The 115,343-nt window shown below is 42.4% G+C and carries 98 protein-coding genes, 3 rRNA genes, 8 pseudogenes, 2 riboswitches and 1 other annotated feature (1 of these 112 cut by a window edge); of the genes and pseudogenes, 35 read left to right on the forward strand and 74 right to left on the reverse strand.

Features of this window, described 5'->3' with window-relative positions:
• Positions 1-144: 144 nt before the first annotated feature.
• Both Len3610_RS09100 and Len3610_RS09105 read right to left on the reverse strand, forming a co-directional pair.
• Complete coding sequence (locus Len3610_RS09100; protein WP_176447674.1) at positions 145-1,059, reverse strand: diacylglycerol/lipid kinase family protein; 915 nt, start codon at positions 1,057-1,059, stop codon at positions 145-147.
• Positions 1,060-1,974: an NERD domain-containing protein gene (locus Len3610_RS09105; RefSeq protein WP_176447675.1), complete on the reverse strand. Its 915-nt coding sequence runs from the start codon at positions 1,972-1,974 to the stop codon at positions 1,060-1,062. It lies immediately after the preceding gene.
• Positions 1,975-2,532: 558 nt separating this feature from the next.
• Here Len3610_RS09105 and Len3610_RS21785 point away from each other — a divergent pair.
• Positions 2,533-3,308, forward strand: a pseudogene (locus Len3610_RS21785) (IS1380 family transposase).
• Entirely contained in the window at positions 3,254-3,436 is a 183-nt protein-coding gene (locus Len3610_RS21790) for a transposase (protein ID WP_176447677.1), read from the forward strand. The pseudogene Len3610_RS21785 and the gene Len3610_RS21790 overlap by 55 nt, the downstream one beginning before the upstream one ends.
• 265 nt (positions 3,437-3,701) lie before the next feature.
• On the opposite strand, the gene thpR is transcribed toward Len3610_RS21790, so the two are convergent.
• Positions 3,702-4,169, reverse strand: coding sequence for an RNA 2',3'-cyclic phosphodiesterase (thpR, locus tag Len3610_RS09125; RefSeq protein ID WP_176447678.1), 468 nt, complete (start codon positions 4,167-4,169; stop codon positions 3,702-3,704).
• Between the two features lie 171 nt (positions 4,170-4,340).
• Here thpR and Len3610_RS09130 point away from each other — a divergent pair, with 171 nt between their 5' ends.
• Entirely contained in the window at positions 4,341-4,559 is a 219-nt protein-coding gene (locus Len3610_RS09130) for a DeoR family transcriptional regulator (protein ID WP_176447679.1), read from the forward strand.
• 31 nt (positions 4,560-4,590) lie between these two features.
• On the opposite strand, the gene Len3610_RS09135 is transcribed toward Len3610_RS09130, so the two are convergent.
• On the reverse strand, positions 4,591-5,316 hold the full coding sequence (locus tag Len3610_RS09135) for a pseudouridine synthase (protein WP_176447680.1): 726 nt from the start codon (positions 5,314-5,316) through the stop codon (positions 4,591-4,593).
• 13 nt (positions 5,317-5,329) lie between these two features.
• On the reverse strand, positions 5,330-6,949 hold the full coding sequence (locus Len3610_RS09140) for a putative polysaccharide biosynthesis protein (RefSeq protein WP_176449607.1): 1,620 nt from the start codon (positions 6,947-6,949) through the stop codon (positions 5,330-5,332).
• A gap of 157 nt (positions 6,950-7,106) precedes the next feature.
• Between Len3610_RS09140 and Len3610_RS09145 the strand changes: the two genes are divergently transcribed.
• The gene (locus Len3610_RS09145; protein ID WP_176447681.1) at positions 7,107-8,363 is read left to right on the forward strand and encodes a BaiN/RdsA family NAD(P)/FAD-dependent oxidoreductase; all 1,257 of its coding nucleotides are present in this window, start codon (positions 7,107-7,109) and stop codon (positions 8,361-8,363) included.
• On the opposite strand, the gene Len3610_RS09150 is transcribed toward Len3610_RS09145, so the two are convergent.
• Positions 8,355-8,546, reverse strand: coding sequence for a hypothetical protein (locus Len3610_RS09150; protein WP_176447682.1), 192 nt, complete (start codon positions 8,544-8,546; stop codon positions 8,355-8,357). The genes Len3610_RS09145 and Len3610_RS09150 overlap by 9 nt on opposite strands.
• Positions 8,547-8,762: 216 nt before the next feature.
• On the opposite strand from Len3610_RS09150, the gene Len3610_RS09155 reads away from it, so the two are divergent.
• Positions 8,763-8,936, forward strand: coding sequence for a hypothetical protein (locus Len3610_RS09155; protein ID WP_176447683.1), 174 nt, complete (start codon positions 8,763-8,765; stop codon positions 8,934-8,936).
• A gap of 365 nt (positions 8,937-9,301) precedes the next feature.
• Here Len3610_RS09155 and rrf read toward each other — a convergent pair.
• The 3 genes from rrf to Len3610_RS09170 all read right to left on the reverse strand — a co-directional run bounded on the left by rrf (position 9,302) and on the right by Len3610_RS09170 (position 14,619).
• Positions 9,302-9,417: ribosomal RNA gene (gene rrf, locus Len3610_RS09160) — 5S ribosomal RNA — on the reverse strand.
• A gap of 135 nt (positions 9,418-9,552) precedes the next feature.
• Positions 9,553-12,897 (reverse strand): 23S ribosomal RNA (locus Len3610_RS09165).
• 157 nt (positions 12,898-13,054) lie between these two features.
• Positions 13,055-14,619 (reverse strand): 16S ribosomal RNA (locus Len3610_RS09170).
• The 16S, 23S and 5S rRNA genes sit together here, the layout of an rRNA operon.
• A 650-nt stretch (positions 14,620-15,269) precedes the next feature.
• Between Len3610_RS09170 and Len3610_RS09175 the strand changes: the two genes are divergently transcribed.
• From Len3610_RS09175 to Len3610_RS09185, 3 genes are all read left to right on the forward strand, one after another.
• The gene (locus tag Len3610_RS09175; protein WP_176447684.1) at positions 15,270-16,013 is read left to right on the forward strand and encodes a hypothetical protein; all 744 of its coding nucleotides are present in this window, start codon (positions 15,270-15,272) and stop codon (positions 16,011-16,013) included.
• 302 nt (positions 16,014-16,315) lie between these two features.
• Positions 16,316-17,062 carry a transposase gene (locus tag Len3610_RS09180; RefSeq protein WP_176447685.1) on the forward strand — a complete coding sequence of 249 codons (747 nt, stop codon included), beginning with the start codon at positions 16,316-16,318 and terminating at the stop codon, positions 17,060-17,062.
• Between the two features lie 81 nt (positions 17,063-17,143).
• Positions 17,144-17,890: a transposase gene (locus Len3610_RS09185; protein ID WP_176447686.1), complete on the forward strand. Its 747-nt coding sequence runs from the start codon at positions 17,144-17,146 to the stop codon at positions 17,888-17,890.
• A 678-nt stretch (positions 17,891-18,568) separates the two neighbouring features.
• Here the strand turns inward: Len3610_RS09185 and leuS are convergent.
• Positions 18,569-20,985: pseudogene (gene leuS, locus Len3610_RS09190) on the reverse strand (leucine--tRNA ligase).
• Between the two features lie 133 nt (positions 20,986-21,118).
• Positions 21,119-21,339, reverse strand: a binding site (T-box leader).
• A 188-nt stretch (positions 21,340-21,527) separates the two neighbouring features.
• Here leuS and Len3610_RS09195 point away from each other — a divergent pair.
• The gene (locus Len3610_RS09195; RefSeq protein WP_176447687.1) at positions 21,528-22,097 is read left to right on the forward strand and encodes a tRNA 5-(aminomethyl)-2-thiouridylate-methyltransferase MnmM; all 570 of its coding nucleotides are present in this window, start codon (positions 21,528-21,530) and stop codon (positions 22,095-22,097) included.
• Positions 22,098-22,113: 16 nt separating this feature from the next.
• Here the strand turns inward: Len3610_RS09195 and Len3610_RS09200 are convergent, their stop codons facing one another.
• Positions 22,114-23,184: a tetraprenyl-beta-curcumene synthase family protein gene (locus tag Len3610_RS09200; RefSeq protein WP_303700306.1), complete on the reverse strand. Its 1,071-nt coding sequence runs from the start codon at positions 23,182-23,184 to the stop codon at positions 22,114-22,116.
• Positions 23,185-23,266: 82 nt separating this feature from the next.
• Here Len3610_RS09200 and Len3610_RS09205 point away from each other — a divergent pair, with 82 nt between their 5' ends.
• Positions 23,267-23,779, forward strand: a complete 513-nt coding sequence (locus tag Len3610_RS09205; protein WP_176447688.1) for a gamma carbonic anhydrase — start codon at positions 23,267-23,269, stop codon at positions 23,777-23,779.
• Between the two features lie 141 nt (positions 23,780-23,920).
• On the opposite strand, the gene asnB is transcribed toward Len3610_RS09205, so the two are convergent.
• Together asnB and metK are read right to left on the reverse strand one after the other, a co-directional pair.
• Complete coding sequence (asnB, locus tag Len3610_RS09210) at positions 23,921-25,831, reverse strand: asparagine synthase (glutamine-hydrolyzing) (protein WP_176447689.1); 1,911 nt, start codon at positions 25,829-25,831, stop codon at positions 23,921-23,923.
• Between the two features lie 184 nt (positions 25,832-26,015).
• Positions 26,016-27,221, reverse strand: a complete 1,206-nt coding sequence (metK, locus tag Len3610_RS09215) for a methionine adenosyltransferase (protein ID WP_176447690.1) — start codon at positions 27,219-27,221, stop codon at positions 26,016-26,018.
• 207 nt (positions 27,222-27,428) lie between these two features.
• A riboswitch (SAM riboswitch) is annotated at positions 27,429-27,536 on the reverse strand.
• Between the two features lie 202 nt (positions 27,537-27,738).
• On the opposite strand from metK, the pseudogene pckA reads away from it, so the two are divergent.
• Positions 27,739-29,304: pseudogene (pckA, locus tag Len3610_RS09220) on the forward strand (phosphoenolpyruvate carboxykinase (ATP)).
• 248 nt (positions 29,305-29,552) lie between these two features.
• Here pckA and Len3610_RS20850 read toward each other — a convergent pair.
• Positions 29,553-29,678, reverse strand: coding sequence for a hypothetical protein (locus Len3610_RS20850; protein WP_255259853.1), 126 nt, complete (start codon positions 29,676-29,678; stop codon positions 29,553-29,555).
• 818 nt (positions 29,679-30,496) lie between these two features.
• Between Len3610_RS20850 and Len3610_RS09225 the strand changes: the two are divergent.
• The 3 genes and pseudogenes from Len3610_RS09225 (at position 30,497) to Len3610_RS09235 (ending at position 33,100) form a co-directional block, all read left to right on the forward strand.
• Positions 30,497-31,482, forward strand: a pseudogene (locus tag Len3610_RS09225) (ABC transporter substrate-binding protein).
• 12 nt (positions 31,483-31,494) lie between these two features.
• The gene (locus Len3610_RS09230; RefSeq protein WP_176447691.1) at positions 31,495-32,304 is read left to right on the forward strand and encodes an ABC transporter ATP-binding protein; all 810 of its coding nucleotides are present in this window, start codon (positions 31,495-31,497) and stop codon (positions 32,302-32,304) included.
• Complete coding sequence (locus Len3610_RS09235) at positions 32,294-33,100, forward strand: ABC transporter permease (RefSeq protein WP_176447692.1); 807 nt, start codon at positions 32,294-32,296, stop codon at positions 33,098-33,100. The genes Len3610_RS09230 and Len3610_RS09235 overlap by 11 nt, the downstream gene beginning before the upstream one ends.
• Positions 33,101-33,253: 153 nt before the next feature.
• Here Len3610_RS09235 and ytkD read toward each other — a convergent pair whose 3' ends face one another.
• From ytkD to Len3610_RS09280, 9 genes and pseudogenes are all read right to left on the reverse strand, one after another.
• Positions 33,254-33,721, reverse strand: coding sequence for an RNA deprotection pyrophosphohydrolase (gene ytkD, locus Len3610_RS09240; RefSeq protein ID WP_176447693.1), 468 nt, complete (start codon positions 33,719-33,721; stop codon positions 33,254-33,256).
• 24 nt (positions 33,722-33,745) lie between these two features.
• Positions 33,746-34,219, reverse strand: coding sequence for a hypothetical protein (locus tag Len3610_RS09245; RefSeq protein WP_176447694.1), 474 nt, complete (start codon positions 34,217-34,219; stop codon positions 33,746-33,748).
• A gap of 256 nt (positions 34,220-34,475) precedes the next feature.
• Positions 34,476-34,793 (reverse strand): hydrolase, encoded by a 318-nt coding sequence (locus Len3610_RS09250; protein ID WP_176447695.1) that lies wholly within the window; start codon positions 34,791-34,793, stop codon positions 34,476-34,478.
• Between the two features lie 327 nt (positions 34,794-35,120).
• Positions 35,121-35,948 carry an ABC transporter ATP-binding protein gene (locus tag Len3610_RS09255; RefSeq protein ID WP_176447696.1) on the reverse strand — a complete coding sequence of 276 codons (828 nt, stop codon included), beginning with the start codon at positions 35,946-35,948 and terminating at the stop codon, positions 35,121-35,123.
• Between the two features lie 211 nt (positions 35,949-36,159).
• Positions 36,160-37,594: pseudogene (locus Len3610_RS09260) on the reverse strand (o-succinylbenzoate--CoA ligase).
• Positions 37,595-38,051: 457 nt separating this feature from the next.
• Positions 38,052-38,870, reverse strand: coding sequence for a 1,4-dihydroxy-2-naphthoyl-CoA synthase (menB, locus tag Len3610_RS09265; protein WP_176447697.1), 819 nt, complete (start codon positions 38,868-38,870; stop codon positions 38,052-38,054).
• 33 nt (positions 38,871-38,903) lie between these two features.
• Positions 38,904-39,707 carry a 2-succinyl-6-hydroxy-2,4-cyclohexadiene-1-carboxylate synthase gene (gene menH / locus Len3610_RS09270; RefSeq protein WP_255259854.1) on the reverse strand — a complete coding sequence of 268 codons (804 nt, stop codon included), beginning with the start codon at positions 39,705-39,707 and terminating at the stop codon, positions 38,904-38,906.
• A 14-nt stretch (positions 39,708-39,721) separates the two neighbouring features.
• Positions 39,722-41,452: a 2-succinyl-5-enolpyruvyl-6-hydroxy-3-cyclohexene-1-carboxylic-acid synthase gene (menD, locus tag Len3610_RS09275; RefSeq protein WP_176447698.1), complete on the reverse strand. Its 1,731-nt coding sequence runs from the start codon at positions 41,450-41,452 to the stop codon at positions 39,722-39,724.
• Entirely contained in the window at positions 41,449-42,840 is a 1,392-nt protein-coding gene (locus tag Len3610_RS09280) for an isochorismate synthase (protein ID WP_176447699.1), read from the reverse strand. Before Len3610_RS09280 ends, menD begins: the two co-directional genes overlap by 4 nt.
• Positions 42,841-43,016: 176 nt before the next feature.
• Here Len3610_RS09280 and Len3610_RS09285 point away from each other — a divergent pair, with 176 nt between their 5' ends.
• From Len3610_RS09285 to Len3610_RS09295, 3 genes are all read left to right on the forward strand, one after another.
• Entirely contained in the window at positions 43,017-43,946 is a 930-nt protein-coding gene (locus tag Len3610_RS09285) for a 1,4-dihydroxy-2-naphthoate polyprenyltransferase (RefSeq protein ID WP_176447700.1), read from the forward strand.
• A 79-nt stretch (positions 43,947-44,025) separates the two neighbouring features.
• The gene (locus Len3610_RS09290) at positions 44,026-44,409 is read left to right on the forward strand and encodes a hotdog fold thioesterase (RefSeq protein WP_176447701.1); all 384 of its coding nucleotides are present in this window, start codon (positions 44,026-44,028) and stop codon (positions 44,407-44,409) included.
• A gap of 15 nt (positions 44,410-44,424) precedes the next feature.
• Complete coding sequence (locus tag Len3610_RS09295; protein WP_176447702.1) at positions 44,425-44,769, forward strand: TraR/DksA C4-type zinc finger protein; 345 nt, start codon at positions 44,425-44,427, stop codon at positions 44,767-44,769.
• Positions 44,770-44,943: 174 nt separating this feature from the next.
• On the opposite strand, the gene Len3610_RS09300 is transcribed toward Len3610_RS09295, so the two are convergent.
• From Len3610_RS09300 to Len3610_RS09310, 3 genes are all read right to left on the reverse strand, one after another.
• Positions 44,944-45,534, reverse strand: a complete 591-nt coding sequence (locus tag Len3610_RS09300) for an ECF transporter S component (protein WP_176449610.1) — start codon at positions 45,532-45,534, stop codon at positions 44,944-44,946.
• A 212-nt stretch (positions 45,535-45,746) separates the two neighbouring features.
• Positions 45,747-45,884: riboswitch (FMN riboswitch) on the reverse strand.
• 857 nt (positions 45,885-46,741) lie between these two features.
• Positions 46,742-51,142 carry a S8 family peptidase gene (locus Len3610_RS09305; RefSeq protein ID WP_176447703.1) on the reverse strand — a complete coding sequence of 1,467 codons (4,401 nt, stop codon included), beginning with the start codon at positions 51,140-51,142 and terminating at the stop codon, positions 46,742-46,744.
• Positions 51,143-51,761: 619 nt separating this feature from the next.
• Complete coding sequence (locus Len3610_RS09310) at positions 51,762-52,817, reverse strand: M20/M25/M40 family metallo-hydrolase (RefSeq protein ID WP_176447704.1); 1,056 nt, start codon at positions 52,815-52,817, stop codon at positions 51,762-51,764.
• A 140-nt stretch (positions 52,818-52,957) separates the two neighbouring features.
• Between Len3610_RS09310 and Len3610_RS09315 the strand changes: the two genes are divergently transcribed.
• Entirely contained in the window at positions 52,958-53,521 is a 564-nt protein-coding gene (locus Len3610_RS09315) for a thioredoxin family protein (protein ID WP_176447705.1), read from the forward strand.
• 269 nt (positions 53,522-53,790) lie between these two features.
• Positions 53,791-54,789, forward strand: a complete 999-nt coding sequence (locus Len3610_RS09320) for a potassium channel family protein (protein WP_176447706.1) — start codon at positions 53,791-53,793, stop codon at positions 54,787-54,789.
• Positions 54,790-54,830: 41 nt separating this feature from the next.
• Here the strand turns inward: Len3610_RS09320 and Len3610_RS09325 are convergent, their stop codons facing one another.
• Positions 54,831-55,001 (reverse strand): YugN family protein, encoded by a 171-nt coding sequence (locus Len3610_RS09325; RefSeq protein WP_176447707.1) that lies wholly within the window; start codon positions 54,999-55,001, stop codon positions 54,831-54,833.
• 112 nt (positions 55,002-55,113) lie between these two features.
• Between Len3610_RS09325 and yugI the strand changes: the two genes are divergently transcribed.
• The 3 genes from yugI (at position 55,114) to Len3610_RS09340 (ending at position 58,525) form a co-directional block, all read left to right on the forward strand.
• On the forward strand, positions 55,114-55,500 hold the full coding sequence (gene yugI, locus Len3610_RS09330; RefSeq protein WP_176447708.1) for a S1 domain-containing post-transcriptional regulator GSP13: 387 nt from the start codon (positions 55,114-55,116) through the stop codon (positions 55,498-55,500).
• A 262-nt stretch (positions 55,501-55,762) separates the two neighbouring features.
• The gene (locus Len3610_RS09335) at positions 55,763-57,112 is read left to right on the forward strand and encodes a glucose-6-phosphate isomerase (RefSeq protein WP_176447709.1); all 1,350 of its coding nucleotides are present in this window, start codon (positions 55,763-55,765) and stop codon (positions 57,110-57,112) included.
• A gap of 243 nt (positions 57,113-57,355) precedes the next feature.
• On the forward strand, positions 57,356-58,525 hold the full coding sequence (locus Len3610_RS09340) for a MalY/PatB family protein (RefSeq protein WP_176447710.1): 1,170 nt from the start codon (positions 57,356-57,358) through the stop codon (positions 58,523-58,525).
• Positions 58,526-58,575: 50 nt separating this feature from the next.
• Here the strand turns inward: Len3610_RS09340 and Len3610_RS09345 are convergent, their stop codons facing one another.
• The 3 genes from Len3610_RS09345 to Len3610_RS09355 form a co-directional block, all read right to left on the reverse strand.
• Positions 58,576-58,752 carry a hypothetical protein gene (locus Len3610_RS09345; protein WP_176447711.1) on the reverse strand — a complete coding sequence of 59 codons (177 nt, stop codon included), beginning with the start codon at positions 58,750-58,752 and terminating at the stop codon, positions 58,576-58,578.
• A complete protein-coding gene (locus Len3610_RS09350; RefSeq protein ID WP_176447712.1) occupies positions 58,753-59,328 on the reverse strand; it encodes a superoxide dismutase family protein in 576 nt (191 codons plus the stop codon).
• A gap of 88 nt (positions 59,329-59,416) precedes the next feature.
• Positions 59,417-59,653: a hypothetical protein gene (locus tag Len3610_RS09355; RefSeq protein ID WP_255259936.1), complete on the reverse strand. Its 237-nt coding sequence runs from the start codon at positions 59,651-59,653 to the stop codon at positions 59,417-59,419.
• 70 nt (positions 59,654-59,723) lie between these two features.
• On the opposite strand from Len3610_RS09355, the gene Len3610_RS09360 reads away from it, so the two are divergent.
• Positions 59,724-60,116: a kinase-associated lipoprotein KapB gene (locus tag Len3610_RS09360; RefSeq protein ID WP_176447713.1), complete on the forward strand. Its 393-nt coding sequence runs from the start codon at positions 59,724-59,726 to the stop codon at positions 60,114-60,116.
• Between the two features lie 245 nt (positions 60,117-60,361).
• Here Len3610_RS09360 and Len3610_RS09365 read toward each other — a convergent pair whose 3' ends face one another.
• On the reverse strand, positions 60,362-60,625 hold the full coding sequence (locus Len3610_RS09365; RefSeq protein WP_176447714.1) for a phosphocarrier protein HPr: 264 nt from the start codon (positions 60,623-60,625) through the stop codon (positions 60,362-60,364).
• A 207-nt stretch (positions 60,626-60,832) separates the two neighbouring features.
• Here Len3610_RS09365 and deoD point away from each other — a divergent pair, with 207 nt between their 5' ends.
• The 3 genes from deoD to Len3610_RS09380 all read left to right on the forward strand — a co-directional run bounded on the left by deoD (position 60,833) and on the right by Len3610_RS09380 (position 62,925).
• Entirely contained in the window at positions 60,833-61,540 is a 708-nt protein-coding gene (gene deoD / locus Len3610_RS09370) for a purine-nucleoside phosphorylase (RefSeq protein ID WP_176447715.1), read from the forward strand.
• A gap of 161 nt (positions 61,541-61,701) precedes the next feature.
• Positions 61,702-62,301, forward strand: coding sequence for a biotin transporter BioY (locus Len3610_RS09375; protein ID WP_176447716.1), 600 nt, complete (start codon positions 61,702-61,704; stop codon positions 62,299-62,301).
• A gap of 150 nt (positions 62,302-62,451) precedes the next feature.
• Positions 62,452-62,925 (forward strand): divergent PAP2 family protein, encoded by a 474-nt coding sequence (locus Len3610_RS09380; RefSeq protein ID WP_176447717.1) that lies wholly within the window; start codon positions 62,452-62,454, stop codon positions 62,923-62,925.
• 96 nt (positions 62,926-63,021) lie between these two features.
• Here Len3610_RS09380 and Len3610_RS09385 read toward each other — a convergent pair whose 3' ends face one another.
• The 3 genes and pseudogenes from Len3610_RS09385 to Len3610_RS09395 all read right to left on the reverse strand — a co-directional run bounded on the left by Len3610_RS09385 (position 63,022) and on the right by Len3610_RS09395 (position 65,542).
• A complete protein-coding gene (locus Len3610_RS09385) occupies positions 63,022-63,678 on the reverse strand; it encodes a 3D domain-containing protein (RefSeq protein ID WP_176447718.1) in 657 nt (218 codons plus the stop codon).
• A gap of 242 nt (positions 63,679-63,920) precedes the next feature.
• Positions 63,921-64,233, reverse strand: a pseudogene (locus Len3610_RS09390) (YuiB family protein).
• 94 nt (positions 64,234-64,327) lie between these two features.
• The gene (locus tag Len3610_RS09395) at positions 64,328-65,542 is read right to left on the reverse strand and encodes an NAD(P)/FAD-dependent oxidoreductase (protein WP_176447719.1); all 1,215 of its coding nucleotides are present in this window, start codon (positions 65,540-65,542) and stop codon (positions 64,328-64,330) included.
• Positions 65,543-65,861: 319 nt separating this feature from the next.
• On the opposite strand from Len3610_RS09395, the gene Len3610_RS09400 reads away from it, so the two are divergent.
• Positions 65,862-66,848, forward strand: a complete 987-nt coding sequence (locus tag Len3610_RS09400; RefSeq protein ID WP_176447720.1) for an NAD(P)/FAD-dependent oxidoreductase — start codon at positions 65,862-65,864, stop codon at positions 66,846-66,848.
• Positions 66,849-67,013: 165 nt separating this feature from the next.
• Here Len3610_RS09400 and Len3610_RS09405 read toward each other — a convergent pair whose 3' ends face one another.
• Together Len3610_RS09405 and Len3610_RS09410 are read right to left on the reverse strand one after the other, a co-directional pair.
• Positions 67,014-67,370, reverse strand: a complete 357-nt coding sequence (locus Len3610_RS09405; RefSeq protein WP_176447721.1) for a HesB/IscA family protein — start codon at positions 67,368-67,370, stop codon at positions 67,014-67,016.
• A gap of 88 nt (positions 67,371-67,458) precedes the next feature.
• Complete coding sequence (locus tag Len3610_RS09410) at positions 67,459-67,809, reverse strand: YuzD family protein (protein ID WP_176447722.1); 351 nt, start codon at positions 67,807-67,809, stop codon at positions 67,459-67,461.
• A 151-nt stretch (positions 67,810-67,960) separates the two neighbouring features.
• On the opposite strand from Len3610_RS09410, the gene Len3610_RS09415 reads away from it, so the two are divergent.
• Positions 67,961-68,185 carry a NifU family protein gene (locus Len3610_RS09415; RefSeq protein ID WP_135110106.1) on the forward strand — a complete coding sequence of 75 codons (225 nt, stop codon included), beginning with the start codon at positions 67,961-67,963 and terminating at the stop codon, positions 68,183-68,185.
• A 150-nt stretch (positions 68,186-68,335) separates the two neighbouring features.
• On the opposite strand, the gene Len3610_RS09420 is transcribed toward Len3610_RS09415, so the two are convergent.
• Together Len3610_RS09420 and Len3610_RS09425 are read right to left on the reverse strand one after the other, a co-directional pair.
• On the reverse strand, positions 68,336-69,298 hold the full coding sequence (locus Len3610_RS09420; protein WP_176447723.1) for a 2-hydroxyacid dehydrogenase: 963 nt from the start codon (positions 69,296-69,298) through the stop codon (positions 68,336-68,338).
• 35 nt (positions 69,299-69,333) lie between these two features.
• Positions 69,334-70,308: a protein kinase family protein gene (locus tag Len3610_RS09425; protein WP_255259855.1), complete on the reverse strand. Its 975-nt coding sequence runs from the start codon at positions 70,306-70,308 to the stop codon at positions 69,334-69,336.
• A gap of 81 nt (positions 70,309-70,389) precedes the next feature.
• On the opposite strand from Len3610_RS09425, the gene Len3610_RS09430 reads away from it, so the two are divergent.
• Entirely contained in the window at positions 70,390-70,902 is a 513-nt protein-coding gene (locus Len3610_RS09430) for a phosphatidylglycerophosphatase A family protein (RefSeq protein ID WP_176447724.1), read from the forward strand.
• A gap of 30 nt (positions 70,903-70,932) precedes the next feature.
• On the opposite strand, the gene Len3610_RS09435 is transcribed toward Len3610_RS09430, so the two are convergent.
• From Len3610_RS09435 to Len3610_RS09540, 22 genes and pseudogenes are all read right to left on the reverse strand, one after another.
• On the reverse strand, positions 70,933-71,703 hold the full coding sequence (locus Len3610_RS09435) for a TIGR01457 family HAD-type hydrolase (RefSeq protein ID WP_176447725.1): 771 nt from the start codon (positions 71,701-71,703) through the stop codon (positions 70,933-70,935).
• Positions 71,704-71,783: 80 nt separating this feature from the next.
• Positions 71,784-72,221, reverse strand: a complete 438-nt coding sequence (locus Len3610_RS09440; protein ID WP_176447726.1) for a DUF86 domain-containing protein — start codon at positions 72,219-72,221, stop codon at positions 71,784-71,786.
• A 298-nt stretch (positions 72,222-72,519) separates the two neighbouring features.
• Positions 72,520-73,227, reverse strand: a complete 708-nt coding sequence (locus Len3610_RS09445) for an OmpA family protein (protein WP_176447727.1) — start codon at positions 73,225-73,227, stop codon at positions 72,520-72,522.
• Between the two features lie 54 nt (positions 73,228-73,281).
• The gene (locus Len3610_RS09450; protein ID WP_176447728.1) at positions 73,282-73,953 is read right to left on the reverse strand and encodes a hypothetical protein; all 672 of its coding nucleotides are present in this window, start codon (positions 73,951-73,953) and stop codon (positions 73,282-73,284) included.
• Positions 73,954-74,601: 648 nt separating this feature from the next.
• Positions 74,602-75,420 carry a hypothetical protein gene (locus tag Len3610_RS09455; RefSeq protein ID WP_176447729.1) on the reverse strand — a complete coding sequence of 273 codons (819 nt, stop codon included), beginning with the start codon at positions 75,418-75,420 and terminating at the stop codon, positions 74,602-74,604.
• Positions 75,421-75,757: 337 nt separating this feature from the next.
• Positions 75,758-76,105 carry a DUF4176 domain-containing protein gene (locus Len3610_RS09460; protein ID WP_176447730.1) on the reverse strand — a complete coding sequence of 116 codons (348 nt, stop codon included), beginning with the start codon at positions 76,103-76,105 and terminating at the stop codon, positions 75,758-75,760.
• A gap of 158 nt (positions 76,106-76,263) precedes the next feature.
• Positions 76,264-76,734, reverse strand: coding sequence for a DUF443 family protein (locus Len3610_RS09465; RefSeq protein WP_303700383.1), 471 nt, complete (start codon positions 76,732-76,734; stop codon positions 76,264-76,266).
• A gap of 801 nt (positions 76,735-77,535) precedes the next feature.
• Positions 77,536-77,859 (reverse strand): hypothetical protein, encoded by a 324-nt coding sequence (locus tag Len3610_RS09470; RefSeq protein ID WP_176447732.1) that lies wholly within the window; start codon positions 77,857-77,859, stop codon positions 77,536-77,538.
• A gap of 186 nt (positions 77,860-78,045) precedes the next feature.
• Positions 78,046-78,249, reverse strand: coding sequence for a hypothetical protein (locus Len3610_RS09475; protein WP_176447733.1), 204 nt, complete (start codon positions 78,247-78,249; stop codon positions 78,046-78,048).
• On the reverse strand, positions 78,224-78,484 hold the full coding sequence (locus Len3610_RS09480) for a T7SS effector LXG polymorphic toxin (protein WP_176447734.1): 261 nt from the start codon (positions 78,482-78,484) through the stop codon (positions 78,224-78,226). Before Len3610_RS09480 ends, Len3610_RS09475 begins: the two co-directional genes overlap by 26 nt.
• A 722-nt stretch (positions 78,485-79,206) precedes the next feature.
• Positions 79,207-79,553 (reverse strand): annotated as a pseudogene (locus tag Len3610_RS09485) (DUF4176 domain-containing protein).
• 84 nt (positions 79,554-79,637) lie between these two features.
• Positions 79,638-80,255 (reverse strand): DUF443 family protein, encoded by a 618-nt coding sequence (locus Len3610_RS09490; protein ID WP_176447735.1) that lies wholly within the window; start codon positions 80,253-80,255, stop codon positions 79,638-79,640.
• A gap of 159 nt (positions 80,256-80,414) precedes the next feature.
• The gene (locus tag Len3610_RS09495; RefSeq protein WP_255259856.1) at positions 80,415-81,107 is read right to left on the reverse strand and encodes a DUF443 family protein; all 693 of its coding nucleotides are present in this window, start codon (positions 81,105-81,107) and stop codon (positions 80,415-80,417) included.
• Between the two features lie 30 nt (positions 81,108-81,137).
• Positions 81,138-82,622: a T7SS effector LXG polymorphic toxin gene (locus tag Len3610_RS09500; protein ID WP_176447736.1), complete on the reverse strand. Its 1,485-nt coding sequence runs from the start codon at positions 82,620-82,622 to the stop codon at positions 81,138-81,140.
• Positions 82,623-82,640: 18 nt separating this feature from the next.
• Positions 82,641-82,943 (reverse strand): TIGR04197 family type VII secretion effector, encoded by a 303-nt coding sequence (locus tag Len3610_RS09505; protein WP_176447737.1) that lies wholly within the window; start codon positions 82,941-82,943, stop codon positions 82,641-82,643.
• 5 nt (positions 82,944-82,948) lie between these two features.
• A complete protein-coding gene (locus Len3610_RS09510; protein ID WP_176447738.1) occupies positions 82,949-83,365 on the reverse strand; it encodes a YwqH-like family protein in 417 nt (138 codons plus the stop codon).
• 11 nt (positions 83,366-83,376) lie between these two features.
• Positions 83,377-87,828: a type VII secretion protein EssC gene (essC, locus tag Len3610_RS09515; RefSeq protein ID WP_176447739.1), complete on the reverse strand. Its 4,452-nt coding sequence runs from the start codon at positions 87,826-87,828 to the stop codon at positions 83,377-83,379.
• Positions 87,829-87,897: 69 nt separating this feature from the next.
• Positions 87,898-89,181 (reverse strand): type VII secretion protein EssB, encoded by a 1,284-nt coding sequence (gene essB, locus Len3610_RS09520; protein ID WP_176447740.1) that lies wholly within the window; start codon positions 89,179-89,181, stop codon positions 87,898-87,900.
• Between the two features lie 83 nt (positions 89,182-89,264).
• The gene (locus Len3610_RS09525) at positions 89,265-89,516 is read right to left on the reverse strand and encodes an EsaB/YukD family protein (RefSeq protein WP_176447741.1); all 252 of its coding nucleotides are present in this window, start codon (positions 89,514-89,516) and stop codon (positions 89,265-89,267) included.
• A 13-nt stretch (positions 89,517-89,529) separates the two neighbouring features.
• Complete coding sequence (gene essA, locus Len3610_RS09530) at positions 89,530-90,024, reverse strand: type VII secretion protein EssA (RefSeq protein ID WP_176447742.1); 495 nt, start codon at positions 90,022-90,024, stop codon at positions 89,530-89,532.
• Positions 90,014-93,532 carry a type VII secretion protein EsaA gene (esaA, locus tag Len3610_RS09535; protein ID WP_176447743.1) on the reverse strand — a complete coding sequence of 1,173 codons (3,519 nt, stop codon included), beginning with the start codon at positions 93,530-93,532 and terminating at the stop codon, positions 90,014-90,016. Before esaA ends, essA begins: the two co-directional genes overlap by 11 nt.
• 147 nt (positions 93,533-93,679) lie before the next feature.
• Positions 93,680-93,976, reverse strand: a complete 297-nt coding sequence (locus tag Len3610_RS09540; RefSeq protein WP_176447744.1) for a WXG100 family type VII secretion target — start codon at positions 93,974-93,976, stop codon at positions 93,680-93,682.
• A gap of 569 nt (positions 93,977-94,545) precedes the next feature.
• On the opposite strand from Len3610_RS09540, the gene Len3610_RS09545 reads away from it, so the two are divergent.
• Entirely contained in the window at positions 94,546-94,821 is a 276-nt protein-coding gene (locus tag Len3610_RS09545; RefSeq protein WP_176447745.1) for a hypothetical protein, read from the forward strand.
• Positions 94,822-94,847: 26 nt separating this feature from the next.
• Here Len3610_RS09545 and Len3610_RS09550 read toward each other — a convergent pair whose 3' ends face one another.
• Positions 94,848-95,123 (reverse strand): YutD family protein, encoded by a 276-nt coding sequence (locus Len3610_RS09550; protein WP_176447746.1) that lies wholly within the window; start codon positions 95,121-95,123, stop codon positions 94,848-94,850.
• Between the two features lie 138 nt (positions 95,124-95,261).
• Between Len3610_RS09550 and Len3610_RS09555 the strand changes: the two genes are divergently transcribed.
• Together Len3610_RS09555 and Len3610_RS09560 are read left to right on the forward strand one after the other, a co-directional pair.
• On the forward strand, positions 95,262-95,840 hold the full coding sequence (locus Len3610_RS09555; RefSeq protein ID WP_176447747.1) for a YhcN/YlaJ family sporulation lipoprotein: 579 nt from the start codon (positions 95,262-95,264) through the stop codon (positions 95,838-95,840).
• 69 nt (positions 95,841-95,909) lie between these two features.
• Positions 95,910-96,857, forward strand: coding sequence for a M23 family metallopeptidase (locus Len3610_RS09560; protein ID WP_176449614.1), 948 nt, complete (start codon positions 95,910-95,912; stop codon positions 96,855-96,857).
• A gap of 102 nt (positions 96,858-96,959) precedes the next feature.
• On the opposite strand, the gene Len3610_RS09565 is transcribed toward Len3610_RS09560, so the two are convergent.
• The 6 genes from Len3610_RS09565 to Len3610_RS09590 form a co-directional block, all read right to left on the reverse strand.
• Positions 96,960-97,070 carry a MetS family NSS transporter small subunit gene (locus Len3610_RS09565; RefSeq protein ID WP_176447748.1) on the reverse strand — a complete coding sequence of 37 codons (111 nt, stop codon included), beginning with the start codon at positions 97,068-97,070 and terminating at the stop codon, positions 96,960-96,962.
• Position 97,071: 1 nt separating this feature from the next.
• On the reverse strand, positions 97,072-98,607 hold the full coding sequence (locus tag Len3610_RS09570) for a sodium-dependent transporter (RefSeq protein WP_176447749.1): 1,536 nt from the start codon (positions 98,605-98,607) through the stop codon (positions 97,072-97,074).
• A gap of 233 nt (positions 98,608-98,840) precedes the next feature.
• A complete protein-coding gene (yunB, locus tag Len3610_RS09575) occupies positions 98,841-99,641 on the reverse strand; it encodes a sporulation protein YunB (protein WP_176447750.1) in 801 nt (266 codons plus the stop codon).
• 159 nt (positions 99,642-99,800) lie between these two features.
• Positions 99,801-100,103 carry a YunC family protein gene (locus Len3610_RS09580; protein ID WP_176449615.1) on the reverse strand — a complete coding sequence of 101 codons (303 nt, stop codon included), beginning with the start codon at positions 100,101-100,103 and terminating at the stop codon, positions 99,801-99,803.
• Positions 100,104-100,168: 65 nt separating this feature from the next.
• The gene (locus tag Len3610_RS09585) at positions 100,169-101,569 is read right to left on the reverse strand and encodes a bifunctional metallophosphatase/5'-nucleotidase (RefSeq protein ID WP_176447751.1); all 1,401 of its coding nucleotides are present in this window, start codon (positions 101,567-101,569) and stop codon (positions 100,169-100,171) included.
• A gap of 12 nt (positions 101,570-101,581) precedes the next feature.
• A complete protein-coding gene (locus Len3610_RS09590) occupies positions 101,582-102,355 on the reverse strand; it encodes a sulfite exporter TauE/SafE family protein (protein ID WP_255259857.1) in 774 nt (257 codons plus the stop codon).
• A gap of 1,291 nt (positions 102,356-103,646) precedes the next feature.
• Between Len3610_RS09590 and Len3610_RS09595 the strand changes: the two are divergent.
• The 3 genes and pseudogenes from Len3610_RS09595 (at position 103,647) to Len3610_RS09605 (ending at position 107,571) form a co-directional block, all read left to right on the forward strand.
• Positions 103,647-104,584: pseudogene (locus tag Len3610_RS09595) on the forward strand (glycosyltransferase family 2 protein).
• Positions 104,581-104,955 (forward strand): GtrA family protein, encoded by a 375-nt coding sequence (locus Len3610_RS09600; protein WP_176447753.1) that lies wholly within the window; start codon positions 104,581-104,583, stop codon positions 104,953-104,955. The pseudogene Len3610_RS09595 and the gene Len3610_RS09600 overlap by 4 nt, the downstream one beginning before the upstream one ends.
• A 12-nt stretch (positions 104,956-104,967) precedes the next feature.
• Positions 104,968-107,571, forward strand: coding sequence for a YfhO family protein (locus Len3610_RS09605; RefSeq protein ID WP_176447754.1), 2,604 nt, complete (start codon positions 104,968-104,970; stop codon positions 107,569-107,571).
• 118 nt (positions 107,572-107,689) lie between these two features.
• On the opposite strand, the gene sufB is transcribed toward Len3610_RS09605, so the two are convergent.
• From sufB to Len3610_RS09640, 7 genes are all read right to left on the reverse strand, one after another.
• The gene (gene sufB, locus Len3610_RS09610; protein WP_176447755.1) at positions 107,690-109,087 is read right to left on the reverse strand and encodes a Fe-S cluster assembly protein SufB; all 1,398 of its coding nucleotides are present in this window, start codon (positions 109,085-109,087) and stop codon (positions 107,690-107,692) included.
• A 59-nt stretch (positions 109,088-109,146) separates the two neighbouring features.
• A complete protein-coding gene (gene sufU / locus Len3610_RS09615; protein WP_176447756.1) occupies positions 109,147-109,578 on the reverse strand; it encodes a Fe-S cluster assembly sulfur transfer protein SufU in 432 nt (143 codons plus the stop codon).
• Positions 109,568-110,788, reverse strand: coding sequence for a cysteine desulfurase (locus Len3610_RS09620; RefSeq protein WP_176447757.1), 1,221 nt, complete (start codon positions 110,786-110,788; stop codon positions 109,568-109,570). The genes sufU and Len3610_RS09620 overlap by 11 nt, the downstream gene beginning before the upstream one ends.
• Positions 110,788-112,095, reverse strand: a complete 1,308-nt coding sequence (sufD, locus tag Len3610_RS09625; RefSeq protein WP_176447758.1) for a Fe-S cluster assembly protein SufD — start codon at positions 112,093-112,095, stop codon at positions 110,788-110,790. The genes Len3610_RS09620 and sufD overlap by 1 nt, the downstream gene beginning before the upstream one ends.
• Positions 112,096-112,112: 17 nt before the next feature.
• Positions 112,113-112,898, reverse strand: coding sequence for a Fe-S cluster assembly ATPase SufC (gene sufC, locus Len3610_RS09630; RefSeq protein WP_176447759.1), 786 nt, complete (start codon positions 112,896-112,898; stop codon positions 112,113-112,115).
• A 348-nt stretch (positions 112,899-113,246) separates the two neighbouring features.
• The gene (argH, locus tag Len3610_RS09635) at positions 113,247-114,656 is read right to left on the reverse strand and encodes an argininosuccinate lyase (RefSeq protein ID WP_176447760.1); all 1,410 of its coding nucleotides are present in this window, start codon (positions 114,654-114,656) and stop codon (positions 113,247-113,249) included.
• Positions 114,653-115,343, reverse strand: the 3' portion of a protein-coding gene (locus tag Len3610_RS09640; RefSeq protein WP_176447761.1) for an argininosuccinate synthase. 566 nt of this gene lie beyond the right edge of the window; 691 of the gene's 1,257 nt are visible here — the last part of the coding sequence; its start codon lies off the right edge, out of view — the gene reads right to left on this strand; its stop codon occupies positions 114,653-114,655. The genes argH and Len3610_RS09640 overlap by 4 nt, the downstream gene beginning before the upstream one ends.

The following is a 115,343-nucleotide window of genomic DNA, read 5'->3' on the forward strand; positions in this document are numbered from 1 at the left end:
GGTCAGATGCCGGAAATCAGACTTGAAGAAATCGGCGAAATAGCCTCCGTATTAAAACGTTATCCGAAATTTATACTTTCTTTTCGACATAAAAACAGACATGAGATTAGATTATCGGAAATCCGTTATGTTTTCAACCGAAACTTATATTCCCATTATCTTAATATGCTGTTTCTCTTTCGTAATCATGCATACCGGGCAGTCATCTGTCTGACCATCCGTCTGATACGTTACCGGTTTATGCGGGTATATTTCCAGGTGTTCAGCCTGAAACAATTCAACTTCCTTAAATTGCGTATGCTTCCCGCTAAAAACCGTTATAAATAAACCCAGTACCTTCCATTTGGATATTGAATGAATAATCAGTACAGGAAACCTTTCCGGCTGGATGACAGCATCAGGTATAATTTTCATGCCGCCGCCAAAGTAAGGGTGATTCGTAATGGTAACCATCCAGCAATCCTTGAGTTTGCGTTGTTGACCGTCAGCTATGATTTCCAGATCCATCGGCTTAAAACGAAATAAAACCTGCAGCAGTGCCATAATATAGCTTATTTTTCCCAGTCTAAGCTTGTTCAGTTTCTGTTTATAACGGGATTGATTAACGGTTTTGGCGATTTCAGCATCGAAACCAATTCCGATATTATTGACGAAATACCTTCCCTGATGGTGATCGGTGCGAAAATAACCGAGCCAGTACGGTTTACCTTCAATTCTATTAATAATCCGGTTAAACATGTCAACAGGAGAACCGCTAATTCCGCATCCTCTGGCAAAGTCATTTCCGGAGCCTGCAGGTATAGAAGCCACCGGTAACTTTGCAACGTTCAAACCGTTAATCACCTCATGCAATGTTCCGTCACCTGCAATGACAATCACGCACGTTACCGGTTCCTGAAAGTCAGTCAGCTGTTTCGCAATTATTTCAGCATGACCGCCGTACTGTGTAAAAAAACAATGGGTGTCGACTTGTGAGAAAGGTTTACTATTCGCAATTCTGTTGTATATCTTTTTTGCCCGCCCGCTTCCTGAAACAGGGTTTACGATAAAAATATACATTTAGTTTTCTCCGTTTGTGAATGTATGGCTATTGTCGGCTTCCCACTCCGGCCTTTTAACAGCGGTTGTCCTGCAGTTCTTCAGTAATAATTCTGCCGATTTCAGCTGCTGGTTTTTTAATGGGGAAACGAGTTGTCGTTTTTCAGTAAACCAATTCTCATAGTCATGTTTTCCTATGACTTTCGTGTTGTAGGGTTCTCTGTGCGATGTGATATGATTCGCCCGCGATAATACAACCTTCTTGACAGGCAGCACAGCACCTTCCTGGCTGAGGGCGCTTTTTACAATTTGCTCGGTCCGTTTTAAAGCGAGTAATGGACTCAGTATTTTGGATTCTGTTGTACCTTTCTTCATCAGCCAGGTTCGATCACCTTCAGCTGTAATGAGTGTATCGGGCGATTCTTCAATCATATAAATAATTTCAATTCCAATTGGACTTATTAAAATGATTTCACCATCAACCGGTGCCTTTTTCACATTAAAAATGGGGTAATACATGACGAGATATGTATCCGGAAAACGTTTCAGAAAGTATTTCAGAAGATCATTCTCATTATAATCTTTTTCCATGAATGACACATCTGTGACCGTTGATGAAGCCCATTTCAACTGCAGCGGAAACAACTTATCCAGAAAATAGTGTTTTAAATCTTTTTCTGTCTCTGGAAGGGTGCTTGTTTCATCATTGGTTGCTGATTCCATTTTTTGGCTGCTTGTTTTAAAAAATGACTTCCATTTGGAAAATGCAGATTCCGGCGTATCTTTTCCTGAATCCTCCGTCATATCGTCATCCAGCCACATATCATAGATCTTTTTCCAATTATCCTGTTTCATGCGGATAAATTGACTTGCATACCGATAGACATTCCATTCATATCGCGAAACATAGTCTTCAAGCTTTATCAGCTGCGCCATTCAATTGCCTCCCCCCCAGTAAATCATAACGAGCCACAGCAAAATATTTAGCCTGAATTATTCATAACTTCATGATATATTCTTCGGTGATCCCGTTATAACAGCACTTTTGAGCATTAACGCTGATCACCCAAAAAGTGAAAGTAAAATAAATGAAAAGGAGCCCAACTTTTGGTAATGTAATAAGTGACTAAACAAAAACATACCAAGGGGGCTCTTCTATGACTATGACTACTATGTGGTGATCATGTTATCAGATTACATAAAGCAATTGAAGAAATGGTTCATATAAAAGATGGCGTATCTTCATCGCAAGTCATGTCAATTCATGATGATTCATGAGATTCGAATGCTGCCGGGTTACGATGCGGCGATCATGGCGATAAACTTAAAAATATGATCCGGTATTTACAACGTTCTGGATAAGCCTGAGCTCGCTTCTCAGCCTACAATGTCCCGATTAAACCAACATTTGGACAAGGAACCCATGAAACAGCTTCAAACGGTAAATCAAACCATTACCGAACGTTTTCAAGAACTGGAACCGCTGAAATCCTGGTGCTGGATATTGATTCATCCAATTCACCAACCTACGGGGATCAGTATGGCAGTTCGTATAACCCACATTACGGTGAAAATGGCTACCATCCCATTTTTATGTTTGAAGGGGATACAGGTGATTGCCTCAAAGCTTCCTTGCGTGCCGGAAACGTGTATACATCAAGACAAATCGTTGCTTTCGTAGGTCCTGAACTGAAACGATTAAGAAAGAAGTATCCGCACATCAAGATCATCATCCGTGGTGATAGTGGATTTGCCACACCGGGGTTGTACGACTTTGTGAAGAACTGGGCCGCGGAATTATGTTCCGTTTGAAGGCTAACCAACGCCTGCAGCGGATTGCCGGTGAGTTTGAAAGTGAGATACTCGATGATCCTGAAATCGACATTTATGATGGCCGCCATCATGAATTCTACCGGGCATTTACATACAAAGCTGCCAGTTGGGATGAACCCCGTAATGTGATGTTGAAACTGGAAAAGCCGGTTGATCAATTGTTGTTTATTCCCACTTTTATCGTCACAACACTGGATGATTCGCCGGAGGATACCGTACAATTTTACGCTGAGCGCGGCAAAATGGAAAACTACATCAAAGAAGGGAAGCTCGGCTTCGCTTTTGGCCAAATGAGCAGCACAGCGTTTGAAATCAACGCAAACAAATTACAGATTGCTGTCCTGGCTTACAATTTAAATAATGGAACTACGCCCGCCTTTGTATGCCGACAAAAGATGAAAAAAGCCATCAAATCCAAACCATTCGCACAAGTTTAATCAAAATTGCCGGGAAAGTGATTCGATCCGGACGCTATATCACATTCAAATTGTCCAGTAGTTCGCTATATAAGAATGCCTTTTACAGCACGCTGAATCGAATACAGCAGCTTCCAATGTTGTGTTAGCCAATTTTGCGCAGACTCAAGGAAAATTTAAAAAATGAGTTTCCTCCATCGGGATACGTATGTCCTTTTTTAACTCCAATTATGGAAAAACCTGTAATATATGGGTTTTTATCAAATGAAAAAAGAGATTTACAAAGATAATTGATAAAAATGCTTCTGAATTTTTAATTTTGACCTTCAATATATGCAGAATGTGTTTCTATGAATAATTCAGGTTTAGGATCTCTTCCAGATAGATTCGGTAAAGAACGACCTGATTAACTTGTTAAACGTTTGTGGTTCTCTTATAATGTTTTTTTATTTCAGACAGATCTTTCATGGCACCGCCCCATTTTTTTGCCAGCGTTATATGCGGCGTATAGGCCCGATTTTCCTGCTGAAATCCTGTTTGCACTGCAATGTCTTCAACACGACTCTGTAGACGGAGCAAGTCAGGTTTTTGCTCCACACCCGCCCATAAAACACGCGGCCTTTTGGGGTTGCCAAACGTGCCTAACGTACCAGTCAATAATGAGAATGCACTGAATCGTTCAATTTGCTGCATGGACTTCATTAACGTATTAAGATGATGCTCGTCAACTGCCCCAAGAAACTTCAAGGTGATATGAAAATCATCCGGATGCACCCATTGCTTATAAGGCAATTCCGCTTCCAACTCACGCTGCCAACCGGCGAACTGTTCCTTAAGAAATCCCGGCAGCGGAACAGCTATAAAATAATGTGGCGAATTCATCTGTATCCCTCATTTTTATACGATTTATATCGTATACTTTATTAAAATACTTTAAAGTTTTCACAACAAATAATAATTTTTACTTTTCTCTGACACAATTTAGCTGTAAAATTAAATTATCGGCACAGGTAGTTGCACCAAAGAAAATGATATTCCCTAGGGAGTGGTTTTTTGAATCATGCGACATCTCGTATGCTGACAAGAGTGAAGGCTGTCTACCTTTACATAAGAGAAAAAGGAACAGTCTCAACCCAGGAAATCGCTGATGAATTTGGAACAACTGACCGCACCATCCAACGTGATTTGAGTATTCTGACACATAATGGTTTGGTAAAAAGCCCTATACGGGGGAAATGGAAAACCACAAACAAACCTGTCAACATTTCCTGATAATCAGGATGAAGCAGCTGACGCTTGTAAGTCAGCTTTTTTTTTGGACATCATTTTTCAGGCTATCAATTTCATCGTTGGTCAGTTCGCGAAATTCCCCGCTATCCAAAGCGCTATCCAACTTCAAATTTCCCATCTGGACCCTTTTCAAATAAACAACTTTTTTACCGATTGCTTCAAACATCCGTTTCACTTGATGAAACTTCCCTTCAGTAAGGATAACATGCACTTGAGAGATACGGCCTGCACGCAAAATATCCAATGTCGCCGGCTTGGCCGTATAACCGTCATTTAATTGAATACCACGCTCAAATTGTTCAACATCCTCCTCTGTCACGTGTCCCTCAATATCTGCGTAATATGTTTTTTCTATGCCTTTCTTTGGAGAGGTAAGCGAATGCCCCAATTCACCATCGTTCGTAATCAGCAAAAGCCCTTCTGTATCTTTATCAAGTCTGCCGACCGGAAACGGATTAAAGCGTTTATAAGCATCCGGCAACAAATCGATGACCGTCTTATCACGAGCATCAACCGTTGCCGAAACATAGCCAGGCGGTTTATTCATCATGATATAAACAAACGCCTGATAATGCACCATTTCGTTATTGACTTTTACACTATCATTTTCCGGGTTAACGTGGGAACTGCTGTCTTTAACTATTTTCTCATTAACGGATACTTTCTTTTTCTTAATTAGTGCTTTGACGTCTTTTCTGCTGCCATAACCCTTGTTAGCAAGCAATTTATCAAGTCGCATGAACATCCTCCATTCATCTGCGGAATAATCGCTCAAGAACCCTTACCCGGTCACCTAATACACGCTCAAGCAATGTTGATTGATAACTGAACCATAAGTAGACGATGCCACCGGTTGCAACACCGGCAGCAAGCATGATCGCGGCCGCTCCTCGTGATGTCCCATAGTCCAAAAAGGTTCCGAATAAAGCTTTGATGATGACAATGGCTATCACCATAAACACTGAAAAAATACATATCAGTAAAAAACGTTTAAATGTTTGTCTGAACGAAAATTGGATAGCCTTTTGAATCCGCCATAAGTTTAATGCAACGGCTGTCCCGGCTGCAAGTCCAGTACCAAAAATAGCCCCTTTGGCACCAAATGTATGGATCAGCTGGATATTGAATAACACTTTTATTAAGACACCGGCAGATAAACTGATGACGGCAAATTGCTGTTCATTAATTCCCTGCAGGATGGCTGCTGTCACTGTAAACAAGGCAAACAACAAAGCAACCGGTGCGTACCACCCAAGCAATGAACCTGTATAGTCAATGTTATCCATTCCAAACATCGCACCATATGCTACGCCGGATAGCGTCGACAACCCAACAACTGCCGGCACAACAAGAACAAGTACAATTTGCAGCGCCTGATTAATCTGCTGATTTAACATCGGCCGGTTGTCTTGTGTAAATGTTTTGGTCAAGGCGGGTATAATCGCCAGTGACATTCCGGTAGCAATCGTGACCGGAATGATGACCAATTTATGACCAGAATAATTGATCACCGAGTAAGCTGTATCAAATAATTCTTTTTGCCCGATGGCTGTCATTGCCCGTTCAATTGTAAACTGATCCACCAGCTGATATAGGGGGATAGCTACGCCTATCAAAATAAAAGGCCCTGCATACCGGAATAATTCGGTAAATAAACGCTTTGTCGGTACATCGTATGTATAATGCTGTTGCTCTGCATTTTGGCGAATATTTGCCTTCCGCTTTCGCCAATAAACAAGCAAAACGACACAAGACGCCAGAGCACCGATAAAGGCAGCAAATGTGGCAAACCCTACCGCTGTGGGGATTGTGCCGCCAACGACCTCCATGACAATAAATGCGGAAACAAGAATAAACCCAATGCGAACAATTTGTTCAACGACCTGAGATACGGCAGTTGGCCCCATTGACTGATACCCTTGGAAAAAGCCGCGTGTAATACTCATTGGTGGTATAATCAATAAAGCAAAACTTACCATCCGAATGACCATGGCAACATCAGCAACGGCAATATTTCCTGTCTCCTCATCTGTTATTATATAGCCGGCAAGCCATTCAGCACTGAAAAACAGAAATAAAAAAGCAAGAAATCCTGTAACAGCCATTAACATAATGCCGGCTCTGTACATTCGCATCCCGGTTTCATAATCACCTAACGCATTATATTTGGACACAAACTTCGAAACCGCTAATGGTACACCAACCGTGGAAATACTGATTAAAATATTATAAGGTGTATACGCAAATGAAAACAGCGTACCACCTGTTTCGCCTACGAGTTCAATAAACGGGATAACATAAATCATCCCCAGAAATTTTGATAAAAACGTGGCACCGGTGAGCATCATGGTGCTCCTGACAATATTCGACATCATTTCACCTGCATCTGCTATAAATTACATTCAGTATCATTTTACCACAGAATACGCGTGGTTTCGTTAAATTTACGTCACAGAAATTCGGAAAAATGGATTGTTTTTAGGGTATAGAAAAACGTGGTATGCTACTTAATGAAAGGAATGAAGCACATTGACTTACGATGTCGTTGTAATCGGCGGAGGGCCATCCGGATTAATGGCTTCAATTGCCGCAGCTGAAAAAGGTGCAGCAACCTTATTGCTGGAAAAGGGAAGAAAATTAGGCACGAAACTGGCTATTTCCGGAGGCGGCCGCTGTAATGTCACAAACAGGCTCCCGGAAGATGAAGTCATTAAACATATACCTGGAAATGGGAAATTTTTGTACAGTCCTTTTTCTGTTTTCAATAATTACGATATCATCAATTTTTTTGAAGGAATGGGCGTTGGTCTAAAAGAAGAAGATCATGGACGGATGTTTCCAGTCTCCAATTCAGCCAAAACGGTTGTGAATGCACTCATCAGCAAATTGGATAAACTGGGTGCAGAAGTTCGAATGAATACGCCGGTAAAAGCTGTGCATTATGATGAAAATGAGCATACGATTATGTTGGAAAGCGGCGAAAAAATAGTTACAAAATCGCTTGTCGTCGCAGTCGGAGGGAAAGCAGTCCCTCACACAGGGTCAACGGGAGACGGCTATGCATGGGCCACAAAAGCCGGCCATACCGTCACAGAATTATACCCGACAGAAGTCGCACTCACGTCCAGTGAAACATTCATTCAAAATAAAAGCCTACAGGGGTTATCGTTAAGGGAAGTTTCTCTGTCCGTTTTAAACACAAAAAATAAACCAATCATAACACATCAAATGGATATGATTTTCACCCATTTTGGCATATCCGGCCCGGCCGTTTTACGCTGCTCACAATTTGTTGTTAAAGAGCTCATGAAAGGCCGGCAGGAAGTACCAATGCTTCTTGACGTGATTCCCGACAGGCAAGAAGAACAGTTGACACAAACAATTTTTAAATCAATGAAAGAAAACCCTAAAAAGTCCATCAAAAATATTCTAAAAGGGTTGGTTCCGGAGCGACTTCTTGACTATATGTTAGTGACCCATAATGTAGATGCTGAACAAAAAGCAGCAACGGTTTCAAAAGAAGTTGTCCGCAATGTTATTCATGAACTCAAAACTTTCCGCTTCACCATAAATGGATCATTGCCACTTAAAAAAGCATTCGTAACAGGCGGCGGTGTTTCGATAAAAGAAGTGATGCCAAAAACAATGCGATCAAAATACATGCATGGTTTATATTTTTGCGGCGAAATTCTGGATATCCATGGCTACACAGGCGGCTATAATATCACTTCTGCTTTAGTAACCGGACGTCTTGCAGGTATGAACGCTGCTGAAGAATCACTCTGACAGCTCATGTTTGGATTGACCATGTTTGTCCGGCCCATGTTTTGGATGTTCCGGCCCATGTTGATGTTCCGGCCCCATGTTTTGGATGTTCCCGGCCCATGTTTGGATGTTCCGGCCCATGTTTGGATGTTCCGGCCCATGTTTGGATGTTCCGGCCCATGTTTGGAAGGGGAACTGTCTCAAGAGTTCGACAGTTCCCCTTCCTCTGCAGAAAGCAGTCAATTATTTCTTACGCAGCTTTCCCATTTTTTCTGATCAGTGTCACGAAAATTCCACTTTTCCTGCTACGAACGCTTCGATATGTTCAAAAAAACTGGCATTTGATACCTGACATGTTTAATGGTATTCAAGCTAAACCTAATAATGTCCGGGGACTTGTATAGAAAGGATTGAATAATCATGCAAAAAAATAACAATATGTGGCTGCCACTAATTGCTTCCGTTGGCGTCGGAGCAGCGACATACTATAGCATGACACGAAATAACCAGAATTTTGGGCAGGCAGTACAGCAAATGGTTCCGTTTGTTTCGCAAATGAATAATGGCACAAACAGCCAAAACCAAAATTTTTAATGAACTTCAGTTAGAGCAACCAGAAAAAGCGCACCCCTATGGGTGCGCTTTTTCTAAAGTTTGACATCACTTTTAAACTTAAAACGAACAGGGAGGTCAGATTTCGGCTAATGGTATGACTTCTAACATCTGACTTTATTACTTATTCCCTGTACTTCGGTTGTAACTAAAAAAACTGCAAAAACAGCTTGTTCCTCACTGTCTTTCGAGCTGCTACCCACTATATACAAGAATTAATATGCTTTTAAATTCAGACTTTGATCAACCAGCCACTTAACACACTTCGAATTGTTTCCAGCGGTGACCCTTTCTTCCTGCCTGTAAATGAAAAAAATCAGGAGTACCGTTACTCCCGATTTCACTTTGCCTAGCGGCGTCCTACTCTTGCAGGGGTTAAACCCCAACTACCATCGGCGCTGGAGAGCTTAACTGCTGTGTTCGGCATGGGAACAGGTGTGACCTCTCCGCTATCGCTACCAGACCTTTTTCATTTGGTGTGTTAATTCCTATGTTAAGGACAACAATCATTATAGCATTTTTGACGAAAAATGCAAGGGGTTTTTCAGGAATTTGCACCCTGAAAACTAAATAAGAGTTCCATTCAACCACATATGGTTTAGTTAAGTCCTCGATCGATTAGTATCCGTCAGCTCCACGTGTCGCCACGCTTCCACCTCGGACCTATCCACCTCATCGTCTCTGAGGGATCTTACTCACTTAATGTGATGGGAAGTTTCATCTTGAGGGGGGCTTCATGCTTAGATGCTTTCAGCACTTATCCTTGCCACACGTAGCTACCCAGCTGTGCTCCTGGCGGAACAACTGGTACACCAGCGGTGTGTCCATCCCGGTCCTCTCGTACTAAGGACAGCTCCTCTCAGACTTCCAGCGCCCACGACGGATAGGGACCGAACTGTCTCACGACGTTCTGAACCCAGCTCGCGTACCGCTTTAATGGGCGAACAGCCCAACCCTTGGGACCGACTACAGCCCCAGGATGCGATGAGCCGACATCGAGGTGCCAAACCTCCCCGTCGATGTGAACTCTTGGGGGAGATAAGCCTGTTATCCCCGGGGTAGCTTTTATCCGTTGAGCGATGGCCCTTCCATGCGGGACCACCGGATCACTAAGCCCGACTTTCGTCCCTGCTCGACTTGTAGGTCTCGCAGTCAAGCTCCCTTCTGCCTTTGCACTCTGCGAATGATTTCCAACCATTCTGAGGGAACCTTTGGGCGCCTCCGTTACCTTTTGGGAGGCGACCGCCCCAGTCAAACTGCCTGCCTGACACTGTCTCCGGACCGGATTACGGTCCTGGGTTAGAATGTTCGTACAGCCAGGGTGGTATCCCACGGGTGCCTCCACGTAAGCTGGCGCTCACGTTTCGACGGCTCCCACCTATCCTGTACAAGCTGTTACCAACATTCAAATATCAAGGTGCAGTAAAGCTCCACGGGGTCTTTCCGTCCAGTCGCGGGTAATGCGCATCTTCACGCATAGTATAACTTCACCGGGTCTCTCGTTGAGACAGTGCCCAAGTCGTTGCACCTTTCGTGCGGGTCGGAACTTACCCGACAAGGAATTTCGCTACCTTAGGACCGTTATAGTTACGGCCGCCGTTTACTGGGGCTTCGGTTTGGCGCTTCGCGTGACAAGCACGCTAACGCGTCCCCTTAACCTTCCAGCACCGGGCAGGTGTCAGCCCCTATACTTCGCCTTTCGGCTTCGCAGAGACCTGTGTTTTTGGTAAACAGTCGCTTGGGCCTATTCACTGCGGCTCACTCGGTGTGAGCACCCCTTCTCCCGAAGTTACGGGGTCATTTTGCCGAGTTCCTTAACGAGAGTTCTCCCGATCACCTTAGGATTCTCTCCTCGCCTACCTGTGTCGGTTTGCGGTACGGGCACCTGTGAACTCACTAGAGGCTTTCTTTGGCAGTGTGGAATCAGGAACTTCGGTACTCAATTTCCCTCCCCGTCACAGCTTGGGATTGTCAGACGGATTTACCTATCCAACTCCCTCACTGCTTGGGCGCACAATTCCGACAGTGCGCTTTCCCTATCCTGCTGCGTCCCCCCATCGTTCAAACGCTCACGAGGTGGTACAGGAATATCTGCCTGTTGGCCATCGCCTACGCCTTTCGGCCTCGGCTTAGGTCCCGACTAACCCTGAGCGGACGAGCCTTCCTCAGGAAACCTTAGGCTTTCGGTGAAAGAGATTCTCACTCTTTTTTCGCTACTCATACCGGCATTCTCACTTCCAAACGCTCCACCAGTCCTCACGGTCTGACTTCACAGCATTTGGAACGCTCTCCTACCAAACAGAGGTCAGATGCCAGAAATCAGAAGTCGGATTATTTCCACTTTTGTATAGAGAATAAATTTGCTTACCTAACTCTTCATACCGTTGATAAAGATAGGTGTATTTCTGTTCATCCAAATATGTCAAATCCAAACAAAACCACATAACCTTGACTTCATTATTGGAGCCAAGTGATATTTTAAGAAAACGCTTGAAGTCATTAATAGAATCTTTCTTTCCATATCCTTCAGCAATATTTGCTGGAATAGAAAGGGCTGCTCTTCTCAGTTGAGCACCAAGTTCATATTTTTTCAAAGTCAGAAATTCAAGGTGAGTTTATGAATTTTCAATGCAAGTCATAAGCCTGTTTGATAAATCCGTAAATCCTTATAGTGTTTTATCACTATCTTCCCTCACTTTCTGACTTCCGACCTCTGGTATCTGACCTCTGCTCCGCAGCTTCGGTGATACGTTTAGCCCCGGTACATTTTCGGCGCAGAGTCACTCGACCAGTTGAGCTATTACGCACTCTTTAAATGATGGCTGCTTCTAAGCCAACATACTGGTTGTCTGGGCAACTCCACATCCTTTTCCACTTAACGTATACTTAAGGACCTTAGCTGGCGGTCCGGGCTGTTTCCCTTTCGACTATGAACCTTATTCACCATAGTCTGACTCCAGGGTTTGCGTTACTGGCATTCGGAGTTTGACTGAATTCGTAACCGTGAGGGCCCCTAGTCCAATCAGTGCTCTACCTCCAGAACGCTTCTCCCTGAGGGCTAAGCCCTAAAGCTATTTCGGAGAGAACCAGCTATCTCCGTGTTCGATTTGGCATTTCACCCCTACCCACACCTCATCCCCGCATTTTTCAGCATACGTGGGTTCGGGCCTCCAGTCAGTGTTACCTGACCTTCACCCTGGACATGGGTAGATCACACGGTTTCGGGTCTGCGACCGTATACTGTTTACGCCCTATTCAGACTCGCTTTCGCTTCGGCTCCGTGTTTGCCACTTAACCTTGCATACAATCGCAACTCGCCGGTCCATTCTACAAAAGGTACGCCGTCACCCATTAACGGGCTTCGACTACTTGCAGGCACACGGTTTCAGGTTCTGTTTCACTCCCCTTCCGGGGTGCTTTTCACCTTTCCCTCACGGTACTGGTTCACTATCGGTCACCAGGGAGTATTTAGCCTTGGGAGATGGTCCTCCCGGATTCCGACGGAATTTCTCGTGTTCCGCCGTACTCAGGATCCACGCCGGAGGAAATGGCTTTTCGACTACAGGGCTCTTACCTTCTTCGGCTGATCATTCCAGATCGATTCGTCTAAGCCATTTCTTGATAACTCCCATGGCGTGTCCTTCTACCCCGGAAAGCATCGCTTTCCGGTTTGGGCTGTTTCCGTTTCGCTCGCCGCTACTCGGGAAATCGCGTTTGCTTTCTCTTCCTCCGGGTACTGAGATGTTTCAGTTCCCCGGGTGTGCCTCTTGTGCCCTATGAATTCAGACACAAGTACTGCCCCATTACGGACAGCGGGTTGCCCCATTCGGAAATCCCCGGGTCGCAGTCTACTTACGACTCACCGGGGCATATCGGTGTTAGTCCCGTCCTTCGTCGGCTCCTGGTGCCAAGGCATTCACCGTGCGCCATCGTTCACTTAACTAATACGTGCGTTCGTTTGACGAACGTTTTTAAATCAATGTCGTTGAATGTCTTGCTCTATTTAGTTTCAAGGGTCCAAACTTCGCTTCCACACGAGGGATTTTGCTCCCTCAAAACTGAACCAAACAACCATGCATGACTTCCTTAAAAATCCTTAGAAAGGAGGTGATCCAGCCGCACCTTCCGATACGGCTACCTTGTTACGACTTCACCCCAATCATTTGGCCCCACCTCGGCGGCTGGCTCCGAAAGGTTACCTCACCCGACTTCGGTGTTGCCAACTCTCGTGTGTGACGGGCGGTGTGTACAAGGCCGGGAAACGTATTCACCGCGGCATGCTGATCCGCGATTACTAGCGATTCCGGCTTCATACAGGCGAGTTGCAGCCTGCAATCCGAACTGGGAATGGTTTTATGGGATTTGCTTCACCTCACGGCTTCGCTGCCCTTTGTTCCATCCATTGTAGCACGTGTGTAGCCCAGGTCATAAGGGGCATGATGATTTGACGTCATCCCCGCCTTCCTCCGGTTTGTCACCGGCAGTCACCTTAGAGTGCCCAACTTAATGCTGGCAACTAAGATCAAGGGTTGCGCTCGTTACGGGACTTAACCCAACATCTCACGACACGAGCTGACGACAACCATGCACCACCTGTCACTCTGTCCCCGAAGGGAACACGGTATCTCTACCGCCATCAGAGGATGTCAAGACCTGGTAAGGTTCTTCGCGTTGCTTCGAATTAAACCACATGCTCCACCGCTTGTGCGGGCCCCCGTCAATTCTTTTGAGTTTCAGCCTTGCGGCCGTAATCCCCAGGCGGAGTGCTTATTGCGTTAACTTCAGCACTAAGGGGTGGAAACCCCCTAACACCTAGCACTCAACGTTTACGGCGTGGACTACCAGGGTATCTAATCCTGTTCGCTACCCACGCTTTCGCACCTCAGCGTCAGTGACAGACCAGAGAGTCGCCTTCGCCACTGGTGTTCCTCCACATCTCTACGCATTTCACCGCTACACGTGGAATTCCACTCTCCTCTTCTGTACTCAAGTCCTCCAGTTTCCAATGACCACCCGCAGTTAAGCTGCGGGATTTCACATCAGACTTAAAAGACCGCCTGCGTGCCCTTTACGCCAATAATTCCGGGACAACGCTTGCCCCTACGTATTACCGCGGCTGCTGGCACGTAGTTAGCCGGGGCTTTCTGGTCAGGTACCGTCAATGTCCTGCCCTGTTCGAACAGAACGTGTTCTTCCCTGACAACAGAGTTTTACAATCCGAAAACCTTCTTCACTCACGCGGCGTTGCACCGTCAGACTTTCGTCCATTGCGGATGATTCCCTACTGCTGCCTCCCGTAGGAGTCTGGGCCGTGTCTCAGTCCCAGTGTGGCCGATCACCCTCTCAGGTCGGCTACGCATCGTCGCCTTGGTGAGCTCTTACCTCACCAACTAACTAATGCGCCGCGGGCCCATCTGTAAGTGACAGCTTAATGCCGCCTTTCAACTGCCGGTCATGCGACCGAAAGTGTCATCCGGTATTAGCTCGCGTTTCCGCGAGTTATCCCGGTCTTACAGGCAGGTTGCCCACGTGTTACTCACCCGTCCGCCGCTCGTTCCACAGGTGAAACGCCCCGAAGGGCGTTCACCTGCTTCCCGGGCACGACTTGCATGTATTAGGCACGCCGCCAGCGTTCGTCCTGAGCCAAGATCAAACTCTCCAATAAAAGTTTGCCATAAGGTCGACACCGATCAACCTTATAAGTGTCTTAGCTTCAAAAATTGATTTCAGGGTTAAAGTGTCATCAAATCAGACGAAACGTCAAATTCTCAACTTCTTACCTCTGACATCTGTTTATCATACAGGTTGTTTTGTTCAGTTTTCAAAGAGCAAATACTGTCTTTCCCCGACAGCATAAATATTATATCACCATTGATTTAAGTTGTCAATAACTTTTCAACAACATCATCAATGCCCGATATTTTTAGGCCGTTTTTCAACAGCAAGAACAATAATACTATCGTAACTAATAAAAGTCAACAATCAATTGAAACAAAAATTAAATCCCAGGATTGTAATTTTTTCCTGTAAACAGATTAACTAATCACTTCCCCACCCCATTCCAGCATGCCGCCTTCCATATTGGATACGCTGAAACCTTGCTCATCCAAAAACGATGCTGCCGTTTCGGGTGTAATGTGATTAATATGATAATTTTAGCTCCGGACCTAAAGGCTGAGTGGAAACAAAGAAGCTTCCCCATTGTTTATAGCCTCACTAAAAATTTTCAGATTAGTTTAATCTTAACGTCTGAAATGTATAGTATGCAACGATTCGGCACAAAATATAGCAACTGATATTTGAGGTGAAGACCATATGAGATTGTTTAGTGTTATCGGATTGTTGATCGGTCTGTTCATACCTATTGTTACTGAAGCTGAGGAAAACACCCCTTCCCCACAGCAACTTGAAAAATTCACTGAAGATGTAACTGGTAATTCCACCAATGAAACGATTGAATTGAATGGCGTGTTATTTGCACCGGATTCCAATTATTATGAAGAAATATGGACCACTATTTCAGACAATGATGGACAGGAATGGGAAATAACTTATGAAGGCGGATATGAACCTGACATTCAATTTTATGATCTGACTCACGACGGTGTGAATGATATGTTATACCAAAGTTCAGCAAATAAGAGTGGCGATTTATATCACTACCATTTACACACCTTAAAAAATGATCATTTTGAAGAAATTCCACTTCCGGAACAGGAAAACATCCAGGCAGATTTCAAAGATGATTTTAAGGTTGATATTCAAATCGATCACGAAAAAGAGCCTAATACTGTTGATGTACAAAACCGTTCTTCGGAATATGTACAGCTGGGGATCTATGATGAAGATGGAAATCTGGTTGAAAACACAACACCCATTATTGAACCGATCGCTTTCTATGAACCTGTTGAGATAAGTGAACGTAATGGGTTTGCGATAAGGAGTTATCAGCAGATTAATGGTGCTTATCAAGCGGATCGATTGGGGACAGTGGAAACACTGTGGTACTACGAAAATGAGGAATGGATTATCCTGAAAACTGAATGGGTGCCAGCTTAAGAAAAACTCAGGCCTAGGAGCCTTGGACAGAAGTATGCCGTAATTTATGTAAAATAATGTATATTCGATAATTGATTAAAATTGCTTTAAATATGCTTTGGATGAAATCGCCTAATACCCTTTTCAATGCAGGGGTTATAAGGTTTTAACCATAGAAAAAAGCACTCTTTTAATGGTACAATGTTTTTTGAGAGAAAAACAAACCAACGAAGAGTGCTTTGATTTCATTGTACCTTATTTTGTTTAAAAACGCCACAGTTTAGCCACTCTTCGTTGGAATCTCAAAAACGAGGAGAGATTAAATGGCACAACGAAACCCTGATGCCCCTAATCAGATTGTTCTTTTCCAGGAATTATTACAGGACAAGATTGAACATAAGCCACATGCTGCCCGGTTCTTTTCGTACTTGGCAGAGGAGTTGGATCTGACCTACTATGAACGCTTACGAATGGGGGCGCCACCTTACACCCGCCGTATCGTAACGGCTGTTATTTTTTACGCCATGTACCATGGACATTATGCAGCTCAGAAGATCTGTCGGTTTGCCGAGGACAGTATTGGCGCACAGTGGATATTATCCGGCATGCGTATGCCAAGTTATAAAACAGTAGAACGAACGATAGATGCTCTTTTGGCTGAAGTGGACCGCCTTTTCATTCAAGTCATTGGAATCTGTGAAGGGTTGTCCCTGATTGGCCGACAACGCATGCATATTGATGGTACAAAAGTCAAAGCCAATGCCTCGAAGCACAAAGCGATGAGTTATGAGCACCTGACAAAGAAAATCGATCGCCAAACAAACGATATGGAAGCATTATATGACGTTATTAAACCATACATAGATGAAGTGGAGCAGATGCCGGACCATAAGCTGAAGGCTTGTATACATGAACAGGCGGAGCAAGTGCAGCGTCTTTTGCGGAAACAGCATCAATCAGAATTACAACAAAAGGAACAGCAGGTATTCAACCTCGATTCAGAGGTAGAGGAAACCGAAACGAAGCATGGTTACGATGAAGAAGTGTTAAATCCAGTTGCCCTGTTTTAATGATGTGCCAGCGGAATCATTTGAACTGGACAGTGATGTCTTGAACGACGTTCGGCAATTTACACAGATCGAATTCACACGATGGAACAGGCAAAAACAACACTGGAGCAAAAGTGGCAAGAGGAAAATGGGAATAAAAAGATCCCACCAGGAAAACAAATCAATTTTACAGATCCAGATTCAAGTATCATGCTTACGAAACACCATGGTGTGCAGCAATGTTACAACCATCTCGCCTGGGTTGATGTCAAAGCGCATATTATCCTTGGTGCACATACAAGCAACAATGCTTCCGATCAACTTGGGTTACAACCAACGTTGGAACATGCGGAAAAAATGTGCGGCTCGTTAAAAGACATACAAGCCGGCGCCGATGCCGGTTTTTTCTCAGCCAATAATATTGCTTTCATGAGAAGGAAAGGGACGGACTTTTATGCCTCGTACGCCGTAGCGAAATCCCCGTATGCCAAGGATAAGTTTGCGTATGATGCACAGAGTGATACCTACACATGCCCAGAGGGCCAGATGCTTTCACGGCAGAAAACAAAGAAATCAGGAAAGATTGGAGAATACAGCAATAAAGAAGCCTGCCAGTCCTGCCCGCTTAGCCCGCACTGTACGAAAGCAAAAGACGGTATTCGGAAAATAGAAAGGGATATGGAAAATGACCCTATCAGGGAAGAAGCGAAAGCGAAGGCTGACAGTGAGAAAGGTAAAGAAATTCTGAAACAGAGAAAAAGCGTCCGGAACCTGTATGGGCAACATTTCAAGTGCAGGGATGAGTGGGAAACAGATGCATGGACGTGGGATGGACAATGCTTCACGTGAATTCAAATTGCACTGCGTCATGCACAATATCCGGAAAATCGTGAAAGTCTACTTTAACAGTCCGTCGTATCATGAAACCGTCCACCAGAAGGAACAATTATACAAGGATACCGGCTAATAAAGCAGACTTAATGAGAGGAGGTGAATAACGTTTCGCTCAAGAAATTAAAAAATAACATAGTGAAGCTTATTTGGTGTGCCTTTTTTAAATGTCCTCTAATTCTTACATTAAACAAGCCAAAATGAAAACCCGGGCGTTTTTTTAAAGAAAACTTTTGTCCAAGACTCCTAGCCTCCTCTTTCCAGAAGCCAGAAGTAAGAGGGCGGATTGGGTGAAATCGGTGAGGCAGCCGATTTCTGTGTTTGCAACATCACCCTGATTTTTTACTTTCCTTATACGAAAAATACTGACGCGTCTTTTCAGTACCAGAAGTCAGAGGCCGGATTGTAAGAAATCAGCGATTCCAAATTGAAAATGACATCCGAAATTTGATACTTTCTAAAACTTTTAGTGCCTTTTGGGGTAGAGGTTCGATTTCAGAGGTCTGGCCAACTACTTTCAACCACTAATCTTTTACCATTAATCCTCAGCATAGATAAACATATCATCTTTTCAAGTAAAAAAAGGACCCCTGCCTCTATCTCACAGGGATCCTTTAACCGCCATACTTATGTCTTTTAATTGGCTACGATGTTCACTAACTTTCCTGGAATCACAATCACTTTACGAATCGTTTTCCCTTCAATATGAGCTTGGATTTGTTCATTTTCCAATGCTTGTTTCTCAAGTTCTTCTTTTGAAATATCTGCCGCCACGTTCATTTTGGCACGGACTTTACCCATAACCTGAAGGACGACTTCGACTTCATCTTCAACCATTTTGGACTCGTCGTATTCCGGCCACTTTTCATAGGCAATGGTGTCTTCATGCCCCAGAAGCTGCCATAACTCCTCCGATAGATGCGGTGCAACCGGGGAAAGCATTTTGACAAACCCTTCAATATACATCTTAGGAATGGTTTCTGCTTTATAGCTCTCATTAATGAACACCATCAGTTGTGAAATACCTGTATTAAAATGCAGGTTTTCAAAATCCTCGGTTACCTTTTTCACTGTTTCATGATAAACCTTTTCAAGGGACGTGTCTTCACCGGCTGTCACAATCTTTTCGGATAACTGTCTGTTCTCATTAACGATTAATCGCCATACGCGGTCCAGGAAGCGACGCGCACCATCCAGACCATTCGTTGACCAGGCAACAGCTGCATCAAGCGGCCCCATGAACATTTCATAGAGACGCAGTGTATCTGCACCGTGTGTTGACATGATATCGTCAGGATTCACAACGTTTCCTTTTGATTTACTCATTTTTTCATTGCCTTCCCCGAGAATCATGCCTTGGTTGAATAACTTCATAAACGGTTCTTTCGTTGGCACGACACCGATGTCATACAAAAACTTGTGCCAGAAACGCGCATACAGCAAATGAAGGACCGCATGCTCAGCTCCACCAATGTAAATATCGACCGGCAGCCATTCTTTGAGTGCTTTTGGATCAGCCAGCTGTTCCGGGTTATTCGAATCAACAAACCGTAAGAAATACCAGCAGCTGCCCGCCCATTGCGGCATCGTATTCGTTTCACGGCGACCTTTCATGCCCGTTTCCGGATCAACGATATTGACCCAGTTACTGTTGGCAAGCGGTGACTCGCCTGTTCCGGACGGTTTTTGATTTCATCCATTTCCGGCAGTTCAAGGGGTAAATCCGCTTCAGGAACAGCACTCATGGAGCCGTCCTCCCAATGGATAATCGGGATTGGTTCGCCCCAGTAACGCTGTCTGGAAAATAACCAGTCACGCAAGCGATATGTTACTTTTCCTTCCCCTTTGCCATTCTCCCCAAGCCATTCAATCATTTTGGCTATGGCTTCATCTGTCTTCAACCCATTCAGAAAACCGGAATTAACATGCTCACCGTCATCAACATAAGCTTCCCGGGCTATATCACCACCGGCAACAACTTCTACAATCGGCAGTTCAAATTTGCTGGCAAATTCATAGTCACGCTCATCATGTCCGGGCACCGCCATAATCGCTCCGCTGCCGTAACCCATCAGGACATAATCGGCAATCCAGATTGGCATTTTCGCATTGTTAACCGGGTTAATGGCGTATGCTCCAGTAAATGCTCCGGTTTTTTCTTTAGCCAAATCCGTGCGTTCCAGATCTGATTTTGTTTCAATCTCTTTCCAATAGGCATTAACTGTATCCTGCTGCTCTGGTGTAACGATTTTATCGACCAGCGGATGTTCCGGTGCAAACACAGCGTACGTCGCACCAAACAATGTATCAGGGCGTGTTGTGAATGCTGTAAATTGTTCATCGTGCCCATCAATGTCAAACGTGATTTCGGCCCCTTCAGAGCGGCCAATCCAATTACGCTGCATTTCTTTAATGCTTTCCGGCCAGTCCAATTCCTCCAGGTCTTCCAAAAGACGATCAGCATAGTCGGTAATTTTCAGCATCCATTGTTTCATCGGCTTTCGGACGACCGGATGACCGCCCCGCTCACTTTTACCGTCGATCACTTCTTCGTTTGCCAAAACGGTACCAAGCGCCGGACACCAGTTAACCGGGACTTCATCCATATAGGCGAGCCCTTTTTCATAAAGCTTCGTGAAAATCCATTGCGTCCACTTGTAATAACTTGGATCTGTCGTATTGATTTCACGATCCCAGTCATAGGAAAACCCAAGTTCTTGAATTTGCCGTTTAAAGGTTGCGATATTTTGTTCCGTAAATTCAGCCGGACTGTTACCAGTATCGATTGCATATTGCTCTGCCGGCAAACCAAATGCATCCCAGCCCATCGGATGAAGCACTTCATACCCTTGCATTCGCTTCATACGTGAAAAAATATCGGTTGCCGTATAGCCTTCCGGGTGACCGACATGCAAACCTGCCCCGGATGGGTACGGGAACATATCAAGCGCATACACTTTTTCCTTTTCTGAAAATGTATCCGTTTTAAACGTATTATTCTCGGCCCAATAATTTTGCCATTTTTTCTCGATTTCCTGATGATTGAAACTCATTGCATTTCCTCCCTATTCATTTGTGAATGTCAAAACGTCAGCACCCTATCCCGCATTCCGCTGCAACGCCTCTATATAAGGAGCTTATTTAACTTAGAAAATTTTGACGAATAAAAAAGCCACTCATCCCCACAAAAGGGACGAGAAGCTTATCTCCCGCGGTACCACCCAACTTAACGCACTGCAAATGATGCGTTCACTTGATCCTTAACGCGGATATTACGGCAAAGGCTACTGACGTTCATCTTTGCGACTTAAAGGTGAGTTCAAAAACGCCTCAGGGGCAGTTTCCACCGGCCACTGCCTCGCTTTGCCTGAGAGAAGTTAATTACTAATCCTTTTCATTGTCGTTCCTTATCATAAAGTTCGAAAAAACCCGATATATGTATTTCGAATTCTATCCAACACGAATGGCTTTGTCAAGGTATGACAGTTCCCGTTCTTTCCAACAACAGTCTTTCATGCTAAAATACAACCAGTCAGCGGATTTATTCCCGTTCAGGTATAAATGAAGTGAGCAGCAAAAGGAGCACGGAACAACTATGACTAAAGGAATTATCAACTACTCTCATTATTTAATGGAAGAAGTCGTGAATAAAGGCGATACGGTTATTGATGCCACATGCGGAAACGGTCATGATACCCTTTTCCTGAGCCGGCACGTTGGAGAAAATGGGCATGTTTTCGCTTTTGACATCCAGAATCAGGCGATTACCAACACCAAAGCCCGCCTTGCGCAAAACGGCTTAACCAATGCAACGATTATCAAAGACAGCCACAGTAATTTCATCCATCATATGCCGGTTGACAAACTGACCCGGTTGGGCGGGGCAATTTTTAACCTTGGTTATCTTCCGGGAAGTGACAAATCAGTCGTTACCCAAAGCGAGACGACTATATTGGCTATTGAGGGCATTTTGTCACATATAAAGCAAAACGGTATCGTTGTTCTCGTCGTGTATCACGGACATGAAGGCGGAGATCAGGAAAGGGAGCAGCTGATGCGTTATGCCCGGCTATTGAATCAAGAGCTGTACCACGTCCTGTACTACGGTTTTATCAATCAGAAAAATGACCCGCCGTTTATTCTGGCCATCCAAAAAAGAAATTAACACATTGGACCCGGGATCAGGCCCGGGTTTTTTTCATTCGGTGATAAAACTTTGTATTCCAGTGGAAAAAACGTGCTTTATACCCGCTGATACGCAATAAATCATCAGTCATTTCCATCCCGCCATCAAGCTTCTTTACTTTCGGATCTCCCAAATAAAGACCGACAAGCCCGTGATGAACCATCTCATGAAAGCGGCGGTCCGGGAGTTGCTGCACATATGAATCAGCTTGTTCGATAAAATACATGATACGTTTTTCCATAAGCGCCTGATTGTCATAATAGCGGCAGAAATTCAAATCCCCCTCGATCCTGTCTTCTTCCTGATCAATATAATAATCAAGCAAAATATGTAAGCCCTGCATGAATGGAAAATAACTTTCAATAACATTATCCGCCAATTCCGGTGTCATTTTTCCGCCTAATGCATACGAAACGAGACAAAATATTCCCAGTGTCGATCCGGCAGCCGCAGAAAATTCATGCCAATACAGTGATGAATCATTTGTCTTTTCCTCAAACCAGTTAACCAGCCTCGGGACCCGTTCATCCACTTTCACATGTTTATGGACTTGCAAATCACTATATAGCTGTTCCAGGTTCAGCAGATGGCCTTGGATGGTGTCAAATTCATCCAAACGTCGCATTGTTTTCTGGCATGTTCGCACCAGATCGGCTAAATATTCCCCGTCCGTCTTTTCACGGCGTAATGCATAGTAATCCCTAATCGTATTCCCAGTGCTTAAAGCATCATTCATCGATTGATGCAACAGGCGAAAATCATTCGGATCCAATGAGGTACTCCGGTCACACAGATTGTCCAAATAATCACTGATGGTCTGGTATGCCACGATAAACCTGATCGCTTCCCGCCATCGATAGCCGGCCAGCAAAGCATAAACAGCACCGCCCAAGCAGTGGAATCGCTTTGATTCGATACTCGCCAGTGCCTGCTCGCGTAATTCTTCGTTAGGGATTTCAAAGGCCCGCCTCTCCCAAAAATTAAGCTCTGCATTAACTGCGGGAAAAATTTTGCGGTAGACGGCTGCCATTAGTGTAAAAGGTGTTTTCGGTATACTGTATGCCAACACCCATTCCTCCGATCGTTCGATACAAACTTGAAAAATTTGCTATACTATTAATATCACCATATTTCAGGGGAGGATTCAAATGATTCAGCCATATAAAAATAAACAACCGGACATCCACCAATCTGTTTATATCGCACACGATGCAGATGTCATTGGTGATGTGACAATTGATGAACAATCAAGTATATGGTTTAAGACCGTCATTCGCGGGGATGTCGCACCGACCAGAATCGGAAAAGGTGTCAGTATTCAGGATTTATCCATGGTCCATCAGAGTCCGAATTTGCCGGTAACCATTGAAGATTATGTGACAGTCGGTCATCAGGTGACACTTCATGCCTGTACCATTCGTGAGTATGCCCTGGTTGGTATGGGGTCAATTATTTTGGATGGAGCGGAAATTGGCGAACATGCCTTTATCGGCGCCGGAAGCCTTGTCCCGCCCGGCAAAAAAATCCCCCCGCATACGCTTGCACTGGGAAGACCCGCTAAAGTCGTCAGGGATTTGACAGAAGAAGATTATCAGGAGATGGCACGTGTTTATCAGTCATATATTGAGAAGGGGCAGTATTATAGAAGGAATTTTTCTTGAATGGGATCTCGCCCCAACACGGTGACGGTTGTTTGCAAAGGCTCCGATTGATGAGTTCAAATCTGCGTGGGAGCAAATAGGAAAACAGGCGATAACGGTTTATTAAGCCGTATCGCCTGTTTTTTAGTCAATGAATGCTTTTTATCCTGCTTTTGTAATGGATTCCACCGTAACATCAGGCTTCGCTAACTCGTGGATATCGAATTTCTTTTCAACAAAAATCTGATGCCATAGCATAAACATGAGTACAGTCCATACTTTACGGCTGTAGTCACCTCTTCCCTGACAGTGAGCATCAAGCAAGTCAAGGATATAGGATTTATGCAGCAGATGGTCTGTCTGACTTTCGTGAATCAGCTGTTTTGCCCAATCGTTCAGTTCGTTCTTCAGCCAGTGACGGATTGGTACCGGAAAACCGAGCTTTTTCCGGTCAAGGACATGATCAGGTATAATGCCACGGGAAGCTTCACGTAAAATACTTTTTGTCGTCCCATTGGCAATTTTCATATCAACTGGTATTTCACTTGCGACCCGAAATACTTCCTTGTCCAAAAATGGTACACGCAGCTCGACCGAGTTTGCCATTGTTGTTCTGTCGGCTTTTAATAAGATATCCCCGCGCATCCATGTATGAATATCAACGTACTGCATCTGATTAACTAACGGGTATTCACTGACATTGTCAAACAGTTTTCCGGTTATTTGCTGATATGTCAGGTCACGTTGCCAGTTTTTAAGGATCGCCTTTTTTTCCGCATCCTCAAACATTTTGGCATTCCCGATATACCGCTCGCGCAATGGGGTTGTCCCACGTTCCAGAAAACTTTTGCCGCGGACACCCTCCGGCATAACATCTGCCACTCTGCCCAAAAGATTTTTGGCAGATGCCGGAATGGATTCGAATATTTTCAGTGACTCCGGTTCACGATAAATATTATATCCGCCGAACAGCTCATCAGAACCTTCCCCGGATAACACGACCGCGACATGTTTCCGTGCTTCACGTGCAACAAAATAAAGTGGTACACAGGCCGGATCTGCCAGCGGATCATCCATATGCCACATAATTTTCGGAAGTTTTTCCACATACTCCTGAGGTGAAACAACATACGATATATTTTCTACCTCCAGTTTATCAGCCGTTTCTTTGGCAACTTCAACTTCCGAATAGCCTTCCCGCTCAAACCCGACCGAGAACGTCTTGATATTTGGGTTAAGCTCTTTAGCCAATGCTACGATAAGGGTCGAATCAATACCGCCGGATAAAAATGAACCAACCGGTACATCACTGCGCATATGCATTTTTACCGAGTCATACATAACATCCTGAATACGTTTGATCCAATCCTGCTTATCCATCAGTCTCGGGCTGAACGTTGCATGCCAGTACCGATAAAACGTTATTTTTTCTGCAGGTTTTTTCACAAAATAGTGTCCTGGTTCGACCTTTTGAATTCCTGTTGTCATCGTCATTGGTTCCGGGACGAACTGAAAACTTAAATAATGCTGAAGGGCTTCGTTACTGACGTCTTCATTCTCCATCATTAATGTGATACTTTTTTTCTCGGACGCTAGTACTATTCCTTCTACTGTTTCATGGTAGAACAGGGGCTTAATACCGAACGGATCACGTGCACCATACAGTGTTTCCTGCTCTTTATCCCAAATAAGGATTGAAAACATGCCACGCAAATATTGAAATGCCTTTTCTCTGTATTTGGCAAATAGCGCTGCAATGACTTCAGTGTCAGATTCGGTTGCAAATGCATAACCTTCATCAAGTAAACCCTTGCGCAATTCCACATAATTATAGATTTCGCCATTAAAGATAACCCGGATTTTATCGTCATTATAACTTAACGGCTGTGCACCGCTTTCAAGATCAATGATACTTAACCGCCTGAATCCGAACGAAACATAATCATCATGGTAATATCCTTCATCATCAGGCCCTCTATGAAACATCTTATTGTATTGTTTTTTGAAATTGTTTTGCTGCTGGTCATTCGGTGTCATGGGATTATTTCGCAGCATACCGATAAAACCGCACATAATTTTCCCCCTTTTAATCGTGGTGCATTTTACGCACGACTTAATAATTATACCATATTAAAAAAAGAAAATAGAGGGCAGGTATTGTTATTTTTTTAAATTCATCACTTATAATACATACGCCCTTTACCAATCTTATAAAAAAAGATGCGGTTTCCCGCACCTTTTCCCTGTTTCCAGGACCTTACGATTCACTTTTCACCAGCGCCTGTATTTCTTCCACCTTATCGGTTTTTTCCCACGGGAATATCGTATCTGTTCGGCCGAAATGACCATAGGCAGCGGTATTTTTATAGATTGGTTTTTTCAAATCGAGCATCCGGATAATGCCTGCCGGACGAAGATCAAACACTTTTCGAATTGCATCAACAAGCACTTCTTCACTCACAACGCCTGTTCCAAACGTATTAATGGAGATTGATACAGGTTCGGCAACGCCAATGGCATAAGCCAGCTGTACCTCACACGTTTTGGCTAAGTCGGCTGCCACAATATTTTTGGCAACATAGCGTGCTGCATATGCTGCCGAGCGGTCAACTTTTGTATAATCCTTCCCGCTGAATGCACCGCCGCCGTGACGGGCATAGCCGCCATATGTGTCAACAATGACTTTTCTCCCAGTCAGGCCGGCATCGCCTTGTGGGCCGCCAATCACGAATCGGCCTGTCGGGTTAATGATATATTTAGTCGTTTCATCCAACAGATTCGCGGGCACGACGGGGCGAATAACGTGCTCAATCATGTCCTTCTCAATTTGATCGATTGAAATATCCTGGTGATGCTGCGTTGAGATAACGATTGTATCGGCTTTGACCGGTACGTCATGCTCATCATATTCTATCGTCACCTGTGTTTTTCCATCAGGACGTAAATAGTCCAGGGTATTTTCATTTCTCACGTCTGCCAGCCGCTTTGCCAATTTATGCGCAAGTGAAATCGGCAGCGGCATCAATTCCTCTGTTTCATTGCACGCAAAACCAAACATCAGCCCCTGATCTCCTGCGCCAATGGAAGCAATTTCTTCGTCACTCGTTTTACCCTGACGTTCCTCCAATGCCGTATCAACTCCGCCGGCAATATCAGGAGACTGCTCATCGATTGCCGTCAGCACTGCACACGTTTCCGCATCAAACCCGTATTTTGCCCGGGTATAGCCAATATCTTTAATCGTCTGCCGAACAATCGCCGGGATATCAGCGTATGTCGTTGTTGTAATTTCCCCCGATACCAGTACCAATCCGGTTGTAACGGTTGTCTCGCAAGCAACACGAGCATTTGGATCACTAGCTAAAATTTCATCCAATATCGCATCTGAAATCTGGTCACAAATCTTATCCGGGTGTCCTTCCGTAACCGATTCAGATGTGAACAAACGCTTGTTTACAGCCATGATGGCCATGTCCTCCCTTATATATATGGTACGGAACTCTATCTTTTTCAGTATTTTGCTATAATTTTTATGACTATAAGGCTTAATCACTCATTTCACCAGAACATTCCAAAAGTCGATCCAGCAATAATTTTGCAGTGATTGAACATCCTAATAAAAACAAAAAAACCTTCCCTGCACGCTGAGGAAAGGTAGTGAGGCCTTTCGCTCTTATTGTTCAAGGATCTATCCTTGCATCAGATTAGCACCTTTTCACAATACGTGATGGTTGCCGGGCTTCATCGGGTCTGTCCCTCCACCAACTCTGAATAAGAGAGTTTCCGTTCGCACTTTATCGTAACGAATTCACTGTGGGATGTCAACTTTTACACAGGAGGAATAACATCACCGCAAGATTTTCATATAATTAATTATAAAAATAGTATGGACTAATTTTATCAATGTGTTATACTAATATGCAGAATCAGGTTATCAGATCGTTTTTCTGACTGAATCCATTAAAAGGTAGGTAATGAAAATGAAAACAGAAGAAGATGCACTTTTAACGCAAGATTTGCTTACCCATCATAATATACAGGCTAATCTGGCTGTGCCATTATTAGTTGAAAGAATCTTATCACACAATGAAGGTGTTCTGACAGCTACCGGGTCAGTAGCTGCAACGACAGGCGAATACACCGGCCGTTCCCCGAAAGATAAATTTATTGTTCGTGATGATGTCTGTGAACAATTCATTAATTGGGGTGACGTGAATCGTCCTATCGATGAGGCTTCATTTGACAAATTGCTGAAAAAAGTGACGGCTTACCTGCATGAGAAAGATGAGTTATTCCATTTCAGGGGATTTGCAGGGGCCGACCCAAACCACCGACTGCCGATTGACGTCATCAACGAATATGCCTGGCACAATTTATTTGCCCGTCAATTATTTATAACCCCGACAGACGAAGAGTTAAAGCATCATCAATCTGAATTCACGGTTATATCTGCTCCGACATTCAAAGCGGATCCTGAAGTTGACGGGACAAATTCCGAAACATTCATTCTCATCTCATTTAAAAAACGGATCATTTTAATTGGCGGAACAGAATATGCGGGCGAAATTAAGAAATCCATCTTTTCAGTCATGAACTACCTTTTGCCGCAAAATGATATTCTGTCCATGCATTGTTCCGCAAACATCGGTCAGGAAGGTGATGTTGCTTTATTTTTCGGACTTTCCGGAACGGGTAAAACAACGCTATCCGCAGACCCATACCGCCGCCTGATCGGTGATGACGAACATGGATGGAGTCCGAATGGTATCTTTAATATTGAAGGCGGTTGTTATGCCAAATGTATTAATCTCTCCAAGGAGAAAGAACCGCAAATTTACAACGCCATCCGTTTTGGCTCCGTACTGGAGAATGTCATCCTTGGTGAGTCGTCACGTGAACCGGATTACGATGACACATCTTTAACTGAAAATACACGAGCAGCCTATCCGCTTGAGAATATCAACAATATTGTGTCACCAAGTGTAGCCGGTCATCCTAACGCTATCATATTTCTGACAGCTGATGCATCTGGTACATTGCCGCCAATCAGCAAGCTTACAAAAGAACAGGCCATGTATCATTTCCTGAGCGGTTATACGAGTAAGCTCGCCGGTACTGAACGCGGCGTAACCCAGCCGCAAGCTACATTTTCAGCTTGTTTCGGATCACCTTCCTTCCATTGTTCCGTCGAAATATGCTCAATTCAATTCAAACGTATTTTTGATTAATACCGGATGGACCGGCGGATCATATGGTGTCGGGAAAACCGTATAAAGCTTTCCTATACCCGAGCGATGGTCCATGCAGCACTTGAAGGTGAGCTAAATAATATCGAAACGGTAACGGACAATATCTTTGGTTTGGAAATCCCTGTTCACGTAGCAGGCGTTCCGGATGACGTTTTGGTACCGGAAAACACATGGACTGATAAGGAAGCCTATAAAGCGGAAGCACAAGCACTTGCCATGAAATTTCATGACAACTTCAGCCAATTCACCGAAGCGAGTGAAGAGATTCATAATGCAGGCCCCGCGTACAAAGGTTAATTTTAAAGTATTTCATTCGTTTGTTTCCTCATCCCAAAAGGATTTAACATATGAAGGAAAATATATACAGCTACATGCTGACAGCCGGTCTCATTCATTGAGGCCGGTTTTTTATAAAGTTAAGAATTCAGGGTGATGTTTTAAATACAGAAATCGATTGTCTCACCGATTTCCTCTAATCTGACCTCCGACATCTGAAAAGACGCGTCAGCGTTTTTTCGAATTATGGACTATTTTAAAGCTGATTTTTATTTAAAATCGCCAGTAACTCCCACTTCAACAGTCTCTCGTGCTTTTCTTGTCTGTTTTCGTTTCATTCCAACCGTGATAACCTCTCTCTCGTGTTTTCCTTGCTTGATTTCGCTTCTTTCCAAACGTGACAGCTCCTCTCTCGTCCTTTTCTTACTCGATTTCATTTCCTTCCGAACGAGATAGCCTCTCTCTCGTGTTTTCCTTGCTTGATTTCACTTCTTTCCAAACGTGACAGCTCCTCTCCCGTGCTTTTCTTGCTCGATTTCATTTCCTTCCGAACGAGATAGCCTCTCTCTCGTGTTTTCCTTGCTTGATTTCGCTTCTTTCCAAACGTGACAGCTCCTCTCTCGTCCTTTTCTTACTCGATTTCATTTCCTTCCGAACGAGATAGCCTCTCTCTCGTGTTTCCCTTGCTTGATTTCATTACATTCCGAACGTGACAGCTTCTCTCCCGTGCTTTTCTTGCTCGATTTCATCTCCTTCCGAACGAGATAGCCTCTCTCTCGTGTTTTCCTTGCTTGATTTCACTTCTTTCCAAACGTGACAGCTCCTCTCTCGTCCTTTTCTTGCTCGATTTCATCTCCTTACGAACGAGATAGCCTCTCTCTCGTGTTTCCCTTGCTTGATTTCATTACATTCCGAACGTGACAGCTTCTCTCCCGTACTTTTCTAACCTGATTTCGTTCCGTTCCATCGTTACACTGAATTTTTCCACGCTCATTTCTAACATCTAACATCTTTCACTAGGCATTCACACATTTTTTAAGGTCGCATATTATGACGACATAAAGTGAAACTTCCATCACGGGCGCCTTGCACCAGTAATGGAAAAACCTAACGAATCAGGGTATTACCGAACGTTACCCCCACCACTTATCTTAAAGTGGGGGTCTACGGACGGTTAAACCGGGATAACTATGATGAGAAAGGAACGAATACTATGCTAAAACACCTCGGTATTGCTTTATCATGCTTTCTTTTTCTTATTTTTACAGTGGGTTGCAGTTCCAGCAATGATGATAAAACCACCATTCAATTGGCTGAAGTGACACGTTCTGTCTTTTATGCCCCACAATACGTCGCAATTTTTTTGAGAGGAAGGATAGATATTTGAGCTGCAAACGACATGGGGCGGCGAACACGACTATGACGGCACTGTTGTCTGATGGAGCTGACGTTGCCTTGGTTGGATCAGAGACATCCATCTACGTACATGCTCAGGATTCAAAGGATAAAGCCATCAACTTTGCTCAATTAACCCAAACGGATGGCACTTTTCTGGTTGCTAAAGAACCAAAACCAGATTTTACATGGGAAGATATCAAGGGCACCACCTTTCTTGGACAGCGTGTAGGAGGAATGCCGCAAATGGTCGGTGAGTATGTGCTGAAAAAACATGACATTGATCCGCATACCGACTTAAATCTCCTGCAGAATGTTGATTTTGCCAACATCCCCGGAGCTTTTTCCTCCGGTGATTCGGAATATGTTCAATTATTTGAACCAACTGCCAGTACGTTTGAAAAAGAAGGCAATGGCCATGTGATTGCTTCATTTGGTGACGAGTCCGGCTCAGTTCCCTATACAACATTTATGACAAAAGAAAGCTTTCTAAACGGGAATGAAGATACCATTAAACGTTTCACAAAAGCAATATATAAGGCACAGCAATGGGTTCAGGAACATAGCGCTGAAGAAATTGCAGAAGTGATCCAGCCTTATTTTGAAGATACAGAAAAGGAAATGCTCGCATCTTCCATTGACCGTTACAAAAGCCAGAATTCATTCGCCGCAGAACCGGTACTTGATAAAGAGGGATGGAATAATCTTAAAGATATTATGGATGAAGCGGGAGAACTGCCGGGAGATGCTCCATACGAAGAGCTTGTCAACACAACGATTGCTGAGGAAGTAATTGGAAACTAAGGAGGCTGTCAAATGTCATTTCTCACCTTAGATCACTTATCACATCATTATTTTTCCAAAAAAAATTATACAAAAGCACTCGACGACATTTCATTTTCTGTCAAAGATGGTGAGTTTGTTGCACTGCTTGGGCCAAGCGGCTGCGGAAAATCAACAATCCTTTCGATTATAGCGGGAATTATTGAACACACAGCCGGAGAGGTTTATGTTGGTGAGCAGCCATTGCGCAAGTCTGAATTGGATATTGGCTATATGCTTCAGCAGGATTATTTGTTTCCATGGAAAAGCATTATTGATAATGTGTTAATCGGTCCAAAAATCGGTCGTGACCAATCCAGCGAAACAAAAAAAAGAGCAGTTGATTTACTTGAACAGGTCGGTTTAGCCAATATTACGGATAGTTATCCCGACTCCCTTTCCGGCGGGATGCGCCAGCGTGTTGCGCTTGTACGAACATTAATCACAAATCCCAAAATTTTATTATTGGATGAACCATTCTCTGCCCTTGATTATCAAACTAAGTTAAAGCTGGAAGACCTGGTTTGGGACCTTCTGCAAAAATATAATAAAACATCCGTACTGGTAACGCATGATATTGGTGAAGCCATTGCCATGAGCGATCGCATTATTTTGATGGATGCCAATCCCGGGTCCATCGCCAAAACGTTTGAAGTGCCGCTGGAATTAAGGAATGAAAAACCATTTTCAGCACGGCGTCATCCAAAATATCAAATTCTATTTGATAAAGTTTGGGAAGCATTAAACCAAAACGAGGCAGGCTCACAGCAGACGAAGGTGGTGGATTCCTCAAATGACACATGATAACGATCAGCATTTGCATGAAAAGTATAAAAAAACCCTCAAACGTGAAAAGCGCTTTGTTTTTTCATGGCAAATCATTATTTTGATTTCTTTTTTTGGACTCTGGGAATTAGCCAGCAGAATGTATTGGATAGATCCACTAATATTCAGTTCACCATCTGAAGTATACACTGTCCTCGTGGAAAATTTTTCGGATGGATCCATGCTTGCACATACCCAGGTAACATTGTTTGAGACAGTTTTGGGATTTCTGATTGGAACAATTCTTGGCATCATCATGGCCACCATCTTATGGTCGTCTGAGCGATTCTCCAAAATTATGGACCCCTATTTAGTCATCATGAATGCCATGCCTAAAGTTGCTCTGGGACCGATTATTATTGTAGCCATGGGACCGGGCTACCTCTCCATTATTACAATGGGGGCCATTATATCAGTAGTGATTACGACATTAGTTGTCTATTCCGCATTCAGGGAAGTTGATCCAAACTATGTGAAAGTATTGAAAAGTTTCAAAGCAACACGCGGTCAAATTTTTAAAGAAGCAATTTTCCCGGCTACCATTCCGGCGATGATTTCAACATTAAAAGTCAACGTGGGACTCTCTTGGGTAGGTGTCGTAGTCGGAGAATTTCTAGTTTCCAATGAGGGGTTGGGCTATTTAATCGTTTACGGTTTCCAAGTATTTGATTTTTCACTCGTTATGTCAAGCTTAATCCTGATTGCCATATTTGCAGCACTCATGTACAAAATTGTTGAACGTATTGAAGTCTTTTTGATTAGGCATACAAGATAGCCGCAAAAGCTGAAATGCTCTTTCTTCCCTTAAAATGGGAATCGGCTCTTAGCCCCGATTCCCATTCCATCCCTTTTAATGACGTTTTCAATACGGATATCGGCTAACTCGCCGATTTCTTCCAATCCGACCTCATGTATCTGAAAAGACGCGTCAGCGTTTTTTCCTAATATAGGCCATACAATGCTTCAACACATCATCTTTCATAATAAAACTATATTGCTTGTTGCGCTTTACATTTTTAGGAATATGTGACAGTTCAATAGGGCCTTCAGTCTCGTAATATGTCTTCTGTACAGCTAAGTCCTTTATTTCTGCAAAATAGACATTTTTGATAATGGTTCCACCTTTACCGGCAACCGTATACTGGCCCAAATAGCGAATTTTTTCGATTGATCCGCCGGTTTCTTCTTTCACTTCCCGAATAGCCGCTTCTCTGGCCGATTCATTTTCCTCGACCTTGCCACCCGGAAATTCCAGCCCCCGCTCTTTATGTCTGGTCAGAAGCCATTTATTTTTATACGTGCAAATGACCCAGACATGTTTTGGATTTCGTGAAAAAGGATGATCATCAAAGGATAATGTTACCTTATTATGATAATAATCTGTAAATCGGTACATGATTTCAACTGCTTTCAGGTTCTTTTATTCATGAATGATATTTGTTATATACCACTGATTTTCCTGCCATGTGAATTCCAATTTAATGGTATATGTTCCATACAAAGCTGTTGTATTTTCCTGTACAACTTTCATTGTTTTGTTATCTTTTTGTATCATATCATAGCCGTTACTTTCTTGAAACCATGGTGGTGTCTCGGTTGGTTTAATATACAGGCCGTCAGATTCTTCTCGGAAATAAAAATCTACATAGCCAGATGCAACTTCTTTTGTTGTTATTTTTGTAAATTCATTTAATAAGCCGGCTTTCGTATCAAACTGTACGACTTTGTTCGTTTCATCTGTTTCCTGTAGAATTGTGTCCATAAATTGATCTGTTAATGATACAATCTGATCATGAGACAATTCCTCCTGAAAGCCTTTTCTTTCCGCTGCCCCACTTTTTGCATTAATCGCTTGTGACTTCTGATGATTATCAGCTTGAGGAACAGCTGACACTGTTTGGGTCTGGTGCCGATTGGATTATTAAGGGTATGGATATAATGGCTACAATACTCATAATAAAGCTTACATACCTGATTGGTTTCTTACCTGGCATGTTGCATCCCCTCTCATTTTAATATATAAGCTTACTTATGGTATATTATTCCTCTTTTTTTCCACAGGTTAAACTTAAAATTGTGGCCATACCCAGTTCAGCATTTATGTGAAAAACGGGAATAAGATATTTAGTCTTATTCCTTATTTTGCCTATTCACAGATGATCGTCACGTAATATACCAATATCATCAATATGCTGTTTGGTTTCCTTGTTACCGAGATCATGAATCATTTGAAATGCCTCTGTTATGCCGGCATCATAATCATCATTTGGTTTATCATTATGGTATGGCCTAATCGGGATATGGGCACGCCAAAAAGCGTCTCTATCCGCATTGTCCATCCCATCCAACCTTTGTCGTAAAAGACGAACTTCATCATCGGTTGCATATATAATAAACCCCTCGTTATTATCATATTTAATTTGCGAAATTTCCTGACTGCCCAAATTAATATAATATTTCTTTTTCACTTAGATCACCTCTTGTTATTAATTTGCCTTAAAATAGGAGTTCTTATGAATGAAACAGGCAAAAACAAGAGCATGAAAACTCTGGAGTGCTCACAGAGGTGCTGTCCGGGCTGCCGCTTTTGTGCCTGGAAAGTTTTTGCGTTCGCTCAAACTGTCGCAAAATCCGCTCATGTTTACTGAAATCGGCTTATGTTGTCACAAAATCAGTCTTAAATTCACAATTTCCCGGCTCAAACTGTCACAATTAACGCACCAGGCATGTTTTAAATTCACTGATTAAAAAAATCCCATCAGGTTGTCAAAACCAGTGGGATTGCTACATCAGATTCAATTGGCTGCCGATTGCTGAAGGCCTGCTTTTTCAGCCTTTACACAACGGCCTCTTCCGTGCGGGATACACATTGGTGTTCCAAACATCGGATCAAACGTTACATCACATTTCATTTGAAAGACTTCATGGACCAGATTGCATGTTACAATTTCTTCTGGTCTGCCTTGTGCAAAAACATCTTTATCCTTAAGAGCAACGATATGATGAGCGTACCTGCAGGCAAGATTTAAATCGTGTAATACCATAACAACCGTGCGCCCGTCTTTTTCGTTCAGTTCAAACAAAAGATCAAGAACATCAATCTGGTGGGTCATATCCAGATATGTTGTTGGTTCATCCAGCAAAATCGTATCTGTTTCCTGTGCCAGTGTCATGGCAATCCATGCCCGCTGCCTTTGACCTCCCGAAAGCGAATCAACCGGACGATCCTTAAATTCCAGCATGTTTGTGGCTTCGAGGGCATTATGAACAGCCGTCTCATCTTCTTGCGACCACTGTTTCAAAAAGCCGCGGTAGGGATGTCTTCCTTGTTTAACCAGTTCCATAACGTTCAGACCATCAGGCGTTCCCGGGCTTTGCGGCAATATGGACAGTTTCTTGGCTACTTCTTTCGTGCCCATCCTGGCAATATCTTCACCATCAAGCACAACATCGCCGCCTTTTGGTTTTAACAAACGGGCCAATGAGCGGAGCAACGTAGACTTCCCACAGCCATTACTGCCGATGAATACTGTAATTTCGCCTTGGGGTATTGTATCCAAATCATCAATTATTATGTCGTCACCATAACCAAGCGTTAAGTCTTTCGCTGATAACGTTTGCATCGGAATCTCTCCCTATGTCCTGCATTATCTTTAGGCAAACGGCACATATATATGTCATTAATATGTACCATAATTTTTTAAACTTTATACCTACAGTTTATTTCGTTTTTAGCTATAAGTCAATGACTTTGATAATCATTATCATTGACTATTTTGTAACAAAGGTTGGAAATGACTCTGCTGCAGTCAGTTATGCAAGCCCTTTATTTCATTATTTTAAATACTGCAGCAGTTTATTCCTTACTAACTTATTCGATGCATTTCGCGGCAGCTCGTCTATAAAATAAATTTCCTTTGGTATTTTATATTCGGCCAGATTTTGACGGGCAACATTCAAAATATCTTCTGCGGAAACAAAAGTATCACGGGTAACCACAAAAGCAACAGGAACCTGCCCCCACTTATCATCTGCCTTGCCAACAACACCAGCTTCATGAATGCTGTCCATCGCTGACAGTACACTTTCAATTTCAGTCGGATAAATATTCTCACCGCCTGAAATGATCAGATCTTTACGCCGGTCAACGACATATAAAAAACCTTCCTTATCTGTATAGCCCAAATCGCCAGTGGCCAGCCAGCCATCAGTAATGGATTTTTCAGTTGCCGCCTCGTTATTTTTAATAGCCATTGGTTACCATGGGGCCTTTAACCAAAATTTCGCCTACTTCACCGTCCGCAGCATTAATATTTAACTGGGCCGGGAATAAGGGTTTCCCGGATGAGCCAAGTTTTTCAAGTGCATCGTCCGGACTGAGCGTCACAATTTGGGATGATGTTTCGGTCATGCCATATGATTGAAAAACGGGAACATCTCGCATCTTCGCTTGTTCAAGCAATGATTTAGGTGCAGGGCCCCCACCAAGCAGCATACACCGGAACGTATTTGGATAGGTGCCGTCACCTAACAAGTCAATCAGATCTCTTACCATCATGGTAACAACCGAGGCAACCGTAACGCCTTTTGTCATAATCGCGTCATGAACGTGCTGCTTATGATAACGTTCCATTAAATAAATCGGAATGCCATAAATGACGCTTCGCATCAAAATCGATAAACCGCTGACGTGAAAAATCGGCAGCACGGTCAGCCATTTATCCCGGCTTTCGAGACCAAGATTCAGCACCGACCCAATCGCACTCCACCAATGATTACCGTATGTGTGAACAACACCTTTCGGAAAACCGGTTGTACCTGAGGTGTAAATGATGGTGAAGGGTTCATCCAAATCGATTTCCGTATTGAGATCGCCTCTTTGTTCGGGAAGCTCCCAAACGTCTGAAAATGTCCGGACTGCTGTATCAAGATTCCGGTCCTGCTGCTGAACCAATACTGTTTCAACACCGGCATCATGAATCTGATAATCCAATTCGTTTTCCGTTAATCGCGTATTCAGCATAACGGCTACTGCACCCAGATAGGTTAACGCATGAATCGCGATGACCATATCAATATGATTGTCGGATAGAATACCAACCTTTGATCCTTTCCTGATTCCCAGAGTTCTCAGCTTCCGGGCGATTGATTGGCTTTTTTCTTTCATTTCCCTAAACGTATACGTTGTTCCATCCATAAGTTCGATGGCTGTCTGCTCAGGTGCAAGATCAGCCTGTTTTGTCAGCCAATGTGGGATGATTTCTGCCATATCGACTACCTGCTTTCATGATTAAAATGATAGGATAATGTTTTGAGACGCTCAATATTTCCAAGCGACGTTTTAACCGCCTTTCAGGATGAACTGGTTCACTGATAAAAGTCTCTGTAACCTTTCGGCCGCTTTTGACCTCCGTTTGGGTACTGAGAAGGCCTCTCGGTGACCTTTTGATCGCTTTTGACCTCCGTTTAGTCAGCGAGAAGACCTCTCGGTGACCTTTGGGCCGCTTTCGACCTCCGTTTGGGCATTGAGAAGACCTCTCGGCGACCTTTCAGCTTTCTCTAAGCTTGATTCCGGACTGAGAAGACGCATCCCTGATCTTTTAACTATTGACTCTCTGATCAAGGTTGTTCTCAAGCTGCTCAGTGCTAATAATGCAGCTGGCACATTAAACAAAACGCATTTGAAAAACCTTTGCTGTCAAACAGCAAAGGTTTTTCAGCATTTATCACGGAAAACGCGGGAATTGTTTAAAGTCCGGTTTCCGCTTTTCTTTAAACGCATCGCGTCCTTCTTTTGCCTCATCAGTCGTATAATAAAGCAATGTTGCATCTCCGCCCATTTGCTGCAAGCCGGCAAGCCCATCTGTATCAGCGTTAAATGATGCTTTCAGGAAACGCAGCGCAGTCGGTGATTTTTCCAGCATTTCCTCACACCATTGCAACGTTTCTTCCTCAAGTTTTTCCAGCGGCACAACTGTATTGACCAGGCCCATTTCATAAGCTTCCTCAGCATTATACTGCCGGCACAAATACCAAATTTCCCGGGCACGTTTATGGCCAACCATCCGAGCCAGCATACCGGCACCATATCCGGCGTCAAAGCTTCCTACTTTCGGTCCGGTCTGGCCAAAGATGGCATTATCAGCAGCAATTGTCAGATCACAGACAACATGCAGAACATGCCCACCGCCAATCGCATAACCGGACACCATTGCGACAACCGGTTTTGGAATGGTACGGATGAGACGCTGCAGATCAAGTACGTTCAAACGTGGTACATGGTCATCACCAACATATCCGCCATGGCCGCGTACAGATTGATCACCGCCGGAACAGAATGCCTTGTCCCCTGCGCCAGCCAAAATAATCACACCAATTGATGAATCATCCCGCGCATCCGCAAAGGCATCAATCATTTCATTAACTGTCAGCGGCGTAAACGCATTACGCTTTTCCGGACGGTTCATTGTCACTTTGGCAATACCGTCATACTTTTCATAAATAATTTCCTCATATTGCTTAACTTGCTCCCATTGGACTGTCATGATATTCCTCCTTAATCACAATATGTACTGCATTTACTGATTGGCATGCAGAAACCTATTTACTATTTTACCAAAAATCGACGGCTGTTCCACATGAATTGCATGACCGGAATGATTGATTATCCTGTGTTCAGCTGTCGGGATCAGTCTTTCCATCGCTCTGTTAATATCAATAAATTTATGGTCAAGTTCGCCGGTAAGCAGCAAGACAGGCATATTCAACTGCTGCAAATGCTCCCACCAGGAGGCCTGTGCTCCTGTTCCCATAAATCTTAATGACTGAGCGAGCCCTGCCACTGAATGCGACAAGCGTTCAGCACGTAAGGTTTCCCGGGAAGCTGCAGGTAATTGCTTTTGAGACTGAAAGAGCGGGATGTTTTCCCAGTAATCGACAAATGCTCTTAGCCCGTCTGTTTCGATACGTTGTGCCAGTTTTTCATCGTGCTGACGGCGGCTTTGCTGTTGACCCTCATCAGCCAACCCCGGTGAGGCGCTTTCCAATGTAAGTGTTTTCACCCGTTCAGGATAAATAAAAGCAAATGACAGTGCTGTGCGCCCACCCATAGAATAACCGATCAGATTGACTTTTTCCAATTGCAAATAATCCAGCAACCCAGCCAGATCCCTGCAAAAGGCCTCCATCGTTTTGGGAGAATCAGAACTCGTTTGGCCGTGACCAGGCAAATCAATCCCCATCGTCCGGAACTCATGCAGCCAGTCAGTAATGATCGGCTTCCATGTTCCGGCCGTCCCTGTGAATCCATGCAGCATTACAACCGGCTCACCATTTCCATTTATCTCGTACCAGTACGCTGTATCATTAATCGTCAAATACACATCATCATTCCTTATTATTCAAGAATCGACTTCTCGATAGCCTGCCATTTATCCCGATGCCATTCCATATTTGCCGTCCGCTCCGTTTTGACTTCAATCACAGATAATCCATCGTGGTGATAACTTTCTGCCAATGCTGTCCTCAACCCTGATATATCGTTCGGCTGCTGGTACATGCCGCCATACATATTAACCGCCTGCTGGAAATCAATATCCAATGGCGTACCGAATAAAGCCTCAAAGTGATCTGCATTCACTTGCGGCAGAAAGGAAAATATACCGCCTCCATTATTATTGACAACCATAATCGTTATGTTCAACCCGTAATGTTTAGCCGCAAGCAGACCGTTCATGTCATGGAAAAAGGATAAATCACCCAGCAGCAGTGTGACCGGGTTCCCTGCAGCTGATGCCCCCAATCCGCTGGAGACCATTCCGTCAATGCCATTGGCACCGCGATTTGCCAGAACATCAATTGACTTGGCTGTGTTCATAAAAAATGTATCCACATCACGGACAGCCATACTATTACCGACATAGATACTGCTTTCATCCGGAATCACATCCAGCAGACAGCGTACGGCTTCCCCTTCAGTGAGTGCATTCGTGTCATCAGATGCCAGTAAAATACGTTTTGCCTTCTGATTTATCGTTTGCCAGGTTTCCAGCCAGTTCCTATCAAACGTTTGAGAAACAGGTGCGTTTGTCAAATCACGGCACAACTGTGTAGAATCAGCATAGATCCATTCTGTTTGATTACCGGCGGGTTCCCTGTAACCGGATGTATTTTCCACCACAAATTGCGGTATGCCCTGATGTACCTTCACATAAAAAAGATACGCTTTTGAGACCGGCATGGCTCCAAAACGAATGATGAAGTCAGGCTTCAATTGCTTCCGAACTGCATCACTTCTCAAGATAGCATCATAGCTCTCAATAACCAGATCCTTATGATGTTGTCCAGCCCTCACCTGTGATAATGGATCAGCAAGAATGGGCAGCTGCCATTTCGCGGCAAAATCTGCTACAGCTGCAGCAAATTCTTTGTCAATTTGCGGGCCGCAGACAACCAACCCTTTTTGGAAAGACTGCAAGGTGCTGCTTAGCTTCTCAAGCTGCTCCTGAGTCAATCGCCTTTTCCCATCAACTGAAGTATAAAAAGGCTTGTCATTCCGTTTTCCCCACAAATTTTCCAATGAAACATCGGGCATTAATGGTTCACGAAACGGAAAATTCAAATGGACGGGCCCAGGATTGCCGGTATTGGCTGTATGGATCGACCGTGATGCTTTATTCCGTGCATAAGCCAGCATGCTGTCATCAGCTTCAGGGAGTGCCATCTCATGAAACCATTTGGGATAATCACCGTATAGTTTTATCTGTCCGATCGATTGCGGCGCACCGACATCCCGCAGTTCATGTGGTCGGTCAGCAGTCAGGACAACAAGCGGCACTCGACTGTAATACGCTTCAACAATCGCCGGAAAGTAATTGGCAGCAGCGGTTCCCGATGTACAGATAATGGCTACTGCCTTCTGTTTTTCCTTGGCCATCCCCAATGCGAAAAAAGCTGCCGAACGCTCATCAATCACGATCCATTCTTTCAGGTCCGGATGTTCGGTTGCCAACATGGCTAATGGTGTCGAACGTGAGCCAGGTGATATGACAACATCTGTCAACCCGCTCGCGGCAAGCTCGTCCACAAAGTTAGCTGTAAACCGTGTCAATTTTTCAGTATGATTCATCGTTCAGCCTCCAGTACAGACAGCATTGGCAAAAATTTTATATTGGTTTCGTCGTATTCTGCCTCGGGATTTGAATCTTTCACAATCCCACAACCGGCAAACAGTGATGCTTGATCACCCTGAATCAGCCCTGACCGGATCGCTACAGCAAATTCACCGTTATGATTGCTGTCAAGCCAGCCAACAGGAGCCCCATACCAGCCTCTGTCAAGCTGTTCATGCTCACGAATAAATGCAAGCGATTCATCCCGGGGAACACCACCAAGTGCAGGTGTCGGATGAAGTTTTCCAATAATATCAAAAATACTGTACCCTTCGTTCAATGTTGCTGTTACCGGTGTATACAAATGCTGCAAATTTTTCAATGGGTAGATGACAGGCTTGTCCGGAACATGAACAGCACGGCAATAATGTTCCATTGATTGCCTGATCATCTGCACAACAAAATCATGTTCACTGCGATTTTTCTCATCGTTAAATAATGAGTGGCCGATCCTGTCATCTTCTGCTCTTGTTTTTCCGCGCGGGGCCGTACCTGCAAGACAAGTGGACAGCACTTCTTTCTTATCCTGTCTCACTAACCGCTCAGGGGACGCCCCGATGAAGCAGTCGCCATTACGTTCAAAGGCAAACACATAACTGTTCGGCTGCTGAGCAATCAACTTGTTCAAAACACTTGATGCGACAGCCTTATCTGTCAATTTCACGACTAATTCCCGTGCGAGAACAATTTTATCTGCATTATTATCCTTTATATAATCTGTTGCAAATTTCACTTTCTCTTTCCATTCATCAGGCTCAATTTCCTGATTTGCTTTGATATGCGCGCCTTCAGGAAGATATGTGGAATGATGCAACAGCATACTTTCCTTTTCATTTAGCTCATCCGCCAGCTCTGAGGCGTCATCATTTTTTCCGGCCTGTATGTTAATGGTTAGATAACATGTATCATCCCATTGTGTTAACATAAAATTCGGGACAGTAAACGAAAGGTGGCTGAAGTTTTTCCATAATGCTGACTTTCGTGTTGTTGGATCAAATGACATTCCGCCCATCGTAACTAACCCTGTCCCCGGCGTTTCATAAGGGTTATGAATCATTGCTTCATCAAGCAATTTTTGCCAGGATGTTTCTGCCTGTTCCAAACGATTCGATTCAGCTTTTAAATGAAACGCACTGCCAACACCGGCAATATGAAAATCCTCAGCAGTACTTGACCAAAACGTTCGATCCACGGCTAGTTTTTTGCCAGCTTCAAAGAAAAGGAGCGGATCTATTTTATGAATTTTTTTCGTTATACTCATTAATTGTGATGTTTGCTTTTCTTTTGCTTCATCAATAGCTTTATCAAGCATCGATTGAAGTGATGTTTCCTTTACCTCTATCATCTATATAAACCTCCGCAATATTCTACTATCACAAAGTACCATTTCTATTTTATTCTTTTTTGACATGTTCCTCAAGAAAAGCTATCTGAACATGGCCATTTTGTGACATTTTCCGATTGACACTATATAGGGAATTGCCTAAACTTGTAGTGACACGAATAAAGGAGAGAGGAAACGTGGAGTCCATAACATCACTAAAAGAAGAACTTAATGAGAAGAGTGGTTTCCAAATATGGTGGCGTCTACTGCGGCCACATACACTGACCGCCTCAGTCATTCCGGTTTTTGTTGGCACCATGTTTGCATTGACCACCCACCAAATAAATGTATTATTATTTTTGGCCATGCTTCTGGCTTCAATACTGATTCAATCTGCTACAAATATGTTCAATGAATACTATGATTTTGTACGGGGGCTGGATAATGAAAGATCAGTCGGAATCGGTGGCACAATTGTCAGGGATGGCATTTCCCCAAAAACAGTCTTGCGGATGGCCTTTGGATTTTTCGGCGTCGCCATAATGCTTGGCGTATATATTTGCATTGAGTCAAGCTGGTGGATTGCTGTTATCGGTTTAATATGTATGCTTTTTGGTTATTTGTATACCGGAGGCCCCTTTCCAATTGCTTACACACCATTTGGTGAACTGTTTTCGGGTTTCTTTATGGGAACTGTTATCATTGGCATCAGTTATTTCATTCAAACATCAACGTTAACAAGTTCGGTTGTTTGGTTATCAATCCCGATCGCCATTTTTATTGGAGGCATCATGATGTCCAATAATATCCGGGATTTGGATGGTGATAAAGAAAATGGCAGAAGAACAATTGCCATCCTGCTTGGCAGAAAAAATGCCGTCCGTTTTCTGGCGGTCATGTTCATCAGTGCCTATTTTTTAACAGCAGTCTACATTATTGCAGATGTTCTGCCAATATGGTCCGTTCTGGCATTCTTAAGTATGATTAAAGCTTACGATGTCATTAAGAAATTCCGCGGTAAAACAAAACCTTTGGAAATGATGCCGGCCATGGCTGCAACAGGCAAAACCAATACCATATACGGATTGCTGCTTGGCGTTTCCCTATTGGTCAGTAATTTTTTCTGATTTAAGTTCAAGCTTGAAAGGGAAGACGACAAGAACTCGGTAGTATTTTCAAAGATATTTTAAGGGAGTTGCTCATTGGATGGACGATCACAATACGTTAATGGATGCACTCGGGATTGAAACAGTGTCAGCCGAAAAAGATCAAGTGATTATGACCATGCCTGTTGATAAGCGAACACATCAGCCGGCAGGATTTTTACATGGTGGTGCCAATGTTGCCTTGGCCGAAACAGCCGCCAGTGTCGGAGCATTTTTGAATGTTGATCCTGAACGGTTCAATGTTTTCGGTCTTGAAATCAATGCAAACCATATTAAAAGTAAACGTGAAGGTACTGTAACCGCTAAGGCTGAACCATTGCACAAAGGCAAAACAACAATGGTCTGGCAAATAAGGATAACCGATGAGAATGATAACCTGCTATGTATATCACGCTGCACAATTGGCATTGTTCCTAAAAAGTAGAAAGGAGTAATCCCAATGCTGAGTACAGAAAAACAAAACGATTTCAAAGAACGGTTACTGAAAATGAGAAAAGACACGGAAGCGGCAATAGAATCCGGTGGAGAAACCAATCCTAATGAGGCGACTGGCGATGTAGCCGATTATGATAATCACCCGGCCGATATGGGAACCGAGCAATTTGAACAGCAAAGAGACGCCGGACTTAACATGGTTAGAGAAGAACGTCTCCAGGAAATTGATGCTGCTTTGGAGCGCATTGAAAACGGGACTTATGGATTGAGTGAAAAATCCGGAAAACCGATACCGGAAGAGCGCCTGGAAGCAGAACCAACTGCACGATATCGCGTTGATGAAGCATAGGGAAATGGCTATCTAAAGGGATAGCCATTTTTTGATGGCCTATTTCCGCTTCCGTCTTCTGTGGGGAGCAAAGTGTTTCACATTATGAACAGATATTGCAGCAAAAAAATAAAGACGCCCTATAAGGCGCCTCTGCTAAAACGGGAGCGCCTCTAAAGACACTCCCATTTCTCACTATGCTGCCAAATTTGTTTGTTTTTGTTCGATCCATGCCTTCATTTTAATGAATAGCGGCACAAACAATAATCCTACAATGACACCTTTTATAAGATTAAATGGCAGAACACCAGCTGAGACAGCTATCCATTTTGCTGTAGCCCCTGCCATTTCCGGAGCTCCAATAAACCATGCATATGCAGGTAATATGACATAATAGTTGAGCACACTCATACCAAGTGCCATAACAATCGTACCGGTTACCAGACCGGAGATAATACTCTTAATCCCTTTAAATCTATGATAAAGCATGGCGACAGGCACAATGAACATGACGCCTGCCAGAAAATTTGCCGCGACACCAATTGGATCACTGGCTCCTGACACAAGCAGATACAATAAATTTTTGATTCCTTCCACAATAACGCCAGCCATTGGTGAAAAAATAAGTGCTGCAATCAATGCCGGTACTTCACTGAAATCAATTTTCAGGTAAGGCGGCAGAAATGGCAATGGAAAATTTATAAAGAACAGTACTAATGAAATCGTTCCAAGCAGTGCCAGAATAATTGTTTTTAGCAGTTTTGATGATTGAAAATCCTTTTGCATCATCAAGTTCCTCCTTCATCTTAATCGATTCACATCTTTGCCTGATGAAGGATAAGCCGACTCCTGTTATAGCATTTCGTCTGCAGCCCGAGACCAGTACTGTCAAACCCATTAATCACATATAAAAACCCTAAAACCGAATCGGGGCTTTAGGGTATTGCTTAACAGGAAAAAGGAAAATACAAGGCACAAAATTGTATTATTTTCCGGCTCGTCATCTTCTCCCATCCAGACTGTAACTGTCGGTTCCGGACTCTCACCGGATCCACCGCAAAGCGGGTCACGGACTTGAAACATTCATCATGTTCCTTACCGTCGGTCGGGAATTGCACCCTGCCCCGAAGATGTAGAATCGATATCTTGTTTTAAAAACATTATACTATGATTTTATGTATTTGAAAAGACATATGTTTCAGGTTTTCTTTTTCTTTTATTAAGGCCGTCTTCTAAAAGATTGGTGTTCTTGTCGCAAAACCATAAACTGCGAAACAGTGAAAATTCTCATTAGTGAGGCTTCCTCCTGTTCTAATTAGCGTTGAGTGCTTAGCGACGCTCCGGCAATATACTTCGCTTTCCATGGGCACGGCCTTAGCCTCCTCGGAAAGCAAAGACCGCTTTCCTCCGGGGTCTTCGGACACGTGCTTTTCCCATAGGAGTCTTCGTATATTGCCTCCGCTGTCAGGGACTTTCTGCATTTCGAAAGGATGAAGTCCGAGAAAAAAATTGTTTAGCAGGTTTTCTCTCACTTGGACTGAACACGACACTAAGCTGCGGAAAAATGCGAGACTCCTGCGGGAAAGGAACAGTCTGAAGACCCCGCAGCGAGCGGTTTTTGCGAGCGAGGAGGCTGAAGCGTTCCCCGCGGAAAGCGAGTATTTTTCCGCAGCGACGAACTAGCACTCAGATCCGATAGAATTGGAGTAAGACATTCCAAAAGTTACCTCGCAGTTTGTATCAACTACGAGGTTGAAAAGCAACAAGTTTACGAAAGTACCTTTATTAACAACTAATATTATAGACCATTCCTTCAAATATGTTTGATGATCTATCAGGCCGGGAGTTTTTGGTAATTCAGTAGGTTATGGTATTTCAACTGCTTTATAATGTCTATCCCACTTTAAAGCTATGTACATACACAGTATTAGAGGTTTTAAAAGCCCCGGAGCAAGCAATTCTGCACTCCGGGGCTGACTTATGCAGCTACCAATTATTCATCCGCATTAATGAACAATTTGCCTTCTGCTGTCTCACGTGTTTCGTTACCAAAGTGATCAACAACTTTCACTTCAATGACAGCACCTTCTGCCACAACATTGTTGGTAGCCGTCCAGTAGCCGACATACTTGCCATCTTCCATTTCCATCATTGGCAGCTCGGTCGCATTGGAAAGCTGTGCACTGGAATTTGTCAGTGGCATATGGATGAAGAATGTGGCATTCTGTCCGGGTTCACTGTCAAACTCGATGCGTACACTTTCGCCTGCTTCCAGATGCTTATCCTCAGTTGGGGTCAGGTTCTCAATCTCCGGTGCAACGAAGTCCACCTCAATTGTAACGGCTTCTGTTGCTGTATTGCCTGCACGGTCTTCGGCAGCAATTTCGATTTCATTTTCGCCATTATCAAGCAGAATCCGCTGCGAATAGGAACCATCATCAGCCACGTCAGTCTCCCGGCCATTGACTTCAACCGTATCCAGATTGGCATCTTCAACAACACCTTCGACCGTGACGGTTTCACGATTGGTTTTATCGCCATCTTCCGGACTGTCAATCGTAATAGCCGGGTTCTCTGTATCCAGGGTCACATTGACAGAATCGGACTCACCTGTTTCGGCGCCGTCCATCATGGATACTGCTTTCAGTTCATTATCGCCCTCAGTCAGTTCAACAGGGATTTCAAATTCACCACTGTCACCAACCTCAGCTGAACCAGCTTCTTCACCGTTGTTCAGCAGCTGAACAGTTGTTGTCGGTGAGGCAGTACCTTCAACTGTCGTATCCGCCTCATTCGTAATCAGCTCTGATTCTGGTGACGTGATCACTGGTTCTTCCACTTCATAGCTGACACGGGAACGGATCATATAGTTTCCTTCAGCAGCCGGTGACGCCGACCATGTTCCGCCGACCTGCTGGTAACTGCGTCCCGCGTTCGTACTGCTTTCATCTGTCGCAAGCCCTGGAACGTTCGGGTTTGCTCCTGTTTGGACATAGACTATATAGAAGTCACCGTCTACCGTGATATTGTGCTCCCGCAAGTCAACAACCGTCCATTCATTAAGATCCCTAATCGCCTCTGCTTCAACAGGACCTGCAATTCTTTCACCAGGCATACTGTCTGAACCTGATGCATCCCATACTTCAACTGCAAATTCAGTGCCGCCCGGATCAGGGAATTCCGTATCATGGAATTGGAAGACACCTTCCGTAACGACCGCTGTATCTTCACCCTCCGGCAAGGACATTTTTACCGCCCACTTGTTGCCGGCATCATAAAATGCCCGGGCATTTTCAGCAGTGCCATCGTCGTATCCGATCTCACCACCGGGATACGTATAGAAAGGTTCAAGCTCGATATCCTGTTCTAAATCTTCATCAAGCGTTACTTCTACATCCTTGCTGTAGTAATCTCTTGCCATCACTTTTAACGTGTAAGTTCCTTCATACCCCGTGATGGAATAGTTGCCATCTTCATCTGTTTCAACAGGTGTGACGTTAGAATCTTCCACGAGCAGAACGGTTGCTCCCTCGATTGGTTCACCTGTTGCCTCATCTGTTATAGTTCCGGTCACTGTCGATTGCGGAATTTCATCAAGCGTGAAATCTGCTTGTGCAGTTCCATCCGCTTCAACCGTGATACTTTGCTCTTCTGACTCAAACCCATAAGATTCCGCTTTGACAGTAAATGTGCCCGCAGCATGGGTCATTGAATACTCGCCTGTAGCCGGATCAGTACTGACTGTCCTGCCGCTTTCAAGTACACTTACTTCTGCATTGATTGGCAACAGGTTAGGGTTAACGGCTTCACCATCTTCAGGGATGTCCTTTTCTTCAGGTAACGCTGGCTGAATTTTATTTGGATCGACTTTTTCTTTCAATCCCGCTTTTTCGTTCGCTTTAATGACGCCCAATCCTAAGCCATTGCCATTATGGATACCGTTAAACAGGCGGTTATTGTTCCCGTTATTGCCTTTGTCGTTTCCCGCTCCCGGTGAAACTTTACTGGAATCGGATGTCTCGGACAATGCGACATCATCGATATACCAGCCGTCTCGAGTCACACTTAAATCGGTTGTGACGTTAAAGCCGATATAGATCCGCTGACCGCTGTATTCCGATAAATCGACTTCAGCGCTTTCCCATCCGTCTGTTTCACCTTGGACCTGCGTCAACTGCGTCCATGCCTCTTGATCAGTCGAAACAAATACGTGACCAAAATCATAAGCATTTCCATTATCATACATTTCCAGATTATGCCATTGATTGAACTGCAAATAGGCTTCTCCCTCAGGCATATCAATCGGCGGCATGACAAGAGTTGCATTCATATTGCTGTCATAGTCGCCATCCAAATTGGTGGCATAAACATTCTCACCGGATGCGGCATTCTCAGGACCGGATGTTGGTGTTCCCAGCTCCCAGCTGTTGTTTTCACCAAATGACGTCCAGCCTGCAGGGTTATTTTCAAAGTCCTCTGAATAACCCGTCGAAATGCCCGGCTCCACATCAACAACATATTCTTCACTCGTCACGTCATTCTCACCGAAATCACGAATAATCCATTTATACGTCACCGAATCTTCAGCGATTTCCTCACCTGGAATGGTGGCTGAATACTCACCTTCTTCAAAATCACCGGATACACGATCAGCTTCTACTGTCTGCCACTCGCCGTTTGTATCCTGATATTCCAATTCTACTGATGCCACACTGATGTTGTCACTGGCTTGGACATTCAGATCAAGGTCCATACCTGCGTAGGTTTCTGCCGGTGCCGTATGGTCAAATACCGGAGCTTCACTATCATCACCTTGCTTCGTCACTTGACCTTCAATCGTGCCAATACCATCTGCCAATGCGCTTACAGCATCATAAGCATTAACTAAACCATATCCAAACCCATTGTTAGGCGATTCCGGATAATCATCATTTGTTAACGCGATGGCAGTATCAGTCAGGACTTGTTCCATTTCGTCAACGGTAATACTGCTGTCCACCTGTCGCAACAGTGCAGCAACGCCGGATACGGCAGGACCTGCCATTGACGTCCCACTCATAGCACCATACTCACCACCCGGTAAAGAGGAGCGCACACCTGCTCCAGGAGCAGAAATATCCGGTTTAATTTCATCATATGGTGAAGGGCCTTCCAATGAAAAGTCGGCTAAATTGTCGTCACTGTCTGTCGCCCCTGTTGCAAATGATTCCGGATAGTTAGCCGGTGTTGCAACGGATCCCGGTCCGCCCGGATTACCAAGACCAGTGTTGCCAGCCGAAAACTCAGGGAATATTTCAGCTGCACGCCAGTTAATCACTACATCACGGTACCATTCATCAAGACCTGGTCCGCCGCCCCAAGAGTTATTGACAACATCCGGAGCCAAGTCAGCTCGCTCATTTCCATCTGAATCCGTTGGTGCTAAAATCCATTCAGCAGCCTCAAGCAGGTCTGCATCTGTACCTCCAGCTGCTGTAAATGCCTTAACAGCAATGTATTGTGCCCCGGGAGCAACACCAACTTGATTGGAGCCATCTGTTTCATGACCGACCATTGTACCGGTGACATGTGTACCATGTCCCTGGTCGTCATAAGGCTCTGATTCACCTGCTGTGGCATCAAACCAATTGAAATCGTGATCAACTTCATCAGATCCTGCATCATACCCGCGATAATTTTCTTTGAGAGCCGGGTGGTCCCACTGAACACCGGTATCAATGCTTGCCACAACCGTTCCCGAGCCATCAATGCCCTGCTCCCATGTCTCCGGAGCGCCGACACGATCGACATTCCATTCGACATTAGCAATCTCGGATTCTGGTGCTTGGGCATCTTTTGTTTCAGGTTTGAACAATGTTCGTGTTTCGTTTGGAAGAATCTTTTCAACTTCTTCAAAGCCGGCAACTTTCTCGGCTACTTCTTGTGTTGCCGTTACAGCCATACCATTGACAATGTGGTATGAATGTATATTCTCTGCATTGCCTTTTTCGGCTTCTGTTTCTAAGAATGACTTGACATTTTGCTGTGACTCAAGAGAGGTCGATTTCAATTCGGAAATAACAGCCGAACGCTGAGCAAATTCTGCTTTATTTGCAGATAGATTAGCAGATTCAGCATTTATTCTGGCTTCTTCAGCTACTTTTTGGGATTCAGCTTTTTCCTTAAACTTAACTAAAAATGTCACTTTGTCATTGTCATTAAATTGCTCTTGCAGCCGATCATTCACCTTTTCCCCGGCAAGATCCCGGGAATTTTTGAATGCTTTGTGCGGTTTGCTGTTATTCTCAGCCGATTCAGCAAAAGCCATTCCCGGAGCCGTCAAGGAAAAAACCATTAATAGAGACGCTACAATACTAAAGGCTTTCGTTCGCCGTTTTTTTCTCGACACACTCATTCCTCCCCTTGTAAATCTTTGCTAATCGAAATATGATAATTCCGGCCCCCTTTTCCGATATGATATATGCGCTCGTCACGGATGTCAGTAGCAGGTAATAATCTATGATGTTAATAACACTATAATAGATTCAACAATGTGTTTGTGTCGGTTTTTGTCAATTTAAATCTGAATTTTCAAAATTGGTAGTAAAGTACTGTTCCATTTACTTTCTGGTACCTGCAAAAGTAACGAAATTTTGTGATACGACACCACCTGGAACACTCTATAAACACCTTCATACCAATACTTGAACACTATACACTGACATTTATCCTATAAATATCTTTCATGCAGCCATCAAAAAAGATGAATCAATAGTCCTGTAAAAAATATCTATTACTTATATTATTTTGAATTTTATACAGATACTAGTAAATTGGATCTATTCATAACGAAATAATTAACAATGACAGGCTCATCGACCTAGAAATATTCCAATTCATGTCAGTTCTTTAAGCCTAAATAAAGCTTGTTTGGTTTACCTCAAATCTTGAAACGGGAACTTAGTGCCGGTTACATACGGGAATAAAAAGCCCCAAACCTCATGACGGTTTGGGGCTTTATGCACTTTGCCTTCTTAATCAAGTGGATTTAAACTTTCCTTGCCGGTAAGGTCGGTAATCATTGTCACCAGCAATTCGATTTCCTCATCAATATCTTTCAAACTTGACGTTTCAACCGGTGAATGCATGTACCGCAATGGCAGCGATACTAAGGAGACCGGTACACCTGCTCCGGTCAGCCGCATACGATCAGCATCTGTTCCGGTCATACTTGGCGTTAGTTCATATTGCACGTTCATATTCAACTTCCTGGCGGTCCGCTCCAGCATTTGATTGATTTTAATATTAATCGGGGCACCTTTTGCCAGTACCGGTCCACCTTCCAATTTGATATCGCCATGTTTGTCTTTGTTCACTCCTGGATAATCTGTTGCAAAGGTGACATCACAGGCAATTGCCATTGTCGGTTCAATACCCGCAGCCGCAAAATAAGCACCACCCATATTTGTTTCCTCGTTCACAGTGCTTGCGGCATATACGCCGACATCACAGCCTTTTTCAGATAGGCGCTTCAGAACTTCGGCTGCAATGAACGCTCCTGTTCGATTATCAAGACCGCGACCTGACACATAGCGATCCATCAATACGTCCGGGTCTGTTTGATAAACAGCCAAATCACCTATTTGAACATGTTTTTCCGCTTCTTCTTTTGATTTGTAACCACAGTCAATAAATAAATCGTCCAATCCAAAGTCGTCCTTCAGTCCGCCATGATGCTGAGCGTTAACACCAATTACACCGGTAATCTGCTCACTGAAGCCAAGAATTGTTACCTTCATCCCGACAGCGGCTTTCGGGTTGATGCCGCCCACTTTATCAAAATGCAAAAAGCCGTTATCATCAATCCGGTTAATAACAAGAGCTATTTCATCACAATGGCCTGCAAGCAGTATTTTAAATGATGCATCCGGGTTCAGCACCCCAATGGCATTTCCTGCATTATCCGTTCTGATTTCATCCGCAAAATCCTGTACATACTGAATCCACTTTTTTTGAATAGCCATCTCACTGCCGGATGGGGACGGCGTATTTAAAAGTTCCATAAGAAAATTCCTGTTTGTCTCTTCCATCAAAAATACCTCCTTGCTTAGCGTCTCGTTTCTCATCATAGCAGAAATTACCTGGTCAGCCTAAAATGAAGCACTTTTGTTTACGGTCTGATTATTATTGGGTAAACTTTAGAAAGAAATCTAAAAGGAGTGACCGGCCGATGGATCTGAATCAATGGTTTGAAAAAGGGATGGACCCCGATACGTATATCGAATCAATGGATGAAAATAAAGAAAACCTGCTATATATTTATGATCATTTTACGCCACCTGAAGATAATGCATTTATCAAGGACCTGGCTGCTAATAATTTGCGTGTTATCATCCTGACAGAGGACTGGTGCGGTGATGCCATGCTGAATATCCCGATCATGCTTCGAATGGCGGAACAGGCGAATATGCCGGTTAAATTCCTGCCGCGGGATCAAAATCTTGAATTAATGGATCAGTATTTAACAAATGGTAAATCCCGTTCGATTCCCATTTTCATTTTTATTGATGAAGCTGGCAATGAAGTGGCCAAATGGGGGCCAAGAGCTGAAAAAATCCAGCAGTTTGTGGATGAATCCAGAAAAAAACTGCCAGCCAAAGATGACGGGAATTTCAAAGAAAAAGCAAAAGAAATGTACCTGTTCATGTCAAAATCGTTCAGAGATAATACAGATTTTTGGCAGGAAGTATATTCTAGCATCAAATCTGCTTTAAAGGATAAGCCCAACCTTTAGAACGGGAAGTCAATCATACCGCGTATATGAATTTCCACCCTTTGCCCATACTATATGTAACGTGAAACTTCCATCAGTGGGGATTGACGCACAGCGGATGCTCGCGATTACCGTCATACTGCAGTCTGCTTCATCCCGCACTGATCGTTAGTTGAATGACTCGGTGTGCCGAGCCCATGATTCCCACCTCTCTTCCTTACTCATGTTCCCAAGGTGGGAGTTTGGGACAGTGACACTGAGATAATAATGGCAGAGACAAAGGTGACAAAATGAATCTTGAGACGTTTAAACATATTTTTTACCGTATGCCGATTGTAGTCAGACTCCTGCTGTCAGTCTTTGTGGTCATGCTGCTGTTCGGAGTAGTCATCCGTCTGATCGAACCACAGCAATTCCCCTCGATTTTCGATGGTGTTTGGTGGGCTTTTGTAACAGGGGCTACAGTCGGATATGGTGATTACGTTCCTCTCACAGTTCCTGGCAGAATCATTGGAATTTTTCTTATTCTGTCCGGCGGGGGACTTCTGACATTTTTTATTACGACGCTGGCCGCCAAAACAATCAATCATGAGAGCGACTTGTCAGAGGGGAAAGTGTCCTATAAAGGCAAAAAACATATCGTTGTCATCGGGTGGAATGAACGGACCAAACAACTGATTGAGATGATAGCTGACAAAGACGCGAATCAGGAAGTTGTGCTGATTGACAGGACACTTGATGAACTGCAATACCGTCATTACCCGGTACATTTCATTCATGGCGATCCAAGTGAAGATGCCGTATTAGTTCAGGCTAATATCGAGGCGGCTGATTCGGTCCTGATAAGTTCTGATGTTACAACAGAAGAACGTAAAGCAGATATCAATACCATCCTGACGACTGTCGCCGTTCGCGGTAATAATCAGGATATACCGATCAATGCGGAAATTCTGACCATCAGCCAAGTTGAAAATGCCATTCGAGCGGGTGCCGATACCGTTATCAGTTCGAATGATTTCATGAGTACTCTTTTTTATCATGAACTTTTTCATAAAAAGCAAACAAGACCATTCGAAACTGTTTTAAATCTGTTAAATAAGCAGCAATTTTCCCATATTCAACTTCCGGAAGATTTGAAAGGAAGTTCTTATAAAGAAGCAGTCCCTTTCTTTTTGGAGAACCATGAACTATTACTGGGAATTATCCGGGACAATGACTGGCTGATGAACCCTTCAGAGGATATCACGTTGGCTGCCGATGATATATTGATCATCTTGTCACCCTGGTAACAACATTCCTTCCACTGTTTTCATGATTCTTTCCCCTGCTGTTATGTGCTGCTGTGATACATCGGCATCCGCATCAACTGGTAACTGAAATCAACATAACCTTCCTTATAATCCCAGTTTGATTCAGTGATAAATCCACCAGGCTTCAATCTGTCTTCAAGAACAAATAACGGATAGATGTTATTCTCAATGTTCGAATGCAGCAGGAACATGGCAAACGCTCCTTTTCCACCCTTTTTAAACTATTTTTTGCCCAGATGCATAATTTATGCTAAAATGTTTTATTGTGCGAAAAGAATCGAATAAGCTATAGGAGTGTTCAGCATGATAGACAAGTTTGAAACTGGTCAGATTTTGGAAGGAAAAGTGACAGGCATCCAGCCATACGGTGCGTTTGTTGCTCTGGATGATGACACACAAGGATTAGTTCATATTTCTGAGATAACATATGGTTATGTTAAAGATATTAACGATCATTTAGCAATCGATGATACCGTTAACGTAAAGATTTTGAATGTGGATGAAGAAAACAATAAAGTGTCGTTATCCATTCGTGCAACCCAGGAGCCGCCTAAAAACCGGACGAATAACCGCAAGAACCATGCACCAAAGCAGCAGGATAATGCAAATAGCGGATTCAATACATTAAAAGATAAACTTGATGATTGGATTAAACAATCAGAAGAACGTGAAGGAACATTTCGAAAATAATGGTATGGCATGAAAAACCCGGCTGCCGCCTCGTTTTCCAGAGGACAGATGCCGGAAGTCAGAGTTCAGATTGAGTGAAATCAGTGTGACAGCTGATTGACGTTGAAAACGTCATTCGAAATTGTATACTTACCTTTTTATCAGGAAAAGCTTTTTTCGTTAAAAATAACGTGAAAAGCTTTTTTAAAACCTTCCATTCTTGATTTAGCCGCTTCTATTCGGGTAAAGTAAAATAGAGTAGCCAACTAAGGAGGATAAAATAGTGTCACATATCAATTTTTCTTATAATAACGCTTTAAATTTCTTTAACCAGAACGAATTAACTTATCTATCAGATTATATTGAGTCAGCTCATAACAAACTCCACGAAAGAACCGGTCAGGGAAATAATTTTTTAGGCTGGATGGACTTGCCGGAAAACTATGATAAAGCGGAATTTTCCCGGATAAAATCAGCAGCGGAAAAGATCAGAAACGATTCGGATGTGCTGCTTGTCATTGGTATCGGGGGTTCATACCTGGGAGCTCGTGCGGCCATAGAAATGCTCAATCATTCATTCCAAAACTTACTTGACAATGAAGAGCGGGGAGCGCCACAAGTGATATTTGCCGGCCACCACATGAGTTCAACCTATATTAATGAACTATTCGATATTCTCAAAAACAAAGATGTATCCATTAACGTGATTTCCAAAAGCGGCACAACAACCGAACCGGCTATCGCTTTTCGGATTTTCCGAAAGATGCTTGAGGATAAATATGGGAATGAAGAAGCCAAGGAACGGATTTATGCGACAACTGACAAGGCAAAAGGCGCACTCAAAACCGGAGCGGATAAGGAAGGGTACGAGACATTCGTCATACCTGATGATATCGGCGGACGCTATTCGGTGCTGACCGCGGTTGGGCTTCTGCCGATTGCCGTCAGTGGTATATCCATTGATAACATGATGCAAGGAGCAAAAGCTGCCATGGATGACCTGGCAGAACCTGAACTGGACAAAAATCCGGCCTATCAATATGCTGCTGTCCGAAATATTTTATACAACAAGGGCAAAACGATTGAGATGCTTATCAACTATGAACCGCACCTGCACTATTTCAGCGAATGGTGGAAACAGCTTTTCGGTGAAAGTGAAGGCAAAGATCAAAAGGGGATATTCCCGGCTTCTGCCAATTTTACGACGGACCTTCATTCCATGGGACAATATATTCAAGATGGACGCCGTGACTTATTTGAAACAGTCCTGCATGTTAATCAGCCAAATAAGGACATGACATTGGAAGCCGAGGACGCGAATGCTGATGGGCTTAATTATCTCGCCGGAAAAACACTTAGTGAGATTAACGATAAGGCATATCAGGGGACATTGCTGGCACATACGGATGGCGGGGTGCCTAATCTCGTGATCGAGATGCCGGCACTTGATGCCTATACATTCGGCTATCTGGTATACTTTTTCGAAAAGGCATGTGCTGTGAGCGGCTACCTGTTAGGCGTCAATCCATTTGATCAGCCGGGTGTAGAAGCCTACAAGAAAAATATGTTCACCCTTTTAGGCAAGCCCGGTTTTGAAGAAGCTAAAACAGAATTGGAAAAACGGCTGACATAAGACGAAAACGTGCGAAACCCTCCAAAACGATTACTGGAAAAAAGATGAATTTTTTATCAAATGATGTTTATATTTTTTAAAAAAGGGTAACACTATAACTGTAAGACTTTCTCGTATTCCCCCTGTAAGCAAGGCGTTATAAGCGCTTTGCTTTTTTTTTTTCGTTTAGTATTAAAAATTTAACCTATGTACAGATTTCCATTATAATATTAGGAAGACCTTATAATTTGTAGGAGGTTACCAATGGATTTTTTTGACAAAGTACATAACCGCAACAATACCCGCTCAGTTAAATGGGACATGCGAAGGGCTATGTTTCAATCTGATGACGTACTGCCGATGTGGGTTGCTGATATGGACTTCCAGGCGCCTGAAGCTGTCAGTAATGCATTAATCGAAAGGGCCAGGCACGGGATTTACGGATACACGATCATTGATGATGATGTTATCAATCCAATCATTAACTGGATTTCCAAACGTCACAACTGGGATATTCAAAAAGAATGGCTTTCATTCAGCCCTGGTGTCATAGCCAGTTTACATATGGCTGTCCAGGCTTTCACCGAACCAGGTGATGATATTCTGATTCAAACGCCTGTCTATACCCCCTTTTACAGTGTCATTGAATCACATGGCAGAAACGTTGTAAAAAGTCCACTACTGCAGCAAGATCACTATTATCAAATTGATTTTGCCGATTTTGAAGAGAAATTGAAGCAGGGTGTATCAGCTTTTATCTTGTGCTCACCGCATAATCCGGTCGGCCGGGTATGGAAACAAGAAGAGCTCGAGGAGATGGCCCGGCTATGCCTGAAATATGATGTGCTGATTCTGTCGGATGAAATTCACGCAGATTTGATTTACCCAGGCGAAATGCATATTCCGATCGCCTCACTATCAGATGATGTCGCAGCGAAGACCATTACATTTATGTCACCATCGAAAACCTTTAATCTGGCTGGACTGCAAGCATCCTATATCATCACACCTGACAAAGAGACAAGGGAGACCTTGAATAAGCACTTGTCTAACCAAGGACACCATATGCTCAACACGATGGGCAATACGGCGATGGAGGCAGCCTATCGATATGGTGAAGAATGGCTTGATGAACTCCGGAACGTGCTAGAAAATCATAAAAATTACGTCACTGACATGCTGGAGGAAAAAACCGATGTATTAACTGTCACGCGCTCGGAAGGCACGTATTTACTTTGGATTGACTGCAGTAAATTAGATATGAACAGCAAAGAATTAAAGAAATTCATGAACGAAACGGCTAAAGTTGGGTTTAACGCTGGCGTTGACTATGGTGACGAAGGTGAGATGTTTATGCGCATGAATATCGCCTGTCCGCGGGAAACACTGGAAGAAGGTGTCAACCGGCTTATTGATGCCGTAAACAACCGTTAAGCAATCAGATGAAGAAAAAAGGGCAGACCAGTTAGTTGGTCTACCCTTTTTTAGTGCCCTAATGATATTTTTAGCGCTTCTGCCGATGTTCCTGCTCTTCTGCTGATGTTGCCGCTCTTCTGCTGATATTCCTGTTCTTCTGCTGATACTCCTGGTTTTTGCAGGTGTTGCCACTCTTCCGCTGATAACGCTGTCCCGTTAAACTCTTTTTTTCCAACAATAACCACTTATTCTCCCTGATCCTCATTAAAATTAGTCGGATCAGTCGGTGTTTCGGCTGATTCTTTTTCATCCGTTGCTATAATTCCGCATACTATTCTGGCACCGGATTCTCCGCCTGGCTGGCTGACACCATCATCCTGTCCTTCATGGATAACGAGTGATGTGCCTTCCCCGTCAAGCAATGATTTTTTACCGTCCATTAACGTAGCTTCCGGAAGCATTAATTCAGCTTCCACAAGCCCATCCGGGTCCGCTTCGATATTCGGCAGATCCCCGAGGTGTGAGCCTTCCGGGTGCATCAGTCCATGCTCATTGCCATCCGGATTAAAATGGCTGCCGGCCGTCGTGAAATCCGGCTGGTCACATTTCGGATATTCATGAACATGAATCCCATGATAACCCGGGTCAAGCCCCTCAAGCTCAACTTTAAAATCGACACCTCCATCACCTTCCGTCAATTGAACCGTCCCAATCATATCACCAGACGAATTATACATATCAACCGTCCGGGACGTTTGGTCCGTTTCCTGGCAAGCAGTTATGAAGAACATGAATAATACGACCCATAATACCTTCTTCATGAATGTTGCTCCTTTGCAGTTACTTTATTTTCAGTATCTGCAGTTCAGCCCAAAATTAAACAGGCTCATTTTCTAAATAAGCCTGTTTTCAATCGTAATCCTCATTTGATGTTTGTTGGTATTCCTCATCCACTTTTTCTGCTTCTTTTTTAGATTTTTTTATGAAATATTTCAAGGCTATAGCGGCCCCGATAATAAAAATAGTCAATATGATGATGGAAGGTATATATTCTGTTTTATCTTCCGGAAAATAAAGAAATTCCATGCCCATATAGTCAATCACGCCCTTTGTCTTTATTATAGCACCTATCGCATTCAAATTCATACAACAGAATCCAAACAATTGCCGAAACCGGATAAAGTTTGGCACAATAGGGTAAAGGAGGTTACGAGAAATGGCAATTTCCATTGGAGACATTGTTGAGGTAAAATATAATTCAGGTAAATACATAGGCGAGGTATTGGAAGACCGCGGTGAACGTTATTTAGTCAAGGTCCAAGCCGTTGTCAAACATCCGATGCAAGGTGATCTGCATAATCCCGGTGAAACGGAAGGTGTCTTTTTTCAGGAGCGAAAAGCCCTTGCACACTACGAAAAAATGAACGTTGTTAAGTCCGCCGTTAAAAGTTTTGACGGTGAAGTACCTGACTACCAGGAATCATTGCAGGAAGCCGTCGCTGACATAAAACAAAAGCTTTCCCAAAAAGATACCGCATTCAACCAACAGTCCCTGAAACAGATTGAAGAGCTCGAACAGCACACATACACAAAAAGCTACTACAGGTAAAGCGAGGCTTCATTCAATGGGGTGCTTTTTCCCCATTGAATGTTAGTCCGAGCAGAATCGGACATTTATGGTCAGTTAGCCGCCGTTCTTGGGCGGGTTATTGACCATTATATGCGGGGTAAAGCGAAACTTCAACCGTTACATACGGGGTAACAAAACGGAGCTAGCGGACAATCATCCCTAGCTCCACAGTTTTTGTGCATAAAAATACATTGTGATTGAAAACTCTTTTAAAACTCCGGTCCTTACTCACCCAGATGTTCGTTGACTACCTCGGTAACACCTTTAATCGCCTCAGCTTCATCCCCGCCTGTTGCGGTGATTTTAACCTCGGCTCCTTTAGGGATCCCAAGAGACATAACGCCCATAATCGATTTAAGATTAACGTCTTTGCCATTATATGAAATTTCAATTTCCGATTCGAATTGCCCGGCCTTATTTACCAGCAGTGTTGCCGGACGTGCATGCACCCCGGTATCCGCTGTAATCGTAAACGTTTTTTCCTCCATTGCTTTTCATCCTTCCAAAAATAAATTCCTAACGTATGTATTCCGTTTATGGTGGAATACAATACATCAGTATTATTATATACAATTATGACGTATTTTGAAATAAAAATGCAACGAATCCTGTGTCAATTTCGCGAAATTTGTTTTTGAAAAGCCAATATGGTACCGTTATTTTGAATCAATTTGTATGTGGGAGGCGAATGTAACATGAGTGTCCATATTGGTGCAAATAAAGGTGACATCGCGGATAAAATTTTACTGCCGGGTGATCCGTTAAGGGCTAAATTCATCGCAGAAACATTTTTGGAGGATGTGACACAATACAACCAAGTACGCGGCATGTACGGTTTTACCGGTACATATAAAGGTGAACGGGTTTCCGTTCAGGGAACCGGGATGGGGGTGCCATCCATATCAATTTATGTTAACGAATTAATTCAGGAATATGATGTGCAAAAATTAATCCGCGTCGGTACATGCGGGGCGATTCAGGAGGATGTTAAAGTCCGGGATGTGATTCTCGCTCAGGGAGCAACAACTGATTCGCAAATGAACCGGATGATTTTTAATGGCATTGATTACGCTCCCCTCGCTGATTTCGAATTACTGAAAAATGCCTATGATACCGGAAAAGAACAAGGCTTGAATCTGCGTGTCGGGAATGTATTCACAAGTGATACGTTTTACCGGGATAATGCAAGAGAAATTAATGAGCTGCTGGCCAAATATAACGTGCTTGCGATTGAAATGGAGACGACAGCATTGTACACGCTTGCTGCCAAGTTTAATCGCCAGGCATTGACAGTTCTGACAGTATCCGATCATATCTTAACCGGAGAGGAAACATCCGCTGAAGAGCGTCAGACAACATTCCATGACATGATGGAAGTCGCCCTTGACTCAGCCTTGAAATAAGATATTACAGTTTATAGATTTAATGGCAACAACAACCTTTGAGAAAACAGTCTTTATTGTTAAAGGCTGTTTTTTTACCCCTTAAATGTTAACCATTAATGATTAAGCGTTGACAATTAATTCAATTCAAACTATTATCTTGTATATGGAGAGGGTTAACAATGACTAAATTACGTACGACCAACTTAACATTCAGTGCAATCTTTGTATGTCTGATGGCAATCGGCGCTAACATTACAGTGTGGTTCCCGATGCTGGCTATACCAATTGGCGGGGCAACTGTACCATTATCCTTGCAGACATTTTTTGCGACCATCGCCGGATTGATGCTCGGTAAAAGACTTGGGGCGTTCGCTATGATGACGTACATTTTAATTGGCATAGCAGGATTGCCGGTGTTTTCCCAGCTGAAGGCAGGTCCGATGCAGCTTTTTTTACCAACCGGCGGATTCATCATTTCCTTTATATTCGTGGCTTTTTTTGCAGGGCTGATTGCAGAACGATGCAAAAAACCATCCTATCCAATGTATATACTGGCAGCATTTACTGGACTGATTTTCAATTATGGCATTGGCGTCACCTACATGTATGTTGCCATAAATACATGGCTGGAACTCCAAATCTCTTATACACTTGCCTGGTCCGGTATGATTCCATTTCTGATTAAAGATACAGGTTTAGCCTGCTTGGCCGCTGTGTTTATGTTGAACTTGGTAAAACGGATCCCATCCAGGTGGATCTCAACAGTCAAAGCTTCCTGAGCCTATACCGTACAAAATTTAAAACTGTCCTTTCTATGTTAAATTCGCAGAGGATTATGATAAAATAACCTCATACATATATTGTTATTAAATTTGTGAGTGGTTAGACTGTATATTGTTAACAGCAATAGAGAGGATGTTCCTGCATACATGGACTATTTTGTCAATTTCCCATTATGGGCGGCATTATCCGCTATTGGTTTCGCTCAAGTTATCAAAATTCCGATCAGGCTGGTTGCCACAAGAGAATTTAAACCTGGTTTAGCTTTCTCCACAGGCGGCATGCCAAGCAGTCATTCCGCTGCTGTCGCTGCATTGACGACCGGAGTTGGCATTGTAGAGGGAACAGATTCAGTCATGTTTGCCGTATCAACTGTTTTCAGTGTCATCATCATGTTTGATGCCTCCGGTGTTCGCAGACAGGCTGGTGAACAAGCAATTGTCATTAATCAACTAGTGAAGGATTTTCAATATTTTAGAGAAGGCGCGAAAGACTGGAATCAAAAAGAAGAAAACCAAAAACGGAAGGAACTTAAAGAGCTCCTCGGGCACCAGCCCATTGAAGTGTTTTTTGGCGGATTATCAGGAATAGCCATAGCCTTTTTTCTATATCAGTTTTATTAGCGCTGCTTAAACAACACATTGTCATCGCGCGAAACCAACATCTTTGTTAAAAATTTTAAAAAGCCGTCCCGACGCATTTGGGACGGCTTTTCATAATCAGCCCTCAATAATTTGGTTTCGAAAGACTTGCATGGATTCATCTTCATTCAAATTGTTCAGAACTTCTTCACTCAGGTGGCCGTCACCTTCTTCAATAATGTAAACTTCCACCTCTTGTTTTCCCCATTCGGAATAGACATCGTCAACAGTCTCATAATACAAATCAATTTTATTTCCTGTAATGGCACCGCCTTTATCCGCGACTACGCCATAGCCATAACCTGGAATAAACATAATCGTCCCAATTGGGTAAATGTCCAAATCAGCTGCTATAGTAGAATATAAGTCTCGTTTAACCTGAACACCTGAATAGGTTATGCCAAATTCCGGATGATCCGGTGTTTTACCAGTTGATTCCACACCAGCTGTGTACCCGGTTGCCGTTACAGTGGCACTGGGGTATTGTTCAGTATTCACATATTCTTCCAATGATTCCGGTCCTTCAATATGTTCACTTGAAATATAGCGTTCCTGCTGCTTCTTTGTATTCAATTGCTTATCTTTTAACATAACATCCCGTTGCTCAGCTTTATCATGGGATTTCACCGCTGATGATGCCTCATTTTGAAATGTCCAGGCTTGCACATCTGAAATCGAAATATTTGAGATGGACGATATCGTTACAAAAAATGCTCCTAAAAATAAAAGAGTCATCGCCGTTCTTCTGAATAAATTCATTTTTTTCAATGATAACACCTTTCCGGCAGTATGCTACTTCTGGTGTAACAGTTTGAGATAGTCAGTACCTGCAAACCATCCACCCAATTAACTGCCTACTTGGACAGTGTTACCAGATTTATCATTAATATACGTTATAAACTTAAAAAGATATTTGAATATTATGAAGTGACACTTAATAAGGACTCAACGCTTTTAATGAGTGATATAATATTGCCCTAAAACATTTGATAACCACTTTTCCGCAAAAGCTTGATGACAAAGCCGGAAACGATTGTCCCGACAAAACCCGCTGCAAGAATCGTTATATCCGCAGCTGTTATCGCAGCCAATCCTGAGAAAGCCCTGGCCAAACGCATCACCCGGTGACGTGAAGTATTCCATGGTTGAAATATCATCTACAATCATTAATACGATAAACGGATAAATAAATGCCATCAGCCAAGTACGGCGCAATAGCATATTTAATATAAACGCCAGTCCAAAAAATATGATAAAAAACAATAAAATGGAAACAACAAACTGTATCAACCTTGTATCTCCCTTCGCTGTGCATACAGGTTTTATTTTATAACAAATAAAAGAAAAAGCAAAGACAGCAAGCTCGTCTTTGCTTCCGAAAATTTCAGTGAAAAATATTAAATTTGCCTTTTCGCATCAACAGATTAAAACCGCCCAACTTAAATAAATAACGGTTATCTATGATCTTTTTCAAGAGAACAGCTTTCCAGCCGACCAATTGACGGTTATTCAAAACATTGCCAATCGCATCGGTTTGACCAAGCGATGCTACCGTTCCGAGCAAATGTGGTTTAAATGACTGAAACTCAGATCCATCGATTAATGCTTTGACGTTTCGTGCAACCGTTTCAGACTCCTGAACAGCAATTTGTGCTGTTGGCGGATAAGGCTTCCCGTTCTTATCCTCAATCATTGCACAATCCCCTATGACAAACACATCATCATAGTCCGGAGCCCGCATATCCTGCCGTACTTTAACTTTACCCTGACTATGATCCAATCCTGCCTTTTCAATAAGCGAATTAGCACGAACACCTGCCGCCCAGACTGTCGTATAGGTTGGTATTTCCACTAGTTTTCCATCTTTCTCATAAACAACCCGATCCGATTTACATTCTTTCAACGTGGCTTCTGTTATAAATTCAACACCTCGTGACTCAAGCGAACTCATCGCATATTCTGCAAGCTGCTGGTCAAACCCCGGTAAAATCGTTGGCGTCTTTTCGATATTAACAATCCGTATCATTGTCTTATTAATATCGTATTCTTCACAAAGCTCAGGAATGCGGTTTGCCAGCTCACCCAAAAATTCAATACCTGTGAAGCCACCCCCGCCGACAACGATGTTAAGTCTTTCCGGTTTTTGTTCCTCTTCATGCTGATATTTCGCAAAGTTATATTGAAGATGTTCCTTGATTAGACGAGCGTTATTAATACTTCCAATCGTGAATGCGTGTTCTTCCAAACCGGTTACGCCACATACTGCAGTTTCAAAACCTAAACCTATAACGAGAATGTCGTACTGTAATTCACTGTCAGCCAATTTAACTTTCTTCTCATCCGGTTTGATTGAAACAACTGTATCCAATATGAATTCCGTTTTCTGCAGATTGATAACCTCTTTGACCGGAATCCGTGTCCGGTCATGATGCAATGTTCCGGCTGCGTTCTCATGCAGCCAGGTTGTTTGATAATGGTAATCATTTTTATTGACAAGCGTCAATGTTGCATCATGCTCAGACAACATCTTTTCAAGCTTGACTGCGGTCATGATACCTCCATATCCTGCGCCTAAAACAACAATACGCGGCTTCCCCATTGTATCATCACTTCCATTAAAAAATTCTGTCTATAAATCGAAAAAGTTTCTTTCTTTGTCAATTTCGTTTAGTTACATCATCTATTCTTTCATTTAAAATGAAATGTGTTAGTTACTAATTTGTAATGCAACTGTAATCCATTCCATATCATATTGGTTTTTCAACCTTGTTTCAAGACAAACAAACACTTTCCGTCAAATTAAATTTTTCAGATATTTCATTTCATAACTTGGTTTTTTTTCAAGTAGATTAATACACATCATTAGTCTTTTTATGATACGATACCCATGGTGTATTAAAATTAATGGGGGGACATCCATGACAGATAAAGTTTATGACGTTACCATTATTGGAGCTGGTCCCGCTGGCTTATTCACCGCATTTTATGGTGGAATGCGACAAGCAAGCGTTAAAATAATGGAAAGCTTACCTCATACTGGGGGGCAATTAACTGCCCTGTACCCAGAGAAATATATATACGATGTTGCTGGATTCCCGGGTGTTCGGGCACAGGATTTAGTGGACAACCTCGAAGAACAGGCCATGATGTTTGACCCAACGATTGTGCTTGGACAATCGGTTGAAGAAGTGGAGCGCCTTGAAGATGATACATTTAAATTAACCTCCAACAATGGCGAGGAACATTTTACGAAAACAATCATCATTACAGCCGGGAACGGTGCTTTTCAGCCGCGCCGTTTAAACGTTGAAGGGTGCGATCAATTTGAAGGCGTGAATTTACATTATCATGTAAAAGACATGAACGCTTACCAGGGGCAGAACGTTATGCTTCTTGGCGGTGGTGACTCAGCGGTGGACTGGGCTCTCATGCTGGAACCGATTGCCGAAAAAGTCACATTGGTCCACCGCCGGGATAAATTCAGAGCACACGAACACAGTGTTGAACAATTGAAGAATTCCAGCGTCGATGTTGTAACACCTTATATACCGACTGCCATCAGCGGTAACGGGGAAATTGAGACAGTTACATTAAGCGAGGCTAAAGGAGATTCAACCATTGAAGTCGATGTTGATTCAGTCCTTTGTAATTACGGTTTTGTATCATCGCTAGGTTCAATTAAAAATTGGGGCCTTGAAATTGAGAAAAACAGTATTGTCGTCAATTCACGGATGGAAACCAATATTCCCGGCATTTATGCTGCCGGTGACGTTACAACCTATTCCGGAAAAGTAAACCTGATTGCCACCGGATTCGGGGAGGGTCCGACAGCAATCAATAACGCGAAACAATATATCGATCCAAAAGCACGTATCCAGCCTAAGCATTCAACTGCGATGTTTTAGGAAAAAACGCTGGAGCGTCTTTTCAGATGTCGGAGGGAAGAAGTCGGATTGGAGGGGATCGGCGAGTGTGCCGATTTCTGTTTTTAAAACATCACCCTGAATTTTATACTTCTTTATAAAAAGCCAGAGCGCTTCATGAAAGACGCTCTGGCTTTTTCAATCCTATTAGCATTTTTCCGGTGAGCCCACTCGGCGGTCGGTTCTGAATGACGATCCGCAGCCGCATGATACGATCGCGTTTGGATTATCGATACTGAAGCCGCCACCCATCATATTTTGTTTAAAATCAATGGTCGTTCCTTCGATAATCGGTGCATCCTGCTTATTGATAACAACCGGAATGCCATTTATGTCCTCAACCATATCCAGTTCGTCATTCACGTCATGATCAAACCCCAATGAATAGGAGAGTCCGCTGCAGCCGCCTCCCTGAATGCCAAAACGCAAACGGGCGCCTGCCTCCTCTTCCTTCATCATCTCTTTAACCTGATCTGCGGCACCTTCTGTGATTGAAATAACCATATTTATGTCCTCCTCTTTTAAAGATGAGTCAACTTAATTGTTACTCTCCAGTATACAAACTATCAAGCAACGATTCAACGATTATAACTTATTGGGACATAGAGTCTGACCCTCTGTCCCATTCAACGGCTCCATTTTTGTCCAGTTCCCGGTAAATGGTTTTTAATCCGGGAATCCCCTCAGCGACGATTTCATCATTCACTAATACCAGCGGATAAAAAAACTCGTCCTCTAAAATACGTTCTGCTAATTCTTGATGCTTTTCCTCATCCGGAGGCTCTTCAATATCGATATACGTGTATGAAATTTTGTCATCACTATATTTTCTGCCTATTGCAGCTTGCAGCCATTCATACGTTTCCCAAGACCCTGGTGCACCGACACAGCTTGCACAAATCTGTTCTGCCCCGTAAACTGTAATCAGGATATTGTTATCCATATCAGGTCCCCCCTTAAACGTTTGATTAATTTCATTTTACAAAAAGCCTGATAAAAGATAAAATAAAAGTAACTAATGAGTGTCAAAATAATGGATAGATTTTTTGAGTAATCCGTTTTATAATGGTAACAAGGAAAGGAGAAGATGGATAATGCAAGAGCAGGTACAAGAGGTATTAACCAAACTCCGTCCATTTTTATTGCGTGATGGCGGTGACGTTGAGCTTATTGATGTAGATGATGACGGCATTGTACTTATTCGTCTCATGGGTGCATGCGGCAACTGTCCAAGTTCCACGATCACTTTAAAAGCCGGAATCGAGCGCGCATTGAGATCCGAAGTTCCGGGCGTGACAGAAATCGAACAAGTATTTTAAAACATATAGAATTGAAGGCAGATTTCCGGATCTGCCTTTTTATTACGAAATAAAATTTAAATGACACGTTTTCAATGCAGAAATCGGCTAACTCGCCGATTTCTTCCAATCCGACCTCTGGCATCTGAAAAGACGCATCAGCGTTTTTTCTTAGTTCACCGGTGTCATGGCCTGTGCCCCATTCAATACCTCTTTTAAGTTATCAAGGCAAAGTTCAAGCATTTTTGTCCGGGTAGCGACACTTGCCGAACCGATATGCGGAAGACAAACAACGTTATCCAGCTTCATAAGCGGATGCTCTGCTGAAATCGGCTCCTGATTAAATACATCAAGCCCCGCAGCCCGGATTGTATTGGCGGTAAGCGCATCATGCAATGCTTGTTCGTCAACTGTAGCACCGCGGGAAACATTGATGAAAACAGCGGACGATTTCATGTTTTGAAAAGCTTGTTCATTAAACATCTCCTTTGTTTCTTCCGTTAAAGGAATCAGCGAAACAACAAAATCCGCCTCTTTCATTAATTCGGTAAATTCGCAGTATACAGCTCCCAATTCCTGCTCAGCTTTTACTTTCCTCGAACGGTTGTGATACAAAATGGACATGTCGAAGCCTTTAGCACGTCTGGCAACGGCCTCTCCAATTCTGCCCATGCCAACAATCCCAATTTTCTTTCCATGGATGTCGGAGCCCGCCAGTAAGTATGGAGACCAATATTCCCATTTATCGTCACGGATATAGTCATTTGCCTCGACTATTCTGCGTGCTGTTGCCATCAGCAGCGCAAATGCCAAATCAGCTGTTGTTTCCGTCAGGACGTCAGGTGTGTTCGTCACAACAACGCCATGTTCCCGAGCCGCTTCCACATCAATATTGTCATAACCAACCGCCATATTGGCCACAATCTTCAAATGTTTGGCGGCAGCAAGGAACTCCTTATCAATCGCTTCTGTTAATAAACATAAAACACCATCAGCCGAAGCAGCTTCACTGAGCAGCACATCCCGTGGTACAGGTGTCTCTTCCTTATCCCACATCCGAAAGTCAAACGAATCCTGATAAGGCTGCAAAATATCATCCGGGATTTTTCGCGTAATATAGATGACAGGTTTCATTGCATATAGCACTCCAGTCTTAATTAAGTTTCACCTTACAGCCAGTGTAACACAGGAATCTGCAGTTCTTCACAGTTAACACCTGCCGTTTCAAAAAATAAGCCCAGTCTTTTTTCATACACAGGCTGCTTGTAAATCATGGCAGCCAGTTCGGAATGCACCAGTTCATGCCGGTCAGTAAAAAATCCGCGTCCAATAACATCAAATAAATGGATCGGGTACAGCAATCGTGCATATAATAATCGCCAGCTGAAAATCGACAACGGCCTGACTTGTTGGTATTCATCCAAAAAGGACCTGATCTCGTCCATGGGGTTCTCGCTTTCCAACAGTTTATACCGAATATATTCCGCCAAATCACGTGTGGGGTGATCATAGGCAAGGTCTGGCATCCAGAGGTACCGATTATCAAGTTGACCAAAATATCTTCTGAAAACGATTGTACCCTGATCTGCTTCATGAAACCGCGGATCAGACTCGCTTTCCTGCATATATTGAATAGCATTTTCACTTAGACCAATCACATATGGCATGGAATCCATCAATAACCGGTAATAGGCATTGGAATAATTGTCAGCCTCGATTTCTATCCTTTCCTCAAATGCCGTTAATTTGTCAATCCACAATTGCTTCCATTGACCATAGCTTGAAATCGTCTGGGGTTCATATTGATACATCGAACCAGTCATATGAAACGCGGCCAGCCTCTCCCCATGTGTGAATTGTGCGGTAGTGGCGCTATGTTTTACACGCAGTACCATGTGGAAGCTGTCATTATATGTCGTGTACCACTCACCCTGGCTATTCGGCATCGGAATTGTCATTTGGGTGTAGTTATTTTCATATAAATAATAAGCTAGAGCCGCCTGTTCCATATGTATGATTTCCTTCTGTTCTCCAGAAATGGTAAAATAAACATAATTATCGTCCTTAAGACTTTCCAGCCCGTTCCATATTGTTTTTTCCCGGGCCTGGATACCATAATACGTTGCAAGGAACTCCCTCAACATCGTCACTCCTTTATGGGCTTCTGGTTTATTATATGTCCTGTTACGAAATATCTTAACAACTTTTTAGGAAAAGGTGATTTTATGTCTGGCAATACACAGCAAACCAAATTGGAAGTAAAAGCGCGGGAATGGCTGCAGGAGCGTGGTGTTTCCATAAGAGATATTGCAGACCTTGTCTATTATCTGCAAGCAAAATATCATGATGACTTGAGTATGGATATCTGTGAATTTAATGTTAATCAAGTACTTAAAAAGCGTGAAGTGCAGAATGCTATTTTGACCGGTATTCAACTGGATAAGCTTGCTGAAGATAAAAAGCTTGATCAGCCGCTGCAAAAAACAATTGAAATCGATGAAAGCCTGTATGGAATCGATGAAATCGTCGCATTTTCGATTGTTAATGTGTATGGATCAATCGGCTTTACCAATTATGGCTATATCGATAAACAAAAGCCGGGGATTCTGCAACATCTGAATGATAAATCCACAGGGGAATGTCACACATTTCTGGATGATATTGTCGGTGCCATTGCCGCGGCTGCATCAAGCAGGCTTGCCCATGCCGCAGCCGATGACGAATTATTGGATGACTGAAAAAAACTGCTCCAACGAGGGAGCAGTTTTTTAAATGTACTGAAGCCATTCATTTAAATTGTGCACATGATAGGATGGCTTTGTTTCAAGTGTGGGATAAGCGGTGTATGGTGTAACACCGGTAAACACCATCAGCGTATCGATACCGGCATTTATTCCCGCAAGAATATCGGTATGGTAGTTATCACCCACCATCAGCGTTTTCTCTCTATCAGCTCCGATCTGATCCAATGCCTGATCCATAATAATGGTTTCAGGCTTTCCGATAAATATTGGCTGCTTTCCGGTACTGACCGACACCACCGAGGTAAGGGCACCATTACCAGGTTCCAGCCCGCGATCAGTCGGAAGCGCCACATCACCGTTTGTGGAAATAAACGTTGCACCATTGCGGACCTCCCGGCAGGCTTTTGATAATTTTTCATAATTGATATCCCTGTCAATTCCAAATACAACAAAATCACAGCCCGTATCAGTGATTGTAAGTCCTTCCCGTTCCAGTGCATCATGCAAACCTTCTTCACCAATCACAAAACAGCGGGCACTTGCCTTTAGCCGTTTTATATATTTTGCCGTAGCCATGCTTGATGTGAAAACATGTTCAGGCGTGGAAGGGATAGCCATTTGCTCTAACTTCTCGGAAACCTGCAACTGTGTTTTGGATGAATTATTCGTTAAAAATAAGTATGGAATCTCTTTTGAAGCCAAAGAACCAACAAATGCAGCAGCAGATTCAATCGGCTCATTACCCCGATACATGGTTCCATCCAAATCAATTAAATACGCATTGTAACGTTTCATGTGCTTCTGTCACCTTCTTTTGATTGTCCACTTGCCATAACTGTCATGGTATGCATGTAAGGGGCTTTCCCATATACTGCTCAGTCATTGGTAAAAGCATTGGCAACGCCCAGTTCATTGTCCAAATAATTTCGGATATGTGCACTGAATTGATCCAGCGTGTTTTTATGTGTTTGAATCGTATCCGCTAATAGGTGATGATCGACCTGCAAATAATCCTTGACCACCATTTTTCGCAGCTGGACAATCGCCTTGTAATCCACGTCCTCGTTTTCAGGAAGAACGTTTTCATCGATCAATATATCGATAATATCCTCAAAACTTCCCGGATCACGCATGATAAAACCATCAATCATCATGTTGCCGACATCGAGCATGGATTCAATTACGATATGTACAGTCCGTTCAAGATATAATTTATCCGAAAATGCATCAAATGAATGCTTACCCACTTCATCCAGCAATCTGTCCATATATTGTAATGTTTCTTCAATTTGTTTTCGATCAACAAAATACATGTCTAACCCTCCATATAATTCTATATATATCATACCATATTCTTTCAAAAGAGGACGAGGAATTGAAGCAAGGTACAGAAAGATATGCAAATTTTATCGTCATGGGAAGTGCTGTAAATTAATTAACAGGGAAGATGCGTTGTGCAGCTTCCCTGTTTTGGTTAGATTTTAATCCTGTATATAACGAACAATAAACCGCCAAGGAACGGCGGCTAATTGTCCGTAAATGTCTGATTTTTTCAACTAACAATCAGTGGGAAAGCACCCCAACGACAATCAACACTGGAAAACAAATCAGCTATTGATTAAATCCATGAATCGTAATTTCGACACGACGATTTTTCTGTCTCCCGTCTGGATTATCAGAACCATCGCTATTCGTGTTGCTGGCCACAGGGTCTGAAGCACCTTTCCCTTCAGCAGTCATTCGATCTTTTTCCACATCAGCTTTAGCCAATGCATCAAGAACAGCCTCTGCTCTATCTTCAGACAATTTTTGATTATAGCTATCCTCACCTTTACCGTCTGTATGTCCAACAATTGTCACATCTCCATCTGTTTCATCCATAACCTTTGTCAATTGGTCAATGACATCATCGGCATCAGAACGTAATTCATCGGAGTCAAAATCAAACAAAATATTTTCTGGTAAGGTTAACATGGCACCATCCTCAACTCCGACAGCATCAAACTCAGATAATGTTTCCATTATTTCTTTTTCAATATCAGAATCGGAGGAAATATCCATACTGCTAGTCAAAATGATTGAGCCTATAGACATTTTAGAAATAAAAAACTCCGATTTGGGTACATCTGCTTCTTCATTCTCTATGTCATTATCAGATATCATATTATCTTCTTGCTCCTCATTATTTGCAGTGGCATGATCATCTGATAAATTGTTATTCACTTCTTCTTTGTCTTCCGAATTCGAACACGATGAAAACAACACAATACATGCGATAAGTACGAGAACTATCTTAGACTTTGCGAAAATTGTTTCCATTGAACCCCCCCCATTCCAGCCAAATAATTCTTGACTAGAGATAATTGTTTGTTATCACTTAATTTCAATATCTTCAAAAGAAAATTCCAACTTGTTATCCGGATTAAATATTAACGTTAATGATTCGGCATCATCTTGAATTCTTCCCGCAAAACTAACAGTTCCAGTGACTTTTTCGCCGTCCTCAAACTTTATTCTGTCTGAGTCGGAATCAGCAACATACCGATACACATATCCGGTATCATCTTCTAGCGTGATACCACCTAAATTGTCACCTTGAGCCCTTCCTTTACTTGCTAGATATTGGGAATAGCCAGTATGATTCTCAGCATTAAAATCTACTGAAATGTGGTCTTCTTCAAAGGTAATTGTCTCAAGAGTAAAATTGACGCCTTCTGGGTGTTGAACGTGTTCATTCATTTCAAGGGGTTCGGGTAATCCTTGGTTAGCCGATACTTCCTGGTCTTGATTAGACTGATTATCATCGTTAGGATTATTTTCTTCATTGTTCTGTTCATTATCTAGTTCAGAAACATTTTCTTCATTATTTCCGTTACCTTCGTCGTTTTGGATTTCTTCACCATCTGTATCATTGCTAGCTTCTTCAGTTTGAGGTTGCTCTTCATTATTTTGTTCATCATTTTCTTCCCCTGTATTACTACAGGCTACAGCTATAATCATTGTTAAAGTTAATGTGAATAGTAATAGAAAAAAACGTTTATTCATCTGTTATCCTCCTAAAATTTGTATATAGTAAATCTAAAATGTTGTTTAAGCTATCTCATTATTAGAGCATCAGCTCAAAACAACTGTCATAACAGCCATCAAAATAATCATCCGTCCAACAGGTTGCAGGCCGAACCACCCTTCAAAAAATCACCTTATATTAACAAACGGAAAGAATAGTAAATTCAATATCACTAGCGTATGGATTTTGTGCTGCAAAGGAATCAGTAATATTAAAAACATGTGTTACAATAAAACAAACCTATAATACCTTCAATCGTTCCCTGAGATTAAGATCTTTTTTGAACATTAAGTCCTTCTTCAATTAAAGTCGAACGAAGCATTTATTTTTGCTAGATTTTTATAAAAAATATCTTTTTCAAGCTTGATATGTTCTAATAGAGAAAGGGCGCATATACAACTGTTTGCAACGCCGCCAAAAAAGGACTATCATTGGTATAACAATCGGGAATATTTCAAATAATACGGAATCCATATCCATCAGCACATAATAACCATAAACATTTCTGCTTTCTTGATCTAAATAGTCTTATCACCGGCCTGCTAGAAATAACAATAAAACACGCTTCATGTTGTACTCCTCCTCTTTTATAAGTGCTGATTAATTTAAATCAGGGTATCTCAATATTATTCAGGGTGTCTCAGGTTCTTCCTTATTGATGGGTTCCTTTCCGCTAAGTGTTCATAAAAATGCTCTTTTTTAGCTTCTATGTGCTCTTCTTTTGTTAACTTTTCCATGTCACGTTGGTATGTGGCAAATTCATGATCTTTAGGCTGTTCTTTTGAATATTGAGTCAAATATCTCCTGACAGCTATATTTTTATGTTTTTTTACGGCAGGGCTCTTTAATTCTTTTATGTATTTAAATTTCGGTATACATTCATTCATTGCTGTTACCTGTCTAAATTGTAAATAGCTTATTTCCGCGTAATAGTTGACTGCTTCTTCAACATCTCGTTTTGTAAAATTTTCCTCATTTCCATCATGAAACTTTTGATATTTTTGTTCAAAATCGCTATATATTTCGACAATACGTTCCTGCAGGCTTAACATTATATTGGCTCTTTCAAGACAAAAGTTAAAGGTATTTCTGGTGTCTTGAGATAAATGGTCTCCAGGTTCATCTAAAACATTCGAAAAAAATTTTTTTAATAAAGTAAAGTCTTCCGTGCTGGCATTCGAACTTGCCCCGCCATATGTAAAAATCCATGATGTTAATAGTGCATATTCCAACAATACATCAAACGCTTCCAAATACTCATCTCTATAAGCCGTGGAATCTGGAGAAACCACAGCACATTCCGTGATTTGCTTCCATTTAGAATAATTCACAAAAAAATATTCGTGATTATTAATTCGATAAGAGCCAGGGTTAATGTCAAATGTTTCAAGAAATTTTCTATACTTTTTAGCTTCTTGCTTTACTAATCGATCTCTGTATTTCACATGAATACTCCTTTAGCCATTAAAAAATGCAGCCGAGCTTCGTAAGCAATTCACCAGATTTTCTCTTTTATTTATACAAACTATATGATACCAGGTTTTTCCACCATTGAATGTTAATCTTGACAACAGCTGCAGGGTTAATCAAAATTCTTTATGTAATGTTGATGTCTTTTATTTTATGGATGGGAATTTACTGTACCATTTTATCGTGCACTGCTGTTGCAACTTTCTCCAGAATCTAACTAGAAAATTCCAATAATAGATTTGCATTCTACAGTGGAAATGTTATATTAAATAACTTATCCCGTACCACTTTAAGGTGATACGAGATTAATTATCAGGATAAACCTCGATTAGTGTTCGTCGATTCATCCTTATCCAACGGGCCTGTAACCGTTCCCTTTTGTATATTTGATTTATTTTCTTTCATCCAGTCAGTGAAGACCTTTCGAAAGCGTTCTTCATCTTCATCGTTAAAACCTTCAAATACGACTTCATCTATGTTTTCTTCATTAAAATAGAAAACATTATTGGGGTCTAGGCCTTGAGGATAAAAACATCCCGAGTAATCATACAATATTCCTTGACCTTCTGTTTCCTCTGATGGAAGAATAGGCCCTCTGTTCAGAATCATTAACTTACTCGTTCCTTCATTTAAGTATACAATTGATCCAATTGGTAACATAGTTGATTTTTCCTCTCCTCATGTTATGATTTTTAACTTCCATTTTATACTCAAGGTTAAACTACTTTTTTATAGTTTTTAAATCTCACTGTCGCTTACGGCCCTATTAGTATTATACTATTGTCTTTTATGATAACTTGTTTCTGTCGTATTTAACGTTAGCTCGCTTCTTTATCACCTTTAAATTTCACTGTAGTGTTTCCTTCTTTTACCGTCATAAAATTAATAAACGTTACAAATAACAATATAAGCATTGAAAAAAATAATATCAGGACATTGGGCAATTCAATAAATGCCACAAAGCCCAGTACAGAAAATACAAGAAATATTAAAAAGTTACTTAAAACCAGAAAAAAATGTTTGGTTGACTCTGGCCTGATCCATAATTGATATGACGCTAATTGTTCAAGATTGATAACTTCATAGAGATTCTTCTTATTTAAATGGTTTATATAAAAACGTAATGAAAATATGAGTATGACTGCAATCATAACGACGATCAAGTTAGTAAAGGTTGGGCTTTGAATATCAAAGTAATCTGTCAATGGTCTTAAATTAGCTATATAAACGCCACCCACCAATATCCAACAATTCCTATTTATTTTTTTTGTTTTCAGCACTCTTTTTATCGTTTCTGATCATTTATTTAAAACTCGGTTTGGGAACATCCAAATGAAAAAAAAAGGAAAAAAAAGCTTTCAAAAGATTGCCCAAATCCAGAATATAGGTTGATTATATCAATTATTAAATTCTATATCGAATGTTGTTTTTTTTGTACCAGGTACCTTGCAATCCTTCAATTTGTAAATCCCTCATCCATTGAATTATCCCTCTGGGGGGGTCCAATATATCAATTTTTTATGTGCCTCAGCTTCTCACACAAATACGTTAAATTGTCACTAGCAAATGGATTAATATGCATCAAGACCACTGCTCCATGCTTCACCACCAATTACTTAATGATCGCCTGCCCAATCCCAGCCATCACTAATTTCACCTGCCTCCAACTCAAACCACTATTATTTGACCCGCCATCCAATCCATCCCGAGCCTAATTATATTATATCATACATAATTGAAAACCCAATTGTTCGCCACACCGACAGCCCCGACCAACTAGCAAACACCCACTGCTCCCCATAGATGCGAGTGCTGATTTCTGTTGCTAAGCGCGTCACCTATTCCTGTCGCTCCGCATATGTGTAGTTGCTTCTAATGTCTTATCATTATTTGCATGTCATCATACATCCCAATCCCAAAACCTAATCTATAAATCCGCGTCCTACTGCTTTTCCGGCTGTACGAACAAACTATCGCCTTAAAAAAAGGTTTGGCTGCACTGGCGATGATGGTTTAACCATCTGAAAGGATCTAGGTCCGTTTGGGCCCTGTATATTGCGTTAAAATCCTTGAATCATAGCACCTCACATTCAGGTTTCCTTTATGTTGCAGTATACTAGCACCAATTGGACGCCTAAATCCCGAGCAATTTGCGTACGATCATTCAGATAGTCAACGAAACCCTCGGGTACTTCTTCGTTTAATTCTTCTTCACTTAAATTACCTTTTGTTTTATTAAGAACAGATAAAATCTGATAATATCTATCATTATCAATTTCTCCGTTCTGTAAAGACGTATATGCCCTATTCAATATGACCTGTGAAGGTTCGTTCAAGTCCTTTATTGCACTATCCTTGGCCTCTCTGGCTTTTTCAAGTTCCGCTTCCCTCTTGTCTGCGTTATAGCCTTTCAACGCAGGTAATCCCAAAGTCGTGGAGGTACCTTTATAATCAGTAAACCGCGCATCTCCTTTTACAGCCCCGGCATTATTCAGCGTTACCTCAATTTGTGCAGCAAGTCCTCCGTCTGTGAGATCTGCCCCTTTCCTTCACTTGTAAATGAGGCTAATCTTCCTCTAATCTGTTACCGTTTTACAGCATCATCCTATTCCATCAAGGGCAAACGAAACAGGATGGCTGGCACTGCTGATATCTGATACACTGCTGAGAATCTCCCTGACAGATTCCTGCTCCTCGCTTAAACGGTCGTAATCATCATTCACATCCTCTTCTGTTTCATTTAAATGATCACTTTCAATAATTGCGGATTCACTTGAGTCAACACCGATTGATTGACTGTACATGTTTTTTTAAATGATCATCAAGATCTGTAAATAATCCATTGAAAGACGTTAACCGTTTTATGAGATCCTCAAAATATGCCTTTGCCTCATTTGCGGTTTTTGAGGAATGACTCATAGAGCTTAATCTCTCAATACTTTCTTTCACACTTTTCAATTTTGATTTAAATATCTCCGAAGCTGTTTTCAACTCATCTGAAAACTCAATGACTTCCGATATATCCACTTTTTGCCCCATTTACATCCCCCTTCTCAATTAACGTATCGGCTACGGACCATGCGCATGAGTATTTGCTTGTGCAATCCTTTCATCATTTTTCTGCATCTGCTCTCCTGTAGATTCCAGAGTTGCAATATCCGAGTCGAGCAGCGTTTTATACTTTTGCAGCAGTTCAATGGCTTTAATACTGCTTTCAATACTCGCCCGAGGACCTTAATTTCGATACATTCAATCGAAATATGCTCATATTAATACCAAACCGATTTTAATAACTTTAGCTGACAATTGAATTTGTACGTTTTATGTCTATTTCTTTCACTGTACGATGGCTTCGTCTTTAACGCTCTTTGGTGCTTCTATCGTATCCACTTTATTAAAATTGGAATACTCGGAGTTTGTTCGATGTTATTTTTCTCTCTATAAGTCTCCATAGTCATATCGTACGTTTTTAAATTGAAGGTTTCTTTATCAACACATTTTTTGGACCGCTGACATTTACCATTTAATCTGTTAAAATCGTGGAATTGAATTCTTATCCACTGATCCTGAGGCCATAGATTCATATGCAGACTTATCAATAGCACCAATTTCTTACAATTTGTTTGCAGGTAAATTCCAAATTTAATTTGTCCAACACCTGGAATAATCTTCAAAGAAACTGATTTAAAAATGAAGGTTTGCAAACTTATATTATGTATTAAACTATTTACCCGGTTCCACAGGTGATACGAGATTAATTATCAGAATAAACCTCGATTAGTGTTCATCGATTCATCCTTATCCAACGGACCTGTAACCGTTCCCTTTTGTATATTTGCTTTATTTTCTTCTATCCAGTCATCGAAGATCTTCCGAAAGCGCTCTTCATCTGCATCGTTATAACCTTCAAAACAACTTCATCTATATTTTCTTCATTAAAATAAAAAGCATTATTGGGATCCAGGCCTTGAGGATGAAAACATCCTCAGTAATCATACAATATTCCTTGGCCTTATGTTTCCTCAGACGGAAAAATTGGCCCTCTGTTCAAAATCATTAACTTACTCGTAACTTCTTTTAAGTATACAATCGATCCAATTGGTAACATGAATATTCTCCCCCTTAAGTTTTACTTATATCCCTTAGCTTTTAAATTTAACTCACTGCCTTATTATCATTTTTTAATACTACTTTATTGTCTCCTAATGCTACCGTCAATACACAATATCGCCAAAGACAGGCACAACATTCCAGCAAAAAGGATTATTGCGTTCGCTAATTGAATAAACCCACCCCAGCTCAGAATAGTAAATCCTAGGAAAAATAAATAGAAAAATGAAATAAAGGCAAAATGCTTAAATGACTGCGGCCTGACCCATAATCGTTTCTTTGAATATTGTTCAAGATTAACTACTCTAGACAAGCTTTTTTTACTCCTAATATTTAGATAGTAAAATACTGATAGTATAATTAATAAAGTAATCGCTACGATTATTGAATTAACAAGTGGGGTACTTTCAACGTCAAAGTAATTTACCAAAGGCTGTAATAGATTGGCTAAAATCACACCGACAACTCCTGCCAACACACCATCCCATGCTGTTTTAGATTGTTTTACTCCAGGTGTCTTAATTTTTTCTATAATTTCACGGTCTTTCACTTTATAAGCTGTATTCGGCAGAATCCAGTAAAAAAACGGAAATAAAATTTTCCAAAAGGAGCTTCCCATGTCCAAGATATATCTTTCTTCTTCAATAATCAGAATTCTGTACCTTAGGTTTTTATATACTCCTTGCACCTTACAATTCATTAAGTGGTCACACTCCCCTATTCAGGAACTTTATTTTTGGTACCCTGAAAGGTACATAAAACTAGCTGAATGGGTTGATAGCCTGAAGCTTCAGACTTATGAGGTATTTAATCCATCACTAACCTTTTCCTTTCTCAGTTCACACCTTTAAATTCAACTCTAAATCACTGCCTTTTTATCATCTTTAAACCTCACTCTGGTATCGCCCACGATAGTTACAAGATTAATACACAGTAATATTAACAATACAGGAGTTCCCATGAAAAGAACCATTACATCCCCTGTGTAAATAAATCCCGAATAGGCCAAAACAGTAAATCCCAGAAAAAACAAATAGACAAAGAATATGAAGAAAAATTGCTTATATGACTTTGGCCGGATCCATAATCGTTTCTCTGAATATTGTTCAATATCCGCCACTTGATACAGCCTTCTTTTACTCATCTGATTAATGTAGAAAAACAATGATAATACTAATAATAAAACAATCATAACAATTATTGAATTTACAAATGGAGAACTCGGGATATTAAAAACATTTGCCAAAGGCCTTAATAGATTCGCTAAAATTATTGCTACAATTCCTCCTAAGACACTAAGCCACCCTGTATCTGTTTGTTCTACTTCCGGTGTCTTTATAGTTTCTATAATTTCAAGATCATTCACTTTATAAGCGGTATTCGGAAGTATCCAGTAGACAAAAGGAAATAAAATTTTCCAAAATGATCTTCCTCCCATGTCCAGGACATATTTTTCATCATTAACAGTCAGAATTTTATACCTTGGATTTTTATAAACTCCTTGCGCCTTACAATTCATAGTTTCACTCCCAAATTTATGGTTTTGTTCCATCTTATAAGTCCAAGAACTAGCTGAATAGATTTATGAAATCAAACCACTGCTAGTGGCTTCACCTGCCCAATCCAGACCATCGCTAACCTTTTCCGTTGCCCAATCCCAACCTTTACTTATTTGTTGGCCTGCTTTATCTAGCTGTTGACCTGCCCAATCTACGCCATCTTGTATGCCGAGGAAATTATTATCGTATGCCCAATTGAAAGTCCATGTTACACCAGTACCTACAACTACACCGCCTGCTACGGCCCATCCTACTGGGTTAGATACAAGCGCTCCCCCCATTATAATTTTTGCTGTTGCAGCACTCGCTATAAAACCTGCTCCCCCTGAAGCAGCATTCTTTGTAAACGCCTCTCCCACAGTTTTATCGGTGTTTTTATAATCAATGTACGTTCCAACCCCAATGGTTAATGCTGTTAATGAGCCACTTATAGCCTTTCCACCATTATTAAATTTGTTCCCCATATCCTTTAAGTAATTAGAAGTAGGAGAAGGATTATTAGCATTCATAGCTTTAACTAAATCAGCACGTCTTAATGAGTCGTTTCCATAATCCTCCATACTTTGCTTAATGACACCCGCAATGGCATTTCCTTCAAATGTATCCGTAATTCCATCAAAGTTATCCATAACGTAATTAATAAAATTCTCTGATACTTCCTTATCCTGATCCGTTTCATTTTGAAGTTTTTTAAGCTCAGCCAGATGATTATAGTATTCAGTTTCGTCAATTTTACCATTTTTCAATTGGGTATAAGCTTTATTTAATATTTCTTGTGAGGGTTCATTCATATCTTTAATCACTTTGTCCTTGGCTTCTTTGGCTTCAGCGATCATTGCTTCCCGCTTTTCTGTATTATAATCCTTTAAAGCAGCTAAGCCAACAGTTGTGGAATTACCCTTGTAATCAGTAAACCGCGCATCACCTTTTACAGCCCCGGCATTATTCAGCGTTACCTCAATTTGATGCAGCAAGTCCTCCGTCTGTGAGATCAGCCCTTTTCCTTCACTTGTAAATGAGGCTAATTCTCCCTCTAATTCTGTTACCGTTTTAACAGCATCATCCTTATCAGCATCGAGGGTGAACGAAAAAGGCTGGTTGGCACTGCTAATATCAGATACACTGCTGAGGATTTCCCTGACACCATCCTGCTCCTCACTTAAACGATCGTAGTCATCAATTATGTCCCGTTCTGTTTCATTTAAATAATCACTTTCAATAATTGCGGATTCACTTGAGTCAACACGCGATTGAAATGACTGTACATGTTTTTTTAAATGGTCATAAAGATCCGTAAATAATCCATTGAAAGACGTTAAAACTGTTTTATGAAAATCCTCAAAATATGCCTTTGCCTCGTTTGCGGTTTTGCCTGAGAATGAACTCATGGAACTGATGCTCTCAATACTTTCTTCAACACTTTTCAAATTTGATTTAATATCTTCCGAAGCTGTTTTCAACTCATCTGAAAACTCAATGACTTCCGATATATCCACTTTTTGACCCATTTACATCCCCCTTCTCAATTAACGTGTCGGCTGAGGTCCCATTATACCGGAATTTGTTTGTGCGATTCTTTCATCATTTTCCTGCATCTGCTCTCCTGTAGATTCCAGAGTGGCAATATCCGAATCGAGCAGCGTTTTATACTTTTGCAGCAATTCGATGGCTTTAATCGTGTTTTCCAAATCCTTCGTAAATGGCTGAATATTTGTCTTATCAAACGAACGGCTTGTTTTAATACTGCTTTCGATACTACTTGCTGAAGATCTTAAGTTCGATACATTCGATCGAAATACCCCCATATTGATACCAACTTCTCCCGCCAATCATATCACTCCCTTTCTGCTGCTTGACTGATTTGTCTTTCAAGCGAATCAAGTGTATTTTCGAGATTGTTTAACCCCGTTGTATATGTCGCTTTATCTGCCTCATATCGTTTAATGTCCTGATCCATCGCATCTTTGGCATCTTCTGTTTTGGAAACGTAACTTTTCACACTTTCTTCATAGCTGCTGTAGTGTTCTTCAAACTCACTTTCCTCCTCGCCCTTCCATCTTCCCGCATCTATCGTCAAACCAGTAATAGAACCTTTAATTGTTTCCAATTCTGAGATATTTGTTGCCAATTGACTTGAAGCCTGTCGTAATCGCGAAATCTTATCTTCCAAGCTCGAAATCTTGTTTTCCGTGTGAGCCATCCCTCCTAACACCGTTACTTTTTGATCACGCAGCTGCCTGAGTGACGTCATCTAACCCCTCCTTACTTCGGTACTTTTAGTTTGATATGTTCATGATCCATAGCATAGTAGCATTCATACGCATCAGGATACTTTTCTTTTCGGATAAACGGCTGGCTGAAGATATCCTGATCGCCAAGCCGCATACTCATTAAGCCCACTGTTGAGAGTTTCCGGACGAATTTAGCCGTCTGTTCGAAACTGGTTCCAATATAACCGTAATCACCACAGATGATAAAGTGAACACCTGCATTGGGGCCTTGTTCAAATATGACAGACAAATCTTCTTCCAGCAGAAAACTTCTTTCAGCAAAATCTTTTAAATCCCTAATGAGAATCAGCCATTTTGTTCCGTTGTCATCACCATTCAAACGTTTATGAATTTCTGCCATGATATCGCGCTTTATCGCTGTCAGACCTTCTGATTCAGATATATATGCGTTCATTGCGTCACCTGTGTCAGCAAGTGCCTTATCAGCTGTATCAATGATCATGGTTTGATAAGGCTCTTGAAGCATTGTCATATTTTTCGCCAGTGCACTCGTCAGTTTATCAAGCCCATCTTTCCTGTCACTGACGACTGTCAGAAAACCGGATTTTATCGGGTCAAAGGCAAGTGGTGTCACTTCCTCAAATTCAAGTCCAAGCGGCAGCTGTTTTTCTTCAGCCAATTCCTTTGTTTTCCTGTTTTCCCTGAACGCTTCAAAATCAATGACCCCTTCAGGCATCATTGGGATTTTATCAGGCAAGTCACCATCCCAGTATTCTTCCATTTCTTTAGCAAGTTTTTGGATTTCATCAATAATATCCAGAGCTTCCTTGCCTTCAGCAGGCAAACTCGCTTGGAATAAAGCCGGATCATCAAATTTAACGATGCCTCGGCCTAGTATTTCCTCGATTTCCAGATCGGTCTTGCCGACAATTGAGCGGACTTCCATCTCATCGATTAAGTACAGCGACATTTGTCGTTTGATGTTCGATAGAAGTGGCATCCGCATGGCATTTTGCCGGCCTGCGCTGATTGCTAAGTGAATACCGATACTAGCCCCTTCACGCGCAATTTGAGTGATTAATCTATCAAACTCATCACCAAAATCTGCTTCCTTGACAGAATCATAGTTATCAATTGTAATTAAGAGATTTGGCACCGTCTCTCCGCTTGCTTTTTCATACATGGCTATATCGGCAACCCCATACTGACTTAATTTTCTTTTCCGCTCAGTGATGGCACTGGATAGCAACCTGATTAATTTCCCGACTTTTTCGGTTTCATCCAGCAATAATGTATCGGCTACATGCGGAAGATTCTTTAACGGTAGTAAGCCGTTTGTGCCAAAGTCCAACAAATAAATGTGTAAATGTTCCGGATTATGCTGGTAAATAAAATCAATCACCAGACTTTGCAAGAAGGTGGATTTGCCGTATCCCGGACTTGAGAAAACCGCAATATGGCCATCTTTCGTCAGATTAAGTGTGAACGGTTCCTGTGCTTGAAGTTCGGGCTGATCCAGCATGCCAATCGTTGCTTCGAGCGGTTTCTTAGGCTCTGCCCACGCTGTTTTGAACTCAACCGGATGCAAGTCTTTCGCAAATATCCGCTCAGGCAGTGGCGGGAGCCATGGCCGCGGCAACGGTTCAACCTGTTGTGCCTCTGTATAATCATGTATGTAATCAATGACGGTGTCTAATTCAGTTGGCACACTTTCCACTTCTTCTTTCTTATCCAGCCCGCTTAAATCTTCCGTTAAAATATCATACTGCCCCAAATCGTTAATGGCATAAATCGTTGTATCGATATATTCATGATCTTCCTTATCAGGAACATAATCCGCACCACTAAATGCACTTTGGAACAATTCATAGATCTCATTGTTGCCGACTTGCAGATAAGCACGGCCAGGCAGCGTGATTTCCGCTGCATCAGGTGTTTTCAGAACTTCATTGGAGTCACTTTCATTTTGCACTTTAAGAGCCAGTTTGAATTTGGAGTTGGACCAAATTTGATCATCAACAACCCCGCTTGGCTTCTGAGTGGCAAGAATCAGATGTATCCCCAGTGAACGGCCAATTCTTGCAGTTGAAACCAGTTCATCCATAAAGTCGGGTTGTTCTGACTTCAGTTCAGCAAATTCATCCGAAATCAAAAAGAGATGAGGCATTGGCTCACTCCCCTTACCCTGTTTATACAACTTCTGATATTGATTAATATGGTTTACATCATGTTCACCAAAAAGCCGCTGCCGTTTTTGCAGCTCTGCTTTAATCGAAGCCAGAGCACGCAGAGATTGTGCCCGGTGCAGGTTTGTAATCGTTCCAAGCAAGTGCGGCAGATTCTTGAATAAGTTCGCCATACCGCCCCCTTTGTAGTCAATCAATAGAAAGGCCACTTCATACGGGTGGAAGTTAACAGCAAGCGAAATAATATACGATTGAATGATTTCTGATTTACCTGAGCCTGTTGTACCTGCAACCAATCCATGCGGACCGTGTGCTTTCTCATGCAAATTAAGCTGGACAACATCATCCTTCCCGCGCAAACCAAGTGGTACGGCCATACTCTTATACGTTTCATTCAGAGTCCACCGCTGTTCAATACCGAGTTCTTCCACTTTTTCAACATCATACATTTCCAGGAAGGAGACACTTTCCGGAATTGAGTTTTTCAAGCTTTGCAAATGGTTAAGCGGAGCAAGCCCCCTTGAAACATCTTCCTTATTGAAACCAGCAGGGAAATGATCCGGAACAAAACCTTTATTAACTAGTTCTCCCTCTTCCAGAATAATATTCCCGCTTTTCTGATCACGGATATCAATGACTGTTGTTACATGTTCCGGCAGGGATTGCATGACATCCTGAACGAATACCAATGATACACCAAGCTCACTCGGATCTTCATTGAAGAACTCCATAATGGTATGATCGAGAATCAACTTTTCATCCGTAATAAATACGACATAATGTGGCGAAAAGTATGTTTTTTCATTTTTATTTTCTTTTTCATCGAGCACATGCCGGCGTTCCTTCAATACCTGATATATCGAATGAAGAACTTGATCCCGTGACCGTTCATGGTAAACAAACCCACGCACGTTCAACTCCTGCAGGCTTGCATGCGGCAGCCAGCGCATCCATTCCCATTCCGACCTTTCATCTTCCGGGAAGATGGTGACGAATTGTACGTCATGATAACTGTGAAACAATCCTATTTGCATAGCAAGCAGCTGCAGTTGTTCCAGCACAAGTTCCCGTTGGCCGATATAGCCGACAGGTCCATTCATAAGTGATGTTACGATTGGTACATTTTTTAGCCCATTGAATTGCGTCAGCAGATCCCGGGCTGCGTCTACCAAATCGTCCTGATCCTGGGTAAACTCTTCTTCATTGAAATCAATCTCAAAACTCGTATCCATATCACCCAGACCGGTTCGGAAATGCAAAAAATCGTGGTGGAACATCGTTTTTTCATATATCCGTGCATTCACCTGCAGCACCATTTGCCGGATTTGCTCTACATTTGGATAATGGTACACGAGCGCATGACGCTGCTCCTCTGTCGCATGATATAACTCCCTCATTTTGCGCTGCAGATATTCACGATACGTTTTATCACGGTGCTTCATATCCGCTTTATACTGCCTGACATTTTTTATGTACGATGTAATGGAAAAGATAATGGTTGTCACAGTCATAGCGAGCATCACGATAATAAAAATACCTCTTGGCTGTATGACCGTAATAATAACTAATGCTGCAATCATGACGAGTGGCGGCACAATATTCCGTGCCAGCTGCTCGCTTGGCTTGTTTGGTTTACCGGATGGCTTGGCAATTGTCCGTTTTTCCTCCGGCTCCCGGTGGATAATCCTCGGAGAACGATGGTAATCCGGATATTCAGGGCTAAAATGGTCATCAGATTCTTCCAGCGGAACTAACTTGGATGTCAGGCTATTCCATGACGGATTGATCTGTATGTCTTCTTCATGAATCAGTATCTCTGCACCATCGAAGAAAAGCTGATCACCAGATTCTACATGAATATCAGTCGTTACGAGCGAAAAGTTATGAAATACGTTTCCCTCATAAACCTCCAACCGAAATCCCTGTCTTGCTTGCTCCCGGACCAGGATAAAGTCAGCATTTGTATCTGTGATTGAAACATCATCATAGTCATGAGCCCCAAATGTTATACTATGCCTTCCAGCAATATCGTAAATATGTATATCTGTTGTTTCGGTCAGATAGAATTTGACAGTATCGTCATCAGTCACCGTCAGTTGTTTATACTTTTCCAGTAACTGGTCATTAATATAACACTCTTCCCCATCCCACATAACGGCTATGGAGAGGCCGAGGGTCGAAAAAGTCACCGTATCATTCCAGTCGTCTCCCACCGTCATCTCCTTTGGGTTTCCATCAATTAAATGGCATTTATGAAGTTGGTCGCTGTAACTAACAATAAGTGTTTTCTGTGCCATCTGTTTCGTCCTCTCTTCAACAAGCCACTTGGCTATCTAGTTAACGGTAAATAATCTTTCGGGACAGCATCATTCATCGTTATTGTCATCCCCATTGTTATTATCGGAATCACGTGCATTCTGTTCTTCATTTTGAGCATCATCTGTTTCAGAACTGCCTTCAGTTCCAAGTTCATTTTCTTCTTCATTCGCATCCAAATTGTACTCTTCACGGTATTCATCCAGTTCATTTTGTAATTCATTAACCTTTTCGTCTCGTTCTGTACCACTTATATCAGGGTTGTTTTGTGCCTGTTCAATCTGCTTGATGAGTCCATGCATAATAAGTTGCGGGTCATCGAGATATCTCGCCTTTTCCATTGCTTTTTCAAATTCACCGCTGCCATTATAAATCCAATACAGCAGATAATTCGCATCACTGTTCAGACTGATATTATTCATGATGACACTTTTATCGCTGTCAGATAATTGCTCTGTATTAATATAAGAATATGCAAGGATATACTTGGATGCCTGTGGAAGATTCTCAGCGTTTTCATTTTCCAAAGCTGAAATAACACCGCCATAATCAGATGCCAGATATTCCTCGTGCGCATCCAATTGGTGCTGCTGGTACGGAAGGCTTACTAAACCAAAATAGACCAGGGGTGCCCCCAGCAATACAGCCACGATAATCATGATGATGGAAAGTCGCTTAAATAGGCGAAAACGTTTAGTTGGAACCATTTGCATCGTTTTATCTGCTTTATCCTGTTCGTCTCTATAGCTTTCTTCCAAATAATCGATTAGCTGTTCAAGACTTTTAGATTCACTCACCCGTTTTTCAAACTCAGTGTCCTTTGCTCTTTCCAAAGCCCCGTTATATAACTGATCAAAATTGAACTTTTTAGAGAAAAGAGCAATGCTGAAACATTTCAGCTGCTTCATAAAGTCCTGTTCACTTATGTCAAAAGGGGGTACTAAGTTTCGAACGCCCCGGTAGATAATAAAGGGCATAAGGTTATCATCAAACACAACATTATCGGGATGAAGGAAAAATGTAAGCCGTGTTGTCAGATACTTTTTTACTTGAGCCAAGTTGCACAAAAGACGCAATTTTTCGTGTTGGTGCAGCTGCCTCAGGTCTTCCCACTTTTTAGTGCTTTGATCAACTATAAAGGAGAAAATGAATGCGTCGTCCTCGTCTTTCACTTCTGCCGGGACAAACGTATCATCTGATGCTTCAGTCACGATGCGAATCTGCCGGTCATCTTTCACGCGTGTTTGTGATTTGGCAAGACGCAATTGCCATGAATCGTCTTGTATTGTGAATTGAAGTGACAGGGTATCGAATTCAATCTTTTTTTCCTTCATTTCGCTTGCTCCTTCTTCTGTGAAGTGACACTTTTCCAACCAAAGGTACGCCCTTATTGTTCATCTGATGGCATACCCAATTACTATAAAACCGTTAAAACATCTCCATCTGTCACCGGATGGTCTATTAACATATCATCATCCGCTAAGAGAAGCCCTTTAGTCTTCACCTTAATAGCACTCCGTGAACCATTCAAAGAACCTATCCTCAGCGTGTCAACAACATCAAGCAACAGCTGTTTCACCGATATCTGTACAGGTATACGCAAATCATATGCGCCGCTTATACCGCACTCACTAAAATCAATCGTGACATCAATATGACTGACCTGCATCTTTTGCTCACTCCTAACCGCCAAATCGTTGAATCATGGTATACACGGCTGCACCAATAACACATGCTAAGCCGGTTAATCCAGCCATAAGTGCATTATTGAACCATGAACTTCCACCTTCATCCTCTTGCTGTTGATCCGTTGACGTTTCAGGGACGACGTAATCGGAGGTGAACAATGATTCCTTTGTATCGGCGATCGTTGTGTTTTTCTCAGGGTTGATTGTGAATAATGCCTTCTCCGTTTCTTCAAGTGACTCCTTTTTTTCCTTTTGCACAGATTCGATTGTTGCACGTGTTTCTTCTTTAAATAATTCCGGGAATTCTTGTTCTAACTCGGTTTCTCCACCGCTGTTTTCATTTGTGGAATTATCCTGCTTTATCCTGTCTACTTTCCAATCCATTTCCCCTTTTTCATCAGGGGTATCTTCTGCTGATACCGAAAAGGGCATCAGCAGAAGAAGACAGCAGCTGCCTAATACGATTCTGTTTATTTGTTTAAGCAGCATTATCATCATCCTCCGTTGTTTTTTGTTCTTTGCCGGTTACAACGAATAGATTACCCAAAACTGCAACCAAAGCGATACCAATCATGCTGAATATAATCAATTGATTATCGGAACCACCTTGCATCACACTCGTCAGTAATGCGTCAACATATTGTAACGGTGAATAGTCACGCAATGTATCAATTCCTGAAAAACTGGATGCCAGAGCTTCTGACAGGAACAGGTACATACTCATTACAGCAAGAAGGATAAACATACCAATCATTTTCAGCTGTCTTAACAAGTATGTGGACACTAGTACCATCGTGAGCATAATCAAAATCATTATACCGGTCCATATAATTAGTCTTACTTCTCCTATATCAAGGAAGTACGCAGACACAAGACCGATGACCAACCCTTCCAATATGCCCAGACCTGCTGTTATACCAGTTATCAATGAGTTTTTCCTCATTAGTGACTGTTTACCTTCAAATTGATCGTCTGTTTTACGCTGCTGATTAGCTGTTGAAATGACGTAAGCTGTGAACAAGGCAACAATGAAACAAATCAGCACAAGGAAATATGGTTGAGACGTATTCGTTCCTTCTACGATTAGACCATCGTTTTCAGCGTCTACCGGGCTGGAAAGAAAGTCATACAATTCCTCATTCTGTCTTTCACCAACCCGGCTGTTTGCCATTACTTCAGAAAAGTTCTCCGCAAACTCCTGATCTTCCAGCAATTTATCTGTCATATCAACGGACAGATCTTCCGCCTGCTGTACCAACGTCGTGCCACTTTCCTGTATCGATTCCGCCTGGTCATCAATTCTCTCAAATGTTTGATAGACGTTTTCAGCCTCGTTCAGATTATTTGAAGCCTCCTCAGCCAGTGTTTGGCTTTGTGACAATATTGGCTGGAACTCATCTCCTAATGTCATGACAGCCGTTTGCTGTTCTTCATTATTCTCCTGAATTTCAGTTTGGCTTTCCAACAGATTCATACTCCGTTCGCGCCAGTCTGAAATGTTGTTTAGTGTTTCTTCAAGGCTGTTGTTTAAAGCGCCTGCTGCTTCTGTTGTTCCTTGAATGGTGTTCACTAACTCCTCAGCATTTTTGTCAGTTTCACCTATAAAAGTACGGTAACTGTCTATCTGCTGGTACAACACATCCAGTGGATCGCTAATTTCTTCAGTAACATCGTTTGTTACTTGAGAAGCAACATAATCTGTCAATAAATCTCCTACATCTTCATTAAATAATGCATAGAGAGAATCACCCGTTGCCATGTCCCCCAGTGATTTATCATCATTCACATTTGAAGGCTTAATTTCATCTTCGTCATCCGCTTCATAAGCCAATGAAATACCAAAATATGCTTCATACAACGATAACAATTTTTGATATGGGACAATCGTATTTTCGACAGCACGCATCAAACTTTGTGTTGACTCGTCAATAACAGGGTCAGTGACTTTATGACGGATGTGGTGGTGTTTAATCTCAACCTTTTCAATTTCTTTTTCTTCATCATTCCCTTCATCGTCTGACCCGTCACCTTCACCTGGATCTCCTTCATTGCCGCTGTTTTCATCGTTTTCCTTGTTTTCTTCATCACCAGTGTCTTCATCATCACTGGATTCCCCAGAGCTTTCCTCAGTTTGATCGTTTTCGCTGACATCGGTATTATCCGATTCTGTACTATCCTGATTATTATCATCATTTGCTGGTGCATCATTTTTAGTATTATTTTCTGGTAGTTCATTCGTGCTGTTATCGCCCTGATTTTGTTGACTATTTTCCTTTTTATCCGATTTATCGACCGTTGTACTGGCAACTAGCGGAGTATTTGGCATTTCGGTAAGGACATAATCACCAGAACCGCTCTTTTCTATTTCTTCTTCATCTTTTAAGTATAACTCCCATTTCCATTCTTTCGCCTCATATATGTCGATGTTTTCATTAGCATCATTTAACTTTAGATTTACCCTAACAGTAAACTCTCCGGCCGAATAACTTGGCAGAGGCACTTTAGTATTTTCCTGATATTCTTCATAATCCCTGCAATCACCATTGGACATTTGTATGGAAAGATGATCAATTGTGAAGCCTTCTGGGATATCATCTACTTTGAATGTCCCATCCGGTTTTTCAGCGTCTGGGAGTTCAACCGTATCTGTCATCCAAACTCCATTATCCTTCAAGTGTTGCTTAAGGGCGTTAATATCCGGCAATATTGGTTTGTCGCTGATACGGTAAGCGATTTGCCCAAATTCATCATTGTATTTATCTGTTACATCAATGACATTTTGAATTTCCGCAGTCATCTCGGGAGAAAGATCAGTGTTTCCGATCAATTCTTTATTCATTGAAGGTAATCTGGAAATTTGCTCTTCTATTTTCTCCTGAATTCTTTCATCCTGTGAACTGAGAAGTTTTGTAAGGTCATCGTTGTTGCCCTCAAATGCATCACCAATTATGCCTGTTAAATCTTCACTTATTTTTTCTTTTAATTTCTCGATATCAAAATTATTTTGTGCTGACTCTACTGTTTCAAGTGCCTTACTAATACGAGTCCGTAACTCCTCTGTACTGATTTCTACATTTTTCATTCCATTGTCGTCTTCATTCATTTGAAATCGATCGGTAATATACTGATTCGTCGCTTGAAGCTGCTGCAGCTGTTCATTCACATCATCGCTGTTCAATGTGTCATTATACGCATTAAGCTGCTCTAAAAAGTCCAAACCTAATACATTGTGAGATTCTGTCAGTTCAGCGGTATCCGCTATGTCAGATTGATAGTCTTCAGCGTTGCCCATCCGATCTGTCAGACGCTCTTCATACGAATTGAGTGTATCTTCAAAGCTGCTGAATCTTTCCCTCGATGTTTCTGTATTATCTTGCACAGCACTAAATTGGTTTGTGTAGCCGGAAAGTGGATCATGTACGGCGTTATTATATGTATAAGTGAGTTCAGCATCCTCTTCAATAACTTCGGCAACATTATCCTGAGCATCTTGTAGATTACCCAGTACGCTTGCAAAATAGACATCGATAATCCGGCGGTTAAACTCATTCAAAATCGAGCTCGCTGTTTCCTCAGCTTGTGCCTGGACCGCTTCACTGTCAGAAGCATTAATTTTATAGTTCAGTACAACTTGTTCCGGAGATTCTGACTCTATAGATAAGGCCTTTTCTGAAAAATCATTCGGAATAACAATCATCATATCATATGTATTACGTTCCAGTCCGCTTTCAGCAACACCACGGCTGACAACGTACCAGTCATGTGAATTGCTCTGACCGATACTATCAGCAAATGCGTCTCCAAAGTCCAATTCATTTTGATTGAAACTTGCTCCATTATCTTCATTCACCAGCGCGATTGACATGTTATTTTCCTGCTGATTATTTTCGTCTACCGAAGCTTGATCCGCATGGTTTAACGATGTATACGATAAGCCCACAGCCAGTGCCAACATTAATACAAGAAAAACCGCCAATCGTATATATGACTTATTCATTCCTAACATCTCCTGCCTGCTCTTTAAATATCCGGGGTTTATAAGATGAATAGATTAATAGTGCAGTATGAACATGAGCTACACAACAGCAATCGTCGTGTAGCTCATCAACAGTTAATCAAGCAAAAAGCTTTACCAAAAGAACCTTTATCTGAGTCCGAAATTCTGCGACAGTGCTTCGTCTTGCTCCTGTACTGTTTGAGCTGTCTTCTGAAGTTGCGTTTGAATTTCCATTAATAGTTGTGAAAAGTCCTGAACTTTTGGTTCCAGCTGCCTGAATTGGTCATCAAATCTCTCAAACGCACGACCTTCCCATTCTCCTCTTAGTTGATCCTGCAGATTCCTTAACTTTCTCAAAACATCATCGATTTGATCTGAACCTTGCCCATAAACCTGCGCCTTCGACTGCAACTCATCCGGGGTCATACGAATTTGACCTGCCATGTTCTCAACTCCCTTATAAATGATTTAAAAGTTTTAGATGAATCTTAACCTTCTTTCTAATGTTAATTTAGTGAATTAGGCTGATGTCGTCAACTATTTCTGCAATTTTTTTCTAAAATAGTTCAATGTACCCGATTTTAAAAAAGATATAATACTTAATTTAATGACAGAAAAAATTGTGTAACTAAATTATTTAATTGACAAAATGATTATCGGATGACACGAGTACCTTACCAATTTTATGTAACTAAAGATTCATCTAGGATTATCATCGCAAAAAATTCAAATATGTCAATCGTGTGTCAAAAAACAGCACCTTTATAATAGGTCTTATTAACTATGATTTCTAAAATCTTAATTTGAAGTGAATTTCCAAATTGAGGTTAACTAAGGATTATAGGCCTATATTAGAGGTAATAATTGGAATAAATATTACAAATACTAGGTAAATCTATGGATTTTTGTTAATAAATTGTATTTATTCTGAATTCAGACTAATTTAGGGTAAAAGTGTTACATATTTTCTTCAAAGTGAGAGAAATTAACTACAAGGAAGGGTGAAATAATCAATGGTTAAAAAGAAGAAAAAACAATACAGCAATTTTTCAAATGTCAGGAACCAGCAAAACCTCATTCCTGAAGAATTTCCGGAAGGGCCGTTCGGGTCAGAAATAAATGATGACGAATTAGAGGGCAGCAAATCCTCGCCGTGGCGAGAGGGGCAGAAGCGAGAAAGCGCCTTTGTATATCCGGATAAGGAACTGCATGATGACCTGCCGAGACAAACGCCCGGTGCCCACCCGATTCATGATGAACCGGGTGATGAAAATCCAGATGAAAAATAAGAGCAGCCCCAATAAGCGGGCTGCTCTTACCTGTCCACTTTCTTCATAATAAAATAGGCACACCCGAAATTACAATATTCGTATAAGTAATCATCCAATGTGCTTATTTTCGTATCAAAACCGGCTTTAGGGTTTTGATCATCATAAAATCCCTTCAGACGCAACTGATCATAACCCCAATCACCGACAATAAAATCGTACTTGGATAAAATATCGGAAAATCGCTCTTTAACATGTTCCTCGTCAAAGCCATTTTTTTCGTTTTCGATAATGTCGTATGTTTTCCCTTGTACTTCAATCATAATCTCACCTCAATGCACCCTTAGTTTACCAGATAAGACAGCTTCGACCAATATTTTTGATAAATTTACTGTATGAATTTAAAGGTATAAAACAAACTAAGATGGAAGTAAAATTTTCGATGCAGTAGGAGGATCGTCATGATCAAGAAATGGATTTTCTTATTTTCACTGCTGACAGCCGTCATACTTGCAGGGTGCGGCGGTACGGACAATGCGGCTGATGATGAACGTCAGCAGGCGGAAGAACGTGATCAGATCGTTGAAGAACTTGACCCCGAGCAGGAAACAACACCATCTAACCCTTCTGGTGATGATAAGCTTGGCTATGTGCGTTATACAAAAGAGCAAATTGATAATGAAGGCGAAAATGAGCATAGTGTCACTATCGATCGGACCAGCCTGGCCAACATGATTACGCGCATTATCTTGCGGAACGACGGCTTTGCCGAAGCAGCGACACTGGTTGCCGATGATAAAACGCTCATTGCATACGATAAGGAAGATGAATTAGATTCCGATCAGGCAGCGGATATCGCCAATAAAACGGCAGTCTCTATCCTCCCGGGTTATTTTGACGTCTATGTATCGGATGATGAAACACTGATACAGGATATTCAAAGTTTACACAACTCCAATATTCAGGATAATGAATACGATAATACAATTGATCAAATTATAGATCGAATGCAGCAGTCGCCACAGGGGACGGAAGAATAGACAAGATGGACTAACGGCTGATTTCGTTAGTCCTGTTCGTTTAGGAGGTGTGCTCAGGTGCTGAAAAAAATGGCCTTCATGTTATCCGTGTTTTTGATGCTTTTTATAATGGCATATCCTGTACATGCAGAAGAAGAGCAGGATTTGCATGAAAAACGAATGGCCTTATACAAAAAAACGGAAACCGTAACACAAGTCCCATGGTATTATATCGCTGCGATTGACCAGTATGAACGCAATAGCTCTGAAGAAGATAAAGATGATCAGCTCGTGTCCATCTCCATACCTGATGAAATGTGGTATGGACTTGGCAACAGTTCAATGATTAAAGACGAAAACATCATTCAATTTTTTCAGGGAAAAGGAATGGATGGAAATGGTGACAATAAAGCCGATCCTGAAAATCCGGAAGACGTTCTGTATACGATGGCAAATATTCTGCTGGAGTATGGTCCTTCCCATGATGAAGTAAAAATTGCCCTTTGGAATTTTTACAAACGTGATTTAACTGTTCAGACTATCATGAATACGGCAAAAGTCTTCAATACATTTGACGACATCGACTTGACCGACCGCGCTTTTCCACTCGATACAGCCTACAATTATACCTCCACCAACAACTGGGGAGACCGTCGTGGATTTGGCGGGCTGAGAATACATGAAGGCTCAGACATATTTGCAGATTACGGGACACCTGTCAAATCGACAACATACGGGGTTATTGAAATGAAAGGCTGGAACCTATATGGTGGATGGCGGCTTGGTATCCGTGATATCAACAATGTTTATCATTATTACGCCCATATGAGCGGCTATAATGATGATATTGAAGTCGGCCAAGTTGTTAAACCTGGTGATATTCTCGGAAATGTCGGTTCAACCGGCTACGGTCCGCCTGGTACGTCAGGTAAATTTCCGCCGCATCTCCACTATGGCCTGTACCAGGATAACGGGTACAGCGAAACGTCATTTGACCCGTATCCTTTCTTACAGCGATGGGAGCGAATGGAGAATTGAGCAACCTGAAGCTGTTAATCATCGCAACCCAATTTTCACCCTACGCATAGAGCCTCTGCCACAAGGGCAAAGGCTCTTTTCTATTCAATACCAATGATGGATTTATTTTCTTCTATCTGCGCCTTTTTTCACAGCATTCGTGATACCTGCTGCTAATCCTCCCCATATTATCAGCATGGAGATGATCATGAACGTAATGGCTCCTCCGGTCATATCATTTCGCCTCCTCGGTATTTTCTGTCTTACTATCGGTTTTATTAGATCCTTTCCATTTAATAAGTGTCATGATAATCCCGACTAATAATGCACCACCTGCTACGAACCAGCCACCGTACAGGATAAACGTATCCGGATAGTTTGCATAGTTACCAGTGTCGGTTTCGAATTGCTGCAGGAGATTTTGTCTGAGCAATTGGAACATATTATAACCAAGAACGACCGGCGTAATAAACATCAAACTGATATTCCACCAGGGTCCGATTTTGATGTCGGATATCTCGTTGGCGTGGGACTTAAGATCGTTCAGTTTACGCAGGAACCATGCGACCGCGACGACCTGAACCAGCCCGAGAGCTGCCACACCGAACTGATTGATGAAGTAGTCGGCTGCATCAAGGAAATTCAATCCGCCTCGTGTGGCAAATATTAACGACACTAATGCTGCAAATCCGCCACCGAATACAACAGCTTTTTGACGGGATATCTTAAATTTGTCTGACAACCCGGATACATACGTTTCAATAATTGAAATGAGTGATGACATTCCGGCTAAAACGAGTGATGCAAAGAACAGAAAGCCGAATAATTCATTAAGTGCCGGAAACTCATTGATGATCGACGGGAACACCATAAATGCAAGACCAACACCGCCTTCAACTACTTCATTGACACCTACGCCCTGGCCGACCGCCATGAATCCAAGCACCGAGAAAACCCCGATACCACATAACAGTTCAAAACTGGAATTACCAAACCCGACGATAAATGCGTTATTGGTAATATCCGATTTCCTCGGCAGATAACTCGCATAAGTAATCATGATAGCAAATGCGATGGACATACTGAAGAATATTTGACCATAAGCGGCAACCCAGACATCCGGATCAGCAAGCGCCGCAAAATCAGGTGTGAAAAATGTATTCAATCCTTCAAAAGCTCCAGGCAGTGTTATTGCCCGGATAACGATAATCAGAAAGACAACAGCCAATGTCGGGATAAAAATCTTATTCGCAATTTCAATACCTTTTTTGACACCTCTGTAAAGAATGCCTAAAACAACAAGCCAAACAATAATTAATGGAATAAGTACGCCAGGAACAAAACCGCCGAATTCACCAGGGGCTGCCGTTTGCAAATAGCTGCCTGTCAAAAAGGCTGTCGGATCCGATCCCCAGTTTAGGTTAAACGAGAAAATCGAATAAGATATTGCCCAGGCAATAATCACGGAGTAGTAAGTCGAAATGACAAAGGCGACAAGGACGCCCCACCAGCCTATCCATTCTGTATTCTTATTCATCCGCTTGAATGACAATGGTGATGAGCCGCGATACTTATGCCCCATCGTAAATTCCATAATCAAAATTGGAATACCTGCTGTCAGCAGTGCAATCAGGTACGGAACCATAAATGCTCCGCCGCCATTTTCAAACGCTGTAGCCGGAAAACGCCAGATGTTGCCCAGTCCGACTGCAGAACCTGCTGCAGCTAAAATAAAACCTGCTCTTGTCCCCCATTGAGAACGATTCTCCATTCCAATACCTCCCCTTAATCGATACGCCTTTTAATTCAAAAGTCTGAATCAGGAGTAATCTTTACATTATTTATTTTTTTCTGATATTTATGTATGTATTATAACGGTACTTTCTTACTATGTCAAAATGATATTCGTATTTTTCAGTATTTTCTTCATGTTTGTGCGGTTATTACATCGGCCGGCTTGAAGACTTCAGGGAATAATACGTCCTTCTGTAACAGATGGACGTATTATTCTTCCTCTTCATCCGTGATGTCATCTCTTGGGACAGAAATTGATGGATCCTCACCGTCGCCCCCTCCGTAAAAATCGGGAACATCACCCATCAGTGCACCACCGTCTATATAAATCTCCGTTGCAACAGTGGTCACGTCCGTCATAAATGGAACGACAATTTGAACATCAGCTTCAACGTGAACATATAACGATACCCAGGAACCATTTAGCCCAAGAGGTTCATTATCCCTTTTAATGTTGGTGCGTACATTGCCGACAATTTCAAAGTTAACCGGAATCCTGGGCCCAAGGTTGGCCAGTATAGAATTACCGGTTGCCTGGCCAATCGGAATCTCAACGACAGTCGGATCCTCCTGAGGAAGATTTTCTGTCGTATCTTCAAACTCTTCCGGTTCAAATAATGAATTTTCATAATCAGGCGGCTCACCAGTGTTCATATAGCGGAAATATTCTTCCACCCTGTCTGTTGCCACCCGATTAATTTCACTGACAACAGCCGAATCCCAATTATACGTGGCAACATTGCCTTCATTATCGTATGTAATATTCAGCACATCATCATAATTGTAGTTTTCCGCAAATCTGACAGCTGTATTGATACCGCGCGTGGCAAATTCATCTGTTCTTCTTTCCGCTATGTCCATCAAAGTTGGTGTAAGTCCTTTATCAATAATCTGAATGCTGGCAAAAACCATCAATACAAATACAACTAACGTTATGACAACAACCTTTTGCAACGGAGGCGGTGTTTTCGGTGTTTTTCGATTGCGGAATACCATCCGTTTCCTCAACATAAAGACCCCCTTAAAACACTATATGCTTGTTCTAAGGGGGTTAGAATATGATATTTAATTCTCAAGCTCCAACTGGATGACGTCATATACCTCGCAGCATCTTTTCAGACAATACAGCGGTGTTATATTTAAAAAATACCTTTATTTCAGGGGACGTTCTTAAGCGATTTTGAGCAAAGCGTCTTTGCCGGTCATCCCCGTTTCCCAGCCATATTCCCTTGATGCATCGGTTATTTTTTCAAGTGGTGCATGCAATAGCTGATCGATTGTCCGGACACCCTTTGCACGGCCGGCAATAATCTTTCTGTCTGCCAGGGCATTGTTTAAAAGATCGACATCGAGCGCAGCACACATAATATAACCGACTTCATTGGAAATTACCAATAGGTTTGTTTTCGGCAGTTCAACCGTTACAGCTGTAAAATGCATCCCTTCCACTTCTATTGGATTCACCGTCATCATCATTAAACGCCTCCCTCGTCATGTACACGATATGTTATGCACACAGACGTAGAAATGTCACACGTTCAATGATCGGCCATTTTGTTTTGCAATGTATATGCCAGCAGATCCCGTAAAAATTCAGGCACAAAATAATGCTTCATTTCCGACTTGGCAATCTCAGGTAGAAGCCGGCCAAATGTAAATGTATCGGCTGTCGCGAGTTTAAACGACTGATCGGGTTCCAGCGGCCTGCCGTTAAAGTAAATGGCATCAACATATTCACTGCCATCCTCCCGCAGGAATGTCTTCACATCAATCCCGGCATAAATCATTTTACCAAGAACTTCGCCGCGGAATCCGAAACCATTCAGTTTCAATTCGGTAAAGTCCTTTGTCAGGGAAGCCCGGACAATTTCTGTCAATTCATCACCATCAATTTCAACGACACACGGATTGATTGGATGTGGACAAATACGGTGAATGTCTTTATGGGTGACCTGCCCTGCCGGAATTTGATCTAATAAAATACCTGCGTTCAGCATCGCAACATCTGTATCAGTCCATTCCTGCAGTGTTTCAGTCAATTTTTGCATGATTTCCGTGTGCTTGAACCATTTGATGTCAATCGGTTCATTCAGTTCGATAATCGACTGCCCAAGCATGTCATCCGCTTTCTTTGCTAAGTCTTTCAATGTTTGTTCCGTATTTAAGTCACTTGCCTGAGCATTCATATCATAAACGGAAGCTTCTTTATCAACGAGCTTCTTCTGTTCATGATCCCACGTCAGCACAACTTCCCCGGCATACGCACAATGCTTGCCGGCTGCTGTCATGATGGTGTTATTGACTTCTTCACCTGATCGCAGCAAATGGTGTGTGTGTCCGCCAATAATCACATCAATATCATCAAAACGGCGGGCAATTTCCTGATCTTCAGTGAGCCCCAAGTGCGACATCAGAATAATAATATCAGCTGATTCGCTTAAATAACTGATATGTTTTTCCAACGTATGGAAAGGCGCTGTTATATGCCAACCCAACAGTTCATAAAAAGCATTAAACGGAGTGGTGAGTCCAATGACACCAATTTTTACACCGTTATTCGAATGAAGGTGAACGGTTGATTGCAGCCAATCCGGCTCAGTATTTGTCATGCTGTGCAGATTGGCACACACCACCTGGAAGCGAGCCTCATCATATAATTGATGCAGATCCTCGTGGGCCATCGTAATCCCTTCATTATTACCGATTGTAGCCAGGTCATAGCCGAGATCGTTCATTAATTGAACATTTGCTTTTCCCATAAAAGCCTCTGCAATCGGATGGACCCGGTCTACATGGTCGCCGATATCAACCAGCCAGCATGAGTTATTTTCAGCTAATCGTTTTTCCCTCGCTCCTTTTAAAAAACCGGCAACCTGTGGCCAATTATCAAAATTACTGTGCAGATCATTTGTATAGTAAAAATAAAGCTTTTCCTGCATGTGATATGCTCCTTAAATCATTCCTTCAAAAATCAGTCTGACACCTATAATAATTAATAGCAACCTCAGTATCCATTCCAGCATATTGCTTTTCAGCAGCTGACTGACTTTGGCTCCCAACGTACCGCCAATCCAGGCACCAATAACGAAAAAGATGACGTACTCCCAGACTATATGCCCCAGAAAAATATGTGTACCGGCACTGATAATGCTGATAAACAAAATCACAAACATTGATGTGGCTGCCGCTGTGTGAATGGATAAACCAAAAAGAAACATCAAGGCAGGAACGATGATCGAACCGCCGCCTATGCCAAATAATCCTGATATAACGCCAACAATCAATGAAATGATAAACACAGAGAAAATTGGAATCTTTTGACGTGAAGATTTATCGTCCAACGGTGCCTTTCGTTTAATCATAAAAAGAAAAGACAGTGCAATCATCAACAAACCGAAATACAGTGAAAAGTTATCAGCACTTACAAATTGGTTCAGCCATGCTCCCAATACGCTGCCGGGAATACTGCCCGTCAGCATGAGCAATCCGATTTTCACATGAATCCGGCCGATCTTATAATAGGAAATGGTCGATGAAAAAGCCGTGAACACCATTGTAATCAATGATATTCCGACGATCACTTGTGGTGTTGCCCATGCAAGTGCATCCGTATAATGATGCAACAATAACATACTCGGAATCAGAACAACACCTCCGCCCATACCAACAAGACTTCCGGTAAACGCGGAGATGAATGCAATGATGATACAAATTATATAAATCAACAGAATCCCTTCCAACATAGCTATCTGCATCTATCGTAGCATGAATCGGGTTAAATTAATATTTTTTTGATCTCTGTGTCACTACTACAATCGTATCGGAATTGAAAAACGGGGCATGAAACTATAATTTTTTTTATAAATTCATGACCCTTTTTTGTAAAAACTTTCGATTATAGATGTGAAAGGCAGGTTAACAAGCATCAACATTGTACATTTATTTCAAGCACAGACCAGCCCCGTTTCGTTAATATTTCTGAATATAAGGCTATAACAACGCAAAAGTCGAGGGATACTAAATATAGTCATCTTTTTTTAAGCAAATAATCAGCTGACTAACCTTTAGCTACCCAAAAGTGGGCCTAAACGTTTAAACAGATAAAACGAGGGGTAGTTTGACAGTAGTAAAGACTGTTGGTTCTTTCCGTAAAATCCATAAACTGCGACGCAACTCCTGGAATGGCTTCCTTTAATTCTACCGGGGTTGAGTGCTCGTTCGGAATGAAATGAAATCAGGCAAGAAGAGCGCGAGAGAAAAGCTATCTCGTTCGGAATGAAACGAAATCAGGCAGAAGAGCACGAGAGAAAAGCATCTCGTTCGGAATGAAGCGAAATCAGGCAAGAAACACGAGAGAGAAGCTATCTCGTTCGGAATGAAACGAAATCAGGCAAGAAAAGCACGAGAGAGAAGCTATCTCGTTCGGAATGAAACGAAATCAGGCAAGAAAAGCACGAGAGAGAAGCTATCTCGTTCGGAATGAAACGAAATCAGGCAAGAAAAGCACGAGAGAGAAGCTATCTCGTTCGGAATGAAGCGAAATCAGGCAAGAAAAACACGAGAGAGAAGCTATCTCGTTCGGAATGAAACGAAATCAGGCAAGAAAAGCACGAGAGAGAAGCTATCTCGTTCGGAATGAAACGAAATCAGGCAGGAAAAGCACGAGAGAGAAGCTATCTCGTTCGGAATGAAATAAAATCTGACAAGAAAAGCACGAGAGAGAAGCTATCTCGTTCGTCGTTGCGGAAAAATACTCCCTTTCCGCGGGGAACGCTCCAGCCTCCTCGCTCGCGGGCTAACACGATGTTGGTCACGGGAGGCCCCCGCACAGGACGTGCTAATGCAAGCGTTGGCGATTGTCGTGGCGGTTTTAACCTGCTTAAGGTGTGCGGAGTGTATTTCCGGAGCGGTGTCATTGCACTAAATTTTTCAGTGTGTCGCATTTTATACCAACAACAATGTTAAAAACATCAATTTTTCCAAGAGAGCCATAGTTAAGATTAGCGGAGGTTCATCATGAACGATTTAACGGTATCCATTATTATTCCCGCTCATAATGAAGCAGAAAATATCAAAGCCATCCACGAAGCAGTGCAAAAAGAATTTGCGAATCTTTCCTGTTCCTATGAAGTTCTGTTTATCGATGATGGCAGCAAAGATCGTACACTGCAGAACCTTCAATCTCTTGCTGCTCATGACCCGGTAGTGAAATATGTTTCATTCACCCGCAACTTTGGCAAAGAATCAGCCATTTTTGCAGGTCTTAAACATGAAACAGGCGATGGTTTTATTTTGGTGCCGATATGCAACATCCCCCTTCGATCATTCCACAGTTATTGGAAGGTTACCATGAAGGCTACCAGCAAGTCATTGCACGACGGAACAGGAATGGAGAAACAAAATCGCATTCATTACTTTCGTCCCTTTACTACAAGACAATTAATAATATTATTAACGTCGAACTGAAAGACGGTGAAGGTGATTTCCGTTTGCTGGGCAGAAAAGCAATCGAAGCAGTACTGGAACTGAGTGAAGGAAACCGTTTTTCGAAAGGACTGTTTTCATGGATTGGTTTTGCTCAGAAGACGGTTTATTTTGAAAATGTACAACGGAAGAACGGCACTTCCAAATGGTCCTTCAGACAACTGCTGAATTACGGGATAGAAGGGGTTGTTTCCTTTAATTCGAAACCGCTCCGCATCTGTCTATATGTTGGTTTAATTAGTCTGCTGCTCGGATTGACGTACATCCTTATTATGTTGTTTGAAATCATTCGATATGGTGTGGACGTGCCGGGTTATTTCACGCTTATTTCCTCAGTCCTGTTTCTTGGCGGCGCTCAGCTTTTAAGCCTGGGTGTGATTGGTGAATATGTGGGAAGGATCTATATGGAAACAAAGCAGAGACCGCATTACCTCGTGCAAGAATCCAATACGGACAGTGAACAGGGATGAAAAGGCTGAATAATGAATTTATAAGGTTTATTATCGTGGGTGGATTAAATACCGCGAATTACTATATTGTCTATGTCATGTTATATAACCTGCTGAACTGGTATTATCTCATCTCCCATATTCTTGCTTTTCTCGTCAGCATGGTTATTTCTTTTTTCCTGAATGTTTATTTTACCTATAAAGTGAAGCCAACGCTGTCTAAATTCCTGCAGTTCCCACTGACACAACTCGTGAATGTCTCGGTTTCATCGCTCTTGGTTTATCTATTTGTGGATCATTTGGGCTGGAATGGCAATATTGCGCCAATCGCTGCCGTATTTTTCACTGTACCTATTACATTTCTGGTAACGCGTAAAATATTAAAAAAATAGGACGGGAATTCGATGAAAAAGACGAAACAATTCTGGCTTTTGGCCGGATCCAGTCTATTGGTTGCCATAATCGCACATGCCTTCTTTCTTTATCAGTGGAAACAAGGGGTCTATATGGCAGGCCCCAATGACGGATTATCACAAATGGTTCCGTTCCGTCAGATGGTTTACGAACAGTTGACAAATGGCAATTGGTTTTACGCTTTTGAGTTTGGACTGGGCGGCGGCATCACCAGCCAGCTTGCCTATTATTATGGTATCAATACCTTTTTCTTTTTAACTGTCGGCGTTGTTTATGTTCTTGAACTACTATCAATCATCGGTGAGCCTGATATAATGTTTTGGGCACAGGCAACCGTGTTTATCAGTGTCGTGAGACTGAGCATCATTATTGGCATCACCACATATGTATTCCGTTATCTGAACATGGACAGGATACCCGCATTCATTGGTGCTATTCTTTATGGTGCATCAGCCATGTATTTCCGCCATGTCACCTATTGGGAGTTCTTTGCAGATGGTTTTTTATGGCTGCCGCTGTTAATTCTTGGTGCGGAAAAAATTATCAGGGAGAAAAAACCGGGCTGGCTTATTGCCGCAACAGCGATTTCCTTCTTTGACAATTTTTACTTTACTTATATTAACGGGGTCTTTACTGGTCTGTACATTCTGGCAAGATGGTTATTCCCCCTGGTTAAAAATGAAGCGGCAAAACGCACCCAGCTAAAATACTACAGTATCTCTGTACTGCTTGGTTTCGGCATCGGCTCTGTTGGTTTTATACCTGCTGTATGGGGTTTTTTCAATAATGCACGTCCGGGTTATGATCAGGAAATCCCGCTGGTTGAGGCGACAAGCAATATTCTGTATGACAGTTATTTATTAATTCTGCCCGCCATATTTGTATTTATGATTGGATGTCTCCCATTATATAAAAAACCGCTGTTTCGCTTTTTTACTGCATTAAGTGTATTTTTAATTGCACTGCATTACATTCCGTGGGCGGCCAGTTTTTTTAACGGTTTTTCCGCGCCACAGCACCGTTACGAATACCTGGCTTGCTTTACGATTGGGGGAGCAGTTGCTGCCGGACTGCCATTACTGAAACAGATCAAACTTAAAGATATGATCCAAGCGGGAATCTGGATGATATTGGTATATGCTGTGTTTTATGCCGCAGATTCTACATTTGAAGTGACGCGTCTGTCATCCGCTTCCTTTATCATTCTTGCAGTGCTTGTCCTATTGTTTGCCCTATATACTGCAAATGGAAAAAGAGCCTGGTATGGATTGCTTGCCACAGTCATCCTTTCGCAAACAGTACTCATGAATCAATTCCAATACGAAAAGCTTTATACGAATGGGAACGTTCATACAACAACAAAGGACTATATTTTAAGTGATAATTATTATTCCAAAGAACAACAAGCGTTAATTGATGACGTCATGCGTTCCGATCCTGCGCCGCTGTCCCGGTTAAGCTGGAAAACAGATGGAAGAAATAACACCCCGATCATACAGGGATTTCCAGGGACAAGTGTCTATTCCAGCATTCTGAATGGGCATCTGTTGGGATTGTATTATTTTGATCTTGAAATTGATATGAAACGGGAAAGTGTCAGCCGCTACTCCGGTTTCGGTGACCGGGCGAATCTATACAGCCTTTTGCGCGGGGAGTATGTCATGTATGAAAAGGGAGAGGAAACAAATGTCCCTTATGGCTTCGAACCTTACAAGGAAAGCGAGCATTATGTGGTTTACAGAAACACCAACACCCTTCCCTTTGTACAGTTGTCGGATGATATATACAGCGAAGCATCACTCACGCAGCAATCCGCACTTGAACGCGAGCAGGCCATGCTGGAAGGGCTCGTCGTTAAAAATGCTGCGTCAACGGCAGAGGAAGTTCCCAATAAAGAAAACCTGATCGATCAAGCAGACATCAAGCCTATTGGCGGGACTTACGACAGAAACCAGTTGAAGATCAGTGAGGAAACAGGCGGGCTGGATATTACAATCCCTGAGGAAGCACAGGAAACGGATACAGAAGATTATTATGTATCGTTTTATTTAAGACATAACATCAAGGAAGCACCGGGATTTGCATTGCATGTGAATGATTTCCGAACGACACGAAAATCCCGCGAATCCATTTATAAAACAACGGTTAATCAAATAACCATCCGTGTTCCGGCTCCTGAAGATCATACCATTTCCATTCGGGTACCTGAGGGAAGTTATACACTCAGAGATATCGAAGTATACAGCGAAGATTACCAGACACTTGAAAATGCGAAACAAAGGTCAGAAGAACATCCGGACGTTACAGTGGATGGAAATCATATAATCATTAACAATCTGCAGGCGGCGCATGATGGCTATATGGCAGTACCCGTGCCCTACGAAAAAGGATGGCAGGTCAAGGTCGATGGTGAGCGGAAAGACATCGAACAGGTAAACTATGCTTTCTTGGGAACGTCCATTGAAGCCGGCGACCAAACTGTTGAATTTGTCTATTACCCGCCATATTTCCGGATAACTTTAATTGTAATGGGAAGTTCGCTTTTTGGTACAGTCATTTGGTTAGGAAGGAGAAGAAAAAATGAGGGTTCCTAATATCGAAACCAGAAATACAAAGATTATCGCAAATTCGCGAGTTAATAAAACAAGACACGATTAATTGAACCACATAAAAACCCTGCCATATCTATTGATATGACAGGGTTTTATTAATTTAACCGATTGAACCTTCCATTTCCATCTTGATCAGCCGGTTCATTTCCACTGCGTATTCCATTGGCAGTTCTTTCGTAAATGGCTCAATGAAGCCCATCACGATCATTTCCGTTGCTTCTTCTTCACCAAGGCCTCTGCTCATCAGGTAGAAGAGCTGTTCTTCGGAAACTTTGGAAACTTTGGCTTCGTGCTCCAATGAAATGTTGTCATTGTTAATTTCATTATATGGAATCGTATCAGATGTTGATTCATTATCCATGATTAACGTGTCACATTCAATATTCGAACGGGCACCGGTTGCTTTGCGCCCGAAATCAACAACACCGCGGTAAGTCACTTTGCCGCCTTGTTTGGAAATTGATTTGGACACGATAGTGGACGACGTATTTGGCGCAAGATGATACATTTTGGCACCAGCGTCCTGATGCTGTCCTTTACCTGCAAGTGCAATGGACAGTGTGTTACCGCGTGCACCTTCGCCTCTTAGAAGGATGGACGGATATTTCATCGTCAGTTTTGAACCGAGGTTGCCGTCAATCCATTCCATTGTAGCATTCGCACCAGCTGTAGCGCGTTTTGTAACCAGGTTATACACATTATTGGCCCAGTTTTGGATGGTTGTATAGCGGCAATAGGCATCTTTGTGAACAAAGATTTCAACAACCGCACTGTGCAGGGAGTTGGTTGTATAAACCGGTGCTGTACAACCTTCCACATAGTGAACGGATGAACCTTCATCCGCGATGATCAGGGTACGCTCAAATTGGCCCATGTTTTCCGAATTAATCCGGAAGTATGCCTGAAGCGGTGTTTTCGCCTCGACACCTTTAGGAACATAGATGAATGAGCCGCCGGACCAAACAGCTGAGTTCAATGCTGCAAATTTATTATCAGATGGCGGAATAACTTTACCGAAATACTTTCTGAACAGTTCTTCATTTTCCTGAAGTGCTGAATCCGTGTCTTTGAAAATAATACCCAGTTCTTCAAGGTCTTCTTTCAGGTTGTGATAAACAACTTCGGACTCATACTGTGCGGATACACCAGCCAAATATTTTTGCTCGGCTTCAGGGATTCCCAATTTATCGAATGTCTGTTTAATTTCATCAGGAACTTCATCCCATGATTTCTCAGTTCTTTCTGATGGTTTTACATAATAGACAATCTCGTCAAAATCAAGCTCTGACAAGTCACCGCCCCATTGCGGCATTGGTTTTTTATAAAATTGCTCCAAAGCTTTCAGACGATAATCGAGCATCCATTGAGGCTCTTCTTTCATTTTTGAAATCTCTTCGACTACCTCACGTGTCAACCCTCTACCGGAACGAAAAATCGAAACGTCTTTGTCATGAAAGCCATATTTGTAATCTTCCATTTCAGGCACTTGTTTTGCCATGAAAATACCTCCTTTAAAGTGTTCTTTTATCATTCACTTTTGTTCCAAATGACTGTCTGCTATTCCTGAACACCTTTTTCCATTGCCTTCCAAGCAAGGGTTGCACATTTAATTCGCGCCGGAAACTGGGAGACTCCCTGCAATGCTTCGATATCTCCCATATCCAAACTTTCTGTATCCACATCCTCACCAAGCATCATATCAGAGAAAGCTTTCGACATGTTTAATGCGTCATCAAGTTTTTTCCCTTTGATTGCCTGGGTCATCATCGATGCGGACGACATACTGATGGAGCAACCTTCACCGGTGAATTTAGCATTTTGAACAACGCCGTCTTCCACCTGTAATTGAAGCTGGATCCGGTCACCGCATGTCGGATTGTTCATGTCAACTGTAAGCGCGTCGCCTTCAACAGAACCCTTATTTCTCGGATTTTTATAATGATCCATAATGACCTGTCTGTACAGTGTATCAAGGTTGTTAAAAGACATCGCCAAAATACTCCTTCGTTTTCAAAAGTCCATCGACTAATCGGTCAGCATCTTCTTCTGTATTGTACAGATAGAAACTTGCCCGTGCTGTGGCACTTACATCAAGCCATTTCATTAATGGCTGTGCACAGTGATGACCGGCGCGGACTGCTATCCCTTCTGCATCAAGCACTGTTGCTGCATCATGAGGGTGTACATCATCCAGATTGAAGGTAACCAATGCGGCACGTTTTTCCGGACCATAAATGCTTATACCATCTATTGTACGCATTTTTTCCATTGTATAGTCGGCTAATTTCTGTTCGTGTTCTGCTATATTATCCAAGCCAACCTCATTTAGAAAATCAATAGCTGCACCAAGTCCAACAGCTCCGGCAATAATTGGCGTTCCCCCTTCAAATTTCCAAGGGAGTTCCTTCCATGTTGAATCATAAAGGTCAACAAAGTCAATCATTTCGCCGCCAAATTCTACCGGTTCCATATCCTCAAGCAATTCCTGTTTACCATACAATACTCCAATACCGGTCGGCGCACACATTTTATGGCCGGAAAATGCGTAAAAGTCACAATCAAGTTCCTGAACATCAACCTTCATGTGCGGTGCTCCCTGTGCGCCATCAACAACCATCACAGCGCCATTTTGGTGTGCTATTTCGGTAATTTCCTTAATCGGATTAATGGTCCCGAGAACATTCGAAACGTGAGACATGGCAACTATTTTCGTGTTTTCGGTTACCGTTTCACGCACGTCTCTCAATGAAACCGTACCATCATTCTGAAGTGATACATATTTCAACGTTGCCCCTGTCGCTTTAGCCGCCTGCTGCCAAGGAATGAGGTTGCTGTGATGTTCCATTGGTGTAATCACAATTTCATCCCCTGCATTCAGGTTGGCACGCGCATAACTATATGCAACCGTATTAATTGATGTTGTTGTGCCGCGCGTAAAAATAACTTCAGCCGTGCTTTTTGCATTGAGGAATTTACGAACCTTCTCCCGGGCACCTTCATACTGATCAGTTGCCCTGGAACCCAATGTGTGCACACCGCGATGCACATTCGAGTTATTCTCCTTGTAGAAGGCATCAACGGCTTCAATCACTTGACGCGGTTTTTGCGATGTAGCAGATGAATCCAAATATACCAGAGGATGTCCATTCACTTCCTGATGTAAAATCGGAAATTGTTCCCTTATGGCACCTACATCCATCAGTATACCTTCCTTTCAATAACCTGCCTTAACTGAGCTTTGACGGATTCAATCGGCAACTGACCCACTACCGGTTCAAGGAAACCATGGATAACCAGACGTTCAGCTTCTTGTTGGGTAATGCCGCGGCTCATCAGATAATACAACTGAAGCGGATCAACGCGACCGACAGATGCAGCATGCCCTGCTTCCACATCATCTTCATCAATCAAAAGAATCGGGTTGGCATCACCGCGGGCGTCTTTACTCAGCATCAGGACACGTGATTCCTGCTCTGCATTCGATCCTGATCCGCCATGCTCAATTTTACCGATACCATTAAAGATTGATCTTGCTTTATCCCGCATGACACCATGCTGCAGAATATGCCCTTCCGTAAATTTGCCAAAATGCGTGATCTGTGATGTGAAGTTTTGCGACTGTTTTCCACGGCCAACCGAAACTGTTTTGGCATTGGAAACGGCATTTTCATCAATCAGATGGGTCACATTTTCAGAAACTGTATTGCCATCATTCATCTGCCCTAATGCCCATTCAATTCGTGCATCACGATACGCAACGCCACGGCGGTTGATATAGGTGGTTGTTCCTTCCGCAAAATTATCTACGCCGCCAAAGGAAATTTGAGCATTATTGTTGGCAATGACTTCTGTGACGATATTGGCAACTGTTTCCTGTTCATGATTTTGGGAGAAATAATTCTCAACATATGTCAATGAACTATTATCATCCGCTACGACCAGCACATGATTAAACATGGCAGCTTCGGGATCTTCCTGCCAGAATATCACCTGCAGCGGCTCTTCCAACTGGACATTTTGAACATATACAAATGCCCCGCCATTCATTAGTGCTGCATGCAGTGCAGTGAGCCGGTGCTCATCAACTGATACGGCGTCTTTCATGTAATAGCGTTTAACCAAATCTTCATGCTCGCTGATAGCTGTGAAGATATCTGTGAAAATAACACCTTTTTCTTCAAGGTCTTTACTCAACGATGCATAAGCAACGGTGTGGTTACGTTGTATTAAAAGATTTTCCTGTTTATTCTCCTGATCAAGAAAATCCTGTATATCTTCAGGTAACTGATCCAGAGATGCTATCTTTTCGCCTTTAGCTGCATCATGTTTGAAATTGCTGAAATTCCATTTAGTGATGTTCGTCTTGTCAGGCTGTGGCATTTCCAGCGAATCCGCTTGCTCTAAAGCTTGAAGGCGTAAATCCCGCATCCAGTCCGGTTCGTTGTTATCTTGTGAAAACTGGTTAATATAATCTTGATCGTAAGGCAATTTTGTTTCGACAGTCATTTTACCCCTCCTAGCTTTTAGACTTCTTGCTCGACGTTTTCATCTTCAAGGCCAAGCTCTTGTTTAATCCAGTCATAACCTTCAGATTCCAGACGCTGTGCAAGTTCCGGACCACCGGATTTTACAACACGGCCTTGCATCATAACGTGTACTTTGTCAGGTGTAATGTAGTTAAGCAAGCGCTGATAGTGTGTAATAATCAGGCAGCCGAATTGCTCATCACGCATTTTATTAATGCCTTTAGCAACTACTTTTAAAGCGTCAATATCCAGACCGGAGTCAATTTCGTCAAGAATGGCAATTTCCGGCTTGAGGAGCATTAACTGCAGGATCTCATTCCGTTTCTTCTCACCGCCTGAGAAACCTTCATTCAGGTAGCGCTGTGCCATGTTCTTATCGATTTCAAGCTCATCCAGTACGCCATCCATCTCTTTAATGAATTTCATCAGGGAAATTTCATCGCCTTCCTCACGGCGCGCATTAATGGATGAACGCAGGAAATCTGACGTGGTCACGCCACTGATTTCGCTTGGATATTGCATAGCGAGGAAAAGTCCGGCACGAGCCCGTTCATCAACTTCCATTTCCAGAACGTCCTGCCCATCCAAGTGGACACTGCCTTCTGTGATTTCAAAGCTTGGGTGACCCATGATAGCGGAAGCAAGCGTTGATTTACCTGTTCCGTTAGGTCCCATTACAGCGTGGAATTCACCACCATTTATCGTAAGGTCGACACCTTTTAATATCTCGTTACCTTCAATTTCAACATGAAGATTTTTAATCTCTAGTGTTGAGCCTGCCATATCGATACCTCCAGTTACTGTTATTATGCTATTGTTGAAATGGATATGTAGACATCCATTCTCAATCTATTCTCATTATCATCTTAAATCATTTCGAAAGTATTATCAACTCTCAGGTGGCTTTTCGATAGAGATTCTTACTAAACAGTGTTTAATAACCCTTTTCTTATGATAACGTTTATTATGCTGGTCAACCAACTTATATAACTCAATTTCCTGCACTGATTTTAGTAAAAACGCATAACTGCATAAAAAATCCGAACCGATTCGAAAATCATCTGAATTTTGAATCGTTGTTCGGACTTTTCTTTTGATTCTATACGTTTATTCCCGGGATCATTTATATGATTATAGATACTTGAATTTCATTTCGTACCAATCCTGATTCTCTTTCAGCAGTCCCTCTGCTTTTTCCAGTTGCTGTTTAACGCTTTCTTTACCCGTCCCGCCGTATGCTTTGCGTGCATCCACGACTGCCTCGGGACTCAAGGCTTTGAAAATATCGGCTTCGATCAATTTGGAAAATGTCTGGAATTCCTCAAGGGACAAATCCAGTAAGTATTTATTTTCGTTAATGCAGTGCAGCACAATATTGCCGACTGCCTCATGGGATTCCCTGAATGTCATTCCCTTATCGGTCAGATAGTCCGCTAAATCAGTGGCGTTGGAATAATCCTGCCTGACTGCCTGATACATCGATTCTTTTTTAACGTGCATCGTTTCAATCATAGGAGCAAGCAGCCCAAGGGCACCGCGCAATGTCTCGGCTGTATCAAACATGCCTTCTTTATCCTCTTGCATATCTTTATTGTAGGCCAGTGGCAGCCCCTTTAACATGGTGAGCATGCCAGTCAGATGACCGTAAACGCGCCCGGTCTTTCCTCGTACAAGTTCTGCCACATCCGGGTTTTTCTTTTGAGGCATCATACTGCTCCCCGTTGAGAAAGCATCATCAAGCTCAATGAAATTAAACTCGACACTCGACCACTGCACCATTTCTTCACATAGCCTGGATAAATGCATGGCAATGATCGAAGCATCTGATAAAAATTCCACAACAAAATCCCGATCACTGACAGCATCCAGACTGTTTTCACATAAACCATCAAAATGCAGCTCCCCAGCAACAAATTCCCGGTCGATCGGGAAAGTCGTGCCAGCGAGTGCACCGGCACCGAGCGGCATTTGATTGACCCGCTTCCAGCTATCCGTCAGCCGTTCCACATCCCGCTGAAACATAAATATATATGCCAGTAAATGATGGGCGAATGAAACTGGCTGGGCACGCTGCAGATGCGTATACCCAGGCAGCACCGTATCCTGATTGGCTTCAGCTTGCGTATAAAGCGACGCTTGAACATCTTTCAATAATTGGACCATTTCCAAAATAGTGTCGCGCAAATATAATCGCATATCCAGTGCCACCTGATCATTACGGCTTCTGCCGGTATGCAGCTTGCCACCAGCTGAGCCAATTTCATCGGTCAGCAGTTTTTCAACATTCATATGAATATCTTCATGTTCCGCATGCAGTACGGCTTCACCGCTATCGATTTTAGCAGCAACAGAATGCAGCCCATCCGTAATCATATCAGCATCGTCAGCTGATATGATAGCGCATTTTTTAAGCATTTTGACATGTGCCAGACTGCCCTGGATATCATATTTTGCCAGTTTTTTATCAAAATGGATTGATGCTGTGTAGTCATCCACCAATTGATTCGTTGATTTTGTAAATCGCCCGCCCCATAGTTTCATTGGTTCAAAGCTTCCTTCACTGAGATAGTCAATTTACTCTCTGTCTCTGTCATTTCACCTGTGTTATTCACGGACGAATGCACTTTTGTCGGCAGTCCCCAAAGTTTAATAAATCCTTTGGCCGCTTCATGATCAAATGCATCATCAGCGTTATATGTTGCCAGGTTAAAATCATAGAGGGATTGCGCTGACTCGCGTCCGATTGTCTGGGCATGGCCTTTAAACAATTTCATTTTGACCGTACCGGATACATATTGCTGTGTTTCGTGAATAAATGCTTTGAGCGCATTGGTTAAAGGTGAATACCATAGGCCATCATAAACCATTTGGGCAAATTGTTGCTCGACAGTTGGTTTAAAACGTGAGGTCTCACGTGTCAATGTCAGTGACTCCAATTCCTTGTGGGCTGCAAGCAGGACAGATGCTGCCGGTGCTTCATAGATTTCCCTTGATTTAATACCAACCAGGCGGTTCTCGACATGATCAATCCGCCCGACGCCATGCTTGCCTGCCAGTTCATTCAGCTTTAAAATCAATTCATCCAATGCAAGTTCCTGTCCATTCAGTGAAACAGGTTTTCCTTGTTCAAAGGCGATTTCAACAACTTCCGGCTCATCGGGGGCATCAAGTGGATCAACGGTTAAATCATAGGCATCTTTCGGCGGTTCTGCCCACGGATCTTCCAAA

The sequence above is a fragment of the Lentibacillus sp. CBA3610 genome (genome assembly GCF_013373365.1).
In the GTDB taxonomy this organism is placed as follows: domain Bacteria; phylum Bacillota; class Bacilli; order Bacillales; family Amphibacillaceae; genus Lentibacillus.

What these genes read in the sequence shown, in the direction of transcription:
- Len3610_RS09325 (WP_176447707.1), bottom strand. Translation starts at nt 55,001, where the DNA reads ATGTTCCTGCTGCATTCGAACATTGAGAATAACATCTATCCGTTATTT.
- Len3610_RS09180 (WP_176447685.1), top strand. Translation starts at nt 16,316, where the DNA reads ATGGCACAACGAAACCCTGATGCCCCTAATCAGATTGTTCTTTTCCAG.
- Len3610_RS09175 (WP_176447684.1), top strand. Translation starts at nt 15,270, where the DNA reads ATGAGATTGTTTAGTGTTATCGGATTGTTGATCGGTCTGTTCATACCT.
- Len3610_RS09480 (WP_176447734.1), bottom strand. Translation starts at nt 78,484, where the DNA reads ATGGGGCAAAAAGTGGATATATCGGAAGTCATTGAGTTTTCAGATGAG.
- Len3610_RS09295 (WP_176447702.1), top strand. Translation starts at nt 44,425, where the DNA reads ATGCTGAGTACAGAAAAACAAAACGATTTCAAAGAACGGTTACTGAAA.
- yunB (WP_176447750.1), bottom strand. Translation starts at nt 99,641, where the DNA reads ATGTTGAGGAAACGGATGGTATTCCGCAATCGAAAAACACCGAAAACA.
- Len3610_RS09620 (WP_176447757.1), bottom strand. Translation starts at nt 110,788, where the DNA reads ATGGATGTAGGTGCCATAAGGGAACAATTTCCGATTTTACATCAGGAA.
- Len3610_RS09310 (WP_176447704.1), bottom strand. Translation starts at nt 52,817, where the DNA reads ATGGAAGAGACAAACAGGAATTTTCTTATGGAACTTTTAAATACGCCG.
- Len3610_RS09475 (WP_176447733.1), bottom strand. Translation starts at nt 78,249, where the DNA reads ATGTACAGTCAATCAATCGGTGTTGACTCAAGTGAATCCGCAATTATT.
- Len3610_RS09365 (WP_176447714.1), bottom strand. Translation starts at nt 60,625, where the DNA reads ATGGAGGAAAAAACGTTTACGATTACAGCGGATACCGGGGTGCATGCA.
- Len3610_RS09280 (WP_176447699.1), bottom strand. Translation starts at nt 42,840, where the DNA reads ATGATAGAGGTAAAGGAAACATCACTTCAATCGATGCTTGATAAAGCT.
- asnB (WP_176447689.1), bottom strand. Translation starts at nt 25,831, where the DNA reads ATGTGCGGTTTTATCGGTATGCTGCGAAATAATCCCATGACACCGAAT.
- Len3610_RS09560 (WP_176449614.1), top strand. Translation starts at nt 95,910, where the DNA reads ATGGCCTTCATGTTATCCGTGTTTTTGATGCTTTTTATAATGGCATAT.
- sufD (WP_176447758.1), bottom strand. Translation starts at nt 112,095, where the DNA reads ATGACTGTCGAAACAAAATTGCCTTACGATCAAGATTATATTAACCAG.
- Len3610_RS09420 (WP_176447723.1), bottom strand. Translation starts at nt 69,298, where the DNA reads ATGAAACCTGTCATCTATATTACGCGAAAAATCCCGGATGATATTTTG.
- thpR (WP_176447678.1), bottom strand. Translation starts at nt 4,169, where the DNA reads ATGAATTCGCCACATTATTTTATAGCTGTTCCGCTGCCGGGATTTCTT.
- Len3610_RS09510 (WP_176447738.1), bottom strand. Translation starts at nt 83,365, where the DNA reads ATGACGTCACTCAGGCAGCTGCGTGATCAAAAAGTAACGGTGTTAGGA.
- Len3610_RS09100 (WP_176447674.1), bottom strand. Translation starts at nt 1,059, where the DNA reads ATGTATATTTTTATCGTAAACCCTGTTTCAGGAAGCGGGCGGGCAAAA.
- deoD (WP_176447715.1), top strand. Translation starts at nt 60,833, where the DNA reads ATGAGTGTCCATATTGGTGCAAATAAAGGTGACATCGCGGATAAAATT.
- Len3610_RS09360 (WP_176447713.1), top strand. Translation starts at nt 59,724, where the DNA reads ATGGCAATTTCCATTGGAGACATTGTTGAGGTAAAATATAATTCAGGT.
- Len3610_RS09255 (WP_176447696.1), bottom strand. Translation starts at nt 35,948, where the DNA reads ATGCAAACGTTATCAGCGAAAGACTTAACGCTTGGTTATGGTGACGAC.
- Len3610_RS09415 (WP_135110106.1), top strand. Translation starts at nt 67,961, where the DNA reads ATGCAAGAGCAGGTACAAGAGGTATTAACCAAACTCCGTCCATTTTTA.
- Len3610_RS09540 (WP_176447744.1), bottom strand. Translation starts at nt 93,976, where the DNA reads ATGGCAGGTCAAATTCGTATGACCCCGGATGAGTTGCAGTCGAAGGCG.
- menD (WP_176447698.1), bottom strand. Translation starts at nt 41,452, where the DNA reads ATGAATCATACTGAAAAATTGACACGGTTTACAGCTAACTTTGTGGAC.
- Len3610_RS09450 (WP_176447728.1), bottom strand. Translation starts at nt 73,953, where the DNA reads ATGAATAAACGTTTTTTTCTATTACTATTCACATTAACTTTAACAATG.
- Len3610_RS09380 (WP_176447717.1), top strand. Translation starts at nt 62,452, where the DNA reads ATGGACTATTTTGTCAATTTCCCATTATGGGCGGCATTATCCGCTATT.
- Len3610_RS09605 (WP_176447754.1), top strand. Translation starts at nt 104,968, where the DNA reads ATGAAAAAGACGAAACAATTCTGGCTTTTGGCCGGATCCAGTCTATTG.
- sufU (WP_176447756.1), bottom strand. Translation starts at nt 109,578, where the DNA reads ATGTCTTTTAACAACCTTGATACACTGTACAGACAGGTCATTATGGAT.
- essC (WP_176447739.1), bottom strand. Translation starts at nt 87,828, where the DNA reads ATGGCACAGAAAACACTTATTGTTAGTTACAGCGACCAACTTCATAAA.
- Len3610_RS09525 (WP_176447741.1), bottom strand. Translation starts at nt 89,516, where the DNA reads ATGCAGGTCAGTCATATTGATGTCACGATTGATTTTAGTGAGTGCGGT.
- Len3610_RS09185 (WP_176447686.1), top strand. Translation starts at nt 17,144, where the DNA reads ATGGAACAGGCAAAAACAACACTGGAGCAAAAGTGGCAAGAGGAAAAT.
- Len3610_RS09555 (WP_176447747.1), top strand. Translation starts at nt 95,262, where the DNA reads ATGATCAAGAAATGGATTTTCTTATTTTCACTGCTGACAGCCGTCATA.
- Len3610_RS09205 (WP_176447688.1), top strand. Translation starts at nt 23,267, where the DNA reads ATGATTCAGCCATATAAAAATAAACAACCGGACATCCACCAATCTGTT.
- Len3610_RS09545 (WP_176447745.1), top strand. Translation starts at nt 94,546, where the DNA reads ATGGTTAAAAAGAAGAAAAAACAATACAGCAATTTTTCAAATGTCAGG.
- argH (WP_176447760.1), bottom strand. Translation starts at nt 114,656, where the DNA reads ATGAAACTATGGGGCGGGCGATTTACAAAATCAACGAATCAATTGGTG.
- Len3610_RS09410 (WP_176447722.1), bottom strand. Translation starts at nt 67,809, where the DNA reads ATGGATAACAATATCCTGATTACAGTTTACGGGGCAGAACAGATTTGT.
- Len3610_RS09435 (WP_176447725.1), bottom strand. Translation starts at nt 71,703, where the DNA reads ATGAAACGTTACAATGCGTATTTAATTGATTTGGATGGAACCATGTAT.
- Len3610_RS21790 (WP_176447677.1), top strand. Translation starts at nt 3,254, where the DNA reads ATGCCGACAAAAGATGAAAAAAGCCATCAAATCCAAACCATTCGCACA.
- Len3610_RS09580 (WP_176449615.1), bottom strand. Translation starts at nt 100,103, where the DNA reads ATGATGACGGTGAATCCAATAGAAGTGGAAGGGATGCATTTTACAGCT.
- Len3610_RS09445 (WP_176447727.1), bottom strand. Translation starts at nt 73,227, where the DNA reads ATGGAAACAATTTTCGCAAAGTCTAAGATAGTTCTCGTACTTATCGCA.
- Len3610_RS09440 (WP_176447726.1), bottom strand. Translation starts at nt 72,221, where the DNA reads ATGTATTTTGTTGATCGAAAACAAATTGAAGAAACATTACAATATATG.
- esaA (WP_176447743.1), bottom strand. Translation starts at nt 93,532, where the DNA reads ATGAATAAGTCATATATACGATTGGCGGTTTTTCTTGTATTAATGTTG.
- Len3610_RS09350 (WP_176447712.1), bottom strand. Translation starts at nt 59,328, where the DNA reads ATGAAGAAGGTATTATGGGTCGTATTATTCATGTTCTTCATAACTGCT.
- Len3610_RS09315 (WP_176447705.1), top strand. Translation starts at nt 52,958, where the DNA reads ATGGATCTGAATCAATGGTTTGAAAAAGGGATGGACCCCGATACGTAT.
- Len3610_RS09570 (WP_176447749.1), bottom strand. Translation starts at nt 98,607, where the DNA reads ATGGAGAATCGTTCTCAATGGGGGACAAGAGCAGGTTTTATTTTAGCT.
- Len3610_RS09305 (WP_176447703.1), bottom strand. Translation starts at nt 51,142, where the DNA reads ATGAGTGTGTCGAGAAAAAAACGGCGAACGAAAGCCTTTAGTATTGTA.
- essA (WP_176447742.1), bottom strand. Translation starts at nt 90,024, where the DNA reads ATGCTGCTTAAACAAATAAACAGAATCGTATTAGGCAGCTGCTGTCTT.
- Len3610_RS09300 (WP_176449610.1), bottom strand. Translation starts at nt 45,534, where the DNA reads ATGCAAAAGGATTTTCAATCATCAAAACTGCTAAAAACAATTATTCTG.
- Len3610_RS09425 (WP_255259855.1), bottom strand. Translation starts at nt 70,308, where the DNA reads ATGTTGAGGGAGTTCCTTGCAACGTATTATGGTATCCAGGCCCGGGAA.
- Len3610_RS09430 (WP_176447724.1), top strand. Translation starts at nt 70,390, where the DNA reads ATGTCTGGCAATACACAGCAAACCAAATTGGAAGTAAAAGCGCGGGAA.
- Len3610_RS09140 (WP_176449607.1), bottom strand. Translation starts at nt 6,949, where the DNA reads ATGTCGAATATTGTCAGGAGCACCATGATGCTCACCGGTGCCACGTTT.
- Len3610_RS09230 (WP_176447691.1), top strand. Translation starts at nt 31,495, where the DNA reads ATGTCATTTCTCACCTTAGATCACTTATCACATCATTATTTTTCCAAA.
- Len3610_RS09460 (WP_176447730.1), bottom strand. Translation starts at nt 76,105, where the DNA reads ATGTTACCAATTGGATCAATTGTATACTTAAATGAAGGAACGAGTAAG.
- Len3610_RS09235 (WP_176447692.1), top strand. Translation starts at nt 32,294, where the DNA reads ATGACACATGATAACGATCAGCATTTGCATGAAAAGTATAAAAAAACC.
- sufC (WP_176447759.1), bottom strand. Translation starts at nt 112,898, where the DNA reads ATGGCAGGCTCAACACTAGAGATTAAAAATCTTCATGTTGAAATTGAA.
- Len3610_RS09290 (WP_176447701.1), top strand. Translation starts at nt 44,026, where the DNA reads ATGGACGATCACAATACGTTAATGGATGCACTCGGGATTGAAACAGTG.
- metK (WP_176447690.1), bottom strand. Translation starts at nt 27,221, where the DNA reads ATGGCTGTAAACAAGCGTTTGTTCACATCTGAATCGGTTACGGAAGGA.
- ytkD (WP_176447693.1), bottom strand. Translation starts at nt 33,721, where the DNA reads ATGTACCGATTTACAGATTATTATCATAATAAGGTAACATTATCCTTT.
- Len3610_RS09385 (WP_176447718.1), bottom strand. Translation starts at nt 63,678, where the DNA reads ATGACTCTTTTATTTTTAGGAGCATTTTTTGTAACGATATCGTCCATC.
- Len3610_RS09135 (WP_176447680.1), bottom strand. Translation starts at nt 5,316, where the DNA reads ATGCGACTTGATAAATTGCTTGCTAACAAGGGTTATGGCAGCAGAAAA.
- Len3610_RS09195 (WP_176447687.1), top strand. Translation starts at nt 21,528, where the DNA reads ATGACTAAAGGAATTATCAACTACTCTCATTATTTAATGGAAGAAGTC.
- yugI (WP_176447708.1), top strand. Translation starts at nt 55,114, where the DNA reads ATGATAGACAAGTTTGAAACTGGTCAGATTTTGGAAGGAAAAGTGACA.
- Len3610_RS09105 (WP_176447675.1), bottom strand. Translation starts at nt 1,974, where the DNA reads ATGGCGCAGCTGATAAAGCTTGAAGACTATGTTTCGCGATATGAATGG.
- essB (WP_176447740.1), bottom strand. Translation starts at nt 89,181, where the DNA reads ATGAAGGAAAAAAAGATTGAATTCGATACCCTGTCACTTCAATTCACA.
- Len3610_RS09500 (WP_176447736.1), bottom strand. Translation starts at nt 82,622, where the DNA reads ATGGGTCAAAAAGTGGATATATCGGAAGTCATTGAGTTTTCAGATGAG.
- Len3610_RS09400 (WP_176447720.1), top strand. Translation starts at nt 65,862, where the DNA reads ATGACAGATAAAGTTTATGACGTTACCATTATTGGAGCTGGTCCCGCT.
- Len3610_RS09155 (WP_176447683.1), top strand. Translation starts at nt 8,763, where the DNA reads ATGCAAAAAAATAACAATATGTGGCTGCCACTAATTGCTTCCGTTGGC.
- Len3610_RS09395 (WP_176447719.1), bottom strand. Translation starts at nt 65,542, where the DNA reads ATGGGGAAGCCGCGTATTGTTGTTTTAGGCGCAGGATATGGAGGTATC.
- Len3610_RS09600 (WP_176447753.1), top strand. Translation starts at nt 104,581, where the DNA reads ATGAAAAGGCTGAATAATGAATTTATAAGGTTTATTATCGTGGGTGGA.
- Len3610_RS09585 (WP_176447751.1), bottom strand. Translation starts at nt 101,569, where the DNA reads ATGCAGGAAAAGCTTTATTTTTACTATACAAATGATCTGCACAGTAAT.
- menB (WP_176447697.1), bottom strand. Translation starts at nt 38,870, where the DNA reads ATGACAGTCCAATGGGAGCAAGTTAAGCAATATGAGGAAATTATTTAT.
- Len3610_RS09565 (WP_176447748.1), bottom strand. Translation starts at nt 97,070, where the DNA reads ATGACCGGAGGAGCCATTACGTTCATGATCATCTCCATGCTGATAATA.
- Len3610_RS09340 (WP_176447710.1), top strand. Translation starts at nt 57,356, where the DNA reads ATGGATTTTTTTGACAAAGTACATAACCGCAACAATACCCGCTCAGTT.
- Len3610_RS09405 (WP_176447721.1), bottom strand. Translation starts at nt 67,370, where the DNA reads ATGGTTATTTCAATCACAGAAGGTGCCGCAGATCAGGTTAAAGAGATG.
- Len3610_RS09320 (WP_176447706.1), top strand. Translation starts at nt 53,791, where the DNA reads ATGAATCTTGAGACGTTTAAACATATTTTTTACCGTATGCCGATTGTA.
- Len3610_RS09375 (WP_176447716.1), top strand. Translation starts at nt 61,702, where the DNA reads ATGACTAAATTACGTACGACCAACTTAACATTCAGTGCAATCTTTGTA.
- sufB (WP_176447755.1), bottom strand. Translation starts at nt 109,087, where the DNA reads ATGGCAAAACAAGTGCCTGAAATGGAAGATTACAAATATGGCTTTCAT.
- Len3610_RS09490 (WP_176447735.1), bottom strand. Translation starts at nt 80,255, where the DNA reads ATGAATTGTAAGGTGCAAGGAGTATATAAAAACCTAAGGTACAGAATT.
- Len3610_RS09495 (WP_255259856.1), bottom strand. Translation starts at nt 81,107, where the DNA reads ATGGAACAAAACCATAAATTTGGGAGTGAAACTATGAATTGTAAGGCG.
- Len3610_RS09550 (WP_176447746.1), bottom strand. Translation starts at nt 95,123, where the DNA reads ATGATTGAAGTACAAGGGAAAACATACGACATTATCGAAAACGAAAAA.
- Len3610_RS09355 (WP_255259936.1), bottom strand. Translation starts at nt 59,653, where the DNA reads ATGAATTTGAATGCGATAGGTGCTATAATAAAGACAAAGGGCGTGATT.